We start from the raw sequence: 112,714 nt of genomic DNA, 5'->3' as shown, positions 1-112,714 counted from the left end.
AGACGGACATCGAGGAACTGGCCGGACTGAGGGCCACCGCACCGCAGACCCGACGAGGTGATCCGCCCCGCCGGACGCCGGTGGAGTCCCTGCTGGCGCTGGCCGGCTTCTTGGACAGCCGGCTGGCCATGCTGCACGAGCGGCTGCGCACCGCCGAGGACGAGCTGCGGCGGGCCGAGCACGAGACCGACGTCCTCGCCCGCCGGCTCGAACAGTCCTCGACCGCCGAGCCCGCCGCGCGAGTTCGGGAATCCACCACCGCACTGCTCACCATCGACCTGGGCGCCCCCGGGCGGCAGGCACCCGACGCACCCGCCGACTCCGGCACCGGCTCGGAGCTCGGATCCGAGCCGGGCGCGGGGACCGGCCCGGGAACCGCCCCGGAGATCGACGTCGAGATCGAGTACCACGTCCCCGGGGCCACCTGGTCCCCGGTCTACCAGCTGCGCCTGAACAACACCGGCACCCGCGCCGAGGGCGTGCTGCTGCTGCGGGCCGGCGTGGCCCAGCGCACCGGCGAGGACTGGACCGGCGTACGGCTGGGGCTCTCCACCGCCGACCTGCTGCGCGGCGTGGACATCCCGCAGCTGCGCTCGCTGCGCATCGGAAGGCGTCAGACCGAGCCGGCGCCGAGCGGGGGATGGCGCGAACCCCCGTCCGGACTGGCGGAGTTGTTCGCCGGATACGACGCGGCGGCCGCCGCCCGGCCCGTGTCGGGCCTGCCCCTGGCCGGCTCCGCGCCCCAGGAAGCGCCGAAGCCGCGCTCGCCCCACCGGGCCCGGGCGCGGAGCGCGGGCATGGAGTTCGGCGCTTCGGTCCCGATGGCCGGCGGCTACGCCCCGGTCGCCGGCGGCGTACCACCGGCCGCCCCCATGGCGGCCTCCGCCCCTTCAGGCCCCGCCCCGGCCTCCCCGCCACCGCCGCCGCCCACTCCGGCGCCGCCCGTGCCGGGCGAGGAGCTGCTCGACTACGCCCGGCTGGTCCTGGCCGGGCCCGAAGAGCCCGCACGGCGCGGCAAGTTGGGGCGGGAGAACGCCGAACCCGACCTCGTGGTGGCGGAGTACCGGCGCCGGGCCGCCGTACTGGCCCCGGCGGAACACGACGCCCGCGCGGCCGGAACGCCGCCGACGGACGGGTCGTTCGCGCACCGCTTCGACACCGCCGCGCCCGTCGACGTGGAGGCGGACGGCGCCCGGCACACGGTCGCCGTGTGCGAGATCCCGGTGGGGCTGGCGACGGAGTACGTGTGTGTCCCCGTCGAGGACCAACTCGTCTACGGGACGGTCGTGTTGACGAACACCTCCGTGTATCCGCTGCTGGCGGGACCGGCCGACGTCACCGTCGACGGCGAGTTCGTCCTTACCGCGCCGCTGCCCGCGCTCGCCCCCGGACAACGGCGGCGCGTGGGGATCGGCGTCGTCGAGAGCGTGCGGGTCGCCCGGCGCGGCCGGCTGCGCGAGTCCACCGCCGGACTGCGTTCCGGTACGACCGTCCTCGACCACACCGTCGAGGTCGAACTCGCCAACCGCCTCGGCCACTTGGTGGTCGTGGAGGTCCGTGAGCGGATTCCGGTGACGACGGAGAAGGACGTACACATCGAGGAGCACCCGGCCCACCCGCCCTGGACGGCCCCCGCGGAGCCCGACGAGGACAGCGGGCGGTATGTGGAGGGGGCGCGGATCTGGCGCGTGGAGCTGGAACCCGGCCGGACGGTCACCCTCAAGGGCGGTCACACGATCCGTGTTCCCGCGGGCAAGGCACTGGTCGGCGGGAACCGGAGGGACGTCTCAGCACCATGACCGACACCACGACAGCCATCATCGAGCAGGACCCGGCCGCCGAGCCGCTGCCCGTCACCGCCGTGACCTGCATGGAGGACCGTGCCCAGGTCGAACGCCGGGCCCGCGTCACCCTCCGGGCCGGGACGCGGCGACTGCGCCTCGGACCGGTCACCCCGCTGGCCGTCGACCGCTCCCTGCGCGTCGACATCACCGCCGCCGGCACCGGCGGAGCGACCGGCGCCCGCGTCATCGACGCCCGGGTCGTCCGGCGCTACACACCCGCCCCGCCGGGCGGGACGGGGGTGGACGTCTCCCGGCTCCGGCGTGCGGTGGACGCGCTCGAACACGAGGTCCGGGACGCGCGACTGCTGCGGCGGCGGCTGGAGAGCCGTCTCGCCGTCGTCGCCCAGGCGAAGACCGATCTGTACCGCGACATCTCCGAGAGCGCCGGCGCGGGCGACGCGGACCCCGACCGCTGGGCCGACCGGCTGGAGCGGGTCGGCTCCGTCGCGGACGCGAGCCGCCGGGAACTGCGTGCGCTGAACCGCCGCCACCGCGATCTCGAAGCCGAACTGGCCTCGGCACAAAGGGCGTTGGTCGACACCGAGCGGGAACCGCAGGAACTGACGGCCGTCTTCGAGGTCGTCGTCGAAGCCGAACAAGCGGGCCCCGCCCTCCTGCACGTGACCCATCTGGTGCCCTGCGCCCTGTGGCGTCCCGCCTACCGGGCCACGCTCGCCGCCGACGGGCGGTCCGTCCGGCTGGAGAGCGACGCCGTCGTGTGGCAGCGCACCGGCGAGGACTGGGCGGACGTACGCCTGTCGTTCTCCACCGCCCGCCCCACCCTCGCCGCGAACCCCCCGGCCCTGCGCGACGACGTCCTGGTCCTGCGCGACCGCTCCGCCGAGGAGCGGCGCACGGTGGAGGTGGATCTGCGCGAGGAGGAGATCCACACGGTCGGCGCCGACTCCGAGCCGGTCCCCGGCCGGGCCGGCGACCTCGGGGAACTGCCCGGACTGCACGACGGCGGCGAGGTACGGGTTCTCGCTGCCCCCGCGCCGGTCGGCGTGGCGGGCGACGGCCGGCCGCACCGCGTACACCTCGGCACGTTCACCGCCGAGTGCCGCGCCGAACTGACCTGTGCTCCCGAACTGTCGCCGCTGGTCGCCCTGGTGGCCCGCGTCCCCAACCTCTCGGGGCACGTGCTGCTCGCGGGTCCGGTGGACGTCGTACGGGAGAGCGGCTTCGTGGGGCGCGGTCAACTGCCCTTCGCCGGCAGCGGCGAGGAGGTCCGGCTGGCCTTCGGCACCGAGGACACCTACCGGGTGGTCCGCCATGTGGAGGAGACCCGTACGAGCGCGGGGCTCTCCGGCCTCAACCACCGTACGGTCATCACGCGGCGCGTGCGGATCTTCGTCTCCCGGCTCGACGCGCGGACCGACGGCCCGGCGTCGGTCCTGGAGGTGTGCGAACGGGTCCCGGTCTCCGAAGTCGCCGCCGTGGAGGTCCTGTTGCGCGGAGAGTCCGCCCGTCCGGAACCCGGCCGAGGGCCCGATTCCGAAGGCATCGTCCGTCACCGCCTCGAACTGACCCCCGGCGGCAGGCGGGAGATCGAGCTGGAATACGAGATCAGGGCGCCGGACACCGTCGTCGGCCTGTGAAGTCCCGCGGCGGGCCGTCCCTCACACCGGCGGGGCCGGCCTGGCGGCGGTCGGGAGGCGGTCGACCGCCTCCCGCCAGGCGGCCGTCACGGCGTCGCGGGCCTGGGCGGTGGCGTCGGAGACGTCTCCGGTGAGCTGGAGCGGCACGCCGAGGTGGACGTGGAGGTCGGGTCGGCGCAGGGGCGCGGTGGCGACACCGGCGAGCTGTTTCCACCGCCCGCCGGAGACGATCCGGCGGGCTCCGGCATGGCCGAGCGGGACGACGGGCGCGCCGGTGGCGAGCGCGAGGCGGGCCAGCCCGCTGCGGAAGGGGCCGGGTCCGCTGTCGCCCGAGTCCCGGCGCCGGGGCAGGCCGCCCTCGGGGTAGATCACCACGACCCGGCCGGCGGCCAGGGCACGGGCCGCCAGTTCCAGCGCTCCCGCCGCGTTCCGGCTGCCCCGGTGGACCGGGATGTGCCCCTCCCGGGTGAGGTGCCGGCCCAGGACCGGGATCTTCCAGAGCCCCGCGGTCGCCAGGACGACCGGCTCGGTGCCCAGCCTGTGCAGCGCGGCCAGGACGAGCCCGGGGTCGGCGGACGCGGAGTGGTTGGGCGCGACGATGCTGCCGGGCGCGACGGTGGGCGTCGTCCCGGTGGTCACCGTCAGGCGGCCGAGGAGCGGGACGACGGTATGGGCGAAGGCGCTGAGCACGGGCGGTCGACTCCCTGGTCTGCCGGGACGTGCCCGGCGCGGGTCCGGCCGGTATCGTCACCCGGCCGAGCGGCCAGGGCATGAGTACGGGTACTCACGCAGCGGCCTCGGTGAAGCGATGTAACCCGGATCACAGGGGTCGGGTGCATCGTAGCGGGGGGTCCAGCGCCTTTCTCAGTGTGTAAGGGGCTGGCCGAACGGGGACGGTGCGGATGGAGCAGAGTCGGGCCGAGGGGTTCGACGGGTTCGTGGCAGCCCGCTGGTCGGCGTTGTTCCATCTCGCCCGTCTGCTCGTCGGAGGCGATCGGCACCGGGCCGAGGATCTGCTCCAGGAAGCTCTGGTCAAACTCTGGTTCGCCTGGCCGAAGATCGCGGACGAGGCCCCTGAGGCGTACGTCCGCAGGATCCTGGCCCGGTCGGCGGCCCGTTCGGCGCGCCGGCGCTGGTGGGGCGAGCGCCCGGTCGAGCAGCTGCCCGACCGGGCCGAGGTGGGCGATGTCTCCGCCGCCGTCGTGGAGCGCTCGCGGCTGGAGGAGGCGCTCGCCCAACTGCCGCCCGCGCAACGGGCGGCGGTGGTGCTGCGCTACTACCAGGACCTGCCCGAGAGACAGGTCGCGGAGGTACTGGGGTGCCCGGTGGGCACGGCGCGGTCCCACGCGTCGCGGGGCGTGGCGAAGCTGCGCCGGATCCTGGCCGATGTCATCGAGCCGGTGGGCTGAAGGGGAGCTGATGGACCACTTCGAGCGGGAGTTGGCGCGGATGATGCGCGACACCCGGGAGGCGACCCCCTTCGAACCGCGGCACCGCAACCGTCTCCGGTCCGGAGTACGGGCCCGGCGCCGGGCCCGCGCGGTACAGCGGGCGGTCGGCTCCGTGCTGGCCGTCGCCGGGGTCGGCCTCGGCTTCTTCCTGCTGCCGCACGGACCGGTCGACGACAGACCGCAGGCACCCTTCCCCCGGCCCGCGGCGAGTCCGGCGCCCCCCACCGAGAGCCCCACCCGGATGCCCGACACGACCTCCGGCAGTACGCCCACCACAGCCCCCACGGCGACCGGCGAGCAGAACTCCGAACCCCCCGACTCCAGCACGCCACCCACGAGTTCGAGCTCGACGGCCACGGACCCGAGCACGACCACGACCACGACCGGAGGTGCGCTCGCCACCCGCACCGGGACCCCCGACGCACCCACGACCCCGGCCGCGCCGACCGGTGCCACGGCGACACCGACCTCCGCGTCGTCCGCGTACGCGGGCACGGCGAACCCGGGGTAGCCGCGCCCGCGCCCCCTCCCCGCACCGCCCCGCCGCATCCCCTGACCGCAGTGCTGCCACGGCTGACCTCGGCATGCCCTGAAACGGACCACGAACATGGACAGAGCGTGACCATGCCGATGAGTCAACTGCCGCTCCGCACACCGGTGTCGGCCCACCTCCACGACCCCGTCCTGGACCTCGTCGTCCCGGTGTACAACGAGGAGACGGACCTGGAACCGAGCGTACGGAGGCTGCACGCGTATCTGTGCGACACCTTCCCGTACCCGTTCCGCATCACCGTCGCGGACAACGCCAGCACCGACGACACCCCGCGCATCGCCGCCCGCCTCGCCGCCGAACTGCCCGGCACGCACTGGCTGCGGCTCGCCGAGAAGGGGCGCGGCCGGGCTCTGCGCGAGGCCTGGTCGGGGTCGCGGGCGCCGGTGCTCGCCTACGTCGACGTGGACCTGTCGACCGACCTGGCGGCGCTGCTGCCCCTCGTCGCGCCGCTGATCTCCGGCCACTCCGACCTGGCCATCGGCACCCGCCTCGCGCGTGGCGCCAGGGTGGTGCGCGGGCCGAAGCGGGAAGTCATCTCCCGTTGCTACAACGCCCTGTTGAGGTCCTCCCTCGCCGTCGGCTTCTCCGACGCGCAGTGCGGATTCAAGGCGGTGCGACGCGATGTGGCCGAGCGGCTGCTGCCCCTGGTGCGGGACTCCGGCTGGTTCTTCGACACCGAACTGCTGGTGATCGCCGAGCGGGCCGGGCTGCGCATCCACGAGGTGCCCGTCGACTGGGTGGACGATCCGGACAGCCGGGTCGACATCATGGCCACGGCCCTGGCCGACCTGCGCGGCATCGCCAGGATCGGCCGCGCCCTGGCCGGGGGCGCGCTGCCCCCGGCCGGACTGCGCCGCGCGACCGGCGGCGAACCCACGGGCGGCCTCGCCGGCCAACTGGCGCGCTTCGCGGCCGTGGGCGCGGCGAGTTCCCTCGGATACGTGCTGCTCTACCTGGCGTTGCGGCCGGCGGCGGGCGGACAGAGCGCCAACGCGCTCGCGCTGCTGGCCTGCGCCCTCGCCAACACGGCCGCGAACCGCCGGCTCACCTTCGGGCTGCGCGGACGCTCCGGCGCCCTGCGCCACCAGGCCCAGGGCCTGCTGGTCTTCACGGTCGGCCTCGCCCTCACCAGCGGCGCACTGGCCCTTCTCCACCACCTCGCCCCAACTCCCGCACGCGGCACGGAAGTCGGCGTCCTCCTCGGCGCCAACCTGGCCGCGACCCTGCTGCGCTTCCTGCTCTTCCGCGCTTGGGTGTTCGCCGGCCGCCGCCGCGGGGCGGGAGAGCCGAGCGCATGAGCGACACCACCACCCTGACTCCTCCCGCCGCCGTCGCACCCCCGATACCCGTGCGCCTGCACGCCGTCGGCGGCCGGCTGGCTCGCGTGGCCGGACGCTGCGCTCCCGTACTCGCGCTGTACGGCACGCTGAAGCTCATCGGCTTCTGCGTCTTCATGTACCTGCTGAACTCGGCCGGTGACTTCAGGAAGAGGGACCCGCGCTTCGGCGGCGGCGCCCACGCCTGGGACGTCCTCGCCACCTGGGACGGCTGGTGGTACCAGCAGATCGCCGCCCACGGCTACCACCCCGCGCTCGTTCCGGTCCCCGGCGCCACCGGGCTCATCACCATCGAGGGCAACTCGGCCGCGTTCTTCCCGCTCTACCCCGCGGCGATGCGACTCGTCTCCGCCTGCACCGGGCTCGGCCTGTACGGCTCCGGAATGCTCGTCTCGGTCGTCGCCTCCTTCGTCGCGGCGCTCGGCATCCACGCCGTCACCGCGCGCTTCGGCGGCCACCGGGCCGGACTGGCCGCCGCCGGACTGTGGGCCGTCTGGCCCGGCTCCGGCATGGAGTGGTCGGCGTACTCGGAGTCCCTCTACGTCGCCCTCGCCGTCTGGGCCTGCCACGCCGTGATGAGCGAGCGCTGGCTCACCGCCGGCGTGCTCACCTTCACCTCCGGCCTCAACCGTCCCACCGCCGCGGCACTGGTCGCGGCCCTCACCGTCGCCGCGCTGCTGGCCCTCCACCGCCGCCAGGAGGACCACGCCCGCCTTTGGACCGCGATCCTGCTGGCGCCGCTCGGACTCGTCGGCTACCTCCTGTGGGTGGGCGACAGGATGGGCAACCTGGCCGGCTACTTCGCCCTCCAGAAAGGTGCCTGGGCGCACACCTTCGACTACGGCGAACACACCGTGGACGTCTTCTCCTCCATCGCCGTCGGCCACTTCGACTACCTCTTCGCCTACCCCTTCGAGGACATCATCGGGGTCGCCGTCGTCCTGCTGGCCGTGCTGCTGATCCCCCTCCTGATCCGGCTGCGCCCACCGGCCGTCCTGACCGTCTACACCCTCCTCACCCTCGCCCTGGTCCTGGGCAGCCAGCAGATATTCGGCAACGTCTCCCGCTATCTGCTCCCCCTCTTCCCCCTCTTCGTCCCCCTCGCCGTCCGGCTGCGCGGCCTCGGCCTGCCCACGCTGTGCCTGCTGCTGGGCATCGCGGCCGTGGCCTCGGGTTCGTACGCGGGCTACGTGCTCTTCGAAGCGGGGGTCCCGTAGCGCGGGGACGCCCGGTGACGCGCGGCCCGCCCTCGGCCCGCCGGCGCGCGCACGCTCGTAGGGCCGTCCAGCGCGGCGCTGAGCGGCCATGGTCGCGGGCCGGCCAGGAGGGCACGGTGACGAGGGCTGCGCCCGCCGGTGGCCGACGAGGCGTAGGTTCACCCGGTGCCCACCTTGCTGATCGTCCACCACACCCCCTCGCCCCACTGCCAGGCGATGCTGGAAGCCGTCGTCGCCGGGGCGACCGCGCCGGAGATCGAGAACGTGCGGGTCGTGCGGCGCGCGGCCCTCTCCGCCACGGCCTCGGACGTGCTGGCCGCCGACGGCTATCTCCTCGGAACGCCGGCCAACCTCGGCTATGTGTCCGGCGCGCTCAAGCACTTCTTCGACCAGGTCTACTACCCGTGCCTGGACGAGACCCGCGGGCGGCCCTACGGCTACTACGTGCACGGCGGCAACGACGTGACGGGAGCGGTACGCGCCGTCGAGTCGATCACCACGGGACTCGGCTGGCGGCGCGCGGCAGACCCGGTGACCCTGACCGGCGAGCCCAACAAGGCGGGTACGGAAGCCTGTTGGGAACTGGGGGCGACGATCGCGGCCGGCCTGACGGAGTGAGCCGGACGGTGGCGACCTCCCCGTTCGGCGGCGGAAAAGTGTCGGGAAGACCCCTACCGGCCGCAGCGTGGGGTGACCTGCCTCTGCGAACGAACAGGAGTCACCCATGCGGAATCGTCTGACGGCCGTGCTCGGTCTGACCGGTGCGGCCCTGCTGTTGTGTGCCGGTACGGCGAGCGCGGACCCCAACCCGGTCGGCGTCGCGGCCAACAGCCCGGGCGTGTTGTCCGGCAACGTCATCCAGATCCCCGTAGACGTACCCGTCAACGTGTGCGGCAATTCGGTCGACGTGATCGCGCTGCTCAACCCCGCGTTCGGCAACACCTGCGTCAACCGCTGACGAGGGTTCCCGGAGCCGTGGGCCACGCGCCCACGGCTCGCCCCCGCACCCCGCGCGCACCACGACCCCGCGCCCACGACCGCGTACTTATGACCTCGCACACGCCGCACCTGTGGCCACGCGCCTACGACCCCCACCCGCGCCTGCCACCACGCGCTCACGGCCCCGCCCCCGCCGACGCCAAATTCAGCGGGCGTCGGTCAGCTCGTCCAGGGGAGTGCCGTGCGCCCAGCGCCGCAGCCGCGGACCGTCGATGAGCCGCACGCCGCCCTGCCGCCGCGCCCACTGGACGTCACGCCCGCTGAAGGTGCCGCGGTGCACCACGAGACGCAGCGGGGGACCGGTGCCGGTCCGGTGCGCGGACCGGACGGGCGGCTCCTCGTCGGGCAGCGGTTCGGCCACCGGGCGGAACGCCACCTCCAGACGGTGACCGGAACCGTCGCGCGCGCGGACCCGTGGGCGGCCCTGCGTGTCGGACCGGGCGAGGGCCCGCCAGCCGTCCCGGCGCAGCATCCGTGAGACGGCCAGGGCGAGCCCCTGGGCATCCAACTCGGCGATCTCCTCGGGCGTGTAGTAGCCCAGGCGCCGCCGGGCCGACGGGCGGTGCCGGCGCACCGCGACCGGGACCAGGACGGCGAACAGCGCCAGCGCGCCCCCCAGCACCCCGGCCCCGTAGCGGCGATAACCCGCCGCGAGAGCGGCCACGGTCCCGCACACGACGATGACGACGGCGACGAGGGCGGGCAGCACCTCGCGCAGCCCCGGGCCGTAGCGTCCCTGCGCGCGCAGCGCACGGATCAGGTCCCGTCGCTCGGTCCCTCGCCCCCATCGCGTCACCAGGGCCAGCTCCCCCCACCCCGTGTGCCTCGGCGTCTGCGGGAGGGATACCCGCCGGGCGGTGCCCGCGTGCGCGCCGGGCACTTTCCGGCCAGCTATCCGGCCGAACTCTTTCGCAGCCACCGAACGGCCGGGACCCGGTCGACTGCCGTGATCCAAGGGGGAGTTGACTACCTCGGCCCGCTGCCGAAATCTTGGCCGCCCAGCTATGGCCCCCGCGACTTACCGACAGGTATACAAGGTCAGTTGAACGCGAGAGGACCGCACCGGGCGTCCGCCCTCCGTGCCGTCCCGGAGCTGGGGGAGGACCTTCATGAACCGTGCCACGCAACCCGCCACCGCAGTGTCCCGCCGTCGTCGGGCCGCGGCGGCCGCGGCCGTCAGCGGCTGCGCCCTCGTCGTCGCCTCGGCGGCACCCGCGGCCGCGCACGGCGCGGACGGGGGCTCGGACCACGGGCACGGCACGAGCTACGTGTCGCTCGGGGACTCCTACACCTCGGGCCCCTACATCCCCACCCAGGTGGACGCCAACTGCGCCCGCTCCGACCAGAATTACCCCTCCCTGGTGGCGGCGGCGCGCAAGGTGAGCGCGTTCAAGGACGTGAGTTGCAGCGGCGCGACCACCGTCGAGATGTGGAAGGCGCAGGGCACCAACGGCCCCCAGCTGAACGCCGTGCGACGCGGCACCGACCTGGTGACGGTCCAGATCGGCGGCAACGACATCGGGTTCAGCTCCATCATCGGCACCTGCGCCCAGCTCAGCACCACGGACCTGACCGGCAACCCCTGCCAGCGCTACTTCTCCTCGTCGGGCGTGGACCAGCTCGCGGTCCGGGTCCTGCAGACCGCGCCCAAGGTCACCAAAGTGCTCCGCGCCATCCACCAGCGGGCCCCGCACGCGCGCGTGGTCGTCGTCGGCTACCCCGACCTGCTGCCCGACGACGGCAGCGGCTGCTTCCCCTCGGTGCCGTTCGCCGCGAAGGACTTCCCCTATCTCCGGGACACCGGCAAGCGGCTCAACCTGATGCTGCGGCTGGTGGCCAAGCTCAACGGCGTCCAGTACGTGGACACCTACGGACCCACCGTCGGCCACGACATGTGCAAGTCCCCGGCGGACAGGTGGATCGAGCCGTTGCAGCCGGCCTCACCGGCGGCCCCCGCGCACCCCAACGCCAAGGGCGAGGCGGCCATGGCGGGCGCGGTCCTCAAGGGCCTGGACAGGCACACCGGCAAGCCCCCGGCCGGCCACCAGGGGCGCTGACAGACAGCCGTCGCCCAGGTTTCCCGCGGGCCCGGCCGGTGTACTCGCACAACACGGCCCTGACAAGGGAAGATGGGGCCGTACGCGAAGCAGGCCGACACGGAGGAGCGGGCACATGCAGCACGAGCGAGCGGGCGAACCGGCCCGTCCGGAGGATCTCGTCGACGTGGCCCGGCTGGTCACCGCGTACTACGCGCTGCACCCCGACCCGGCCGAGCCGGGGCAGCGCGTGGCGTTCGGCACCTCCGGGCACCGGGGCTCGTCGCTGGCGACCGCCTTCAACGAGGACCACATCGCCGCCACCAGCCAGGCCATCTGCGAGTACCGGGGCGGCCAGGGCACCGACGGCCCCCTCTTCCTGGGCGCCGACACGCACGCGCTGTCGGAGCCCGCGAAGGTGACCGCGCTGGAGGTGTTCGCCGCCAACGACGTGACGGTGCTGATCGACACCGCCGACGGCTACACGCCCACCCCGGCGGTGTCCCACGCCATCCTCGCCCACAACCGGGGCCGGTCCGCGGCACTGGCGGACGGCGTCGTCGTCACCCCGTCGCACAACCCGCCCGCCGACGGCGGCTTCAAGTACAACCCGCCGAACGGCGGCCCGGCCGGCTCCGACGCCACCTCCTGGATCCAGGACCGGGCCAACGAGATCATCGCCGGCGGGCTGAAGGACGTACGCCGCATCCCCTACGCCCGCGCGCTGGCCGCCCCCGGCACCGGCCGCCACGACTTCCTCGGCGCCTACGTCGCCGACCTGCCGAACGTCCTGGACCTGGACGCCGTCCGCGCGGCCGGCGTGCGCATCGGCGCCGATCCGCTGGGCGGGGCGTCGGTCGCCTACTGGGGCCGTATCGCCGAGGAGCACCGGCTGGACCTGACCGTGGTCAATCCGCTCGCGGACCCGACCTGGCGGTTCATGACGCTCGACTGGGACGGCAAGATCCGGATGGACTGCTCGTCGCCCTACGCGATGGCGTCCCTGATCGGACAGCGCGACCGGTTCCAGATCGCCACCGGCAACGACGCGGACGCCGACCGGCACGGCATCGTCACCCCCGACGCGGGTCTGATGAACCCCAACCACTACCTGGCCGCCGCGATCTCCTACCTCTTCTCCCACCGCGAGCGGTGGTCCCCGGAGGCGGGCATCGGCAAGACGCTGGTCTCGTCCGGGATGATCGACCGGGTCGCCGCCGACCTGGGTCGGCCACTGGTCGAAGTACCCGTCGGATTCAAGTGGTTCGTGGACGGACTGGTCGACGGCTCGCTCGGGTTCGGCGGCGAGGAGTCGGCCGGCGCGTCCTTCCTGCGCCGGGACGGCTCGGTGTGGACCACCGACAAGGACGGCATCATCCTGGCCCTGCTCGCCAGTGAGATCACGGCGGTCACCGGCAGCACCCCCTCCGAGCACTACGCCACGCTGACCGCCCGCTTCGGCGCCCCCGCGTACGCCCGCATCGACGCCCCCGCCACCCGCGAGGAGAAGGCGCTCCTCGGCAGGCTCTCGCCCGCCCAGGTCGGCGCGGACACCCTCGCCGGGGAGCCCGTCACCGCCGTGCTCACCGAGGCGCCCGGCAACGGCGCGTCCATCGGCGGCATCAAGGTGACCACCGCCAACGCCTGGTTCGCGGCCCGCCCTTCGGGGACCGAGGACGTCTACAAGATCTACGCCGAGTCCTTCCACGGCGAGGACCACCTCCACCAGGTCCAGGAAGAGGCCAAGGCCGTCGTCCAGTCGGCCCTGGGCGCCTGACCTCGGAACCGAACGGCGGTGCGCGCCACGGCGGTTGGGGGCGGTCTCAGAGAACGGGACCGCCCCTTCGGCGCAGCACCAGCAGCGCGGTGTCGTCCCGGGACCGGTCCGCCGTGTGGCGGCGCAGGTCCCGGTAGACGGTCGCCGGGATGTCCTTCGGCAGCACCTCGCCCCAGCCGGCGGCACGCTCCTCCAGGGGATAGAAGGCGCCGGACGGATCCCGCGCCTCGGTGACGCCGTCCGTGCAGAGCACCAGCGTGCCGTCCGCCGGGAAGCCGAACCACTCGACGGTACGGGGCTCGGCGGCCAGCGCGTCCAGGCCGAGCGGAACGCACGGGTCGGCGTGCAGAGCGCGCCCCACCCGCCCGTTCCGGAGCAGCAGGGGCGCCACATGGCCGCAGTTGACCGCCTGCGCCTCCTCCTCGCCGTCGACGTTCAGGACCAGCGCCGTCACGAACCGGTCACCGTCGCCCGTCTGCGCCGCGAACGAGTTGTGCCGCAGCACCGCCTCCTCCAGCGCGTCGACCACGGCGGTGAGCGTCGGCTCGGCCACGGCCGCCTCCCGGAACGCGCTCAGCACCGCGAAGGCCGCGCTGATCGCCTGGAGCCCCTTGCCCTGCACGTCCGCGATGAACACCCGGCTGCCGTACGGCGAGGCCACCACCTCGTAGAGGTCACCGCCCACCCGGCTGTCCTCCTCCACCGGCCGGTACAGCCCGTGCACCAGCAGCTCGTCGGTCATCAGCGGGAACGGGCGCAGGATCTGCCGCTGGAGGGCCGCCGCCGCCGAGCGCAGCCGGGCGATCTCGCCCTGCGAGCGGATCCGCTGTGCGGCCCGGGCCACGCTGAGCCCGTTGAAGACCAGCGCGAAGACGACGACCGCGGCGTCGGCCCCCATGGTCTTCAGCGGGGTGTCCACCAAGGAGGCGGCGATGACGGCCGTCACCCAGCCGGAGGCCACGACGGTCTGCCGTACGGTGCCCCGCCCGGCGATCAGCGCGGGCACCACGACGAGGAACGGCGCCGGCCGGGTCTCCCGGCCCAGGACGACACCGGTTACCGCCAGGACGGCCGTCAGCCCGACGAGCGAGAGCACCACCACGGACCAGCTCAGCGCGGCCGAGGGCCGGGGCCGGCTGTCGGCCGGGGAGTCACCGTCCGGATCCCGCGAGGTACGCACCGTCCCACCCGCTGCCTGTAGACGCCGGCCCACCGCCGGGAAAGCCTCCACCTTCAATATCCGCCCCCTGGGCAGCGCCCGCGACCTGCGACGACCCCGCCCGGGGCCGGCTGTCCGCGCACAACGGGCCCACAGACTCGCCCGCCCCGGGGGCTCGCTCACCTGGCCGGGGGGTTAGATTCCCATCCGTACTGTTGTGCGGTGCTGGGGGAGTTGGGGACCGTTGCTTGCGAGGGCCGAGCGGTATCGCGGGGATGTGGAGGACCAGCCGCTGTCCGGACCGGTCGAGGGCGCGCGAAGACGGCCGTACGTCCGTCCCGGGTGGCTGGTCGCGGCCACTCGGCGCACTCTGCGCGGCGAGTGGCAGGGCATCGTCGTCGATCCGTTGCGGCAGTTACTGCGGCGCGGACTGTCCGGGCTCACCCTGGCGTTCGTCGCCGCCTTCGGGGTCATCTTCTTCCACGCCCTGGCACAGCGGCCCACCGGCGCGGTGGTGGTACGGGTCATCGGCGGCGTCTCCGGCCACCTCCCGCTCTGGCTCGCCCTGCTGCGGACCCCGGTGTCGCTGTACGTCCCGGCGCTCGACCTGCCGGTGTGGGCCGGCATCACCCAGCTGTTCCTCGCGTTCGCACTCGCCGAGCTCTCCCTCGGCCGCGCCCGCACCCTGCTCATCGCCTACGTGACCACCCTGGCCGGGACCCTCACGGTCCGCGTGATGCTCGCGCTGGGCCCCGGCTGCCACGGCGTCGGTCTGCCGCCCGCCGTCGGGCACGTCCTCGACACGGGCCCGTCCGCCGCGGTCGTGGGCCTCTTCACCTACCTCGCCGTCGTGCGGCGCGCCCCGGTGCTTTTCACCCTCACCAGCGGATCGATGGTGTGGGAGTCCGTCGTCAAGCCCAACCTCGCGGGCCGCGAGCACCTGATCGCGGTGGCCGCCGCCATCGTCCTGGCCCTCCTCCGGGGCCGCGGCCCGTGGCGCCTGCTCGCTCGGTTCCTGCCGCTCCGCCGCGAGCAGCGGGCGTACGCGACGGAGCCGGTCGTGCTGCCGGCGCCGGCCAGGAGCAGCGAGAATCTCTCCGACTCCGCCAGCAGCAAGCGGAGTTGAGCGCCCGCGTGACGTCGCTGCACCGAACTCGCCCGCTGCCCGCGGGAGGTGGGAGGCGGGAGGTGGGCCCCACGGGGAGGAGTGGGGCCCACCGGTCACCGGAGGAAACTCAACAGCCCGACTTGTAGAAGTACTTGGCCACCGCGGGCTCGTTCATGTTGTCCTTGGTGATGGCGACCATGTTGGTGCCGATCGACTTCCGCACCGTCTTGCCCTCGAACGCGGCGGCCAACTGGTCCACGGCCTCCCGGCCGATCGCCGCCGGGTCCTGGGCGACCAGGACCTGGAGGGCGCCCGCCTTCAGCGAGGCGATCTCGTCGGGCTCGGCGTCGAAGGCGGCGACCTTCACGGCGCCCTCCTTGCCGGCCTGCTTCAGACCGGTGGCGATGCCCTGCCCGGTGTTGGTGTTGCCCGCGAAGACACCTCCCAGGTCGGGATGGGCCGCCAGGGTCGACTGGATCTGGGAGGCGGCGGTGGCGGGCAGGTCGTTGTCGTAGAGGGTGGGCAGCACCTTGATGGCCGGGTACTTGGCCATCTCCTCGGTGAAGCCCTTGATCCGGGCGTCGGTCGTGGAGACGCCCGGCTTGACGCTGATGACGATGGCCGAGCCCTTCTTGTTCATCAGCTCGGCCAGCGCGTCGGCGGCCACCCGGCCGCCCTTCTCGTTGTCGGAGGAGATACGGGTGATGCCTATCGAGGGGTCGGTGACCGTGGTGTCCACGAGCGCGACCTTGGTGCCCGCCGACTGGATCTGCTTGAGCGACGGGGTCAGCGCGCTGGTGTCCACCGGCGCGATCAGCAGCCCGTCGGGCCGGGCCGCCGCCACCGAGTCGAGCAGGGGCCGCTGCACCGACACGTCCCACTGCGCGGAGCCGTCCGCGGCGAACTCCATGCCCTTGGCCTTCGCCTCGGTCTGCGCCGCACACGACATGGTGATGTAGAAGGGGTCGCTCTTCACGCCGGTGATCAGCCGGACCTTCTTGTGCGCGGCGCCGCCCGCCGAACCCGAACTCCCGCTGTCGCCCGACGAACTGCAGGCGGCGGCACCGGCCAGCGCCAGCACCGTCCCCGTGGCGACCAGGACTCTGCGCGTGCTGAGAATGCTCGACTTGGACATCACGGTGTTCTCCTTGGCGTGGGCTTGCCGTCCCGGTACTCGTGGGCCACCGAGGCGGCGGGGATGGTCATGCGCGCTCGCGGGTTCTCCGGCGCATCTGGTCGATGTAGACGGCGGCGACCAGGACGACGCCGACCGCGACGTCCTGCCAGTACTGCTGGACGCCGATGACGATCAGTCCGGTGGTGAGCACCGCGGGGATGAAGACGCCGATCACGGTGCCCAGCACCGATCCGCGCCCGCCGAAGAGGCTGGTACCGCCGAGCACCACCGCGGTGATCACCTTGAGGTTGTCGGTGGAGTGCCCGGCGATGGACGTCGTGCCGTACGACGCCAGCCACATCACCGCGCCCAGTCCGGCCAGCAGCCCCATCAGGCCGTAGACCTTGACCAGATGGCGTCCCACCGGGATGCCGGCCCGTCGTACGGCGGTCGGGTTCGAGCCGATCGCCAGCGTGTGGCTGCCGAACCTGGTGGCGCCCAGCAGCGCCCCGAAGAGGGCGGTGACCACGGCGGCCAGGATCACCATCCACGGGATGCCGAGCACCTTGCCGAAACCGAGGCTGTCCTGGAGATGGGCGGCCGCCGCGCCGGCCGGGTCCTGGCCGCCGGTGGCGAGCTCGGCCAGCCCGAGCGCCGCGCCCAGTCCGCCGAGCGTCACGATCAGCGGGGGCACCTTCCCGGTGGCCACCACCACGCCCTGGAGCGCCCCCCACGCGGTGCCGACGGCCAGCGCGATCAGGACGGAGACCGCGACCGTGCCCCAGCCCGCGGTGGGTCCGCCGTGGTGGATGTTGTACTCGCCCGCCGCCACCGCGGCCAGCACCAGTACCGAGCCGATCGACAGGTCGATGCCCGCGGTGATGATCACGTACGTCATGCCGACGCCGAGCACCAGGTAGATGGCCGCGTTGACGGCGATCTGGGTCAGGTCGTACGTGGTGAAGAACTTGCCCGGCGCGGCGATCGTGAAGAACGCGACCAGCGCCACCAGGATCACGAACGTCCAGAGTTCGCTGATCCCGGCGGCCCGCCGCAGCCACGGTGGCAGCGTGCCGCCTCCGCCACCCGCACTGTCGGAGTGCGCCGGGTCCTCCACGGGGGCGGCCGTCCGCACGCCCCGGCTGTCGGCGCTCATCGGCCGTCCTCCCCGCGAGCCGCCTCGGCGGAGCGCGGTGCGGCGGGAACCGCGCCGGGCCGCGCCGGGTCGTCCAGCGAACCGGTCATCGCCCCCACCAACTCCTCGATCGAGGTCTCGGCCGCGGTGAAGGAGGCGACCCTCCGCCCCAGCCGCAGCACCTCCACCCGGTCCGCGACCGACAGCACCTCGGGCATGTTGTGACTGATCAGCACCACGCACACCCCCCGGTCGGCGACCCGCCTGACGGTCTCCAGGACCCGGGCGCGCTGCACGACACCCAGGGCGGCGGTCGGTTCGTCCATGAAGATGACCTTGTTGGCGAACGCCACCGCCCGGGCCACCGCCACGGACTGCCGTTGACCGCCGGACAACGTTGTCACAGCTGCCGTCACATCCTTCAGCTCGACCCCCAGTTCACCGAAGGCCCGGACCGCCTCCCGGCGCATCGTGGGCCGGTCCAGCACACCGAGCCGGCCCAGGAGCCCACCGCGCACCAGCTCCCTGCCGAGGTACAGATTGGCCGCCGCGTCCAGGTCGGGGGCGAGGGAGAGATCCTGGTAGACGGTCTCGACGCCGCGGCGCTGCGCGTCCATCGGCCCGGCGAACCGCACCGGCGCCCCGTCCAGCAGGAGTTCCCCGGCGTCGGGGGCGAGAACGCCCGACAGTACGTTCACCAGAGTCGACTTGCCGGCGCCGTTGTCGCCGATCAGTGCCACGACCTCTCCGGGGTACGCCGTGAAGTCGGCGCCCTGGAGCGCCTGGACGTGGCCGAAACGCTTGACCACACCGTGTGCCGCGAGAAGTGGTTCCCTTGCAGAGGCCATGTTGTGCCTTCTGGTTGGTATCGTTAACAACTCGTCGATTCTGGGAGGCCCTTGAGTGGGCGTCAAGGCCCGTGTACGAACGGAGAGTTGACGAGGTGCCCGGCCGCCCCCGGATGAAGGACGTGGCCGCGGAGGCGGGCGTCAGCGTGATGACGGTGTCCCGGGTCGTCAACGGCGACGTGGGCGTGGCTCCCCGCACCGCCGCCCGTGTGACGGCCGCCGTACGCAAACTGGGATACCAACGCGACGACGTGGCACGCCAGTTGCGCCGCCGGGACCGGCTGAGCCAGACGATCGGGCTGATGGTCGACAACGTCGCCGACCCCTTCATGGCCGCGGTCGCGTCCGCCGCCGAGGATGTCGCCAGACAGTGCGGCAGCATGGTCCTCATCGGCTCGAGCGGCGCCGATCCGAGCCGGGAGCGTGAGGTCATCGCGGCCTTCACCGCCCGCCGCGTCGACGGCCTGATCCTCACCCCGGTCGCCGGCGGCCACCGTGTGCTGCGCTCGGCCCAGGCGCGGGGAACCAAGATCGTGTGTGTGGACCGGGCGGCGCCGGGGCTGGACGTGGACGCCGTGGTGGTGGACAACTTCGGCGCGGTGAAGGAGGCCGTCCGCCATCTGATCGCGCACGGCCACCGCCGTATCGGCTACGTCGGTGACAAGCCCGAGATCTGGACCTTCGGGGAACGCCACCGCGGGTACCTGGCCGCCCTGGAGACCGCCGGTGTCGACGCCGACCCGGCGCTCGTCCGGCACGGAGTGCGCTCGGGTGCCGGCGCGGCGGGGGCCGTCACCGAGCTCCTGTCCGCACCACGGCCGCCCACCGCGATCCTGGCGGGCAACGAGGTCCTCGCGTTCGGGGCGCTGGCCGTGCTGCCCGCCACGGTGGCGTTCATCGCCTTCGACGACTTCGCCCTCGCCGCGCAGCTGACGCCGCCGGTCACCGTCATCGCCCAGGACCCGGTCGCGCTCGCGACGAACGCCGCGCGGCTTCTCTTCGCCCGTATCCACGGCGATGTCTCGGCGCCCCGCACGGTGGTCATGCCCACCGAACTGATCCCACGGGGCTCGGGGGAGATCCCGGGACCCTACGCGCCGTACGGGCCGCCTTGAGGCAGCCGGCCTGCCCTCAACCGGCCCACCACCTCCAACTCGCCCAGCACACAAGGCAAGTTGGAGGTGGCGTCGGTCAGCCGCGGGGCCGCTCGAAGGTGAGGAGCAGGCCCTCGACCGCGCCGGGACCGATGCGGCCCTTGACGTCGGCGGAGGTGATCGTCTTCAGGCCCCAGCCGTCCTCGGCGTGCTTGTTGAGGACCTTCTCCAGCTTGTCGCTGTCCAGGGCGTCCCCGATCAGCGACTCCCGGAAACTGACGACCTTGTAGTCGAACGAATAGGGGTTGCTCATGGCTGAGATGTCCTCCTGTGCGTGGGCCGCGGTGGCCGGGGCCAGCCAATCATGAGGCGACACCGCGGCGCGGACCGGGGGAGGAGTGGGCCGCGCCCTCTCCGCACCCGGTGTCCGGCGGGCGCCGTGGGCGGAGCGCGGCCGACGGAGCGTACCGAGGCGCCGTCGCCCGAGGACGAAGTTCCGCGTTGGTGTCGGCTGTTGGGCAGCCGGTGCCGATCGGCCTGTGCCCCCGCCCGCCGGGCCCGGCCCCCTGGTGACATGCCGCTTCACCTGGCGGAGGCAGGGAACCGACTTATCCCCAAGGGGAGTTGGGCGGATTCGCTACGAGGGGTCGGCCGTGGCCGCCTCGTCCGCTTCGGCTGTCACCGAGGGCTCGGCCTCGACCGCCGAGTAGAAGACGGACTTGTTCTGCCGGGTGCGCTGGATCCGGCCCTTGGCGACCAGACCCTCCAGAGCCATGCGGACGACCTTGGCCTTGGCAGCGCGTTCGGGATGGGCCTGTGCGAGAGCGCCGGTGACTTCCGCGGCGGACCGGGGCTCGGACTGCCGGAGCAGGTGTTCGCGGATGAGTTCGCCCAGGGTGGGCGGCTTGGACGCCTTGACGGCCGGCGTCGGCGCGGGCTTACGGCTCGGCGCGGGCTCCTGCTTGCGGGGCCGGGTGCGGCGACCCGACGAGCCCCGGCGAGGCGCGGGGACGGCGGCGGAGCCACCGGGGACGGCAGTCGCTGTCTCCGTCGGCGCGGTCTTCGCCCGCGGTGTGTCCGCTGCCTGTGCCGCCGGCGCCTCCTCGGTGCCGAGCGCCTGCCGCATGCCGGCCAGCAGCTCCCGGTCCTGCCGCAGGGCTTCCAAGTGTGCCTGTAGCGCGGCCAGTTCGGCGCTCAGGCGGTCCTGCTCCCGGGCGTTGCGCTCCAGGTCGGTGGTCAGCTGGGCGGAGTACTGCGCCTTCAAGTCAGCGGCTTGCGGCGGGCTTTCGGACATGGGAGACCCTCCAGAGTTCACGGTGCGTTGTTGTGGCGGATGTTACTCATACTGTGCCGACACAGCTCCCGCCGTGTTGTGTCCATGGAAGCAGGCAGTGAGTTGTCGGCGCACAACAGCGCGCACATATGCCCCGTACGAGGGTCGCACCCCCAGGGAACGATCGGGAAGGAACTCCAGGTCGATCAGGTCAGGTCAGTGGTTGTCGATATCGGGGAGTGTCCCCGGGAGGCCCAGGTCGTCGTGTCGACGGACCAGTCGAGGACGGGCCACTGACACGGCACTACTGTCGTCGCCATGAGCGAAGACTCCCAGCGCCTGGTCACCATCGAGCGGACCAGCACCGGCCACTTCACCGCGACGAACGCGCGCGGCGGCACGATCAGCTTCGGTACGTCCTCCGACCCCGACGGCACCTCCGCCTTCACGCCGGTGGAGCTGCTGCTCGCCGCCGTCGGAGGCTGCACGGCCGCCGATGTCGACGTGGCGACGAGCCGACACGTGGAGCCCGACCGGTTCGTCGTCACCGTGACCGGCGACAAGGTCAGCGACGAACTGGGCAACAGGATGGCGGACTTGGCGGTCACCTTTTCCGTCGCGTTCCCGGAGGGCGAGTCCGGCGACCGTGCCCGGACGATCCTGCCGCGCGCCGTCAGGACCTCACACGACCGGCTCTGCACGGTCAGCCGCACGGTCGAGACGGGCACACCGGTCACCGTGACCGTCACGGACGCCTGACCCGGTCGCGAGGGGCCGGTGTCCGACGCGACGTCCAGCTGTACCGGCCGGGCTACCGGCTCACGCACAGCGGGACAAGGACGGGGAGGCCGCTGTCACCGCTGTCGACAAGGTGACAGGGTGACAGCGGCGGTGTGCTCGCTCCGGGTGAGCTCAACTCCTGTTCCTACCGGGCCAGTTCGGCGGGTTCCTCCAGTCGGGTCAGCTTCCGCGGGTTCCGCATGATGTACACGTGGGTGACGCGCCCGCCCTCGACCGCCAGGCTGATCGCGGTCAGTTCGCCACCGATCTCGACGCGGCCCGCGGGCGCGCCATTGAGGTACACGGTCGTCGTCGTGAAATCCGCCGCCACCGCGTCCGCGCGGGCGAGCAGCCTCGTCACGAGTTCCGCGCCGTGGACCGGTGCCCGTACGGCGTTCACGATCCCGCCCCCGTCGGCGATCAGGACCACATCCGGTGCCAGTACCTCCATCAGCTCCGCCACCTGGCCGTTGCGCAGGGCGGCGAGGAAGCGGCCCACCACCGCCCGCTGTTCCGACCGGCTGACCCGCGTCCGCGGCCGGCGGGCCGCCACGTGCTCGCGGGCCCGCCGCCCGATCTGCCGCACCGTGGCCGCGGACTTCCCGACCGCTTCGGCTATCTCCCCGTACGGCATGTCGAAGACCTCACGGAGCACGAACACCGCGCGTTCCGTGGGCCCGAGCGTCTCCAGAACGGTGAGCATCGCAATCGAGACGCTCTCCGCCAGTTCCACGTCCTCGGCCACGTCGGGAGCGGTCAGCAGCGGTTCCGGCAGCCACTCGCCGACGTACTCCTCGCGGCTCCGCGACAGGGTGCGCAGCCGGTTCAGGGCCTGCCGGGTGACGATCCGCACGAGGTACGCGCGCGGCTCGCGGACCTGTGCGTGATCGACGGCGGCCCAGCGCAGCCAGGACTCCTGGAGCACGTCCTCCGCGTCGGCGGCCGAGCCGAGCATCTCGTAGGCGATAGTGAACAGCAGGCCGCGGTGGGCGACGAACGGGTCCTCGGTCATACCGGGGTCACTGCGCCGAGCGTCTCCGGGCGGGTGGCCAGGGGGACGGCGCAGGCGCTGGAGAAGCCCTGCGACTCGACCCCGAGTGCCGTGTTGCACCTGGTGGCGAAGTTGACGAAGGCGATGAACGCGGTGAGTTCGACCATCGCCGCCGGGCCGAGCCGGTCGAGCAGCCGCGCGGACAGTTCGTCGGTGACGGTGGGCGGGGTGTTGGTCATGGCCTCGGCGTACTCCATGACGTCCCGCTCCGCGGGGGTGAACACCTCCGACGCCCGCCAGCGCGGTACCTGGCTCGCCTTGGTCAGGTCGAGGTTCTGGTGCTGTGCCTGGAAGTAGCCGATGTCGAGGCAGAAGCCGCAGCCGACCTGTGCGGCGACGGCCATGTGCGCGAACGACTTGAGACTCTCGTCGGCCGCGTCCCACTCGCCCACCTTGCTGCCCAACTCCATCGATGCGGTGGCGACTTGAGGGTTGTGCCAGGTTGCCCGGACGGGTTCGGGCACGGCACCGAACCGCTCGATCATGCTCTCGCTCAGCTCGGTGGGAATCTCCGCCTTCGGTACGCGCAGGGCCATGGTGTCCTCCTCGGACGTCTCAGGCTGTCCGCCTGTGCAGCCGTTCAGCCGCTCGGCATGAAGACACCGACCGCCCCACGAATGTGACACCCGCACCGTCAACTGCCGCCCGGACGCTCAGTGATGGTGCTTCTCGTGTTCGGGTGAGCCGCCCATCATGCGCAACATCGCAGGCCCCCCGGTGCGCAGGAAGCGTACGACCAGGCTCGCGGCCAGCAGCAGGAAGACGATGTTGAGCCACGTCGTGTAGTTCCAACTCACCCCGCTGTCAGGCACCTTGGCGTCCGCCTGGTCGGGGACCAGGCCGAGGCCGCCGAAGAGGAACTCGACGAGGTAGCCCGCCACGGCCATCGCCGCGAAGAAGGTGACCAGCAGGAAGCCCGCCATACGGGCGCCGTAGTACTTCCGGTAGATGGTGAGGATGGGCAGGATCAGGAGGTCGGCGAAGAGGAAGGCGATCACTCCGCCGAAGCTGATGCCGCCCTTCCACAGGACCACGGCGAGCGGCACGTTGCCGATCGAGCAGACGAAGGTGGCGATGGCGACCAGGGGCCCGATGAGCGGGCCGACCAGCTTGGCGGCCGTCGGGTGGCCCGCCAGGAAGAAGGTGTGCCAGAAGTCGTCCGGCACCCAGGCGGCGATCGCGCCCGCGATCAGCAGCCCGGCCACCAGGTCGCGCAGGATCGCCGCCCACTCCATGACGAAGATGTGCGCCACGGAGGTGAAACCGCCCCCGGAGAACAGTCTGCGGGCGAAGCCGCCGTCGCCCGCGATCGACATGTCCATCGCCGCATGCCCCTCCATCGAGCCGGCCAGCCCGCGCTCGGCCTGTTCCCGCGCCTCGCGCAGCAGCCGCTCACGCAGGAAGAGCCGGAACAGCACGGCGAGTACGACGATCATGACCGGGCCGCCGACGAACTCGGCGGCGGTGAACTGCCAGCCCATCAACAGGGCCAGAATCACGCCGAGTTCGACGACCAGGTTGGTGGAGGCGATCTCGAAGGCCATCGCCGCGGTGAAGTCGGCGCCCTTGCGGAAGAGGGAGCGCGCGAGCGCCACGGCCGCGTACGAGCACGACGAGGAGGCCGCGCCGAGCCCGGCGGAGAGGGCGAGCGTGCGCGGCCGGTCGTCGCCGAGCAGCCGTACGACCGTAGCCCTGCGCACCACCGCCTGTACGACGGCGGAGAGAGTGAAACCCAGGATCAGCGCCCAGGTGACCTCCCAGGTCATCGATCCCGCGATCGACAGCGCATCGCTGATCGCATCCACAGACCCTCACCCCTCCCGAGACGGCGACGCCGGCCGAGTATACCCGTGGGGGGTATTGGGCGCAGAGGCCGCGCCGGATGAGGCTTCGCCCCGGATGCCCCTGGTACCAGGCCCTGGGAACAGGGGCCCCGGGGAACCTCGGGGCGTATGTGATCGGCCTGGTCAGAGCGGTCGGGGGTGGCCCCCCTGTGCGCACAGCGGTTCAGAGGCCGTGAAGCGCACCTATCGGGACGAGAGCGGACCGGTCGGCGCGGCGGGCCGCTGTGTATGAGAGGAGGCTCTGAGGATTCTCATCTTCGGTGGTTATATTGCGCACCCACGCCAGCCGGACGGCAATCCCGCCCCGCCTGTCGCACCCGGCCGCGCGCTTCGGGCCACCGTATCGATGGCCTGACCGGCCCGACCGTTTCGTGGGAGTGCCAGATGACCGACCTCGATGACGGACCCGTCGGCCGCGCCACACGTGGTCGCACCGACGGTGTGCCGGGGCAGCGCGCGGGCGGCACCGGCGGCGTGCCGTCGGACGGCGGCCGGGCCGGAGCGCGGGCCGCGTCCCGAGCGGCGGCGGGGGGCGGCTCGCGCCCGAAGGGCCGCGCGCGGGCGAGCCGGCGTGCCAGGCCGGTACGGCGCGGCAGACGGGCCCTGCGGATAGCGGGTATATCCCTGGCGCTGCTGCTCCTGGTGACCGGCGGCGCCGGCTGGTGGTTCTACCAGCATCTGAACGGCAACATCCACAGCGTCGCGATCTCCGACGGCGCCGGCGGCGCGGAGAAGGCCGACGCCTTCGGCCGGACGCCGATCAACATCCTGGTGATGGGCAGCGACGCCAGGAGCAGCACGACCGACTGCAAGCTGGGCGGCGGCTGCTCGACGACCGGTGTGCAGTCCGGCAACGGCAACGCGGACGTGGAGATGGTGCTGCACATCTCCGCCGACCGCTCCAACGCCACCGTGATGAGCATCCCGCGCGACACCGTCACCTCGGTCCCGGCCTGCAAGAACACCGAGACCGACACCTCCACGGCCGGCTACACGGGCCTGATCAACAGCGCGCTGCGGTACGGACAGGCCTGCCAGGTCAAGACAGTGCACCAGCTCACCGGCATCCCCATCGACCACTTCGTGCAGCTCGACTTCTCCGGTGTGGTGAAGATGTCCGACGCGGTCGGCGGGGTGTCGGTGTGTGTCGACGCCGATGTCTACGACACGTACTCGCATCTCAAGCTCGCCAAGGGCACCCACACGCTCAAGGGGGTCGCCGCCCTGGAGTTCGTCCGCTCCCGGCACGGCTTCGGCGACGGCAGTGACCTGGGCCGTACCGTCACCCAGCACCTCTTCCTCAGCGCGATGATCCGCAAGTTCAAGAGTGCCGGCACCCTCACCGACCCGACCGCCGTCTACAAGCTGGCCGACGCCGCCACGAAGGCGCTCACCGTGGACACGGGTCTGGGCAGCGTGCAGAAGCTGATCTCGCTCGCCGCCGACCTGGACAAGGTGCCCGCCAAGCGCATCACGTTCGCGACCATGCAGACCGCTGCGGACCCCGACGACAACAACCGGGTCGTGCCCACCTCCGGCGCGAAGAGCCTGTTCGCGACCATCGCCAACGACCAGTCCCTGACCGGCGCGTCCGGCAAGAAGTCCGCCGCGGCCTCCGCGACCGCCACCGCCACCGCCACGGCGTCCGCCGTACCGGCCGCGCGGATCGCCGTGACGGTCGAGAACGGCACCGCGGTCACCGGCCGCGCCTCCACCGTCGCCACCGCTCTGGTCGACGGCGGCTTCAGCTCCGACACGACCACCGGCAACGCCCCCGGCAGCGCGACCACGACCACGCTCACCTACGGCACCGGACAGAAGGCGGAGGCACAGACCGTCGCAGGCGCGCTCGGACTCTCCGCCTCGCACCTGAAGCAGGGCACCGGCACCGGCCTGACCCTGGTGATCGGCGCGGACTGGACCAGCGGCACCACCTATCCCGGCAGCACCGCGTCCCCCTCCCCGGCGGACACCAAGGCCGCCACGTCCAACGCCCACGCGGAGACAGCCGACCAGTCCAAGAAATGCGCCCAGGTCAGCACCTATCGGACGGTGAGCCTCAACGGAGTCGCCATGACCCCGACCCAGGCGTACAAGGCGGCCACCGGCAAGAAGGACTCGGCGTCCTGACGCATGCCAGAGAGAAGGCCCCGGCTGGACGGGGGAGACCAGCCGGGGCCGTCAGGCGGTGGCGTGCGGAGGGCGGTCGCCTCTCGGCGGGGAGCTCCAATGGGCTTCAGCCGTACGATCTTCCCCATGGGCCATGGGTGAGGCCCGGGGACACTGTCCCCTCCGCAGCCACATACACGGGAACGGCAGGCCGCCCGCGGTTGTTCCCGCCCCCGTGGCGCCCCGCGCTGTGATGTGACGCACTCCTGCCGCGACTTGGGGCGGGCTCAGCCGGCGACGAAGTCGGCGACCAGGGCGGCGAACTCGTCCGGGGTGGCGAGCCGGACGCCGAGGCTCTCCGCCTTCGCCCGCTTGGCACCCGCACCCTCTCCGGCGACGACCAGAGCGGTCTTCTTGGAGACGCTGGAGGAGGAGCGGCCGCCCGCCCGCTCGACCAGTTCGTTCATCTGGTTCCGGCTGAGCTTCTCCAGCGGGCCGGTCATGGCGCCCGTGACGACCACCGTCATACCGGTCAGCGGGCCGCCCGCCGTCTCGTTCCCCGCCTCACCGGAGCCGGTGCCGGGAGCGGAGTCGGCGGGGGACGCGGCGCCGGTGTCGGACTCGTGGGCCGGGGCGGGCGGGGTGGCGCCGGGCTCGCTCATGCTGACCCCGGCCGCGGCGAGTCTGTCGATGAGCGGGGCCAGTTCGGCGAGTTCGGCGACGATCGAGGGGGCCTTCTCGGTGCCGATGCCCTCGACCCGTCGCATCGTCTCGGCGTCGGCGGCCCGGATGCCGTCCATCGTCGCGAAGTACCGTGCGATACGGCGGGACATGGACCGTCCGGTGCCGCGCACCCCGAGCGCGCACAGCACCCGCGACAACGGCCGGCTCTTCGCCGTGGTGAGCGCCGCGAGAAGGTTGTCGGTACTGGTCTCACCCATGCGCTCCAGGCCGAGCAACTGCTCCCGGGTGAGCGCGAACAGGTCCGCCAGATCCTTGACCAGTCCCGCCTCGACCAGTTGGACGACCCGGGTGTGGCCGAGGCCCTCGATGTCGAGCTGGTCGCGCCCGGCCGCGTACGAGAGGGCCGCGACCAGATGGCAGTTGCGGCCCTGTTCGCAGCGCCAGCGCTGTTCGCCGGTGTCGATGGCGGAGCCGCAGCGCGGACAGACCTCGGGGAAGACGATGGGTTGTTCCTCGCCGGTGCGCAGATGGGCGACGGGCGCCTCGACGCGGGGGATGACGTCACCGGCCCGGTGGACCATGACATGGTCGCCCAGCCGCAGGTCACGGCGGGTGATGTCGCCCGGGTTGTGCAGGGTCGCGTACGTGATCGTGGAGCCGTCGATCTCGACCGGCTCCAGCACGGCACGCGGGGCGATGATGCCGGTGCGGCCCACGTTCCACTCCACCGCCAGCAGCCGGGTGATCTTCTCCACGGCCGGCAGCTTGTAGGCGATCGCCCAGCGCGGCGCCCGTGACCCGGAACCGGCGGCCCGCTGGTCGGCGGCGAGATCGGCCTTGACGACGATCCCGTCGATCCCGAACGGCAGCCCGGGGCGCAGCCCGGCGATCTCCTGCACCCGGTCGAGGACCTCGGCGACCGTGTCGGCGGTGCTGCCGGGCACGGCGGTGCCGGCGGTGGTGTTCACCCCCAACTCGGCCGCGCGCAGCATGAGTTCGCTGTGGGACAGCTCGGCGAGCCGGGCGGCGAGCGGGTCCTCGGTGTCCGGCACGGGGAGCAGTCCGTAGGCGAAGAACGTCATCGGCACGGTGTAGGCGCGGTCCTTGGCGCGCAGTGTGCCCGCCGCCGCGTTACGGGGGTTGGCGAACGGCTGGCCGCCGTGCGCGGTGCGCACCTCGTTGGCGTGCTCGAACTGGGCCGCCGTCATGAGGACTTCACCGCGCACCTCCACGGTGACCGGTTCGCTCAGCTCCCGCGGCAGGCCCTCGATCGTGCCGATCGCGTACGAGACGTCCTCCCCGGCCGTCCCGTCGCCGCGCGTGATGAGCCGGCTGAGTCCGCCCCGGGTGTAGCGGGCGGCGACCGCCAGTCCGTCGAGCTTCGGCTCCACGCTGAACCGCTCCACGTCCCGGCCCAGGCGTCGGGCCAGGGACGCGGTCCAGGCGGTGAACTCCTCGGGCGAGAACACGTTGTCCAGGCTCAGCATCGCGACCGTGTGCGGGACGTCCCCCTCGACCGCGCCGCCGGCCACCTTGCCGGTCGGGGAGTCCGGCAGCACCTGGTCGGGATGGCCGGCCTCCCACTCCGCGATACCGCGCACCAGACGGTCGTAGGCGTCGTCGTCCAGTACGGACGTACCCTCCGCGTAGTAGGCGGCCGAGGCCCGCACGGCGTCCTCCACCGCCTGCGCGTAGGCGGTGGCATCCACGATCACAGCAGCACGTGTTGTCATGACGGCCATCCTGCCTCCCACCACTGACAACGCCCGTGGCCTCAGCTCCCTTTCTCGGCGGACGATCACCGGTTAGGCTCCTCCCCGCGCGCGTGGGGTGCGCACAGCGGGGGCACAGCGGGGTGGGGAAGATGTCAGACGGTCTCGGCGCGTCCGAAAAGGGCACGAGAGCGGGGGTCCAGGCGGTGGCGGCGGTCGTCGTGGTCGGGGCGATCATCGGCGGTATGTGGGGGCTGGACAAGGTCTTCCCGAAGACACGGGCGGAGAGCGAGCCGGCTGTCTGTTCCCCTTCGGGTACGCCCACGAGCACGCCCGGGAAGGTGTCCTCCGGCTCGGCGGTGACCGGAGCGCAGCTGTGCGAGGCGCTCAACCGCCCCGATCTGGCGGCCCTTCTCGGGACGCCGAAGGAACACGCGCTGAACGCCGACGGCGACGAGAGCGTGCTGACCCTGGCCGGCGGCTCCAAGGTCTCCACCCCTGAGGCGGAGGTCCAACTGGCCACGTACTCCGTCAAACTGACGGCGTCGGACGACGAACTCCCGGTCTCCGGGCTGATGCGCTACCTCGGTGAGACCGCGGTGAGCAGAGCGGTGCTGGGCCACGCGGCCATCCTCTACTCGGACCGCACCATCGCCTTCACCTTCGACCTGGGCGGCGGCAAGGCGGACACGGGCCCGGGGGGCATCGCCCGCACCCTGGTGGTCGCCCGCGACCCGAAGGACGGCGGCGGCACCTTCGACGTGGCGATCTGGCGCCAGGACGACGTACCGCCCGACGACGCGGCCCTGTTCCGCGTCGCCGAGCAGGTATTGCCGACGATCGCGGGCTGGAAAAGCCACTGACAGGCCGCTGACGGAGCAGTGATGAGCCACGGCAGGGCGCGCCGAGAGACCGTCAACACCCGCTGCACAGAGCCCCGTCGCTACGGACGCCACACGCCTCGCGCGGCGGCGCCCCCTCCTCCCGACGATCCACCGCGCACGGCGGGAAGCCGCTGCCGTGCGCGGACGACTCGCCCGCCCGCTCGACCATCTGACCGCGCGAGCGGGCGCCTACACCGGCGTGTGACCCTCCAAGTACGTACGTACCGTCTCGGGCAGTCCGGTGGCGATCGCTTCCGCGAACGGGACCCAGCGGAACTGTTCCGGGGTGAGGCGCGCGTTGCCCGAAGGGTCCTCGGTCAGCAACTGGCAGATCACGGACGACCGTTGGTCCGCCGCGGGAGACGCCGGTGAGTGCAGCACCGACGAACCGTCGACCAGGTAGCCGGTGAGTTCATACACCACGCGCGCCGCGCCGGCCCGCGCCGACTCGGCCTGCTGTGGCACACCCGACGGCAGCTCCCAACTCTGCTGCCCCGGCTCGGCGTTCACCAGGAGCACACGTCCGTCGTACACGACGACCGCCTCGAACCCGCCCCCGGCAGCCCCGTCCTGCGCCATCGCCCAACCGTCCTCTCTCCGCCGCGCCGGGACCGTCCGACCGTCCCCGTCCGGGCGTTGCTTTCCTACCCTCGGCGCATCGGTTCACGCCGTACGGCCCCGGGGGGGGCGGACGTCACTCCGTGTCGGCGTCGAGGATCTTGGCCAGCTGTTCGACGGCGGCGGGCAACGCCCGTTGCAGCGAGGGAAGGTCCAGGCCGTCGTCGCCCAGGATGGTGAGCAGGGCGCGGTCACCGACGGCGAGGTTGATCACATGGCCGCCCGAGCAGCGGATGACGACCTCCCTGAGCGAGCCCGCCTTGGTCTGCTCCGCCATGCGCCGGCCCAGGCCCAGAGTCGCCGCGGCGAGGGCGGCGATCGACTCCGGGTGCACGGCGTCGGCGTCGGCGGCGACCAGAAGGCCGTCACCGGTCGAGAGCACGCTCTCGCTCACCCCCATCACCTCGTCGCGCAGGCTGGTCAGGATCGCGACGAGCGGCTCGGGGCTGGTGGTGTCGTGCATGGGTTTCCCTGGGTCTCGAGGTGTGGTCCGGTGCTGCGCCCGCTGTTCCGCTCACGGCAGACGGTGAAGGCCGTCCTGCACGCGCCGTAACAGGTCCAGACCGGGTCGGTGGTCCTTGAGATCGCCCGGTGGACACGAGGGTGCGGTGCCGTGTCCGCGCGTGCGGCCGGGGAGGGGCGGGAGAGCTGCTTCGGGAACTCGCTCCGCCTTGAGGGAGCGGGCCAGGGCGAGATGACGCCGCCGGGCCGCTCTGCGCCTGCTGGAACTCACATGCCGCCCGATCGTCTGGGGTCGTGTGCGCCCGGGGTGCGCCGGGGCAGTTGGGACGGTGTCACCGACGGCACGCTCTGCGCCGTGGGGTCGGGGGTGCGGGGTGCCGTGCTGGGGCGGCCCGACGTCTCGGGGACGTCGTGCCGGACGAGACGGAGCAGGCGCATCCGCCCCAGGTCGAGCATGACCGGGTAGAGGCCGCGCCCCAGCGCGAAGGCGATGTCGCGCGGTGTGCGGCGCCCGTTCGCGGCACCGAGCAGCTCCGCGTAGCGGGGCGGGACCGGGGTGGTCGACGCGGGTTCCGTCGGGCGGATCCGGGTGCGCGCGAACTCCGCGGGCGGGCCCCACAGTTGGGCCAGCAGCGCCATCCGCCGTGTCGTCTCCGCCGCCAGCCGGTGCGGTTCGACGGCCGGTCCGCCGATCACGGCGGGAGCCGGATCGTGCACCTCCCAGGTGCCGAGCGGGCTCAGAGCGAGCGCGAACGCGCCGTCGAACACGGCGGCCGTACACACGACTTCGAACTCCTCCCGGCCCAGCAGTCCCCGGGCCGCGAGCAGGACCCCGACCTCCTCGTCCGGCGCGGTGCGCGCGAGGGCCCAGGCGGCGTCGTCCACCCGGCCGGACCGGAGCAGGATGGATTCGGGGGTCGGAGCCCCGGGTGTCTCGACCGAGGCGATCAGACCCTGGCGGAGATGAATCGTTCCTCCCGGTGAACCGGAGACCAGCACGGTACCGGTGAACTTCTCCTCGCTGAGGCCGTTCAGCAGGGCGGGGACATTGCGCGGGCCGGCATGGCGGCCGCTCATGGCCGGGGTCCGGTCGTGTAGGCGCTCAACTGACGCAGCACCAAGGCGAGATTGACCTGGTCCCGCTCCAGGACGGCCGCCAGCAGCAGCGGGTCGCCCGGCTGGGGAACGGTGCGGAGCACGAGGTGGTGACGGGCTCCGGTGATGACGATGCTCTCCAATTCGCCCTGCGCACCGGCCGCGTGGAGTCGGTCGCCGACCAGCGTGGCGAACTCGCAGTACTCGACACCGTCGGCCTCTCCCGCGCCGGCCCGGCTGTAGGTCAGCCCGGTCACCGCATCGACGAGGGCGACGGTGGATACTCCCGGGGCTTCGACCAGTGGAGACAGGGAAGCTTCGAGTGACGACACCAGCACCTCTTCAGTAACTCTTCACATGATGACATGCAGCACAGTAGTTTCAGATGAAACAGTCAGAACAGGGTGTTCGGCTGTCTTTTTCTGACAGCTCGTTACTTCTGGTCGTACAGCGTGAAGGGCAAGATCATGAACGTCGAGACCGCGCTCAAGGAAGCCATGACCATCGAGGGCGCCATCGGGGTGGCCCTGGTCGACTACGAGAGCGGTATGTCGCTCGGCACGCTCGGCGGCGGCCAGGGGCTCGACCTGGAGGTCGCCGCCGCCGGCAACACCGAGGTCGTACGCGCCAAGCAGCGCACGCTCGCCACCCTCGACATGAACGACACGGTCGAGGACATGCTGATCACCCTCGGCCGTCAGTACCACCTGATCCGCCCGTTGGTGAGCAGCAGTGGCAGCCTCTTCCTCTACCTCGCGCTCGACCGCACCCGCGGCAACCTGGCCCTGGCCCGGCACGCGCTGAAGCGCATCGAGAGCGTCCTGGAGGTCTGACCGCCGGGCCTGTTCCCACCGGACCTCACGGAGCCCGGGCGGATCGCCGCCGAACTGCCCGGGCCCGTCCGTGTGTTGACGCCCCCGCGAGGCTCGGCAGACCCGGCGGACGCGCCGCCGCCGACCGCGCCGGCCGGCTCCACCCGGGAACCTCAGGCAGCGCTGCGCCGCACGCCCAGGGCACCCGCGCCCTTGTCGCCCTGGTCCTCGTCATCGTCCTCGGTCCGCTCACCGCCCGTTGCCCCGAGACGTCAGCGGGCCAGTGCCGAGGCGAGTTCCGCGGTGGCCCGCACGACGTCGGGGTCGTCCTCGGTGAGCAGGCGCGGGATGGCGTCGCGCTGGGCGCGTACCGCCTCGCGCGCGGCGCTCTCCCAGGTGACGTACTTCTCCGGCCGGTGCAGCAGCCGGGGGTAGGCCGCCGCCGTGATCTCCCACTGTCGTGCGTCGGCGATGTGCCTGAGCAGCCGCAGGACCCGCGTACGACAGGTGACGCGCGGCTGCTCGGCGAGGTCCCAGAGGAAGGGCACGGCGGGAGCGGTCGCCTCGCCCACCACGAAGTCGTACTGGCAGATGCGGTGGCCGAGCCGGTCCAGCCCGGACTCGGCGGCCGCCGCGTCACCCGAGGCGATCGCCGCGAACAGGAACGGGATGGCGGCGGCCGAGCCGGTCGAGTCCCGCAACTCGTGCCACCGCACGGCCGTGACGTCCAATAGGGGTCTCTCCCGCGCGGCAGGTGCCGCGGCGGTGCGGTCAGGCGTCATGCGGGTGCCCGCCGTTCGCAGGGTCGCGCATGCGGCCCCTTCCTCCCGCTGCCGGGTCAGTCCCGGGACCGGATGGGCAGCATGGCCCAGACGGTCTTGCCCGCCGGGAACCGCCGGGTCCAGCCCCAGTGTTCGGAGAGCGCCTCGACGATGTGGAGTCCGTGACCGTGCTCCCGCAAGAGGTCGGTGAAGTGCAGTCGTACGGGCGGCCGGTCGCTGTGATCGATGACGGCGCACACCAGGTGGGCGGGGCGCAACGTCAGCTTCAGGCAGGCCGCTTCCTCCTCGGTGAAGGCGTGCAGCAGTGCGTTGGCGGCGAGTTCGTTGACGACCGTGCGGGCGTCCTCGCGGCAGGTGTCCAACGACCATGCGGACAGCGTGCGTTCGGTGAAGTCGCGGGCCTGGGAGCAGCCTCGCCGGGTGCCGGTCAGGGGCAGGGTGACCGATCGCGTCGCCCCGAGTCGTGCGATCCCGCCCGCTCGCGGAACACCCATACTGCGGGCCGGTCCAGGTGCTGGATGCGCAGACAAGGACACGGCTTCTCCCTGATCCGACGTCAAGAGGGGGCGCCAGCCCGCGGGTTGACGACACCGCTATTATCCACGCCCAGGACATGTTCGTGCAATTTCACGGGAAATTGCGCGGATGGTATCGAGACAGGTGTGAGGAGTCCGACATGGCATCAGTGCCGAACGGGGTGCGCGCGAGCGAGCTGCCGGTGCGCTGGACGAAGAGCCGGCACAGCAACGCCGAGGGCAATTGTGTCGAGGTGGCCGTCCTGGCCGAGGGAGACGTGGCGCTCCGCAACTCCCGTGACCCCGACGGCCCGGCGCTGGTCTACACGCCGGCCGAGGTGGCCGCCTTCCTGGCGGGCGTGCGGGACGGAGACTTCGACCACCTGGTGTGACGTCCAACGGACCGCGAGGCGGGCCCGGTTGGGGTTCTCCTCGCACCGAAGTGTGCGGCACGGCAGGCCGGGATGCGATAATACGGCCTGTCGTCTGCCTTTCTACGGGGGAGCCAGCATGTCCGCCGAGCCAGCTCGTGTCTCCCGCCTCGAACCGTATCTGAACCGCGCCCAGCCCGCCCCGACTCTGCTGAAGATGCTGGTCGGCGTGCAGCTGGCCGGCATCCGCGAGGACGTCGGCCTCTCCCAGGAACAGGCGGCCCGCGCCGTCGGGTTCAGCGCGGCGAAGCTGTCGCGCATAGAGGCGGGAAAGAGTCGCCGTCCGCCCGTCGAGGGCGATATCCGGGCCCTGCTGGAGCTGTACGAGACCGGCGACCACGAGGCGTCCGTGCTCCTGCAGTTGTTGCAGCGCGCCGGTGAGCCCGGGTGGTGGCAGCGCTACGACAAACGGCTGATGCCCGAGTGGTTCGACCGGCTGGTCGGACTCCAGGAGGCGGCGGTCACCATCCGTACCTTCGAGATCCAGTACGTGCCCGGCCTCCTGCAGACCCGGGCCTACACCCAGGCCGTGGTGGAGCGGGGGCTGCCGACCGCGCCGGCCCGCGAGGTGGATCGCCGGGTGGAACTGCGCACCCGCCGCTGTGACCTGTTGGAGCGGGAGAACGCGCCCCAACTCTGGGCGGTCGTCGACGAGTCGGTGCTGCTGCGCGTTCTCGGCAGCCGCACGGTGATGCGCGAACAACTGGAGCACCTCGTCGACATGGCCCAACGGCCTCACGTGACAGTCCAGATCGTGCCGCTCGACGTCACCAACGCCTCCGCACCCGCCATCCCCGTCACCTATCTTCGGTTCGGCGGCCTCGAACTGCCCGACATCGTCTACCTGGAGCACATCAAGAGCGCCACGTTCCTGGAGGACCTGGACGAGACGGAGGAGTACCGGCTGGTGCTCGACCGGCTGGGTGACGAGGCCCTCAGTCCCCGTGACTCCCTGGTCCGGCTGCGCGAGACGATAGAGCGCTACCGCGCCGACTCCTAGCGCGGCACCGGGCACACCGTCTACCGGATGAGGCCCGCACCGCCGAACTCGATCCATTCCTTGGTGAGTTGACGGGGTATCAACTCGCTGTCGGGCCGCCAGGTGGACACCTCCACGAGCCCCGGTTCCAGGATCTCCAAACCGGCGAACCACTCCGCCACGTCCTTCTCCTGACGCACCCGGCCCCAGTGTCCCTGCGTCGCCCGGTCCATGAAATCGGTGACGAAGGCACGGACTTCGGGGTCCTCACTGACCAGCTGGCACATCACCAGACAGCTGCCGGGCACGAGCCGCTCCGCCACCCGCTCGATCACCGCGAGCGGCCCGTCGGTGTCGCTGTCCGGGATGCAGCGGAACACCGAGTTGAACAGCACCGCCACCGGCTGCGACACGTCTATCAGGCGCCGGGTGTCGGGGTGGGAGAAGATCAGGTCGGTCTCCCGCAGGTCCGCCTGGATGACGGCGGTCCGGTCGTTCTGCTCCAACAGGGCCCGGCCGTGCACCAACACCATGGGGTCGTTGTCCACGTAGACCACCCGTGACGAAGGATCGACGCGCTGTGACACCTGGTGCACGTTGTTCTGGGTCGGCAGGCCTGAACCGTGGTCGAGGAACTGCCTGATGCCGAACTCCGTAGCCAGGGTGCCCACCACCCGCTGAAGGAAACGGCGGTTGTTCAGCGCCAGGGCCCGCGTGCTGGGTACCACCTTGTCCAGTTCCTCGCAGGCCGCCCGGTCGGCCGCGTAGTTGTCCTTGCCCCCCAGATAGTGGTCGTACATCCGGGCGGCAGTCGGAACCGTCGCATCGATCGACGTGGATAACCCCTGGCCAGGCTCCATCATTTCCCCCAGCTACCGGCTGCGCCGAGCCGAACGACCCGGCGGGCAACCCATCTTAGGGAAACGCCGATTGACCGTGCCACCCTTTGCCCCGGTTCCCCTGCGGGTGCCCACGGCCGGCACGGGTGCGTCCCGGCCGCCGTATCGTGATCGAATATCCGGGCGACACGGTCCGGCTCGCGCGGCCGGCGCCGCCCCGCCTTGCCCCTCCCGGAGAGGGCTTGCGAGGATGCCGGGCCGGCACATGGTCGCGATCATGTGCGGAGACGCGAGGACGAGAGGCAGCGAGGGACACCGATGGCACCGGCCGCACAGAACGGTGACACCCCGGGGCGGACCGAACACGCCGGGAAGCACTCCCCCACCACGGGAGCGGCGGAGGTCGTGGACGGCCGGAGCGCCGACGCCCGCATGGCCCGGGTCTGGGCCCGGGTCGCCCTGCTCTGCGTCGCCGGAGCCCTCGCCGTGGTGGTGTCGGGGGCCGACTCGGGCGGCTGGCTGGTGCTGCTCCTCGGACTCGCCGGGCTCGCCCTGACCGCGGGAGCCCTCTGGTGGGCCGTGGCCCACCGGGGCGTCGCCCGCGCGCTGGGCGCGCTACTGGTCCTCGCCGCGCCCACCGGCGTCGCGGTGCTCTATGCCCAGACCGGTCTGTGGGCGGTGGCGCTCGGCGCCCTCGCCCTGTGGGCCTCGGCCGCGGCCAGCGCGCGGGCCTGTCTACGGCTCCTGCGCAGACCGCGCGGCATGCACACCCGGAACACCGCGGCGCCGAGGCGGCCGGTACTGATCATGAACCGCAAGTCCGGCGGCGGAAAGGTCGAGCGGTTCGAGCTCGTCGAACGGGCCGAGGCACTGGGCGCCCGCGTCCTCCTGCTCGACCCCGAGGGCGGTACGGACCCGGCACAGCTGGCCCGGCAGGCGGTCCGCGAAGGCGCCGACCTGCTCGGCGTGGCCGGCGGCGACGGCACCCAGGCCCTGGTGGCGGCCGTCGCCGCCGAGCACCGCGTGCCGTTCCTCGTGATTCCGGCCGGCACCCGCAACCACCTCGCCATGGACCTCGGCCTGGACCGGGCCGCCCCGGAACTGAGCCTGGACGCCCTCACCGACGGCGTGGAGATCCGCATCGACCTCGGTGACGTCAGCGGCGTGCCCTTCGTGAACACGGTCGCCTTCGGGGCGTACGCCGAGATCGTGCAGAGCCCCGAGTACCGGGACGCCAAGGCGACCACCGCCCTCGACCGGATGCCCGACCTGCTGCTCGGCGACGCCGGCTCGCGGGTGGCGGTCCGCACCGACGACGCCCGGCTGGAGGAACCGCAGGCACTGCTCATCAGCAACAACCCCTACGCCCGGGCCGACCTCTTCGGCGGCGGACGCAGACCCCGCCTCGACACCGGCGCCCTCGGCGTGATCGGCATCCGCGTCGAGAGCGCCGCCCAGGCCGCCGAGATGGCACTCCGCGGTGAACAGGCGGGCAGCATCACGGCGTTGACGTCCCGCCGGGTGGTCGTCGAGTCCGACGAGAAGGAGGTGCCCGTGGCGGTGGACGGTGAGGCGCTCGTCCTGCCCACCCCCGTCGTGTGCACGGTACGCCCGAAAGCCCTCAGGGTCCGGGTGCCGCGAAACCGTCCAGGAGCCCCCTACGTGATGCCCGCAGTCGACTGGTGGCGCATCGTCCGCGTGGCGCTGGGCCGACCCTACTCATTCACGACCGAGGAGAAGCCGAACCATGCCTGACCGTCAGCGACCCGTCCGCGTGCCCGGCACCGCCCTGGCCCGTGACCTCATCACCCTTGACCGGGCGGTCTACGAGACGGTGGCCGTCACCAACACCCCGACCATGGACTCCGCGCTCAGGCGGCTGTCCCGGGCCGCCGACCACTCCAAGATCTCGCTCGCCGCCGCCGGACTGCTCGCCCTGCGCCCCGGCCGGTCGCGCCGCGCCGCGATCCTGGGCGTCGCCGCGATCGGAGTGGCGTCGACGAGCGCGAACCTCATCGGCAAGCGCCTCGTACGCCGGCCCCGTCCGCACCGCGACGCGGACTCGCCCTTCCCCGGCCGCTACGTCCGGATGCCGGAGTCCGCGTCCTTCCCCTCCGGGCACACCGCCTCGGCCGTCGCCTTCGCGGCAGCGGTCGGCACCGCCCTGCCGGTCGCCACGGTCCCGCTCGGCCTGCTGGCGTGCGCCGTGGGCTACTCGCGCGTCCACACCGGCGTCCACTACCCCGGCGACGTCCTCGCGGGCGCCGTCCTCGGCACCGGCGCGGCGGCGGCGGTGCTGGCCACCGCCGGACCCGTCTCCCAGCTGAACCTGCCGCGCGTCCTGCGCAGGCCCTGAAGACGCCCGCGCAGGGACCCATCCACGGACGGGCCGGCTCCGTATTACCGGTGAGGGACACAAGGAAGCGGTCCCTCGGACCGCCGTCCGGCCGTGCGCGGGGATGTGACCGGACCGGACGGTGGTCCGGTCGGCCTCGCTCCGGCGCCGTTGTCAGTGGCGGATGTGAAGCTGGACGGCATGGATGAGACGGAGTTCATGCGCGGCCGGGTCTACGGAGCCGATCACGAGGACGCGGCCCCCCGGGCGGGCCGCGTCTACGCCCACTTGGTGGGCGGACCGCTCGACGGCCTGCTCCTGGACGTCACCGACCGGGACGACGTACGGCAGGGCGTCACGCTGCGCACCGAGATAGGCCGCTACGGTCCCGGAGGCCGCGCCCAGTACCTGCCCCGGCCGGGCGACGAGCACCGGCTCGACTGGCACGGAGACATGCCCTGACCGGCGCGACGGCGGGCGTCAACTGTCGTTCTCCATCGCTGTGTTCGGCACCGGTGCACCCGTCCGGCGGGGACCTGCCGACGCGGCTGCTCGGGACCGCGCGTGCCGCCGTGCCGGGGGAGGAGCGGTGCCAGGACCCGTTCGGGTCGGTCCCGGCGCCGCTCCGCCCGTCCGCCGGAGGTCAGCTGATCTTGTAGCTGTCTCCGTAGACCTTCCAGGACAGCGGTGTGGTGAGGTCGAGGTTGCCGTTGCGCAGGAAGACCCGCTGCTCGGTGTCGACCCGGCTGGTGTCGCTGTGCGCCTCCTCCTGCCGCATGGCCCACACCCGCGCGTCCAGGAAGGCGTTGAGGTACGTCGTCTCGTTGCCGCCCTGGGCCGGGGGCTTGGCCGTACGCAGGGCGCGGGCGCGGATGTTGCGGAAGCTGGTGGAGTCGTCGCCGTCGCCGTGCATGACGATGGCGTCGTAGTAGGTGAACTGGCCCAGCACGCGCAGCCCGTCGGTCTTGCCCTGCTGGACGGCGGGGTTGAAGTACACCCGGTCGCGCTCGTCGTTCTGGGCCTGCTGGAACGCGGTGTCCTGCGCGGCCGTACGCCAGTCCTTGGAGAAGTCGGGGGCGAGGCCGGAGTGCGAGTCGGTGCCGTTCACCCTGCGGAGGGCGGGCAGGTACTTGGCGAGGACGTTGCCGGGCTTGCGGTCCGTGTAGAGCTGGACGAGGTCGAGCATGTCGCCGGTGCCGGAGCAGAAGCCGATGATGCCGGCGGTGTAGCCACGGCCGTCGCCTATGTCCTCGATGTACTTGTACTGGGCCTTCCAGTCGAGGGAGGAGTTCTCCGCGCTCGACACCAGTTTCATGGCGATCTCCTTCTTCGCCGGATCGTCGAGCCCCACCGCCGTCGTGGCCGCCGAGGCGAGCGGGGCGCGCAGCAGGGGTGCCGCTGCGAGCGACGCCCCCAGGAGTGCGAGGAGCGTACGACGCGAGGGAGCCGTCGGGGTGGTCGGGGCGGAGGTCGCTGGCTCGCGGAACGGATGTGCCACGGGGACTCCAAGTGGTGGTGGGGGGTGGGGAGTTGGTGCGACTCCCGTACTGATAGGAAAGTTAACTATCAGAGGTTCCGTGCCGACGGCACCCGCCCGGGGCCAAGTTCGTAGCTATGAACGAAAGTTGTATGCGTGGGCGAGGGGAGTGCTTGGCGGTTTGCCCGCTCTTGTCGTCAGGCCCGGCCGCGCCCTACTCCCGGTAGGGAAGTTCCTCCAGCACGCTGCCGTCGGCGTCCCGTGCCACGAGGACGGCCGGGGCGGGATCGTGTCCGCGTCCGTGTTCGGGCAGCTCCGTGAGATCGGGTCCCGCGATGAGGAACGTGCCTCCGGCGAGGTGTGCCGGGAGGTCGGGCAACCCCGCTCGGCGCAGCACGACGGAGGTGACCCGGGCGTCGTCGAGCAGTCCCAGGACGGCCGGCCTGCCGCTGCCGCCGTCGGCGAAGTCGTAGTACATGCGCGTGGCCGACAGGCTGCTGCCGAGCGCCACGAAGTCACGGACCGGGCCCTGTTGGGGAGTGAAGTCGAAGACGACGGGGTCTGTGACGCTCACCCGGTCGCCCGTGGTGTGCCGGGCGAGCAGCCTGCCGTAGCGGCCGAGGCGGAGGTGTTCGTGCGGGGTGAGCCGGGTGTGGACGCCGGGCTGCCACCGCTCGGGGTCGACGACGGGCGGCGCGTCCGAGGCCGCGAGGACGGCGGACAGCTCCGCGGCGGAGGCGGTGGCCTCGACGGGCGGCGCGGGCCGGTCCACGACCGGTGTCGCGCGCGGTGGCAGTGAGGTCGTGGGGACGATCTCGCCCCTGGGGCTGCCGTTGGTCCGCAGGACGATGCCCGTGGCGTCGACGAGGAAGGCGTTGGGCGCCACGAACACGCCGTCGACGACCGGCGCCCAGCCGAGCGGGCGTCGGTCCGCCGGCCGCTCCACGGCCAGGGAGGTGACCTCGGGCGCTACCACCCCCGCGATCGTGCCGAAGTCGGTGTGGAACGTCGCCGACGCTCCCGTCCCGGCCTGCCCTCGGGTGGCGGGGGCGGACAACGTCACGCGGGCGGGCGTGAGTTCGGCGAACACGACGCCCGCCGGCGAGTCGAAGGCGATGACCCTGACGCCGTTGTGGAGCGCGCTCAGCAACGGTTCCCACTCCGCCGGTCCTGGTTGGTCGGACGTCGCCACGGCGGCACAGCGGCGCAGGTCCGACGCGGATGCCCAGCCGGTCCGGAGACGGTAGTAGTCCCGCACCCGCCGGGTGCCGGTGCGCGTCCGGTCGCCGGCGGTCCCCGGGTGGGCGGCGAGATGCTGCCGCAGGCGCTGCCAGCTGGGGAAGCCGTACATGCGGGCGATCACCAACTGGGCTGTGTCCAGGGTGAATTCGTCCGGACCGGCGTGGTCCGCGGGAGCGTGGAGCGCCACCAGGTGCAGGGCGGTGGCCCGTTGGGACCGTACGGCTCGCCGTAGTTCCTTCGCGCGCTTCTTCAGCTGTTCCAGGTCGGCACGTTCGGGCAGGGGCACGGGCTGCGGTGGGGTGGGCACGACGCCTCCTTCGGTGAACCGGCGGTCCGCCTGTACCGGCCGAAGGGCGACGGGACGAAAGGGCGTGCGCGTGCCAACCAGGTGGGCTCTGCCCTTCCCGCGGACCTGGAGGCGCCCTGCACGCCTGCCCCCACTGTACAAGGGCATGTGGTGAACCGGGCGTAAGGGAGAGGGAGTTGGACGGCACGGTACCGCTCGGTGCCGGCGCCCCCACACGCGCGAGGGGCACCGGCACCGAGCGGTCGGGTCAGGCCGTCACGGCGACGGAGCGGCCGAGATGCCGGACGAAGAACCGCACGGCGCTGTCTGCCTCGAACCTCGGCAACTGCTTGTGGGTACCCGAGGCGGGATGTGTTCGTCGTCCCACTGGAGCGCGTACTCGACCGGGACGGTGATCCGCTTCGCCTGCTCGACCAGGGCCTCGGGCCAGTGCTGCCCGAAGACCGCGGCGGTGATCCTGGGTTCGACCGCCGCCAGCGGAACCCCGATCGCGGTGCCCATGTTGATGCCGAAGTAGCCGACCGGGCCGTCACCACCGATCTCCGGCAGCTTCTGGAGGGCGTCCAGGCTCGCCTGCCATTCGGGTACGGCCTGTTCCGCGAGGTGGGCGTTGTAGCGGATGACGATCCGTCCTTCCGGTTCGCCCGCCGCCCTCGCCCGGTAGAGCTCGGCGATCTCCTTCTCGTCGTGCGCCGTACGCGGCCGGTCACCGTGACCGGGCGCGTCGATGACGGCGACGTGGAAACCGCCGTCGAGCACGAGACGCTGCGCGCGGCCCCTCATCGCCGGGGCCTTCTTGTGTGTGCCGCCACCGTGTCCCATCAGGACCAGGGGCGCGCGACCAGGCGCGTCGGGGCCCGGCGACCAGAGGACACCGGGGACTCCGCCCACGGTGAAGTCGCGCTCGGTGATGCCGTCCGACGAGGACTCGGCGGTGAACTGCGGTGCGTGCATGGGTGTTGCCCTTCGGGAGTGCCTGGTGGGGGCGCTCCCGGCGACACCTAGATCGGTCGTCCGGCCGTGGAACAGGAGGGGAGCACCCATACGGATACAGCGTTCATGGGTCCCACCTCCTCACTCGATGACACGGCCTTCCACCGCAAAGTATCAGCCCCCCACCCTTCCCGCGCACCCTTTTCCGCCGCCGGCCCGGACGACGGACGGTGCGGCCCGCGCGGTGGCGCCGAGCGTGAACTGCGCGCGGCGGAAAGGGGGTTGGGGCGGCCGGGGCTCCGGAAAAAGGGAACTGATCGGACCAGGGCCACCCCGCGGCAAAAAGAAAGGCAAGGAGTTCGGTCTCTCCTGGCCCTTCTCAACTTATAGCGCGCCGGGGGGCTTGCCGCAAGGCCCCCGGTATGCCGCAGAATCACCGGCCGATGGCCAGAACCGTGGAATAGGAATTCTCATGATCGACGTGATCATCGCCGGTGGCGGACCGACAGGCCTGATGCTCGCCGGCGAGTTGCGACTGCACGGAGTGCGCGTGGTCGTCCTGGAGAAAGAGGCGGAACCGACCAAGGTGGTGCGTGCGCTCGGCCTGCACGCGCGCAGCATCGAGGTGCTGGACCAGCGCGGCCTCGTCGACCGGTTCCTCGCGCTGGGGAAGCGGCACCCGGTCGGCGGCTTCTTCGCCGCCATCGGCACGCCGGCGCCGGAGGGGCTGGACACCTCGCACGCCTACGCCCTCGGCATCCCGCAGCCGGTCACCGACCGTCTGCTGAGCGCGCACGCCGTGCGGGCCGGGGCCGAGATCCGCCGCGGTCGCACGGTGGCCGGCCTGACGCAGGACGCGGACGGGGTCGACGTGGAACTGGCCGACGGCACCCGTCTGCGGTCGCGCTTCCTGGTCGGCTGTGACGGCGGTCGCAGCACCGTCCGCAAGCTGGCAGGCATCGGCTTCCCCGGCGAACCCACCCGGATCGAGACCCTGTTGGGGGAGGTCGAGGTGACCGCGTCCCAGGAGACGCTGACCACCGTGACGGCCGAAGTCCGCCGGACACAGCGGCGGTTCGGGTTCATGCCGTTCGGCGACGGGACGTACCGCGTCGTCGTGCCGGCCGCGGGGGTGACCGCGGACCGCTCGGTCCCCCCGACCCTCGAAGAGGTCAAGAAACAGCTGCGGGCCGTCGCGGGCACCGACTTCGGGGTGCACTCGCCGCGCTGGCTGTCCCGCTTCGGCGACGCCACCCGGCAGGCCGAGCGCTACCGCGAGGGCCGGGTGCTGCTCGCCGGTGACGCGGCGCACATCCACCCGCCGGTGGGCGGCCAGGGGCTCAACCTCGGTGTCCAGGACGCCTTCAACCTCGGTTGGAAACTCGCCGCCGAGGTGAACGGCTGGGCGCCGCAAGGGCTGTTGGACAGCTACCACGCCGAACGGCACGGCGTCGCCGCAGAGGTGCTGGACAACACCCGTGCGCAGATGCAGCTGATGATTCCCGAGCCCGGCCCCCAGGCGGTGCGGCGGCTGGTGGTGGAGCTGATGGAGTTCGACGAGGTGAACCGGTACCTGACCGAGAAGATCATCGCGATCAGTGTCCGCTACGACTTCGGCGAGGGACACCCCCTGCTCGGCCGACGGCTGCGGGACGTGACGCTGAAGCGGGGCCGCCTCTACGAGGTGATGCACCGCGGCCGTGGAGTGCTGCTCGACCGGACCGGTCGGCTGTCGGTGGACGGCTGGGCCGACCGGGTCGACCACGTCGTCGACGGCAGCGACGAACTGGACGTGCCCGCCGTGCTGTTGCGGCCCGACGGGCATGTGGCGTGGGTCGGTGACGACCAGCGGGAGCTGCTCGGCCGGCTGCCCGAGTGGTTCGGCGCCGCGGCCGGTTGAGCGCGCTCCGCACGGACGTTCGGAGCGCGTCCGTTATTCGCCAGGCCTCATATTTTGCCGTTACTTTCCACGGTCAACTACAACCATCATCTCTCTGGCCGTTCGGGAAAGAGACGACGGAAAAGGCGCAACCGATTCACCGTTCCGGCGCTCTTATGAGGTGACCACGGCCCGCGGATATACCGCGTTGGCCATAACGGGGAAGGTATTTTTTCATGCTTGCTCGCACCCGCACCAAACTGTTCACCGCCACCGGTGTCGCCGCGGCCCTCTCGCTCGCCGCGATCACCCCGGCCCTCGCCTCCTCCGCTCCGCACCCGGGCGCGCACCGCACGGTGGCGGTGGCCGCGACCGCCAAGGGCGACCCGCGTGACATCACGTCCCGCGTCGCCGACTTCTACGGCTCCTACATCGACTCCGTGTGGACCACCGACGACCCGACGGCCGCCGCCAACCGCAAGGCGCTGCGCCATTTCTACCTGAGCGCGGCCGAGCAGAGGAAGGTGACCGCGTACGAGGCGAGGGAGCACGCGGACGGCGTCCTGTTCGCGCAGAACGTGCCGGTGAAGTGGAGCGTCGCCTACACCGGCTCCGGAGCCGGGCACGCCACCGCGCTGGTCACCCTCACCTGGAGCGACGGGGCGAACGCCGAAGTCACGCACATCAAGGTCCAGTCGGACCTGCGGACGCGCAAGATCACGGATCTCGCGCAGGCCGACTGACGCGGTAGCCCGGCGCACACGAGGTACGCGACGTACACGGCGTACACGACGCGGCGGCCCGTCGCCGGGAGCTCCTGGCGACGGGCCGTTCCGCCCCCTGCCGTTCGGAGTCGGCGTCAGGTTCTTCGGCCGGGGTCCTTGATGACGGCCCGCTCCCGCGCGGCCCGCACCGCGGTCGACAGCGCGGTGATGTCGTAAGTGCCGTGGTGGCGACGGCCGTTGACGAAGAACGTCGGTGTGCCGGAGACGCCGCTGAGGTCGGCGGACTCCACGTCCTCGGCGACCTGGGCGGCGCCCGCACCCGAACGGAGGTCGGCCCGGAAGCGGTCGGTGTCGAGACCGATCGCCTCGGCGTAACGGAGCAGGTCCTTCGGGCTCACATCCCCTTGGTGGCCCATGAGTTCCCCATGCATGTCCCAGTAGCGGCCCTGGTGTCCGGCGGCCTCGGCGGCCTCCGCGGCGAGCTGGGCGCCCGGGTGGACGTCGGTGAGCGGGAGATGGCGCCACACGTAGCGGACGTCGCCGAAGTCGGCGAGCAGTTCGCGGACGACGGGTTCGGCGAGCCCGCAGTAGGGGCACTCGAAGTCGCCGTACTCGACGAGGGTCACCGGCGCCTCCAGGGGGCCGCGCACATGGTCGCGGTCCACGTCGACGGGGTCGCTGAGGTCGACGATCGGCCGGCTCGTGCCGAGGAGGGCGCGGGAGCGGGCGCGGGCGGGCAGGGCGCCGATCACCAGGGTGACCAGCCAGGTGAGAAGGAACGAGCAGACGACGGCGGCTAGGATGCCGACCTTCGCCTGGGCCAGCCGGTCACCGTCGAAGGCGAGCGTGGCGATCAGCAGGGAGACCGTGAAGCCGACGCCGGCCAGGGAGCCGCCCGCCGCGATCGAGCCCCAGCCGACCGGCGGACGCACCCGGCCGCCGCTGAGTCGCGTGGTGAGCCAGGTCGCGCCGACGACGCCGAGCGGTTTGCCGAGCACGTAGCCGAAGAGGATGCCCAGGGTGACCGGTGACGCGAAGGCGCGGGCCAGTTGGCCCGTGCTGAGGGTGATGCCCGCGTTGGCGAGGGCGAACAGCGGCACGATCACATAGCTCGTCCAGGGATGGAGCATCCGCTGGAGCCGGTCGTTGGGGGAGAGGGACGAGGCGATCCCGCGTCGCACGGTGCGTTCGAGTTCCGCGGTGGGCTGCTCGCGGAAGCGTCTGAACAGGCGGCTGGCGTGCTCCAGATCGCGGCGGTCCGCCGGGCGGGCGTAGGTGAGCAGGCCCATGGCCAGACCGGTCACGACCGGGTCCACGCCCGACTTCAGGAGCGCCACCCAGAGAGCGACGCCGAGCACCGCGTACAGGGAGGGGAACCGCATGCCCAGGGCGCGGCGCACCAGCAGGACGACGGCGAACAGACCGACGGCCGTCAGGAGCGCGGGCACGGAGATCGTCCCGCTGTAGGCGACGGCGATGATGGCGAGGGCGAGGAAGTCGTCCACGACGGCGACGGTGAGGATGAAGACCCGCAGGCTGCCGGGCAGCCGGGCGCCGAAGACGGCGAGCATGCCCAGGGCGAAGGCCGTGTCCGTCGACATCGCGGCGCCCCAGCCGTGTACGGAGGCGTGGCCCGCGTTGACGGCCAGATAGATCACGACGGGGACGACCATGCCGCTGAGCCCGGCGAGCAGCGGCAGGGTGACCCGCCGCCGCTCCCGCAGCTCGCCCATGTCGAACTCGCGCCGCGCCTCCAGCCCGACGACGAAGAAGAACAGCGTCATCAGCCCGCTGTTCAGCCACTCCCGCAGGGTCAGTGACACCCCGCCCGAGCCGATACGCACCGACAGTTCGGTGCCCCACAGCGTCCCGTACGAGCCTGCGGCCACGTTGGCCCAGACGAGCGCCGCCACCGCGGCGGCGAGGAGTACGGCGGCGCTGCCCGTCTCGGTCCGCAGGAAGGTGTGCCGGGGGCTGCGGGCGTCCTTCCCGCACGCGGTCTGCGCCGACATGCCGGAGGTCTCGGATGGCACGGTCATGAGCTGATTCTGACCCCACGTGCGGCGCGCTACCCGACGAAGAGGTGAACGGCCGGTCCCAAGATCAGGGATCAGTAGCGGTCCGCCCCCCGGCGGGCGCCGCCGGCCGGCCCAGGGTGACCCGCTTCACGCCGACCAGGACGCGGTAGCGCTCCCGGGCCGCGAACCGTGTCACTTCCCAGACGGCGGGGCGGCCCGCCTCCGCGCACAGGTGCAGCACGCGATCCCCGCTCACCGCGACCCCCACGTGGGCGCCGTAGGCATCGTCGGTCGCGTTGAACAAGAGCAGGTCGAGGGGGTCTGCCACCGACACTCGGACGGTGGCGCTCGTGTCCGCCCACAGTTCGCGGGAACGCAGTGGGGGCGGCGCCAGGCCGAAGTGCCGGAGCACCTCGTAGGCGAACAGCTGGCAGTTCGCGCCCGCCGCCAGGCCGGGCCGCTCGGCGACAGCGCGCGACCCCGGGAACCGGGAGCCGACGTAGGGGACCCGCCAGAACGGGGCGGGCAGGCGGTCGAGCAGCTGGTCCATGCCCTCCATCCTCGCCGCGGCCGGCCTCGCTGCGACGGGCGCGGGCCCGAAACCCCGCCGGATCAGAGCGACTTGGCGATGAGTTCGTCGGCGACCCAGCGGGCGACCCCGGCGGGATAGGGCGCCGGAAGTCCGAGGACGACGTGGGTGAAGTCCGCGTCCAGGGCTTCGCCGATGGCGGCGCGGACGGCGTCGGGACGGTCGTAGGAGACGGACAGGTGGATGGAGCGGGTGATCGTTGCGGGGTCGCGGCCGATCCGGTCGCAGTAGCGGTCGAGCAGCGCGCCGCGCGCGACGGCGTCGGCGATGTCACCGCCGGGGATGTTCCACAGGTCTGCGTGCTCGGCGGCCACGCGCAGCGTCGCGGCGGACCGGCCGCCGACGAGGATCGGCGGATGGGGGCGCTGGACGGGCTTGGGACTGCCGAACGCGCCGGTGAGACGGTGGTAGGCGCCGTCGAAGTCGAACGGTTCGGGCTCGGTCCACAGCCGCCGGATCACCGCGCAGGCTTCGGCGAGGCTTCCCACGGCGTGCGCGGAGTCGTGGAAGGGCAGGCCGTGTGCCGCGTACTCGCGCCTGGCCAGCGGATGGTCGGGGCGTGAGCCGACGCCGATGCCGAAGTCGAGGCGGCCGTCGGAGACGATGTCGACGGTCGTGGCGATCTTCGCCAGCACCGCGGGCGGCCGGAACCGGTTGCTGGTCACCATCACGCCCAGCCGCAGCCGCCGGGTCCGGGCGGCGAGGGCCGAGAGCAGCGTCCACCCCTCGAAGGCCGGTCCGTCGGGATCGCCGCCGATCGGCATGAGGTGGTCGAACAGCCACGCGTGCTCGATCTCCGGGATCGCGTCCGCCTCCTGCCAGACGCGCAGCACGTCGTGGTAGTCGACCTGCTGGGGAGCGGTCATGATCCCGAAGCGGGGTTGTCGCGGGGTGCTCGGCATGGGGCCGTGCGTCCTTTCCCGGAGAGGGCGAAGAGGAGGATGGCAGGCGTACGTCTTGGTCGGCGGGCAGCGGCTCTGGCATCATGGGGCAAACGGAACCGCGTTCCGGAACGCGTTCGAACGATACGGAACGGCGTTCCGTTTCGCAAGCTCGGCAAGCTCGGCAAGCTCGGCAAGCTCGGCAAGCTCGGTAAACGGAGGCAGAGGCGCGGTGAGCGGCAACGGCGAGGGCGCGGGACCGTCGGCCCGGTCCGGGCGGGCGGACGCCCGGCGCAACAAGGAGACCCTGCTCGACGCGGCCGCCTCGGTCTTCGTCGCGTCCGGAGTGGAAGCGCCGGTGCGTGACATCGCCGCCGAGGCCGGCGTCGGGGTCGGCACGATCTACCGCCACTTCCCGACCCGGGCGGACCTCATCGTCGCCGTCTACCGGCACCAGGTCGACGCCTGCGCCGAGGCCGGTCCGGCGCTGCTCGCGAGCAGTCCCAGCCCGCACGCCGCACTCGGACGGTGGATCGACCTCTTCGTCGACTTTCTCGTCACCAAGCACGGACTCGCCGCCGTGCTCCAGTCCGACTACGCCGGCTTCGAGACGCTGCACGCCTACTTCCTCGACCGGCTCGTACCCGTCTGCGCCGAACTGCTCGACGCCGCAACCGAGTCCGGCGAGATCCTGGCCGACCTTGAGCCCATCCAACTCATGCGCGGCGTCGGCAACTTGTGCATCGGCGCGGACAGCGATCCGCGCTATAATGCCCGCCGGCTCGTCGAACTCCTCGTCGCGGGACTGCGCCGACCGTAACCAGGCCGGCCGTCCCGGCTGCCGCCCGGGATGAAGTCCGCCTGCGTTAGCGGCGGTTGAGCGTCACACACGCGGCGGCCGAGCGCAGCTCTCGTCGAGACGTCGAGCCAGTGCGCGTACGAGATCCCGCAGGGCCTCGGGGCCTTCGATGACGAACGGGCGGTCCAGGGCGGCGAGCAGTGGGGGGATCCAGTCCAGCCGCTCGGCGCGGATCCGGACGCGCACCCAGTCGCCGCCGGCGCGCTCCGGCTCGTGGGGGGTGTCCGGTGTCCCCTCTCCCGCGACCGGGGACAGGGTGGCGATGTCGGCCGGGAAGTGGTCGCGGATGTCCTGGACGCCCGCCCGGACGCGCAGCGACACGTCATGGGTCCAGGGCGTGCGGGCGAGCCGGTCGAGGACGGTGGCCACCGGGTCGAAATCTCGCGGAACGGCGAACGTGCCGGGGCGCGTGGTCACCGCGGTGACGCGGTCCACCCGGAAGACGCGCACCTCCTCGTCGCCGTCCGGTGCGGCGGCGGTCAGGTACCACCGGCCGGAGTGTTCGACGAGACCGTAGGGCAGCAGCGTGCGCTCGCCGCGGTGGCCCGTCCGGTCGGTGTACGTCAGCGCCACCGGCCGCCGGTGGCGGGCGGCCCCGGCCAGTTCCAGCAGGACGTCGGCGGCCGGGGCGCCGGCGGGGCGGGACCGCCCGGTGAAGCCGGCCGTCTCCAGCAACGCCTCCAGCCGTCCTCGCAACGCCACGGGCAGGACGCGCCGCACCTTGGCCGCGGCGCTCTCGCTCGCGGCGGCGGAGGAGGTGACCAGTCCGGCCCGCCGGCCGGCCAGCAGCCCGAGCAGGACGGCGAGGGCCTCCTCGTCGGTGAGCATCAGTGGGGGCATCCGGTAGCCGGGGGCGAGCCGGTAGCCGCCGTAGCGACCGCGCACCGAGTCGACGGGCACCCCGAGGTCCAGCAGGTGGCCGACGTACCGGCGGACCGTACGTTCGTCGACGTCGAGGCGGGCGGCCAGGTCGGGCACGGTGCGGAGGCCGCCGCCCTGAAGGATCTCCAGCAGGGCGAGCACTCGGGAGGTGGATGTCGTCACCCGGGAAAGTCTGCCGCGGATACCGGGCGGATCCTGTCCGGTATCGGTCCTAGCGTCGAAGGCGCACCCCCAACGGCACCCTCTCCGACAGGACACCGCTCATGAACTCCGCCGATTTCGTCTCGATCCGCGTGATCACCCACGACGTGGCCCGGCTCGTCGCCTTCTACGAGCAGGTCACCGCCGGTGAGGCGCGGTGGGCCACTCCCGACTTCGCGGAACTCGTGACGCCCTCGTGCACGCTCGCCGTGGCCGGCAGCCGCACCCTCGCCCTGTTCGGCGGGGACTTCGCGCAGCCGGCCGCCAACCGCACGGTGATCATCGAGTTCCGGGTCGCCGATGTGGACGCGGCGTACGAACGTCTGGCGCCCCTCGACTGCGAGGTGGTCCAGAAGCCGACGACGATGCCGTGGGGCAACCGCTCCCTGCTCTTCCGCGACCCCGACGGGAACCTGATCAACTTCTTCACGCCCGTCACACCGGAAGCCCTGGAGCGGCAGGCGCGTTAGCTCGGGCGACGGTCAGGCGACGGTCCCGGGAGCCGGTGTGCGGGAGCCCGCGGCGGAGGGGTGGGACGCGGGTTCGTCCCCGGCGGGCTGGAGGGTGGTGCTCACGATGCCCCACAACTGACTGGCCGTGATGGAGTGCACCGGGATCGTCACCTGCCCCGCCAGCGTGACGGAGAAGGTGGACTCCAGCGTGCTGATCACGCCGATGAGCGCGAGGGAGTCGAGCCCGTAGCTCTCCATCGGGGCATCGGGTGCGGGCGACTTCTCCCAGGTGAGGCCGGGCAGTCCCTGGCGCAGGACGGTCTCGAACGTCGCGTTCCACGGTGCTGGGGCCATCGGCGGCTGTCCTTCCGGCTTGCGGGCGCGGCGGGGACCACGCTGCGAAGGCCACCGTCCCCCGCACGCCTTGAGCCTTCCTGGACGGTCACTGAGCCGGGCGCCCGCATGCCGGAAGCTCCTGGTGCACGGGTCCGCCCGATCGGGACCCGCGCACCAGGAGCTCGCTTCCCCGCTACGGCCGTCGCGTGCGCGTCCCTCAGCTCGGGACGTCGAAGGGCAGCCCCTTGAAGGGCGCGTTCGGACGCCAGACGCCGGGGGTGAGCCGGCCCAGGGTGTAGGTGTTCAGCAGCCTGGTCACGAAGTACCGGGCCATGATGCTGTACACGATCTCGGTCGGGTGCCCCAGGTCGCTGGTCGTGATGCGGCGCCGCATGTCCGCCGGCACCGGGTCCTTCGCCGGCGCCGGGGGAATGCCGGGAGCGTAGAAGGGCGCCACTCCGGTGTCCTGGGCCTTCTTGGAAAGCCCCCAGTCCTCCAGGTGCTCGCTGACGTGGTCCATCCACGCGCTCATCCGTACGAGGTGGACGTGGTCCGCGGCGGGAGCGTGCGGATTGTCGGGCCATTCCTCCACGAGGCTTTCGAGGAGGGCGTTGTAACGGCGGATGACGGGGTCGATGTTTTTCGCCTGGGCGACTTTCTTCGGTTCGCCGAGACCTTCCATGTAGCGGATGGCGTTGTACACGCTGGGAAGGTCGATCACCATGAAGTGGTTGTCGGCTTTCGCGCCGGGGAAACTGGAGTTGATCAGTTCGATGAGGGCCTTGGTCTCCGCCACGGCGGGATAGGCCCCCACACCGTTCTCCAGGTCCTTCGGGTTCCGCTCGCTCCAGGTCTGCCACGCGGCGTAACTGTTCGTGGCCGGCAAGGACTTGACGGTGGCGCCGTCGTAGTCGGGCCGTGCCGCGGTGACGAAGTCGTTCAGGCCGATCCAGATGACGTGCAGCGTGGGACCGGCGAACGACCCGCCCAGGGCGCGGCGTTGGGCGACGTAGTCCTCCACCTGACCCCGGAGGTAGGTGAGGGCGCCGAACTTCGGTGCCCAGGTCCAGTCCGTGGTGACGATGCAGCCGCCCATGGAGTAGTTGACGTACTTGAGCTCCTTCGAGGGCGGCGCACTCTGTTTCGCGCTGTTCTGCTGGAGGAACTCCTCGACGGTCATCCGGGACTTCGCCGCGAGCGGCTGGTCCAGCGACTCGATGCCCAGGACCGAATTGCGGGTCAGGGTGCGGTAGTCGGTGGACTTGCGGATCGTCAGGTCGCGGTTCCCCCACATGAGCGTCTCGCCGGTGGCCCATTCGACGAGGAAGTCGGTCCAGTTCTTCCCGTCACTGAACCGGCCGGTCTCGTTCACGCGCATCGCGCCGAAGAGCCGGCCCAACTCGCCTGACGGCCATAACCACTTGTTTCCGATGTCGGACATGCTGTCGCCGAGAATGACGACGTTCTTGATGTCGGTCACGATTCCCCCTAGGCCTCGCACGCAGGTCCTGGCCGATGCAGGTGCCCCCTCCGAAAGGGAACCATAGAGGGTGAATCCGACCTTGGGTAGAGGCCTGACATGCCATCGCGAGTAACCGTCCCGTGGCGTCGCAGTACGACACCGCACTCGGTGGTGCCGACGAATGTGCATGGTGCGGAAGTGAAGGTGCGCGGCCCCGAAACGGAAGTACCTCCGTTGATTTCCGCCTACGTTATTCGAACCGCATTCTCTGTTTTCGATTGGCCTTTCCGGCCGCCGGACCCCGGACCGGGCGTGGAGGTACGGGTGCGCTGTGCGCGGCCCCGGCCGCTGCGGACCGGCCACGACAACGCTGATCGCGTGGTGCGTCATGGGCCTACGATGTTGCTCATGACGCAAGAAGACGGGGAGCTGGACAGCCTCGTACGCAAGCGCATTCGCGCCCTGCGGGTGGCGCAGGGCTTGTCACTGGAAGAACTGGCCACCCGCGCGCACCTCAGTCAGTCCTCGTTGAGCCGTATCGAGAACGGCCGGCGCCGCCTCGCACTGGACCAACTGGTCACCCTCGCCCGCGCTTTGGACACCACGCTGGACCAGCTCGTGGAGACCGCCGCCGCCGACGTCGTCACCAGCCCGATGATCGACGGCAGCCACGGCGCGATGCGCTGGCTCGTCAAGGGCGACCCCGGCATGAGCGTGGTGCGCCAGCGCCTGACCGAACCACCGCCCGAGAACCCGGCGCGGATGCGTGCCCACCCGGGGCGCGAATGGCTTGTCGTCCTGTCCGGCACCGCGCTTCTCGTGCTCGGCCACCGGCGCCTGCGCATCGAGACCAACCAGGCCGCCGAGTTCCCCACGATGATGCCGCACGCGATCGGCGCCGAGGGCGGACCCTGCGAGATCCTCGGCATCTTCGACCGCGACGCCCGGCGCGGCCACCAGCGCGACGGCGGCGGTGACGGACAGGGCACCCCCGAGTGACGGCGCGGACCGGACGGGGCCCCCGTGGTCGTGATTCTTGCGCGTCAGGCAGCGGACGCGACCCTCGTCTTGCGTAAAGCGGGAGAGTATCTGCCCCAGACGCATGGTCGCCCTAGTGTGCAGGCATGACCCACGCACACCCGCCGAACCCGCAGCACGGCGCTCCGCACGGACACCACCAGGAGCACGGAACCGACGTCCAGGCGGAGATCCTCGACCTCGACGCCGAGGTCCTCGCCGAGCACATGGCCGCCATCACCGCGTGGCTCCCTCTGAAGACGGATACGCGGCAGATCGTGGATCTGGGCTGCGGGACGGGCGCGGGGACCTTCGCCCTCCTCGACCGCTTCCCCGACGCGTACGTCACCGCCGTCGACGCGTCCGCCGAACACCTTCGGCGCCTGCGCACCAAGGCGTGCGCCCGCGGCGTGATGGAGCGCGTGAGCACCGTCCAGGCCGACCTCGACGACACCGCCTGGCCCGACCTCGGCTCACCCGACCTGGTGTGGGCGTCGGCCTCGATGCACCACATGACCCGCCCCGACCGCGTACTGCGCACCGTCCATGATCTGCTCGCCCCCGGCGCCCTGCTCGCCGTCGTAGAACTCGCCGGCTTCCCCCGCTTCCTGCCCGAAGGCGCCCCCGAGGACCGGCCCGGCCTGGAAGAGCGCTGTCACGCCGCGACCGACCGCCACAACGCCGAGCACCTGCCCCATCGCGGCGCCGACTGGGGCCCGATGCTGACCGCCGCCGGATTCACGGTCGAGGGCGAACACCCCGTCGCCGTGCGCATCGAGGGCTCCCGAGGCGAAGCGATCGGCCGCTACGCCCTGGGCGGCCTGCGGGGCTTGCGCAGCGCCGCCGCCGGCACACTCGCCCCCGAGGACCTCGCCGCGCTCGACCGGCTCATCGACACCGGCAGCCCGCACAGCATCCTGCGCCGCGACGACCTGACGATGCGCACCGAGCGCACCGTCTGGGCCGCCCGCCGCACCTGATCACGGAGCCCGCGTCCGCGGAGCGGGCCGCACCGGCCTCACGCGACCAGGAAGTCCGCCATACCGGCCTTGACCGCCCTGACGAACCGGGCGATCTCCGCGGACGGGAAGACCAGAGCGGCACCGTCGGGGTCGGCGGACTGCCTCATCGCGACGTGACCGTTCCCCAGTGGCTTCAGCTCCACGCAGTTACCGTTGTTGCCGCCGCTCCACGGCTTGCACCAGTCCTCGGTCCCCAGGTCGGCGGCGGCGTTCTTGGTGTGCGTCATGATCCCAGCTCCTTGCGGACGCCCACCAGGAACTCCCTGGTGCGCCCCTTCGACATTGCTTGTGTGCTCATCCGGTCGAACACCTCGCGGTGCGGTGCGGTTCTGCCGTGTCCTCCGTGTCCTGCGTGTAAGCGGCACCGCGCGAACTGTCCGTGCCCGCGATGTCCGGGAAGCCGGCCATCGGGAACCGGAAGAAGGTGAGGGGCCCGAAGGCCCGGGGGACGGTGCGGCGACAGGATCGCGTGGGCGTTCTCCGTGACCCGGAGAAGGCGCGGCACCGCGTGCGGTGGGAATCCGCTGAGGTGGCGGGCCGCGTACGCGCAACCGGCCCGCACGGCGGCCCGGTCGGGCAGCGGGGCCGGACAACTCCGCCGGCCGGCGGGCGCGTTGGCCTGTTCGGGCCGGGTGGCGGTCGCAGGAGCGATGCGCGGTCCCGCACCGAGGTCCGGCCCCGTCAACTCGGCCGCCCAGCAGCGACGTTGAAGCCGCTCGCCGAGCACCGTCCGGCACACGGCAGGGGCCGACCGTGGTGCGTTCACGCAGCCTGCCCCCTTGCCTCTGATCGGCCGCCAGTGTGCCATGACCCTCGCAACACAGGCAGGGTACACAGGGTGACGGCAACCCGAGTGAGGTTGAAGGTACAGCTCGTCGACGGGCGACCGCTGCCCTCCGGCGGCGGACGGGCCGCGCTCGCCGCCGGAGGTCGACCGCCGGTCTGCGGCGGAGCGGTGGGCCTGTCCGCGTCAGGGGCCTGCCTACCGTCCGTTCCCGATCCGACGGACGGCGAAGTCGGCGATGTGGAAGTGGCTCCACGTGGTGCGGAAGGCGAACCAGCCGCTGGTGTACGGGTCGTCGTCGTGGTAGTCGAAGACGAGCTCGCCGTTGTCCCAGTACTGGACGTGCTCGCCGTCGGAGACCAGCCGGACACGGTTGGGCCGGTTCGCGGCGAGCAGGGGTGAGGTGTAGTCGTACACCAGCGGCCGGGAGCCGGCGACCCCGACGTAACGGCGCAGCCGGGTGGTGGTGTCGTAGTTCGCGCCGAGACCCGCGTAGTACGTGGTCAGGTAGTCGTAGTCGGCGAGGGCGCCGCTGCGCGTGGTGGCGAAGAGGTTCTCGGGGGAGCGGGTGTCGCGGGCGTTCCAGAAGGTGTTGAGGTCGCTGACCCGGTCGTTGACGCCGCCCGCCGAGACGGGAGTCGCCGTGAAGTCGATCTCGTACCTTCCGGAGAACGGCCGCTTGAACCACACCGACGCCCCGGCGGGCACGTCGACGTCGAGCACACCGCCCTTCGCCGTGGCGCTGCCGCCCTGTTCCAGCTCGGTCCGCCACTGACCCGTACCGTGCCGGAAGTCGTCACGGGCAAGCAACTGCTGTGCCTTGCAGGGCTCGTGATGGACCGTCACCGGAGCGGCGCCGGTGGTGAGTGCGGTGGTGGCCGCGACGGCGAGGCTCACCAGGACGGTGGACCAGGTGGTGCGCATGGGAGGGCTCCCTTCCTGTGGACGGCCAGGAGCGTACGGAACCCAACAATCACGATCAACGGAAGCCACAGGAACGCAAAGAGACGTTCATGGAGATCGAGCGGGCGCGCCGGGACCGACCGGCGGAGCGCCCGACGCGGATGCGGGGAAAAAGACGCGCCCGATGAAGGGAAAATGATGGGTTCCGCCTCTTCAGTACCGGCCCGGGGTCGGCCTACCGTTGCGCCCATGTGAACGGCCTGACCGTGGGCTGACGGGTCACTGGTCTTCCGAGAGCCCGGCGGCGCCGCCCCCGTGGGTGAACCGGGAGCGACCGCAACGACCGAAAGGACACAGCGTGACCACCTCACCCCTGAACAGGATCGCCGGCGCCCCCATCTCCTGGGGCGTGTGCGAAGTCCCCGGCTGGGGCTACCAGTTGACGCCCGAACGCGTGCTGAAGGAGATGCGTGAGGTCGGCCTGGCCGCCACCGAGTTCGGCCCCGAGGGCTTCCTGCCCGGCGAGCCCGACGCCATGGCCGGGGTTCTCGCCCAGCACGACCTGCACGCGGTCGGCGGCTTCACCCCGCTCCTGCTGCACGTGCCCGGACACGACCCGCTCCCCGAGGCCGAAGAGCTCCTGAAGGGCTACGCCGCCTCGAAGGCCGAGGTGCTCGTCCTGTCCGCCGTCACCGGCCAGGACGGCTACGACTCCCGACCCGAACTCGACGCCGACGGATGGAAGTTGCTGCTGTCCAACCTGGACCGGCTGGCGTCGCTCGCCGCCGAGCGCGGCGTCCGGGCCGTCCTGCACCCGCACGTCGGCACGATGATCGAGAACGGCGACGAGGTCCGGCGCGTCCTGGAGCACTCGGCGATCTCGCTCTGTCTCGACACCGGCCACCTGCTCATCGGCGGCACCGACCCCGCCGAACTCACCCGCCAGGCGCCCGAGCGCATCGCGCACACCCATATGAAGGACGTGGACGCCTCCCTCGCCGCCAAGGTCCAGGACGGCCGGCTCGGCTACACCGAGGCCGTGGGCAAGGGCATGTACCGTCCGCTCGGCGCGGGAGACGTGGACGTCGAGGCCATCGTCACCCACCTCACCACCCGCGGCTACGACGGCTGGTACGTGCTGGAGCAGGACACCATCCTGACCGGCGAGCCCACCGGGAAGGGGCCGGTCGAGGACGTGTGGGCCAGCGCCGAGCACCTCCGCACGGTGCTGCGGGCGGCCGGGCAGCCGTAGGACCGCCTGATGCGGCGAGCGCTGCCCGGCCGGGCTCACGCTCAGCCGCGCCGGCGCTCGGCCGCCGCCCGCAGTTCCTGGCGGAGCCGGTCGCCCGACCAGGTCTCGGCGACCGCCCGCCACACGATGTCCGCCTGGGAGGGCGGGGCGAGCCCGTCCACCGGCGGGTCGCGGTCGAGGTCGGTGGGGAAGGCGTAGCCCTCGGCGCCGGCGGCGATGACCCGGCGCAGCCAGTCGTCGGAGACACCCTCCGACCTGCGGCGCAGCAGCACCGGGAAGAGGGCGTTCGCCATCGCCTCGCGGTCCACCGTCTCCATGGCACGGCCGAAGGCGGAGGAGATCTGCAACAGGTTGGCCATGCGCCTGATGCCGGCCGAGCGGTTGTGGCCGGCGGCGTGGAAGAGCGCCGGGTTGAAGAAGACCGCGTCGCCCTGCTCCAGGGGGAGTTGGACGTGATGGGCGTCGAAGTACTCGACGAAGCGCGGGAGTCGCCAGGCGAGGTAGCCGGGCTCGAACTTCTGCGAGTGCGGCAGGTAGAGGGTCGGGCCGGACTCGACGGGCATGTCGCAGTGGGCCACCGCGCCTTGCAGGGTGAGCACCGGCGAGAGGCGGTGGACGTGCGCGGGGTAGGCCGCGGCGCGTTCCTGGGAGAGGAAGCCGAGGTGGTAGTCGCGGTGCACGCTCTGTGCGGCGCCGCCCGGATTGACCACGTTGACCTGGGAGGTCACCTGGTAGGCGGGGCCGAGCCAGGCCTCCGCGACCAGCTCCAGGATGTCGTTGGCGTAGTAGTCGGCGAACACCTCGGGTGCCCGCACGGCCACCTTGTCCAGGGCGTTCCACACCCGGTCGTTGGCGCCCGGTGGGGCGAAGTGGTCGCCGCGGGCCGTGCCGCTCGCGCGCTCCTCCTCGATCAGCGCGCGGAAGACGTCGGACGTCCGGTCCACGACAGCCGCGTCCGCGAAGGCGCCCTTGAGGACCACGATGCCGGGTCCGTCGAGCAGCGCCCGGACCAGCTCCTCCTGCACGCTCCGACGGCCCTCGCGAGAGACCGACAGCGCGCGGAGGCGCTCGCTGTCGTAGAGCGGCACGTTCCGCTCGACCCGCTGGGCCGAGGGGTGATCGGCGGGATCGGTGCGCTGCTCGACCAGCGCGCGGAACGCGTCGAGGTCACAGTCCGCCTCGGTCAGCCAGGTGCGGGCAGCCGCGGATACGGGAGGCATCGGGGTCCTTTCGCCGTCCGTGTGTCCCTGCCAGTCTTGAGGCCCCGAACCCGTCATTCAATGCCCGGCACCGCATCAAAAGTCCATCATCGTCTCCGGGACCCCTTGTGCGACACCGCTACCCGTCTTGCCGGTACTCGCTCGTACCCGCGGGCACCCGCTGGAACTCGGCGCGGGGTCAGCGGGGGACGGTGGCGGCGGGCGGGGCCCAACGGCGTTTCAGGGAGACCGAGTTGTCGATGCCGTAGTCCTTCTTGAGGTGTTCGGGGATGGCGTAGTGCATGACGCGACCGCGGGTGAGGGAGGAGAGTTCCAGGACGGTGGTGAGGTTCCCGAGGCGGTCCAGGGCCCAGGCACCGAGCGGTGAGCGGTCCTCGATGGACTCCAGGACACCGAGCAGACGGGGCACCGCCTTGACGACGGTGTCCCACGGGGTGCGCGGCACGTCGAGCCAGTCGGCACAGGTGTCGCCGATGAGGTGACGGATGAGGGCGGAGACGATCGGGTCGAAGAAGGTGCCGGGCACCACCTCCTCGTAGAGGTCGATGAGTTGCCGGGTCAGGTGGGCGCCCTCGGCGGTCGGTCCCATGTGCCGGATCATGTACCGGTCCAGGAACTGCCGTGCCTCTTCGAGGCTTTGGGGCACGGCGTCCTGGTCCACGCCGAGCATGGCCCCCACCACCCGCCAGGCGTAGTAATACGCCCGCGCCCCCTCCTCGGACATGTGGATGCCCAACCGGTGCAGGCTGTCCAGTACGAGCATGGAGAAGAACATCTGGCCGCCGATGAGGTCCTCCTGGCAGATCGGCGTCCCCAGCGTGGCGGTGTCCCAGCGGTTCTCGCGGCGGAGGTGGTGACGGATCGAGGCGTGCAGGAGGCGGACCTTCTGGGCGGCGGGAAGGAAACGGCTGCCGGCCTCGAAGGCGTCGGGCCGCATCAGGTAGACGGTGAACTGGCCTGTCTCCGCCATCCGTTTGGAGGGGTACTTCAGACCGTGGGCGGCGGAGAGGAGTTTCGCCACGGGCGGCACGACGTAACAGGCGGGCATGGCCGCGAAGGACAGCGCCGTCGAGATGTGCACGTTGTTGTCGATGAAGAACAGCCGCGCCTTCTCCATCTCAGCCCAGTCGACCCAGTCCGGCGGGGTGCTCGTGGCCCGCAGGTACTCCGTGGCGACGTCGGGCAGCCCGTCCGGCAGGGGAGACCCCGCCGTGGACACGTACCGCATCAGCGTGTTGAACTTGCCGACCTCCCCGCGCTCGAACAGCGTCGCGACCGTGGCGTCGGCGAGTTCGTCACCGGACTGGCGCAGGGCGTCCATCGACGCCTCGGTGTAGATCATGGCGGGCTCCTCGTCGTTGACGTATCCGATGTCCCGGACGTGTTCGGCGGCCCGGGCTTCCTTGCCGTCTTCTCCGTCCTCTGCGCTTTCCGGATCTTCCAGGTCTTCCAGGTCGGTCGGGGGTGGCCTACGACAGGCGGACCGCCGCCGCCTGCGCGAGCGTGGTCAGCGCGGCGGCGGCATGCGGCGGAACATCCAACTCGCCCACGCCGTCCAGGGCTTCGGCGACCCGTGCGCTGATCATGGCCTCGACGCGGTCGGGTGTCCGCAGCCGGCGCATCACCTCGCGGACCGTCCGCAGACCGTCCTCGTCCAGGTCGCGCCGGCCCAGCACAGCGCGGAGCCGATCCCGGTCGTCGGCGCCGGCGACCCGCCAGGTCTCCGCCAGAAGGGCGGTGGGCCGGTGACCGCGGACATCGTCGGTGCCGGCCTTCCCGGTCTCCGCCACGTCCCCGAACAGACCGAGGACGTCGTCCCTCAGCTGGAACGCCTCGCCCAGCGGCAGCCCGTACGCGGAGTAGCCGGCGCGCAGCCGCTCACCGGCCCCCGCCAGTGCGCCGCCGATCAACAGGGGCTGTTCCACGGTGTACTTGGCGGTCTTGTAGCGGATCACCTTCAGGGACGTCCCGGTGTCCGGCTCGGCTCCGGTGCGGAGGATCTCCAGGCACTCGCCCGCGACCAACTCCCTTGCCAGCGACGCCCAGAGCGGGCGGGCCCGGGACAGATAGGCCGCCGGCAGACCGCTGGTGGCGAAGAGCTGACCGGCCAGTTCCATCAGCAGGTCGCCCACCAGCATGGCCAGCGACCTGGCTGCGGCGGCGGCGCGCGGGTGCTGCCGTACGGCGGCGCGCAGGGCGATGTGGGCGGTGGGACGCCCGTGTCGCAGGGGACTGTCGTCGATGAGGTCGTCGTGCACGACCGCCGCGGCGTGCACCAGCTCCATCGAGGCCGCCGCCCGCACCAGCGCGTCGCTGTCGGGCTGTCCCGCCGCCCGCCAGCCCCAGTAACAGAACGCCGCCCGCAGCCGTTTGCCGTCCGCCACCGCGGCCTTCAACTGGTCGGCCACCGGGCCCAGCGCCGGATCGATCGCCGTGAACCGCTCGGTCTCCTCGGCCATGAACCGGCGGAGCACCTGATCGGTCCTGGCCTTGAAGACGGCCGGCTCCCAACGGTCAGACGTCATCGGCGGCCCGCCGAGCCAGGGCGTGCCGGGCGAGGATCTCCAGGTGCGCCGGGGGAACGGCCGTACAGCGGTCCAGTACGAGGCGTCCGCGCGCCACGAGGTCGCGCTCGGCGTCCGCGGCCAGGTCGGCGGTGTCCGAACGGCGCAGCAGGCCCCGCACCGTTCCCAGCGCCGTGCCCACCGTCCCGAGGGCGGTGCCCACCGTGCTCACCGCGAGATCGGCCAGTCCCGCCACGAGCAGGACCGCCCGCTCGTCCGCGCCCGTGTGTCGTACCGAGTCGTGTGTCATGCCACTCCCACCCACAGCGGTCCGGGCGGCGGTCACCCCGCCCTCTCGGCAGCCTCGCGAAGGAACGGGTGCCCGAGGGCGGAAACTCACGATCGAGTGATCACCTCGCGTGGCCGTACGGATACGGATGCCGACTCGGACTCGTGGAGGCGGATGCGGCCGCGGGGGCACGCACCGCGGACCGGGTTCGCCAGCATCATCAGCGGCCCCCTGGGTACTCGCGCGGTACACCACCCCTGCCCGAGAGAGTGAGGACGCCTTGAGCGAGCGCCGCCCGGAAACCCCTGGGGACAGCGGGGGGCCGCAACCGAAGCCGATACCGAGGGATCTGCCCGATCAGCAGGCCGCCACCGGTGACCAGCCCGAGTCGGAGAGCCCCGACAAGGAGAGCCCCGACAAGGAGAGCCTCGACACGGAGGTCCCGGACACGGAGGTCCCGGACACGGAGGTCCCGGACACGGACGAGGCCGGGACCGGCCGCCGGGGCGGACCGCGGGCCGGCGCCGCCCACCCCGAGGAGCCCGTGCCCCAGGAGCCGCCCGGCTGACGCTCGGCGTGCCGTCCGAGCCGAGACGGGTGACGCTGGGGAGTGCCGCGCATCAGGCACCTCGTTCCACGTGCCGGCTACCACCCAGAATCCAACAGTTACGGAGTGTGAAGTAAATGGCCAGCGTGTCTCTCACCGGAGCGTCCAAGGAGGATGCCGCCACTGTCTTCGGTGTCCTGCGGACGGCGTTCCCGACCGACCGGGCCGCCGACGACGTACCCCAGGAACAGCCGGGCGACCACGCCGCCGTGTGGACCGCGGAGTTCGAGCCGACCCAGGAGTGGATCCCGACCGACCCCATGCCGCTGGCGGGCACGGTCAGCGTCACCCTCCAGGGCGGCTACGTCGCGGTGGACCAACTGCACGAGGCGCTCCGCACGGCGTTCGCCGTCCAGGAGGAGGGCACGGCGTCGGGGGACCAGGAGAAGGAAGTCGACCTGCGTCTCAGCACGAAGCGCTGACGAGTCACGAGGAGATGAGCGGCATGGTGCGGATCGGGTACACGATGATGACCGAGCAGTCCGGCCCGCGGGAACTGGTGGGCCATGTGGTCGGCGCCGAGCGCGCCGGCTTCGACTTCTCCGTCACCTCCGACCACTACTTCCCCTGGCTGGAGTCCCAGGGACACGCCTCCTACGCGTGGAGCGTCCTCGGTGCCGCCGCGCAGGCCACGGAACGCATTCCCCTGATGACGTACGTGACGTGCCCGACGACCCGCTACCACCCGGCGGTCGTCGCCCAGAAGGCCGCCACCCTGCAACTCCTGTCCCAGGGGCGCTTCCGGCTGGGTCTCGGCTCCGGGGAGAACCTCAACGAGCATGTCGTGGGCGGAGGCTGGCCCGCCGCGCATGTCCGGCTGGAGATGCTGGAGGAGGCCGTGGAGATCATCCGCGCTCTCTTCGAAGGGAAGAACGTCAACCACCACGGGGTCCACTTCGACGTGGAGAACGCCAAGTTGTGGGACCTGCCCGACGAGCCGCCGCCGATCGGGGTGGCTGTCTCCGGCGACCGCTCGTGCCAACTCGCCGGGCACCTCGCCGACTTGCTGATCGCGACCGAGCCCAAACCGGAACTGGTCTCCGCGTTCGACCGGCACGGCGGCGAGGGCAAGCCCAAGGTCGGCCAGCTGCCCATCTGTTACGACACCGACCGGGACGCGGCGATCGCCCGCGCCCACGACCAGTTCCGCTGGTTCGGCTGCGGCTGGCCGGTCAACTCCGAACTGCCCGGACCGGCCGCGTTCGCGGGCGCCACCCAGTTCGTACGGCCCGAGGACGTGGCCGGGTCCATCCCCTGCGGCGACGACGTGAACGCGGTCGTCGAGGCCGTACGCCCGTACGTGGACGCCGGGTTCACCGAGGTCGCCCTCGTCCAGATCGGCGGCGACCACCAACTTCCGTATCTGGAGTGGGCCGAGCAGAAGCTGCTGCCCGCCCTGCGCGAACTGTGAGAGGGCGAAGGCACCCGGGATGACCACGAAACGCGCCGCGATCTTCGATGTCGACGGAACGCTCGTCGACACCAACCACCTGCACATCGTCTCCTGGTGGGAGGCGTTCCGGCAGGCGGGCCACCACATCCCCTCGCGGGACATCCACCGGGCGTTGGGTCTCGCCGGCGGCGACCTGCTGGACCACCTGCTGGGCGAGGACCGCGATCACGACGGCGACGACCAGCTCGTCGCCGCCCACCACACCCTCTACGCCGCGTACTTCGAGCGGCTGCCCGCCCTGGAAGGGGTGGGTGACCTGCTGCGCGGACTGGCCGGACGGGGCTGGCAGATTGTCCTGGCGACCTCGGCGGGCGGCGCGGAACTCTCCGCCCTGCGACGCGCCATCGACGCGGACGACGTCATCCTCGGGGCGGCCAGCGCGGACGACGTCTCCGCGGGAAAACCCGCCCCCGACCCGGTGCGGGAGGCCAGGAAGCTGGCGGACGTACCGAGCGGACAAGCCGTGTTCGTCGGCGACACGGTGTGGGACATGAAGGCCGCCACGAGCGACGGGGTGACTCCCGTGGCCGTGCTCTCCGGCGGAGTTCCCCGCGCGGAACTGGAGGAGGCCGGCGCCCGCGCGGTGTACCGGGACGCCGCCGACCTCCTGAAGCACCTGGACTCCAGCGTCTTCGCGGAGCGGGAGTGACCGGACTCCGCCCGAGAGACGGGGAGTTCAGTCGGCGGTGAGCACGGAGTCGTCCTCGGGCCGCGCGCCCGGCAGCCGGTACCGCGCGGCGACGAGGGCGACATCGACGTCCCGGGTGCCGGTCGACACGCACAGCGTGTAGGCGATGTCGTCCATCCGCTGCCGGGTGGCGGGGCCGCCGTTCTCGGCATGCAGGGCCCGCAGGGTCTCGTACTGCTCGACCAGGTCCTTGAGCACGGCAGGGTGGGCCATCAGCACCGGGGGTCTCCCATCAGGTGGACATGTCATACGCGACGCGAATACCCCGGCTCGGCCCGGTCATGCGCGGGTTCCGTGGAGGGGGTTCCGGGTTCCGTCAGTGCCGTGCCTCGCCCGCGACCGCCGGAGGAACTCGTCGCAGGGCGTCGGCGGTCAGGTCCGCCAGGGCCGGATACCCGTCGACCGCCATGATCAGATCGGCCTCCGCGAGCAGCGACCGCAGCACGTGCACGACGCCGTCGGCGCCGCCGAGCGCGAGCCCGTACGCGTACGGCCGGCCCACGGCCACCGCGGTGGCGCCCAGCGCGAGGGCCGTGACGACGTCGGCTCCGCTGCGGACACCGGAGTCGAAGAGGACCGGGAGTCCGTCGACGGCCTCCACCACGGCGGGCAGCGCGTCGAGGGCGGGCAGACCTCCGTTGGCCTGGCGTCCGCCGTGGTTGGAGCAGTAGACGCCGTCCACGCCCGCGTCCTTGGCCCGCCGGGCGTCCTCGGGATGGCAGATGCCCTTCACGAGCAGCGGGAGGTCGGTGAGGGAGCGCAGCCAGGGAAGGTCGTCCCAGGTGAGCGGGGCGCCGAAGAGCTGGGTCCAGAGGAGGACGGCGGCCTGCGGGTCCTCTTCCGGAGTGCGGGCGAGCCGGGCGCGGAAGACGGGGTCACTGGTGTAGTTGGCGAGGCAGTGCCCGCGCAGCTGGGGGAAGTTGGCGGTGGCCAGGTCGCGGGGACGCCAGCCGGTGACCCAGGTGTCCAGGGTGACCACGATGGCCCGGTACCCGGCCTGTTCGGCGCGGTGCACGAGGCTCGCGGCCAGTTCGCGGTCGGTGGGGGTGTAGAGCTGGAAGAAGCCCGGGGTGTCCCCGTACTCGGCGGCGACCTCCTCCATCGGGTCGGCCGAGAGAGTGGAGGCGATCATCGGTACGCCGGTGCGGGCGGCGGCCCGCGCGGTGGCCAGGTCGCCGTGCCCGTCCTGAGCGCACAGTCCGATGACCCCGACCGGCGCCATGAGCAGGGGAGAGGGCAGCCTCATCCCGAACAGGTCGACGGACAGGTCGCGTTGGGCCGCGCCGACGAACATGCGCGGTACGAGTCCCCAGTGGTCGAAGGCGGCCACGTTGGCCCGCTGGGTGCGTTCGTCGCCGGCGCCGCCCGCGACGTAGGACCACACCGAGGTGGGCAGCGCCGTCCGGGCCCGGTCCTCCAGTTCCGCGAAGGCCATCGGGTACGGCGGCAGCACGCCCCCGAGCCCGTTGAGGTAGATCTCGTTCTGGTAGGAGCCGAACGGCTGCCCTGTCATGGCTGTCCCTTTCCACTGGCGTACTCAGTGAGAGTGCGGCACCGGCTGCCGCGGCGGGGTCCGAACGCGGGGTCGCCGCGGATGGCGTTGATCACGCCGTCAACGGACCGTGGTGGAAAGGGGCTCGTGCGAGGGGGAGTCGCCGGCTCGCCCCCACGGCCTCAGTGGCGGACGCGGACGACGAGTTTGCCGGTGGCGCGGTCGTGCTCCATGTCGGAGTGCGCGAGGGGCACTTGCTCCAGGCCGTCGTAGACGCGGTCCACGGGGAAGGCCAGTCGGCCCGCCGCCACCGCGTCGAGGATCTCCTGGAAGACGTCCCGGGGCAGGTCGGCGGCGTCGCCGAAGTAGCCCGCCAGGCGTACTCCTCTCGGCAGGTACTCGTTCGGGGAGAAGTCCGGCACCGTCCACTGGTTGGAGAGGCTGCCGCCGAAGCACGCCGTGCCGTGCACGCGCACCGCCCGCAGGGTGTCGGGCAGGGTCGGCGTGCCGACGAGTTCCAGGGCGGCGTCCACGCCGTCCGGGTACAACTCGCGTACGGCGGGAGCGACGTCACCGGTGTCCAGCAGCGGGTGGGCGACTCCGTGCTCCTTCAGCAGGGCGAGCCGGTCGGGCCGCCGGGTGGTGGAGAGCACGGTGGCGCCGCGCCAGGCGGCCAGCGCGGCGGCCGCCAGGCCCACCGAGGAGGTACCGCCGCGGATCAGCAGGGACTGGCCGGGCCGCAGGTCCAGGCCGACGGTGAGCGAGCCGTGGGCGGTCTGCACCATCTCCGGTAACGCGCCCAGCACGTCCCAGGGCAGGTCGGTGTCGACCGGGATGACCTGGGACAGCGGTACCGACGTGTACTCGGCATAACCGCCGTCGTAGGTGCGCCCCATGTCCCCCATCATCGCCACGACCTTCTGCCCGGCGGTCAGCCCGCTGCCGGCCGGGGCCGCGTCGACGGTACCGACGGCCTCGATGCCCGGCACCCGCGGAAAGCTGACACCCACGCTCACTCCCAGCCGCAGCTTCAACTCCGAACGGTTGAGGCCGAACGCCTCGACCCGGACGCGGACCCAGCCGTCCCGCTCGGGCGGGAGCGGGAGGGTGGTCAGCCGCAGGTTGTCCACCGGGCCGGGCGCGGAGAGCCGGACGGCGCGCATGGTGGTCGGCGAGGACGTCATGGGGTGCCTTCTTCCCGGGGCAGGAGAGTCGCTCGCCGGTGGTCAACACCCGGCCGCCGGACCTTCATTCCCGACGGGACGTCCCCGGCCGGGTGGTACGCCGAAAGGCCCCGCCGCCGACCCGGTGCGCGGCGGAACCAACTGGCGCCCCCCGCCGTCGATTTGCCGGATCGGCAACAAGAGTGGCGTGACCGGACCGGGAGGGGCGACGGTTGATCCGTGACCGACAACAGCACCGCGGGATCGCCCGCGTCCAACGCCACCTCGCATGCCGACGGATACGTCGGAGACCCTGTGGTACGGGCGGAGTGGGACAACCGGTACACCGACCGGCAACAGTTGTGGAGCGGCCGGCCCAACGGCGCGCTCGTGGCCGAGGTCGCCGGGCTCCGTCCCGGGCGGGCGCTCGACGTGGGCTGCGGCGAGGGCGCGGACGCCGTCTGGCTGGCGCGCGGCGGCTGGGACGTGACCGCCGTCGAGGTCTCCGGCGTGGCACTGGACCGGGCCGCCGGGCACGCGCGGGACGCCGGTACCACCGTTCGCTGGGTACACGCCGCGCTGACGGAGGCGGCGCTCCCGCAGGCCTCCTTCGACCTGGTCTCCGCGCAGTACCCCGCCCTGCTGCGCACCCCCGACGCCGCGGCCGAGCGGGCGCTGCTCGCGGCCGTCGCCCCCGGCGGTGTCCTGCTGCTCGTCCACCACGCCGGGATGGACACCCAACAGGCGCACCAGGACAGCGAGTTCGACCCGGCCGACTACGTCTGGCCCTCGATGGTCGCCGCCCTGCTCGACGACGACTGGGTCGTGGAGGTCGACGAGCAGCGTCCCCGCGTGTCACCCGAAGGCGGTGCCGGCGCCCATCACACGGACGACCTGGTGCTGCGCGCGCGACGGCTGCGCTGACCGGTCGTCGAGCAGGCCGAGTCGCCCCGCTCCTCGACTCCCTGCGCGGCGCGCCGAACGGCGTCCGCGTAGCGGGTGGCGAGGAGATCGACAGCTCCCGCGGTTGGGGCGGTCCGACGATGTCGAAGGCGGTGCCGAAGCGGCCGATCGCCGCCGCCAGGCCCGGTCGGGCCGCGGGGCCGTATCCGGTCGGCGCGGAAGGTCCGCCGGTCCTCCCGTTCGAGGTCCCAGGCGAGCGGGTACCCAACGGCCTCACCGGGTGAGCAGGGGAGGGGGCTGGACCCGGCGGGCCGGTCGTCGGTCTCGTTCTCGACTCCGCGCTCCCGACTCATTACCCGTCCGTCTGCGGCGGTGGATATGACGCCGTCGCCGTGGTCACCGTGCCGCCGGTCCGTCCTCGTCCAGACGGCGTCGGTCCTCCTCGTCCCAGGCGCGGGTGTCGCGCGGCTGCGTGTACGGCTCGGCGCCGGGAGGCATACCGCCGGCGATCGCCCGCTGACGCACCGCCTCCGCGTCGAACTCCAGCCCCAGCAGGATCGCCAGGTTGGTGATCCACAGCCACACCAGGAAGACGACGACGCCCGCCATGGTGCCGTAAGTCTTGTTGTAGGAGGCGAAGTTGGTCACGTAGAACGCGAATCCGGCCGAAGCGAGCATCCAGATCAGCAGGGCCAGGAGGCTGCCGGGAGTGACCCATTTGAAGCCCTTCACCTTCGCGTTCGGGCAGGCCCAGTAGAGGATGGCGATCATCACGGTGACCAGAATGACCAGCACGGGCCACTTCGCGATCGACCACACCGACAGCGCGGAACTTCCGATCCCGAGCGCCGTACCCGCCTGGCGGGCCACGCCACCGGAGAAGACCACGATCAGCGCGCTGACGACCGCCAGCACCAGCAGGACGACGGTCACGCCGAGCCGCACCGGGAGGATCTTCCACACCGGGCGCCCTTCGGGCATGTCGTAGACGGCGTTCGCGGCGCGCATGAACGCCGCGACGTAGCCGGACGCCGACCAGATCGCCACCACCAGGCCGACGATGGCGACGAGCGAACCGACACCGGCCTTGCCCTGGAGTTGCTCCACCGCCTGGGTGAGGATGTTGTGCACCGAACCCGGGGTGAGCTGCTTGAGGTTCTTCAGCACCTTGTCCGTGGTCGACCTGCCGGTGAGGCCCAGCAGGGAGACCAGGACCAGCAGCGCCGGGAACAACGCGAGCACCCCGTAGTACGTGAGCGCCGCCGCCCGGTCGGTCAGCTCGTCCTTCTTGAACTCGCGCAGGCTTCCGGAAAGGACCCGGCCCCAGGCCTGTTTGGGCAGTTGGGCCGGCGAGTCCGGGGCCCGTTCCTCCACCTCGGGTGCCGGGCCGGCCCGCTCCTCCGGCGACTGCTCGGCGCCGTTCCCCTCACGGTCTTTTCGTCCAGGAAGATGCGATTCAGCCATGTTCGCCGGGTACCCCTGGCGGTGCGTCCTAAAGTGACCGGGCGCGGTTTTCTCGACTCCGGTGACACGTGCCCCGGCGGACCTGGGGCCCTCCCAGGCGTGCGCTGTCGGCACGCCGGGCATACGTGCCGGTCAGGCGGCCGTCGAGCGCCGCCGATCGGGAGGATTCCACAATGACCGCTGCTGATCCCCATCACGCACGCTCCGCACCGTCGCCGATCTGGACCGTACTGCTCGGCGGCGGCACGATCGCGTCGCCGGTGGACGGAGACCCGCTGGCGCTGGTGGGGCAGGCGCACGCACGGGGCGGCGTCGCCTGGCTCATGGTGCACGCCGATGACGAGGAGGCTCTGCGGAGGGCCGCCGACGCGTGCGGGCTCGACGCCGGTCTGGCCGGCCGGGCGAGCGAGCCGGGCACCCGCCCCGGTCTCGACCGGGTGGACGACGTCATCGTCCTGACCCTGCGGACGTGTCATCTCGACCGGCACACGGGCGGCGCCCCGCGGCTGCCCCGGCTGACCCGCTCCGGCTGTGTGGTGCTGTTCGCGGGTCCCGGTTTCGCGCTGGCCGTGGAGCACGGCCGCACCGACGTGCGGAAGGCCCTCGCGGACAGGTTCGATCACCAGGCCGTGCGCGGCGCGGACTCCACGGAGCTGGTGCGGCTGATGGCGGGAGTCGTCACCGACCAGTACGAGGAGATCGCCGAGGCGCTGGAGGAGGCGACCGAGGACGCGGACCCCGAGCCGCCGGACGACGCGTCGGCCCGGACGGGGCGGGCCGACCGGGCCGAACGCCGGCGGCGGCTCGCGGCGGCACACCACCTGCACCGCCAGATCTTCCGGCTGCGCCGCACCGCGGGCCCTGCCGCGCTGGCTCTGGGCGCCGCCTCCGACGCCTTCGGCGATTCCCGGCAGGACGGCGATCCGCTGCGTGACGTGGCCAGTCGGCTACGGCGCGTGGTGGAGCAGTCCGAGCAGCTCGGGGAGATGCTGGACAGCGCCCGGGACGCCTGGACGGCGGAGGTGGGCGTCAGCCAGAACGACGACATGCGGCGCATCAGCGCGGTCGCGGCCCTCGCCGCCGTACCCACGGTGGTGGTCGGGAACTACGGCATGAACTTCGACCACATGCCGGAGCTGCACTGGCGGTGGGGTTACCCGGTGACCATCGCGGCCACCGTCGTGATCTGTGCGGTCCTCTACGGCTTGTTCCGCCGCCTGAAGTGGCTGTGAGCGGCGGCACGGCCCGGCCAGGTCCGCCTGCCTGAGCGGTGTGGGGGTTCCGGATCGGGTGCGGCAAGAGAATAAGTCCGGGGCGGCCTGAAAGACGCGGACGGGGGCACGAGGGTCTCTGCGGCACCGACCGGCGCCGCAGCCGCCGAACCAAGGAGAAGGCCGTGTACATAGGTCTGGGTACCGTCGTCCTCATCATCGTCATCGTCGCCGTCGTCATGATGCTGCGCCGCGGCTGAGCCGCGCCCTTCGTGCCGCACGACCAGTCATGGACCCCAGCCCGCCCCGAACGGTGTTCCCCAGGGGCGGGCGTGGTCATGTTTCGGCCCCGCTGAGCGGCCGGACACCTCCCCGCCGCCGGGACCGAAACCGTCAAGTCGCCGCCCACACAAGGCAGTTCAGTTTGCCGCCGGTCGCCCCCGGGCCACCGCGCGGAACTCCAGCGGGGTGCGGCCGTCCCGGCTGAGGCGGGCACCGGGCACCCTCAACGGGAGTGCGGCCCGCTGTTCGGGGCCGGCCGCGGCGTCTCGCTCCTCGGCAGACCCAGGTCGTTCGCGATGGCCCTGGCCCGGCTCCGGGTGTCCTGCGCGGGAGCGGGCTGCTGGGCGCCGTCGTAGCAGTCACCGAGGCACGTCAGGCATCGCGCCTCGTGGTTGCGTTCGCCGGTGACGTGGAACAGGTCGACCGCCTGCCGGTAGCAGTCCACCGCCCGGTGGTAGTCGCCGAGTTGGCGGTGGATGTACCCCAGGCTGTCCCAGGTGTGGGCCAGCCCGTCGACGTCCTCGGTGGCCAGGGCGAGCGCGAGGGCCTGCTCGCAGTGGGCCAACGCCTCGCGGTAGTTGCCCAGTTGGGCCAACTGCCAGCCCATGTGGTTCAGGGCGGCCGACTGGCCCGCCAGGTCACCCGCCGCTCGGTAGTGCCGCAGGCTGCAACTGGCGTGTTCGAGAGCCTGGATGTGCTCGCCCCGGGTGCCCGCCAGCCGGGCGAGGTGCTGATAGGTCCGGGCCTGCCCGGCGTCGCTGCCCAGCGCGGCGTACAACTCGAGTGCCCGCGCGTAGTGTTCGCCGGCCGCGGGATGCCGCAGTCGGTCGAGGGCGAGTCCGAGGGTGCGGTGGGCGCCGGCCTGGCCCGCCCGGTCGTTCTCCAGCCGGGCCGCCGTCATCGATCTGCGGCCGGCCTCCTCCAGGGCGTGGTGGTAGCCGTTGCGGTCCAGGTAGGTGGTGAGGACCGCGGTCAGCCGCCAGACATGGCTCCCGAAGTGGTCGGGGGCGTGGCGGACGACCTCCAGGAGTACGGCGCACTCGGCCGTGAACCAGGCCAGCGCCTGGTCGTAGCCCGCGAACTCCGCCACGTTGGCCCCCGGCCGGGCCGTCGGCAGGGGAATGGGGTTGGGCTGCGGGGTCACCAGCGCGTCGGCGGCTCGCGCGGTGTGCAGGTAGTGGTCGAGCAGGCGGTGCAGCGCGGTCCGTCGTACCCGCTCGTCGTCCTGCTCGGCGACGAGTTCGCCCGCGTACACCCGCAGTAGGTCGTGGAAGACGTAGCGGCCCGGGGCGTGTTCGGACAGCAGGTGCCCCCGGGTCAGCTCGGACAGCAACTCCCGGGTCTCCTGCGCCGGGATCCCCGCCAGCGCGGCGACCGCGGCCAGTCCGGCGTCCGGCCCCGGGTGCAGGCCGAGCAGCCGGAACAGCCGGGCCGCACCGCCGCTGAGGGCGCGGTAGGACCAGGAGAAGACGGCCCGGACCCGGCTCGCGGCCTCGCCCGCGTCCAGCGCGTCCAGCCGGTTCCGCTCCTGCCGTAACTCGCGTGCCAGGGAGCCGAGCGGCCGGTGCGGCTGGGCGGCGGCCCGCGCGGCCACCACCGCGAGGGCCAGCGGCAGGCCCGCGCACCGGGCGACGATGTCCCGTGCCGCGTCGGCCTCGGCCGTCAGCCGGTCCGCTCCGATCCGCTGGGCCAGCACGTTCCGGGCGGCGCCGGGGCCGAGCACGTCGACGGAGAGCAGGTGGGCGCCCTCCGAGACGGCGAGTCCGGTCAGCCGGTTGCGGCTGGTCACCAGCGCCATGCAGCCCGCCGCCCCCGGCAGCAGCGGCCGTACCTGCTGCTCGTCCCACGCGTTGTCCAGTAGGACGAGTACCCGGCGGCCCGTCAGCAGGCTCCTGTATAAGCCCACTTGGGCTTCGAGGCCGGGCGGGATGCGTTCGGGCCGCACTCCGAAGGCGTCCAGGAAGCCGCGCACCGCCTCCGCCGGAGTCACCACCGAGCCCCGGGGGTCGAAGCCCCGCAGGTTGACGTAGAGCTGCCCGTCGGGGAAGGCGCTCTCCGTCTGGCGCGCCCAGTGCACCGCCAGCGCGGTCTTTCCGACCCCGGCCATGCCGGAGACGGCCGATATCACCACCGCGGGGGAGTCCTCCCGGGCCTTGTCCAGGATCGACAGGAGCCGGGTCATCTCCTCGTCGCGTCCGGTGAAGCCCCGTACCGCGACCGGGAGTTGGGCCGGCGTCTCGGCCGGCTGAGGGGTCGGCGCCGCCTGCGGGTCCGCCGCGGCCGGCGGTCGCGGCGCGGACGGCTCGGGGGCGAGCTCCGCGATGGGTGAACTCCCTTCCGCTCGTGCGGAGTCGGGCGGCGGGAGCGGTGGGCGCCGGCCGGTGGCGGGCCTGCGGCCGTCGAGGATCGTCTGATGCACCGTGCGCAGGGCCGGCCCCGGGTCCGTCCCCAACTCCTCGGCCAGACGCCGCCGTACAACGCTGTAGCAGTCCAGCGCCTCCGCGCTGCGCCCGGCGTCGTGCAGGGCCCGCATCAGCGTCTCGGCCAACGTCTCCACCAGCGGGTACTCCGCGAGGAGTTCGGTGAGCGGCCCGATCACGGCCTCGGCGTCATGGCGGCGCACCTCGATACGGGCCCAGCCGACCGCGGCATCCACCCGCTGGCGCCGCCATGTCTCCCGCGTCCGGGCGGCCCACTGCCCGTGCAGTCCGCTGAGCGGCTCCCCGCGCCACAGACCGAGCGCCTGGTGCAGCAGCAACGCCCTTGTGCCGTCCGGCTGTTCAGCCGCGTGGGCGCGGTCGATCAACTGCCGGAACCGGTGTACGTCGACCTGCGAGGGGTCCGCGTCCAGCACGTATCCGCCCGAGCGGCGCACCAGGCGCAGCGGCTGTGTACCCCGCTCGGTGGCCTGTTCGCAGACCCGCCGGATCCTGGCGATATGGGCGTGCACCGCGCGTCGTGCCGCGTCCGGCGGGTCGCCGTCCCAGACCCGGTCGATGAGCGTGGCCACCGCGACGGGGCGGCCGATCTCCACGGCCAGCGCGGCCATCACCGTACGGCGCTGCGGAGGGCCCACTTCCATCGTGTACGGCCCGGCCGACAGCTCGACGGGGCCGAACAGGTTCACGTGCACCATGCCGCTCACTCCCCCCGCCGCTGGTGCGGCTGTACCCATCTTTCCCCGTCCTCCCTGCTTCCGGACAAGCATTCGACAACGTTTCGATCCATGCCCGGATGCGAGTCTTCTGGCGTACTGACGGCCGACGACCGAATGCGGCGGCGGCACGCGGAGAGCACGACCGCTCCGTCAGGTACGGGCCGTGTAACGGGGGCGGGCTGCAACGGGGGTGAAGGGCTTGACCGAACACGAAGTGATGGCACCGGAGACATCGGTCCTGACGAAGGCGCCCGAGGGACGGGACACGCCGGGCGCGCGGGAAGCCACGCAGGTGAGGCTACGGCCGGCGGGACTTCAGCAGTCGCCGGCGGCCGTGACCGTGGCGGCCCGGACCAGGACGGCGACCCCGGCCCCGACGGCGGCGGTGACCTCGCCGCCCTCGCCGGCCGGCGCCGGCCGCAGGGTGCTGGAGGGCGCCTTCGGGCTCCTCGAAGCGGTGGAACTGGCCGGAGAGGCGGGGCTGACGAGGCTGGCGGCGGAGTGCGGACTGCCCAAGTCGACCGCCCACCGGCTCCTTGAGCAGTTGGCCGAACTGGGCGCGGTGGAGCGGCACCGCGGCAACTACCGGATGGGGCCGCAGATGTTCCACCTCGGGCACCGCTGGCAGCCGCACCCGGCCCTGCGGTCCGCCGCGCGGCAGCCGGTGCGGGAGCTGGCGGAGCGCACGGGCGTGGCGGTGGGCGTCTGCACGCTGTGGAAGGGGCACGTGCTGGTCCTGGACTGGGCGGCGGGCAAGGAGGCCGAGCCGTCCGCCGCGACGTGCCGCGGAATGACCTGGTCGTGGCGGACGGCGGCGGGCAAGGTGCTGATGGCGGCGGCCGGTCCCACCGCGCTGCCGGGACCGGATCCCGCTTCCTGGCTCCGGGAGGCCGCGGACATCCGGGCCCGTGGCGCCGCCTTCGACCGCGAGGAGCTGATGCCGGGGGTGTGCTGCACGGCCGTGCCGCTGTACGGCCGCCCGGGGCAGCCCCCACTGGCGTCGCTGTGTGTCGTGACCGATCCCGCGCATCACCTGCCGCGGCTCGCCCACGCCGCCGCGCGCACCGCCAAGGTCATCGGCATGGGGCTGCGGGGGCGCTGAACGGTCGCCGCGGGGCTCCGCGGGGCCGCTCACCAACTCCCCTTATACGGAGCGGAGTTGCCGGGTTAGTCCCAGTGATCCGGCGACGGGCGGAACGGTCCGGACGGTCCGCGGTGCGGCGCCGTCCGGACCGGTGCCGCACTCCTCGCGGGCCGGCGCGACAGCGTCGTACCAACGCGACACCCGCCGCCCGCCGACGACTTCAGGCGGGCGGCGGGCGGCGAGGTGTGCTGTCGGAGCGCGGCGGGTGGCGTGCGGTCAGCGCGTGGCGAGGAGTTCGAGGGTGTCGATCACCCGGTTGGAGAAGCCCCACTCGTTGTCATACCAGGCGACGACCTTGATGTGGCGGCCCTCGACCCGGGTGAGAGCGGAGTCGAAGATCGACGAGGCGGGGTTCCCCGTGATGTCGGACGACACGAGCGGGTCTTCCGAGTACTCCAGGACACCGGCGAGCGGTCCCTCCGCCGCGGCGCGGTAGGCCGACAGCACCTCGTCACGGGTCACGTCGCGGGCGACGGTCGTGTTGAGCTCGACGATCGAGCCCACCGGCACCGGTACGCGGATCGAGTCGCCCGACAGCTTGCCGTCGAGGTTCGGCAGCACCAGGCCGATCGCCTTGGCGGCGCCCGTCGTGGTCGGCACGATGTTGATCCCGGCGGCCCGCGCGCGACGGGGGTCGCGGTGCGGCCCGTCCTGGAGGTTCTGCTCCTGCGTGTAGGCGTGCACCGTCGTCATGAACCCGTGCTCGATGCCCGCGAGTTCGTCGAGGACCGCGGCGAGCGGCGCCAGGGCGTTGGTGGTGCAGGAGGCGTTGGAGACGATCGTGTGCGACTCCGCGTCGTAGGCAGCGGTGTTGACGCCGAACGCGAGGGTGACGTCGGCGCCGTCCGAGGGAGCGCTGACGAGCACCTTGCGCGCGCCCGCGTCGAGATGGGCGCGGGCGGCCTTGGCCGAGGTGAAGCGGCCGGTGGCCTCCAGCACGATGTCGACGCCGAGTTCGGCCCAGGGCAGCTGGGCCGGTTCGCGCTCGGCCAGCACCTTGATCCGGTGTCCGTCGACGACCAGGGTGTCCCCGTCCACGGTCACCGGGCGCCCGAGCCGGCCGGCCGTGCTGTCGTAGGCGAGCAGCCGGGCGAGAGCGGCGGGTTCGGTGAGGTCGTTGACCGCGACGATCTCCAGCGTGCTGTCGCGCTCCAGCAGCGCGCGCAGCACATTGCGTCCGATGCGGCCGAATCCGTTGATGGCGATGCGAGTCATGAGTGAGGTCCCTTTCCTTCCCCACCAGGCTCGCTCGCCGCTCACGTCGCGGCCAGTGGCGTGATCGCCATGGTTCGAAAGGATCCCGCCACCGGCCGCTACTCGCCCCGGGTGAAGGTGCGCCGGTACTCGCTCGGCGTGGTGCCGAGGATGCGCTGGAAGTGCAGCCGCAGGTTGGCGCCGGTGCCGAGCCCGACGTCGGTGGCGATCTGTTCAACGCTGCGCCGTGACCTCTCCAGCAGTTCGCGGGCCAGGTCGAGGCGGGCGCGCATCACCCACTGCATCGGCGTGTAGCCGGTCTCCTCGACGAAGCGCCGGGAGAACGTACGCGCCGAGACGCCCGCCCGCTGGGCCAGCACGTCGAGGGTGAGGGGCTCGGCGAGGTGGTGCAGCGCCCACGCGCGGGTGGCGACGAAACGTTCGCCGAGTGGTTCGGGGACGCTGCGCGGCACGTACTGGGCCTGGCCGCCGCTGCGGTAGGGAGCCGCGACCAGGCGCCGGGCCGCGTGGTTCGACGCGGCCACTCCGAGGTCGCCGCGCAGGATGTGCAGGCACAGGTCGATACCGGAGGCGGCGCCCGCCGAGGTGAGCACGGTGCCCTCGTCGACGAAGAGCACGTTCTCGTCGACGCGTACGAGCGGATGCCGGGCGGCGAGGGCCCGCGTGTAGTGCCAGTGCGTCGTGGCGCGTCTGCCGTCGAGCAGACCGGTGGCAGCGAGCGCGAAGGCGCCCGTCGAGATGGCGGCGAGCCGCGCGCCCCGGGCGTGGGCGGCGATCAGCGCGTCGACGACGGCGGGCGGCGGGCCGTCGCGGTCCGGGTGCCGGTAGCCGGGGACGAAGACGATGTCGGCCCAGGCGAGCGCCGCAAGACCGTGGGCGACGTGGTAGGACAGGCCGTCGCCGCCGGTCACGAGACCGGGTGTCGCCCCGCACACCCGCACCTCGTACGGCATGCTCGCGCGGGTCGTGAACACCTGCGCCGGGATTCCCACGTCGAGCGGCTTCGCGCCCTCCAGCACGAGGACGGCGACGCGGTGGGGGCGGGTGGCGGGCACGGGGAAGAGGTTACGTCCGCAGGCGTCGTGGCCGTCGGCGCGGCCTCGGTCAGCCGGTCTCCCGGGGCTCGCCCGTCTCCCGCGGTTCACCTGCCGCTTGCGGTTCGCCGCTCTGCGGCGGCTCGCTCGGCAGGGTGAACGTGATGCGGGTGCCGTCGGTGTACTCGGGGTCGACGAAGATCGTCCCGCCGTGGAACTCGACGATCTTCTTGCACATCGCCAGCCCGATACCGCTTCCGCTGTAGGCGTCCTTGGTGTGCAGCCGCTGGAAGATCACGAACACCTTCTCGGCGTACTCGGGGGCGATACCGATGCCGTTGTCGGTGACGGAGAACCGCCACAACTCCCCGTCCTCCACCGCCGATACGTGGATCCTCGGCGTCCGGTCCGGGGCGCGGAACTTGACGGCGTTGCCGATCAGGTTCTGCCAGAGCATGCCCATCTGGGTGGGATCGGCGGCCAGCGTGGGCAGTTCGTCCCGGGTGATCACCGCACCCGCCTCCTCTGTGCCGACGCTGAGGGAGGAGAGGGTCCGCCTCACCACCGAGCCGAGGTCGACGGGCTCGGGCACGCGGTGGACGCGGCCCACGCGGGAGAAGTCGAGCAGGTCGCTGATGAGGACCTGCATACGGTTCGCGCCGTCGACCGCGTAGTCGATGTACTGGTCGGCGCGGTCGTCGAGTTGACCGCCGTAGCGGCGCCGCAACAGCTGGGTGAAGCTGGAGATCTTGCGCAGCGGTTCCTGGAGGTCGTGCGAGGCCACGTAGGCGAACTGTTCCAGTTCCGCGTTGGACCGCTGGAGCTCCGCGGACTGGGCGTCCAGGCGCTGCCGTGCCTCCTCGCTGAAGTCCAGTTCGCGCACGAGCCGCCTGCGCATGGAGTCGATCTCGCCGCTCAGACGGCGCAGGTCGGCGGGCCCGGTCGGGTTGATGGGGTGGCCGAAGTCGCCGTCGGCGACGGTGCGGGCCGCCGCCCCGAGCTGCGCAAGCGGAGTGGTGATGCCGCGCCGCAGTCCCTCGAAGACCAGGCCCGCCAGGGCGGCGATGACCAGGGCGATCGCAGTGAACACCCAGTTGCGCAGCCTCATCGCGGACGCCAGTTGACTCCGCGCCCGGTCCCGCTCGACGCGCAGCCCGGCCTGCTGGGCGCTCATGGCCCGCCGCGCCCGGTCGAAGGCCGCCTTGCCCGCCGTGGCCTGATCGGCGGCCAGCGGCGAGGGGGCACCGGCCGGAGAGGCGGCGATCGGCCGCGCGAACCCCTCCTGCCACTTCTCCGCGGCCTCCCGCACTGTCCGCAGATCACGGAGGCCGGCCGTGTCGCCGCGCAGGAGGTCCGAGAGCCGCGCCGTGTCCGACTTCTGCTCGGCGATGCCCGTCCGGTACGGCTGGAGGAAGTCCGGGAGGCCGGTGAGACCGTAACCGCGAATGCCGGTCTCCTGGTTGAGCAGGGCCGACTCCAGGCGGACCGAGACCGTCAGGGCGGGGGACTTCACGTCCACGAGGTCGGCGCCGATGGACGCCGTCCGACCGAGGATCCACGCGCCCACCAGCCCGAGCAGGGCCAGCACGGCCAAGGACGCGGCCACTCCCGCCCGAAGCCACCGTCGGGTCGTCCACGCGGACAGTCCCCGCGCACGCGGCTGGCTCTCGTCGCCGGTCATCCTCTGACTCCTCCACTGTGACGGCCGCCCCTGATACGGCGCAGCGCAACACTGTAGAGGGCGTACGACAACGGTTGTTGTCGTGGGCCGCCCCGGAGCCCTAGGGTGCCGGGTATGCCTGGCAAGAACTTCGTCGTGCGGACCACGCCGCACCAGACGACCGCACTCGCGGACGCGGCCGTCGACGAGCTCGCGCGGCGCATCGCACTTCAGCTACTGGAAGATCCCTCGCACCCGACGGCGGACGATCCGACGCAGGCGCTCACCCGGCTGCACGTACTGACCCACCTCCAGCGGGCCGCCGAACGGCTCCAACGGAACGCGGCCGAGGACGCGGCCCGCGCGGGCGCCGGATATCCGCAGATCGGCGAAGCGTGCGACCTGACCCGCCAAGGCGCCCGCCGCCGTTGGCCCGGGCTCTTCCACCATTCCCACGAAGCACCGACGGAGCACTCGATGATGACCACCCCCGCCCGTCCCTTCGACGTCCTGCTCGTCGAGGACGACGTCGCCGACGCCATGCTCATCGAGGAAGCCCTCTCCGAGTGCGGGGCCCGCAACCTGGTCCAGGTCACCGACGGAGTCGCCGCTCTGGAATACCTCCGCACCCCGGACAACGTGCGTCCCGACCTCATCGTGCTCGACCTCAACATGCCCCGGATGAACGGGCGCGACCTGCTCCGGGTCCTGAAGGCCGACGAGGAGCTGCAGACCATTCCGGTGGTCGTCCTCACCACCTCCGCCGCCCCGGACGACGTGGTCGGCGCCTACAGCAGCCACGCCAACGCCTATGTGACCAAGCCCGTCAACCTGGAGGAGTTCGAGCGGACCGTCCAGAGCATCGACGCGTTCTACCGCGAGACCGCGACTCGCCCGCCCCGCGCCTGAACCGGGCCCGACCCGGGCGTCACGGCGCGGGCGGCCGCCACTCCACCATGAGGATGGTGGCGTCGTCCCGCAGTCTGCTGTGTTCGGAGTCGAGGAGCCAGTGGATGAGCCGGCGCAGCGTCTCGGGCGCCAGTTCCCCTCCGGCCGTCGCGCGGATGACCGACTCGGCGAACCGGTCGAGCCCGAACTCCGAGCCGTCCCGCATCCGCGCCTCGGTCACGCCGTCGGTGTAGAGGAGCACCCGGTCGCCGGGCTCCAGCGTCGTCTCGTGCACGGTGCGCGGGGCGTCGAAGAGCGTGGCGGGCGCTCCCATCGGCGGATCCGCCGGACCGGCCAGCGCCCCGTCGACCAGGCGCCGGCCGCGGATGAGCAGGGGCGGCGGATGACCGCAGTTCACCCAGCGCAGCAGCCCGGTGGCCAGTTCCAGCCGGAGGAGGACGCCCGTGCAGAACTGGTCGGGCAGCCACCGGCTGAGGACGTCGTCCACGCAGGTCACCAGGTCGGGGAGGTCGGCGCCGGTGCGGCGGGCGTTGCGGCAGGCCGCCAGGGTGACCACGCTCGTCAGGCCGGAGGCCAGGTCGTGTCCCATGGAGTCGAGCATCGCCGCGTGGAGCGTGGTGGCGGTGAGCGCGTGGTCGAAGGCGTCGCCACCGATCTCGTAGGCCGGTTCCAGTACGGCGGTCGAGAGGGCGCTCGCGTTGCCGATGGTGCGGGGCGGCAGATAGGCGCGCAGCATCTCGGCGGGCAGTTGCATGGGCTCGGTGCGGATGCGCTGGACGAAGCTCTCCCTGTACGCCCTTTTCGAGGTGGTCATCATCGCCAGCAGGGTGGCCATCGAGCGGCTGCGGCGCAGCGTCACGGGGTCCAGCGAGGGGGTGTGCACGGAGATCACGCCCAGCCGTTCCACGCCGTCCACGAGCGGCAGCCACAGCACCATCGCGCCCGCCGCGGACTCCCCGACGCGCGGGGTGAGAGTGCGGTACGCCCATCCCGCGAGCGAGTCGTCGATGTCGAGGGGTGGGGCGTTCTCCGTCAGGGGCATCAGGTGGCGCTGCTGGAGGTCCGCGAGGTACACGACGATCTGCTCGACACCGAGGGCGGCGGCGCAGTGGGACACGGTGACGGCGAAGTCCTCGGCCGCCAGCGCCGGATCGGCGAGGAGTTCCTCCAGAGGCCCATCACCCTCCGCGGGGGCCGGCACGGATTCTCCCCTCGACGGACGCGATGGATGCAATGAATTCAGTGGATGCAGTGGATGCAGTGGATGCAGTGGATCGACGGATACGACAGTCCCGGCGGACTCGGCACATCTCCAGCAGTGAAACACCATGACGTCGGCCCGGCGCGGCGAAGGACGCCGGAGAGCCGCCGGAGCGGCACGTGGAGGCCTGGGGCCGGGTCGGGGCGCCCGAGGCGGTCCAGCCGTGCGCGCCTCGCGGCCCCCAACCACCCGCCCCGCGACGGGTGTTGCGCTCGCGCTGACGTCTCAGAGCACCCGGATCAGTTCGTCCAGCATGCGGGCGGTGGCGCCGACGGCGATCGAGAGGTGCCCCTCGCCCTCTTCGAGATGGGCCACGGCCCCGGGAACGTTCGCGGCGAGCCACTGCCCGTGGGCGAACGGGACCATCAGGTCCGCGGTGCCCTGCCAGACGAAGCCGGGCACCGTGATCTCGTCCACCGAGAACCCCCACGGCTTGGTGAACGCCAGGTCGTCGTCGACCCATCCGTCCACGCCGGGCCGCAGCCCCTCCGAGAAGTTCGCCGCCAGGTCCTCGCCGAGTTCGTCCGTCAGGACCGCCCGGTCGACGGGGGAGAGCAGACTCCGCATACCGGCCAGCAGCCCGGCCGCATCGGTGTCGCGCAGCCCGACCGCCTCCTGCTCCAGGAAGGGACGCAGCGCCACCTCGCCGCGCAGGGCCCGCCCGAACTCCTCGATGTTCCCCTCTCCCATCCCGGCCAGGAAGTCCACGTCCGGCAGGCCGAAGGGGGCGACACCGGCGAGCACCGCCACGCCCGCCACCCGGTCGGCCAGCCGCGCCGCCGTGGCCAGTGCGTGCGGGCCGCCGCCGGACCAGCCGCCGACCAGGCAGCGCGGGGCGCCCAGTTGGTCGAGGACGGCCCGGACGTCCGACGCCACATCCACGACGTCCCGGCCGGGCGCGCGGGTGGACCCGCCGTACCCGGCGCGCGAGAAGGTCACGAACCGCAGTCCCCGCTCGTGCGCGGCGCGCTCCATGGAACGGACCGGCACCACGCCACCGGGGGTACCGTGGTGGAACACGAACGGGATGCCGCCTTCGGGCCCGCTCACGGCCAGGTCGAGCTGCCGGCCGTCCCGCGTCGCAATCATCGTCATGGCACGCATTCTGCCCGCGTTCGCCCATCCCCGCGGCGACGCGACGCCGACCGGCCCGGCAAGGGGACCTGACCGTCCACGAGGTCCCGGCGGCCGGCCCCCGGACCAACATGTGACGCCGCCCCAACACCCGCGCGCCTGAACACCGTTGGCGGCCCATGATATCAACTGTGGCCCTGTCGACGCGTTTCACGGACCTGTTCGGTGTGCGGCACCCGATCGCGCCGGCGCCCATGGGCGGATCGGCCGGTGGCGCGCCGGCGGCGGCCGTCTCGCGCGGCGGCGGACTCGGGATGCTGGGCGCCGGAAACGGGGACGGGCCGCACACGCGGTGGGCCACGAGCGGCCCGATGACTTCGGCAGGGACGAACTCGGCGCGCGGACAGCCGACTTGGGGAAGCCATCGCCTGACGCGGCGGTGCGCCCGGGCCTTCCGCGCCGATCCGACCGGAGGTGCGCCCCCTCCCCCGATTCGGGTCGCCGACCTCGGGTACCCGAGCCTCCCGCGACAAAGCACGATGGACGAAGGGGTGGACGGTGGCGGAGAAAGACACGCAGAGCGAGCGGGGTGAGGGGCGGGACGCACGGACCTCGGTGACGGTCCTGATCGCTCTCGGCGCCAATGTGGCGATCGCGCTCGCGAAGGCGGCCGCGGGGCTTCTGGCCGGTTCGCCCGCGATGCTGTCGGAGGCGGCGCACTCGGTGGCGGACACGCTCAACGAGGTGTTCCTGCTCGTGGCGGTACGCCGGAGCAAGCGCCCCGCGGACGAACAACACCCCTTCGGCTACGGCAAGGAGCGCTACTTCTGGGCGTTGCTCGCCGCGGTCGGCATCTTCGTCATGGGTGGCTGTTTCTCCATGTACCAGGGGATCCAGGCCCTGCGTACGGACGAGCACGAGACCATGACGGGCTATGTGGCGGGGCTGGTGGTCCTCGGCATCTCGTTCTTCGCGGAGGGCACCTCCCTCGCCCGGGCGCTGCTCCAGGCGCGGCGGGAAGGGGCGGCCGACCCCGCGGTACGGACCGTGATCGCGGAGGACACCAGCGCCGTGGCCGGCGTCCTCCTCGCGGCGGCCGGCATCGCGCTGCACATGACCACCGGAAACGTGGTGTGGGAGGGCGGCGCCTCGATCGGTATCGGGCTGCTGCTGGTGTACGCGGCCTACCGGCTCGCCCGCGAGGCGAGGGACCAGCTCATCGGCGAGGCCGTCGACCCGGAGCTGACGCGCGGGATCAAGTCGTTCCTCGCGGCCCAGCCCGAGATCGACACCGTGGCGGGCCTGCTCACCATGAAGCTCGGGATGGACTCGATGCTCGTGGCCGCCCGGATCGACCTCGTGCCCGGCATCGACAGCGAAGAGGTGGAACTCGTCTGCGTCCGCATCAAGCGGCGGATCACCGAGAAGTGGCCCGAGGCCAACCAGGTCTTCCTCGACATCACCGAGGCGCCGGGCCCGGAGGAGAAGGCCCGCTCAGCCGGCGTCAGGTCCCGTTCCGACGTCGTCGGAGCCGGAGTTCTCGGCGCGGGCACGGGCCCACAGGGGGAGCACGAACCAGCAGAGCACGAACCAGCCCACCATTCCGGTCACGGTCCAGGCGGCGGTTGAGTTGTGGAGCGCCACCCGGAGGATCAGCAGCAGGGCGCTCGCCATCGTGCACAACAGCAGGAGCAGTCCGAGAACGGTCAGCCGGGAGGCGTAGCGGACCGTCTCCGGCTTCAGCCGCCGTCCGGTGAGCATCCGGTGCAGAGCCACCGGGCCGATCAGCGCGCCGGTCGTGGCGGCGCCGAGCACCACGGTGGTCAGGTAGATGTTCCGGTCGAGGGGCGTGAGGGTGGTGAAACGCTGCTGGAAGACCACCGTCAGCAGAAAGCCGAAGAGGATCTGCACGCCGGTCTGGGCCACCCTCAACTCCTGGAGGAGTTCCACCCACATCCGGTCGGCCCGCTCCTCCTCGGTCTCGTTCCGCCCACGGTCCGGTGACCGTTCGAGCTCGCGCACCACAATCGCTCCCCTCGATGACCAACTTTGATCAGCTCTTTACCCCCTCTCGGTCGACTCAGGCCCGGACCCGGAGCGGGTGCTGTTCGCCGCCGTCGCGGCGATGTTGCGGGCCATGCCGCCGAAGACGACCGCGTGAAAGGGGGAGACGGACCACCAGTAGGCGTGGCCCAGCAGTCCGCGGGGGTGGAAGAGGGCGCGCTGGCGGTAGCGGGTGCGGTTGTCGCCCTCCGTCTCCGCGTACATCTCCAGCCAGGCGAGGCCCGGCAGCCGCATCTCCGCCCGGAGCCGCAGCAGGTGGCCGGGAACGATCTCCTCGACCCGCCAGAAGTCCAGCGAGTCGCCGACCCGCAGGTGTTCGGCGTCACGCCGGCCGCGGCGCAGACCGACCCCGCCGACGAACCGGTCCATCAGGCCCCGGACGGTCCAGGCCAGCGGGAAGGAGTACCAGCCGTTGTCGCCGCCGATGCCCTCGATCACCCGCCACAGCTCCCGCGGCGAGGCGCGGACCGACAGTTCGCGCTCGTCCTGGTAGAGGCTGCCGCCCGCCCAGTCCGGGTCGGTGGGCAGCGGATCGCTGGGCGCCCCCGGCACCGCGGCCGACGACCACCGCGTGGAGACCTGCGCCTCCTGCACCCTCCGCAGGGCCAGGGCGAGCGCCGCGTCGAACGGCAGCGGCCGGCCCGGCGCGTCGGGCACGTAGCGGGCGATGTCGTGCTCGTGGCAGACGACCTCGTGGCGCAGCGACTCGGTGAGCGGCCGGGCGAGCGAGGCGGGCACCGGCGTGACGAGACCGACCCAGTGGCTGGAGAGCCTCGGCGTCAGGACCGGGATCGGCACGATCAGCCGCCGGGCCAGTCCCGCGACGACGGCGTAACGGCGCATCATCTCCCGGTAGGTGAGGACGTCCGGGCCGCCGATGTCGAAGGTTCGGTTGACGTCGTCCGGCATGGTGGCAGACCCCACGAGATAGTGCAGCACGTCCCGTACGCCGATGGGCTGGGTGCGGGTGTGCACCCAGCTCGGGGTGACCATCACCGGCAGCCGCTCGGTGAGGTACCGCAGCATCTCGAAGGACGCCGACCCCGAGCCGATGACGACCGCCGCGCGCAGCACGGTGGCGGGCACCGGCGCCGCCAGGAAGATCCGCCCCACCTCGGCCCTGGACCGCAGGTGGGGGGAGAGCGAGGCTTCCGGCACGCCCCTCGGGGTGAGTCCGCCGAGGTAGACGATCCGCCGCACCCCGGCCGTCCGGGCCTGCTCGGAGAAGACGCGCGCGGCCTCGCGGTCGGTGTCCTCGAACCCGGCGCCGGTTCCGAGGGCGTGCACCAGGTAGTACGCGACGTCGATACCGCGCATGGCCGCGCCGACCGATCCGGGGTCCGTGACGTCGCCGCGGACCGTCTCGACGGCGCCCGCCCACGGATGATCACGGAGCTTCTCCGGCGAACGGGCCAGACACCGTACGCGATGGCCGGCCTCCAGCAGCTGCGGCACCAGACGCCCGCCGACGTAACCGGACGCCCCGGTGACGAGACAGCGCAGCCCCTCGGATGCGTCGTCGCCGCGTTCCTCCGTGCTCACGATGGTGCCTCCCACGTTCTCCGACGCCGTATCCCTGTCCGCCTGTCCTCAGATCATGGCCGCATGGGGAGGAGGCCGCGCGGTACGGCGAAGGGGGTTCGGCCGCGCGAAGACAGTTCACGCACCGGGCCGCCGCGTGGCTCGCCTCGCGGGGCATCGACCCGTTCCTCGACATCGGCACCGGCATCCCCACCGAGCCGAATCTGCACCAGAGCGTCCAGGAGATCACGCCGACGGCGAGGGTCGTCTACGCCGACAACGACCCGATCGTGCTCCGGCACGCGCAGGCCCTGCTCTCCAGCCGTTCGGAGAGGCCACGGACTACCTCCAGGCCGATGTGCGGCAGCCGGCGGCGATCCTCCAACACGCCCGCGCCGTACGGGACTTCGACCGCCCCGGCGCGCTGTCGTTGATCGCGCTGACGCACTTCGTCCCCGACGAGTGGGACCCGTACGGCATCGTCCGCAACCTTGTCGCCACCCTGCCGGCGCCCGTCGCCGAGGGCAGCGGCAGCTACACGGCGGTGGCCCGCGTCCGCTGACGCCCCCACCGGTGGCGGTCCCGCCGTTCGGGGGAACGCCGGTGGCCGATGGAGGGGGCACGGCGTGGCGGAAACTGAGGATGGCGCACCCAGGACAACCATTCCGGTGTGATCATCGGACGGCGTCGGGACCTGGGCCCCAGAGGACGGCACCGCCGACTCGCCGTACTGCTTCTGCTGTCATCGTTGTTCACCGCGCTCGCGGGCGTCGGGCCGCCGCCCCCGGCCCGTGCCGACGGCACGGGGGAGAACGCGCTGACGCTGTGGGTGACCGTCAACTCCCGCCCCGGACTTGGGGCGTTACGGCCCGGGATCCGGACCGGGGACCCGGTGGTCAGGACGTACTGGCTGACCAACCGGAGCGGCGCCGACCTCTACGACGTCCGCGTCACCGACCCGGGCCTGCCGGGCGTGGCGATCAGCTGCCCCGGCGGCGACCGGGTGCCGATACTGCGCGGCCTCTCCTCGACCCGCTGCACCGCCGTGACCCGAGCCCGGCCCGGCACCTGGATCGCCGACGTCCGGGCCGTGGGCCGCATCCCCTATCTGGGCACCGACTCGACGGCCGAAGCGCGGTCGGGATACGCGGGCGTCGGCGGCGCCCTCGCACTCTCCGAGACGGTGGCCGTCGACGACGGACTGGCCACCATCCGCTACGACGTGACCAGTTGGGGCAACCGCGTCGTCCACGACGTCTGGCTGAGCGACCCGCTCGTCCCCGCGCCCGGCATCGACTGCGGGGGAGGCAGACCCCTCGTGCCCCGCATCGATCCGGGGCGCTCCGTCACCTGCTGGGCGTTCGTCCACCGGGGACCGGGCGTGTACCTCAGCACGGGGTTCGCCGAGGGAACCGACCGGACCAGCACGCTCGATCGGGCGGGCGGGCTGGTTCCGCCCCCGTGGCTGACGGCACGGTCCTCCGCCGGTTTCACGGTCGCCGCACCCCCGATTCGAGTCACCCAACCGCCGAGACCGCCGGTCCGTCCGACCCCGCCGGTCCGCCCCCCGGCTCCGCCGCCCGCTCCCCGCCCGCAGCCCAACCCGCCCCCGCAGCCCAACCCGCCCCCGCTGCCCACTCCGCCACCGCAGCCGGGTCCGCCCTCGCAGCCCGCCGTGCCCCTGGTCCCCCCGGTCCTCCCCGTGCCGCCCGGCCCCCCTTCCGGACCGGCCCCGCTGACCCTCCCACCGCCCGCGGCAGCGGAGCCACCGGGGGCGGGCGCGGGACCTGGCGTCGGTGCGGGTGCGGGTGCGGGTGCGGGTGCCGGCGTGGGTGCCGCCGCCGGCACGGGTGCCGTTGCGGGCACTGACGCGGGCGCAGCCGCAGCCGCCGGAGCGGGCGCCCGAACAGGCGCGGACACGGGCGTGGGCAGCGGGACCGGCACGGGCGCCGGCACCGGCACAGGCACAGGCGGAGGCGCCGGCACCGGCACAGGCACGGGCGGAGGCACCGGCACAGGCGCCGGTGTTGCCACAGGCGGGGGCACCGGCGTCAGCGCGGGCGCCGGCGCTGCCGTAACCACCGGCACCACGACTGGCGCGACCGCCGGTACGACCGCCGGTACGACCGCCGGTACGGGCGCCGGAGCGGGCGTGAACACCGGCACCACGACCGCCGCGGGAACCACGACCGGGACCGGCACCGGCACCACAACCGGCACTGGCACCGGCACAACCACCGGGACAGCCAGCTCCACGGGCACCACCACCGGCACCACGGGAACCACTACCGGCACCACCGGCACGACCGGCGCCACCCCCGTAACTCCCAAGCGCCACGCGCCCGTTGCCCACACCATCCTGGGCCGGTTCTACCGGGCGGGGAAGGGTCCCACCGGACTGGGTCTGCTCAGCGCGCTCTTCCTCGTCCTCATCCCCGCGGCGATCGCCGCCGCCGTCCTCGGCTCGCGACGGGGGTAGGAGCCGCCGCTCGGGCCGCCGCACCGTACGTACGCCGACAGGAGGCACCCCGCCCGTGATCGAGATCATCGCCATCGTCCTCGGCGTCTCCCTGCTCGCCGCCGGGTGCGTGCTCGTACGGCACCGCTTCTGGCCACCGGCCCCGGACGAGGAACCGCGGGAGGACGTGGCGGAGTACATCTCGATGATGGTCGGCGTGCTGTACGCCCTGGTCCTGGGGCTGGCCCTGGTCTCCGTCTGGGACTCCCGCTCCAGTGCCGAGGACCATGTGCAGACCGAGGCGAGCGCAGCCCACCAGGTGTATCTGCTGGCCGACGGACTGCCGGCCGACGGTACCGAGCGGCTGCGCACGGCGATGACGGCGTACGTCCAGCACGTCGTCGGCGCCGAGTTCCCGCTGATGACGCGGGGACAGGCGCTCGGCATGGACGGCTGGACGCTGCTGCACCGGGTGCGCGCCGCCGACCAGGTGCCCGACAACGCGACGCCCGCCCAGCAGGCCACCGTGCAGGAGGTGCTCGCGCAGCTCAGCACCCTGGACGACGCCCGGCGCGGGCGGGAGGCCGACGCTGTCAACAGCCTCTCCCCGACGCTCTGGTTCGGGCTGATCGTCGGCGGGACGCTCACCGTGGCGTTCATGTTCATGTTCGGGGTCAGGCGCAGCTTCACCCACGTCGTCATGGTCATGGGCCTCACCGCGCTGATCACGTTCACCGTCCTCCTCGTCTACCAGCTGAACCTGCCGTTCAGCGGTCTGCTCGCGGTGGACTCCTCGACCTTCACCCGGTACTTCCCGCACACCTGACGCGTGCGCGCCGCGACACCCGGATGCACCGTCGACGTGCGACGGGTTCGCACCCGGCCGAAGATGACCGAGTGCGGCACGGCTCGCGCACGCATCCGCATTCCCTCACCCCGGGCGGTCATCACCATGGACTTCCTCACCGCGTACGACGCGGTCCCCGAGCCGGACTCGGCGCGACGGATCGCCCTGCTGCGCGCGAAGACGGCCACCGACCGGGCCGGACTCTTCCGTGAACTGCGCGCCGCCCGGCCGGTGTTCGCGACACCGCTCGGTCTCTTCGTCACCCGGTATCCGGACGTTCTGGAGGTGCTGTCCACCTCGGAGTCCTTCACGGTCGGGGTCTACGGACCCGCCCTCGAAGACGCGCTGGGCGCCCCCTTCGTCCTCTCCCGTGACGGCGCCGACGTGCACTGGCGCGAGCGCGGATACGGGCAGGTGGTCCTGGCGCCCGAGGACGCGCCCCGGGTACGGGCCCTGACCGCCTCCCTCGCCGACGAGGTGCTGGACACCGCCGTGGCCGCCGCGGCGGAACGCGGCAGCGCCACCTTCGACCTGATCGAGGAGTACGCCTGCCGGGCGGCGGCCCGGGTCGCCGCCGAGTACCTGGGATTCACCGGCATCCCGGAGGAGACCCTGCACACCTGCACCCGCTTGATGCAGTGGGCGTTCGCCGCCAACCCGTCCGGCGACCCGGAGATCCAGATGGCGGGTACGGCCGCCGGCAAGGAACTGCACGACCGGGTGGCCGCCGTCATCACCCGCCGCCGCGCGACCGCCGACGGCTCCGGCGACGTGCTCGGACGCATGCTGCGCACCCGTCTGCCCGCCGAGTTCGGGTTCGACGACGAGCGCGTCAACGCCAACCTGGTCGGCTACCTCACGGGCTACCAGCAGAACGCCACCCAGTGCACGGCCACCGCGCTCAAGGAACTCGCTCTGCGCCCCGAGGTGCTCGCCGAGGCCGAACGGGCCGCCGCCGAACCCGATCCCGCGCGCTTCGACGCGTACGTCTGGGAGGCGCTGCGCTTCCACCCCTTCGTGCCCGCCACGCCCCGGCTGTGCGTACGCGAGCACGTCCTCGCGGCCGGAACTCCCCGGCAGACGACGATTCCCGCCGGTACCCCCGTCGTGGCCTCGTTCTACTCGGCGATGTTCGACGAGGAGGTGATCGAGGCGCCCACCGAGTTCCGCACCGACCGGCCCCCGGCCCACAACCTCGTCCTCGGCCACGGCGCACACGACTGCCTCGGCAGGTACGCGGCCTCCGTCATCGTCCCGGAGCTCGTACGGCGGGTCCTGCTGCGGCCGGGCATCCGGCCGCAGCCCGGCGCCGAACAGGCGATGGACTACGCCGGCACGCCGTACCCCCAGCACTACGCGGTGACGACCGAGAGAGCGCGAGCGGAGCGCCCATGACCGGCACCACCTCGCGGACCGGAGCCGAAACGGGCGGCCGGGACGCCTCCCGAGACGGGCTGCGCAACCGCTTCGAGACCCATCTGCTCACCCACTACGGCCCGCTGTGGCGCGCGGTGCACCACCGGCGCGGACTGCACCGCCGGGTCAACTCCGCCCTCACCGACCTGGCCGTGCTCAAGGCCCCGGCCCGTCCCCACCCGCTGAGCACCAGGAGCCCGTACACCTCCTGGTCGTCGCTGACCGACCGCTCGTACGTCGGACGCCACCTCCCGCCGGACACCGCCCGGCGCCGCGGGCGGCCGGACGTGGAGACGGTCACCGAGCTGTTCCGGCGCGGCGGTCCCACCCGGTTCTGCGCACGCTCCAGCGCCCTGCTCCCCGCGTTCGCCCAGTGGTTCACCGACGGCTTCCTGCGCGGCCACGGCGCCACCGGCGATCCGCGCAGGACCGACTCCCCGCACACCCTCGACATGTCCCAGCTGTACGGCGACAGCGAGGCCGCCGCCGCGTGTCTGCGCACCTTCGAGGGCGGGCGGATGAAGAGCCGTACCGTCGGCGGGGGAGAGTTCCCGCCCGCGCTGTGCGAACAGGGGGAGATCAAGCGGGAGTTCGGGGCGCTGCGACCGGTCCGGTTCGACGAGGTGCCAGACCGGCTGCGGGACACCCTGTTCGCCTGCGGCGGCGACCGCGTGCACGCGCACATCGGGCCGATGGCGATGAACGTCCTCTTCCTGCGCGAGCACAACCGGGTGGCCGGCCGGCTCGCCGCCGCGCACCCGGAGTGGGACGACGAGCGGATCTTCCAGACCACCCGCAACACCCTTGTGGTGATGATGATCCGGGTGATGCTGGAGGAGTACATCAACCACATCACGCCGTACCACTTCCGCTTCGTCCTCGATCCGGTCCGTACCGACCGCGGGGTCTGGCACCGGGAGAACTGGGCGACCATCGAGTTCAGCCTCGTCTACCGGTGGCACAGCCTGATCCCGTCGAGCTACGCCATCGGAGGCCACGACGTACCGCTGGCCGGAACCGTCGCCGACGGACAACTCGTCCTGGACCGGGGGCTGGGCCCGCTCTTCCAGGACCTCACCCGTCAGCCGGCGGGCAGATCCGGCCTGTTCAACACCGACCCGCTGCTGCTGCCCATCGAGGCCAGGAGCATCGCCGTCGGCCGCGAACTCGACCTGGCTTCCTACAACGACTACCGCGCGTACTACGGCTTCCCGCCGGTCACCGACTGGCGGCAGATCTCCGGTGACCCGCGGGTCCGCGAGGCGCTGAGGGACACCTACCGCGCCGTGGACGACGTCGAGTTGTTCGTCGGGCTGTTCGCCGAGGAGCCCGGTCCCGGCGCTATCTTCGGCCGGCTGCTCGAACGCGTCATCTCCGTCGACGCGTTCTCCGAGGCGCTCAACAACCCGCTGCTGGCCCCGCGGTTGTTCGGGCCGTCCACCTTCTCGTGCGAGGGCATGCGGATCATCCGCGAGACCCGTGACTTCTCCGCGCTGGTGCACCGCAACCTGCCTGAGGACGACGGCCGTTACGACATCGCGCTGTCGACGCCCGCCGCCCGCGCGCACGTTGACTCGGCGGAGAGACAGCCCGCGAGGGCCTGAACGACCGGACGGGCAGCCTCGCCGTCCGTGCGGCGCCGCCTCAGCCGGGCAGCGCGCGGGGGCGGGCGGCGCGGGCGTGGGCGTCCATCGCGATGGCCGCCGCGCGCAACTGACCGGCGGCGACGAGACAGGCCGACGCCTGCTGTTCCAGGACGGGCCCGCTCCACTCCGGTGGGTCGTCCAGGGCGCCGAGGGCCCTGGCGGTGGTGCGCAGGGTGTGCGCGTACTCCTCCATCCTGGTCGCGTCGCCGCGCAACGCGTCGGCGAGTGCGGGGAGTCCGCCGGGGGCCACGGCGGGCGCGCTCCGGTCCGGAACCTCGGTCACCATGTGCCTCACCTGGTCCTCTGTGCCTCGGGGTCGGTGTGTTCAGCGCGGCAGTTCGGCGCCGGCGCTTCGGTGTGCCATGAAGTCGCGGCAGGTCAGCACGGAGCGCGGCCGGGCGGAGTCCAGCCCGAGCCGGCGCAACTGCTCAGCCAGCGGGTGCGACCCGGTGCCCACCCGCAGGCGGACGCGCGGCGCCGGATGGACGCGCGGCCGCCCGTGGGTGCGGACCTGGATCCGCAGGGTCCTCTCGCCCCGGCGGCCGTAGAGCACCCAGTCGGCGTCGGGACAGCGGGCGCCGGGACCGAGTCCGCCCGTCAGCCGGATGCCGGACTCCCCGGTTCCGGCGTCGATGCCGCGGCCCGGCAGGTCGACGTCGACGGGTGCCACCGACGCCCGCTGGCCCCACACTTCCTCGGCGACCGCGCGGGCCTCCTCGGTGGAGACGGTCAGCCCGACCACGTAGCGGCCGGTGCGCCGCAGGTCGACGCGGCGTGCCAGGTCGAGGGCGAGGTCGTAGGGTCTGGGCCGCCAGAGGTCGTTGACGATCACCGACAGCCCGATCTCGCTGTACGGGCCGATCGTGGTGCACCGGTGCTCGTAGACGGAGAGCACGGCGAGCGCCCGCCGGCCGAGGCGGGCGGGCACCATCCAGGTGACGTCGGGGAGCAGACTCCTGGCCGCGTCCGGGTCGACGGGGAAGAACGCGTGCGCCGCGGTGGAGTCGTAGTAGCGCACCGGGGTGTCGACCGGACCGGCGGAGGTCGTCACTGGGGCGGTGGGCACGGTCAGGAACGGATAGCCCTGCGGCGGGTGGGCCCGGTCCTTGAGCTGGTAGCACTCGGTGCGCAGCACTTCGCCCCGGTAGGGCGCCAGCGCCTCGTCCACGTGCCGGGCGGCCTCCGGGATCACCGTTTCGAGATCCCTGATGTAGGTGCCGAGCATGTGGCTGAGGGGGAACTCGTGGGTGGTGCCGGTGTAGTCGACCTCGTACCAGTCCGGGTGCGGATCGAAGGCCGTACCGGCGCCCCTGCCGTCGAGGACGGGCACGATGTCGTGCTGGTTGGTGATGGTCGCCGCCCAGGTGCGCGGATCGGCGGGCTTCTTGTTGTCGACCGGCGAGCCGACGGCGACGACGTGCGTGACCCGGTAGGCGCGGCAGAACTCCTCGCTCTGGGCGAGGTTCATCACGGCGATGCCGCCCTCGCTGTGCCCGATCAGCGCGACCTCAGCGCCGCGCGGAATGCCGTACTGCCCGATGGCCAGCAGGATCGACCGGGTGTACGGCGAGTCCGGCATGAACAGGTTGCGCCAGGCGCCCACGAAGTCCTGCGGGGAGTCGTTGCGGGGGCGGCCCGGAGCCATCCCCGGCGCGTGCACGACGTGCCGGACCGTGCCGTCCGGGCCGCGGACGTCCTGGAGGAGGACCCGGCCGTCGGTGGACAGCAGGTCGATGTTGCGCAGGAACCCCAGGAACGAGCCGCGGTCCGCCAGGCGGCCGGACTCGTGGGCCGTGAGTTCGACCGGGTCGGCCGCGCCCTCGCCCCGGTCGAGCTCGCAGACGTAGGCCGTGTTGATGCCCTTGATCGGATCGGCGCTGAGCACCCGGCCCGTCGCGAGCGCCCAGCCGGTCTCGTCGTTCATCGGGTCCTCGTCCAACAGCGCCCGGATCGCGAGGACTTCGGCCATGACCGGGGCGAGCGCGGAGAGTGCCCGCTGGGCTCCCTGGTCCTTGAACAGGGCGCGCAGCGCCCGCAGCGACGCCAGGTCGCGGTCGGCCGTCACCGCGTTCATCAGCCGCCGCATGCCGGCGTGCCGGGCGAGTTCGGGGTGGTCGAGCAGGACCGCGGCGATCCGCAGCCGCAGTGAGGCGACGGCGACCAGCGCGGCGAGACTCTCCCGGCCCAGGATCTCGCCGCCCTGGCCCAGCCGGCGCCCCACCCCGCGCTCCGCCGTGATGGCGGAGCCGAGGCCCTGTCCGCTGGTGAGGACACGCAGGACGGCCCACTGGGCGGGCAGCCCCGCGCGCGGATGCCGGCGCGCGGAGGAGCGGAACTCCGGGTTCAGGAACACGGCGGTGGTGCGCGCGGAGACGGCGCGGATACCTTCGGCGACGGCGACCACGTCACGGGCGCACCGCCGCAGCGACTCCCGGGCCTCGCGGTTCGCTCCCGCCGCGACGGCCGGGGGACCGTCCGCCCGCGGCGACCCCTCCGTGTCGGTGTGCTCGGCCATCGCGATGGTCCCTTCCCCGGCCGGGCATCGCCTCGACCGGGGCCCGTGCTGCGGAACCCCATCCTGGACAGGTCCGCACCCCCGCGCACGCCGGGAGACAGGGGTACGGCTGGTGCGTACGGGTGACCACGCGGGGGCCGTGCCGTCCCGTCCGCGCCCGCCGCGCCGGACCGCCGGAACCTCCCGCCGACTCCACCGGCGGGCTCCCGGGACCGGGCACGGCCGTGGCGGCCCGGACCCTACGACCGGTCGCCGCGCCACGCCACCGGATCCGGGCGCCACCCGGGCGCGCACGGCCGCACAGCCCCGCCCGCCGCCGGCCGTCCCCGCTCACCACCGGTCCGTCGCCGTCCTGCCGAACGGCCGTTGCTCCGGCAAAGTGATCGTCAGGAGCGCCCCGCGCGTCCCGCGCCGTCCCGTCCCCGTCCAGGAAAGCCCAGCGAACGAGAGCCGCCCATGCCCGCGTCCCCGCCGCCCGCCGTGCCCACCCTCCGCCAGCCGCTGCCCGACACCGTGCCCGTCGGCCTTCCGCTGCGCACCGGCTATCTCGTACTGCTCGTGGTGCTGCCCCTCGTCGTCCTCGCCGCGGCGGTCCCCTACGCCTGGGGGTGGGGCATCCACGGCCGGGACGTGGTGCTCGCCGTCGGCATGTACGCGGTCTCCATCCTGGGCATCTCCGCCGGCTACCACCGCCACTTCACCCATCTGTCCTTCAAGGCGAAACGCCCGCTGCGGATCGCCCTCGGCCTCGCCGGCGGCATGGCGATGGAGGGACCGGTGTCGATGTGGGTCGCCGAACACCGCCGCCACCACCAGTACTCCGACCGCGACGGCGACCCGCACTCCCCGTGGAAGTACGGCACGAGCCGACGCGCGCTGACCAAGGGGCTGTGGCACGCGCAGGTCGGCTGGTTCTCCTCCTCGCCGGTGCGCTCCAACTACCCGCGCTACGTCCCGGACCTGCTGGCCGATCCGGACGTCCGGCGGCTTGACCGCTGGTACTGGGCGATCGCCGTCTTCTCCCTGCTCCTGCCGCCGGCGCTCGCCCTCGCCTGGACCCTGGACTGGCACGCCGCCGCCTCGGCCTTCTTCTGGGCGAGCCTCGTGCGGTACGCGGTGGTCCACCACGTCACCTGGTCGGTCAACTCCGTCGCGCACGCCTTCGGGCCGCAGCACTACACCTCCCGGGACCAGTCGAGGGACGTGCGGTGGGTGGCGGCGCTCACCTTCGGCGAGGGCTGGCACAACCTCCACCACGCCGACCCCAACAGCGCACGCCACGGCGCCCTCAAGGGCCAGCCCGACCCCACGGCACGGCTGATCGCGCTGTGGGAGAAGCGCGGCTGGGCCTACGACGTGCGGTGGCCCGACGAACGTCGCCTCGCCGCCAGGAGACTGCCCACGGGACCACCCGACCGGGCGGACACGGCGTTCGCGGGGGACGGGGCGGACACGGTTTAGGTGGCGCGGGCCCGCCTTCGGGAGCCGGACGGCGGCGCCGGGTGGGTTTTCTTGACGAACCAACCCCCTTCCACGACTCTGCGCCGAACGAGTCACTGCCCCCGGGGACGGCCACGTGCTGACCGGACAACCATGAGGTCGCACGAATAATCCGTCCATAGATCCAGCGAAGGCGTACCGGTGAGGCGGGGACCCGTGGCCGTCACCGGCCTGGGGCTGATCACCCCGGCCGGGATCGGGGAGAAGGCCACCTGGGAGGGGCTGAGCGCCGGCTGTTCCACCGCGGCCACCGATCCCGACCTCGACGGGCTGCCCGTGGCGTTCTCCTGCCGCGTCCCCGACTTCGACGTCCGGCGGCAGCTGGGGCACCAACGCGGGCGCCGGTTCGACCGGTTCACCGCCCTCGCGCTGCTCGCCGCCCGGGAGGCCGTGGCGGACGCGGGCCTCGCGGCCGGTACGCCGGTGGGGCCGCGCGTGGGTGTGGTGATGGGGGTGGGCACCGGCTCGATGCAGAGCTGGCAGGCCGAGTTCGACCGGCTCGCGGACCGCACACCCACCCGGATCTCGCCGCTCGCCCTCTCCCGCAGCGTGCCCAACATGGCGGCCGCCGAGATCGCCATCGACCTCGGCGCGACCGGCCCCAACATGGTCGTCTCCACCGCCTGTGCCTCCGGGACCAGCGCTATCGGGCTGGCCCGGGAGTGGCTGCTCTCCGGCGCCTGTGACGTGGTGATCAGCGGCGGCAGCGAGTCGGCGCGGCTGCGGATGACGGCCGCCTGCTTCGCCCAGATGCGGGCGCTCTCCGGCCGCGCCGGCGCTCCGGAGGCCGCCTCCCGCCCCTTCGACCGCGACCGTGACGGGTTCGTCCTCGGTGAGGGAGCCGCCGTTCTCGTGCTGGAACGGCCCGAGGACGCCCGCTCCCGCTCCGCCCGGGCCCGGGCCTACGTCGCGGGCTTCGGGGCGAGCTGCGACGCGTACCACTTCACCGCACCGCACCCGCGCGGCGACGGTGCCGCCCAGGCGATCCGTGCCGCACTGGCCGACGCGGGCCTCTCGCCCGAGGACGTCGACCACGTCAACGCCCACGGCACTGCCACCCCGCGCGGGGACGCCGCCGAGTACTACGCGCTGCGCCAGGTGTTCCACCGTCCGCCGCCCGTGACCGCCCTCAAGGGGACCATCGGACACGCCATCGGTGGCGCCGGGGCCATCGAGGCGGCCTGCACGGTGCTGTCCCTGGAGCACCAACTCATCCCGCCCACCGCCAACCTGGACCACCTCGACCCCGAGATGGAACTCGACGTCGTGACCAAGTCACCCCGCTCGCAGGCGATGCGGGTGGCGATCAGCAACTCCTTCGGGTTCGGCGGACAGAACGCGGTGCTGGCCTTCACGGCCGCCGAGTGACCCCCGGCCGACCGACCGGGGCGCCGGGCGTTCGCGTGAACTCCGTTGACGAGTTGAGCAGTTGCGGGGCGGTGTCCTCGTCGTGCCGCGCCGCATCCGTCCGTTGCCGGACACGGGAGCGGGCGGCGCCCCGAACCGCGCCGGCCGTGGTGCCGCCGACCGCCGCCGAGGTGCCGCCCGTCGGCACTGGTGCCGGGGCTCGGTGAACCCTTCGGTCAGACCGTGCCCGAGTCCTCGACGAGGATTTCCTTGGAGGTCTTGCCGCTGCCGGAGCCGAGCTTCTCGATCTGCCGCACGAGGTCCATGCCCTCGACGACCTCACCGAAGACGACGTGGGCGCCGTCCAGCCAGGAGGTGACGGCGGTGGTGATGAAGAACTGGGAACCGTTGGTGTTCTTGCCCGCGTTCGCCATGGAGAGCAGGCCGGGCTTGGTGTGCTTGACGGTGAAGTTCTCGTCGTTGAACCGCTCGCCGTAGATGCTCTTGCCGCCGGTGCCGTTGCGGCGCGTGAAGTCGCCGCCCTGGAGCATGAAGTCGGGGATGACACGGTGGAAGGGGGACCCCTTGTAGCCGTAGCCGTGCTCACCGGTGGCCAGCTCACGGAAGTTCCGCGCGGTCTTGGGCACGATGTCGTCGTAGAGCTTGAAGACGATCCGGCCGGAAGGCACGCCGTCGATGCTGATGTCGAAGTAGACGTTGTCACTCATGACCTGATCATCCCATGGGTCACCGCGGCTTCGTCGCCCTCGTGGTCCGACCGGGGCAGGCGCGGCTCCGTCCGGGTGGCTGTCAGGCCCGGGCCGCGTCGCGTACGGCCTGGGGAGCCTTCTTGTCGAGGGCGACGCGGACCAGGGCCGAGGCCAGGACGGCGGGCGGGGTGTCGCCGGCCAGGCGCAGCAGGGCGACGGGGGTGGTGGGCAGTGCCAGGGCGTCGGCTCCTTGCAGCGCCTTGGCGTCCAGGAAGGGGGCGATCCCGGGCCAGACCGCCTGCGCCTCCCGCAGGAAGATGTCCGCGCCGGCCGGCCCCAGCCCGGGGAACTGCTGGAGCAGGCGCCGCAGCGCGGCCGTGTCGTCGCCGGCCTCGTCCCGCAGTCTCCGCAGGTCGCCCCCGTAACGCTCGATGACGAGCCGCGCGCCGTCGCCGAGCTGGGTGGCGGTGCGCTCGTCGTAGCGCCGGTAGCCGCCGCGGCCGAGCGCGTCGACCCGCTGCTGCCAGGTCGCCCCGGCCGTCCGGCGCGGGTCGCGCATGCCCGCGGCGGTCAGTTCGCGGGCCGTGGCGACCGCGATGTCGGCTCGGATGCGGGCGCTGAGCAGGGACGCGAGCACCAGCAGCTGGTACAGCGGCTGCGGGGTGTCCTTGAGGCGGATGCCCGCCTCGGCGGCGTAGGTACGGCCGTAGCCGTCCAGCAGCGCGCGCATCACGTCTCGCCGGGTGGTCGTGGCCATCCGCTCTCACCTCCGACTGCCGCGTTTCCGCTGCGGACCGGACGAAACAGGGGGACTGTGGGGGTTTGTCCGCGCCTCAGGCGTGTACGCGGACTCCATGACCGAGTCGAAGCGCGAGACAGAGCGGAAGTACGAAGTCCCCGCGGCGGACGGCACCGGATGGCTGCCCGACCTCACGGGCGTCGCCGGCATCGAGTCCGTCGTGGACCAGGGCATCGAGGAGCTGGACGCGGTGTACTACGACACCGACGACCTCCGCCTCGCGGGCGCCTCGGCCACGCTCAGGCGGCGGACGGGAGGCAGCGACGCGGGCTGGCACCTCAAACTGCCGCTCACCGCGGACAGCCGGGAGGAGGTGCGGGCCCCGCTCTCCGGCACCGTCCCGGACGCGCTGCGCGACCTGGCCCTTTCCCGCAGCCGGGGGGCCGAACTGAAGCCGGTCGTCCGCATCCGTGCCTCGCGAGGCGTACGCCGGCTCGTCGGCGCCGACCGCACGGCCCTCGCCGAGCTGAGCATCGACGTGGTCCGCGCCGAGCCCCTGCACGGTGACGCCACCCCGGCCGCCTGGATCGAGATGGAGGTGGAGGTGGCGACGGATACCGACCCCGGTTTCCTGGACGCCGTGGAGAGGACGCTGAGTGAGAGCGGTGTCGGCCGCGCGCCCACCCCCTCCAAGCTCGCCCGCGCCCTGCGGGAGACCGGGCTGAAGGCGTCGCGCGCGCCGGAGGAACACGCCGGGACCGTGGTCCCCGGGTCCGCCGGTGACGAGGTCCGGCGCTACGTGGAAGCCCAGGTCCGCGCCCTGGTGGACCTCGATCCGGCGGTACGGCGGGAGCGGCCCGACTCCGTGCACCGGATGCGGGTGACCTGCCGCCGGCTGCGCAGCGTCCTGCGCTCCTACCGCCCGGTGCTGGACCGGGCGGTCACCGATCCGGTCCGCGAGGAGCTCAAGTGGCTGGGGAGCCGTCTCGCCGACGCCCGCGACCAGGAGGTTCTGCTGGAGCGGTTCACCTCGCGGATCGAGGCGCTGCCCCCGGAACTCCTCTTCGGCCCCGTCTCCGCGCGGCTGCGGGTGTGGGACGTCGGCAGTGCTTCCGACGCCCGGCGGCGCACGCTCGACGCCCTCGGCTCCGACCGCTACCTGGCCCTGCTCGACTCCCTGGCGGCCCTGGCGCGACGGCCGCCGCTGCGGGACACGGCCGCCGGGGACGCGCGCAAGGTCATGGGCAGGGCGATCCTCAAGGAGTACGGCCGCCTCGAAGGCCGGGTGGCCCACGCCCTGGAGCTGCCGCCGGGTCCGGCCCGTGACACCGCCCTGCACCAGGCCCGTAAGGCGGCGAAGAAGACCCGGTACGTCACCGAATCTGCGTGCGAGCCGCTCGGCAGACCCGCCGAGCGGTTCGGGAAGCGCGTCAAGAATGTGCAGAAGGTGCTCGGCGGGCACCAGGACAGCGTCGTGGCGCGGCGAGCGCTGTGGAAGCTGGCCTCGGCGGCGCAGTCGGCGGGCGAGCCCGGTTTCGTCTGGGGACTGCTGTACGGCCGGGAGCAGGCCGCGGCCGACGCGCGCGAACGCGAGCTGCCGGCCGCGTGGGCCAAGGCGTCGCGGCCCAAGTTGCGCAAGACGTTCGGCAGTTGAGCCCGCCGAGCGCCCGGGCGTCAGGCCTGGGTGTCGATCCCGGTGACGACGGCGGGGCCCAGCGGGGCGTCCGACTCGGAGACCCCCGCGGCGGCGAACGCGGCCGTCACGGCCCGCTTGGCCCGGTCCTCCGCGCTGTGGCTGTCGTCCGCCTCCACCTCCAGCCGGACCCCGAACGTGCCGTCGTCGTTGACGGAGAGGATGTCGAGGTCCTCCGCCCGCCCCAGCGGCGTCCGCTGCGGGTCACCGGGGCGCAGCCGGGCCTCGATGGTGGAGCGTGCCGCGTCCGTGGGCTCGCTGAGGAAGGTGCCCGGGACGGTGATGATGTACGTGGTCATGCGTTCTCCTGACTTGAAGCGGAGCGGCCGTTGACCGAGTACCCCGAAGAGGGCCGAGTTGTACATGGTGTGCCGGATCGGCCGTACCCGGCGACCGCTCCGGACCGCGCACGGCCCGCGAGGATCAGGGGAGATCGCGGCGCATCGCGTCGGCGACGAGCTCTCCGATGAGGACAGCCGTCGCCGCCGGGCCGCGCAGGGGAGGGGTGGGCAGGATCGAGGTGTCCGCCACCCGGAGGCCGTGGACACCGTGCACCCTGCCGTGGGCGTCGACGGCCGCCGTCGGATCGCCGGCGGAGCCCATCGGGACCGTGCCGCAGGTGTGCTGGGAGGTGCCGAGGCGGAGGCGGATCCACCGGTCGAGCAGGCCGTCCTCGGCCAGAACCCGGGGCGTCGGCTCCGTCAGCGGCAGGGAGATCTCCGCGAAGGCGTCGGTGGCGATCAGCGCCGCAGTGGCCCGGACGGCCTCCCGCAGGCGGCGTCCGTCGCCGGCCGTGGCGAGATAGCCGTAGTCGATCGCCGGGGGTGTGGCCGGGTCGGCGGAGCGGATGCGGAGTCTGCCGGTGAGGCGCGGGGTCTGTACGCAGACGAGGAACGGGAAGGGGGCGCCGGGGACGGACACCTCCCCGCCGACCAGCCCGGACAGGGGGACCAGCGACTGAAGGATCTCCAGATCGCCCGCGGGACAACCCCCCACCGAGGACAGGTGCAGCGCGCCGCCCAGCCAGGAGTCCACGGGTGCGGGCAGCGGCGACCGGGGCGCCCACTCCACCACCACCTGGGGATGGTCGCCGAACCGGGCCCCCACGGCCGGGACGTCCGCCACGACGGTGATGCCGAGGCGCTCCAGCTCGCGGGCCGGTCCGATGCCCGACAGGTGCAGCAGATGGGGCGAGGCGAAGGCCCCGGCACAGAGCACCACCGTGCCGGCCGCCACCACCGAGCGGTCTCCGGCCCGCTCCACCAGCACGCCGGTCGCACGCCCCCCGGTCATGACCACCCCGCGCACGACGCTGTCACCCTCCACCGTGAGGTTCGGGCGGTCGAGGGCGGCCAGGAGATGGCTGATGCCGGTGTTGAGGCGCACTCCGTCCACGGCGTTGATGGGCACCGGTCCGAAGCCGGGCGCCCCCTCGGCGTTCTTGTCCGGCTCGTCCGGGAAGCCGCGTTCGCGCGCGGCGGCCCCGAACGCGGCGCAGGCGGGGTGCAGCAGTTCCGTGCGCCGGACCCGCACCGGTCCGCGGTCGCCGTGCGCCGGGTCGGCGCCGTGGTCGAGGTCGGTCTCCAGGGCGCGGAGGAACGGCACCGCCCGCTCGTACGACCAGGCCGCGCCCGCCGCCGCCGACCAGCGGGCGAAGTCCTCGCGGCGGGCCCGGACGAAGTACCCCCCGTTCACCGTGGTCGAGCCGCCCAGGAAACGACCTCGGACGGCGGTGTACGGGTGTTCCGGGGTGAGGCGCACCGGCCACCGTCGCACGGCGGGGTGTCCGGGCCGGGCGCCGGGGACGAGACGCGCGTCCAGCAGATCGGGGGCGAACCCGCGGCGGTGCCGTGGCACCGGGCCCGCCTCCAGCAACAGCACCCGGCGTCCGGGGTCCTCGCTGAGCCGCGCCGCGAGAACGGCGCCGCTGCCCCCGGCGCCCACCACGACCACGTCCGGACGGCTGATCCCCTCCATGAGCACCGGATTGAACGCCTGACGGTCAACGGCTTCGCGCGCCCGTCCCGTTGACCGGGACCGCATCCCGTCCCCGCCCCCACGCCGCCGTTACTGTCCCGGCAACCGACGGCAGCGCTCCGTGGCGTCCGACCTCGGAGTCGCGGAACGACCAGGGACCCAGGGAGAGTTCGTATGAACCAGCTGCACTCCGTCCCGCCCGACGAGGCCAGGGCCCAAGAGGCGGTGGCCGACGACGAGTTGATCGAGGCCGACGACCTCATCGAGGAGATCTCCATCGACGGCATGTGCGGCGTCTACTAGGCCGCGGCGATGACCGCCATGGACCTCGACCGGCCCTGGGCCCTGCACGCGCAGGTCGCGCTGCGACCGGAACCCTTCGGCGCGCTGCTCTACCACTTCGGCACCCGCAGGCTCACGTTCCTCAAGGACCGCCGTCTCCTCGCGGTCGTCCAGTCCCTCGCCGAGGCGCCCACGGCCCGCGCCGCCTGTCTGTCCGCCGGTGTCCCCGGCAACGAACTGCCGTGCTACAGCGCGGCGTTGGCCGCGCTCGCTCACTCCTCGATGGTCGTCGGAAGGCCCTCATGACCACCTCCCCCGAGGAGACCACGGCCGCGTCCCGCCCGGCCCGGCTGACCGACCTGTTCGAGTCGGGCCTCGACGCGCCGATCTGCCTCACCTGGGAACTCACCTACGCCTGCAACCTGTCCTGCACGCACTGCCTCTCCAGCTCGGGCCGCCGCGACCCGCGCGAACTGAGCACCGACGAGGCCAAGTCCGTCATCGAGGAACTGGAACGGCTCCAGGTCTTCTACGTCAACATCGGCGGCGGCGAGCCCACCGTCCGCCCCGACTTCTGGGAACTCCTGGACCACGCCACCGCCCACCACGTCGGCGTGAAGTTCTCCACCAACGGCGTCCGCATCACCCGCGAGACCGCCCGGCGGCTCGCCCGCAACGACTACGTCGACGTCCAGATCTCCCTCGACGGCGCCACCGCCGACGTCAACGACGCCATACGCGGGGCCGGTTCGTACGCGACGGCACTGCGCGCGCTGGGCCGCCTCGCCGACGCCGGCATGCGGAACGTCAAGATCTCCGTGGTCTGCACCCGCCACAACATCCCGCAGCTCGACGAGTTCAAGAACCTCGCCGACCGCTACGGCGCCCAACTCCGCCTGACCCGGCTACGACCCGCCGGGCGCGGCGCCGACGTCTGGGACGACCTGCGCCCGACGGCGGGCCAGCAACGCGAGCTCTACGACTGGCTGTTGGCGAACGGCGAGAACGTCCTCACCGGCGACTCCTTCTTCCACCTCTCCGCCTACGGCCAGGCACTTCCCGGCCTCAACCTGTGCGGCGCCGGACGCGTGGTCTGCCTCATCGACCCGGTCGGCGACGTCTACGCGTGCCCGTTCGCGATCCACGACGAGTTCCTCGCCGGCACCGTCCGCGCACCCGGCGGCTTCACCCGGGTCTGGCGCGACTCCGACCTCTTCCGGCGCCTGCGCACCCCGCAGCAGGGCGGCGCCTGCGTCTCCTGCGGGTTCTACGACAGCTGCAAGGGCGGATGCATGGCCGCCAAGTTCTTCACCGGACTGCCGCTGGACGGACCCGACCCGGAGTGCGTGCAGGGGTACGGCGAGCACCGGCCGCAGGACCGGACCCACCTCCCCAAACCGTCGGCCGACCACTCCCACCGCTCCGCCCCGTCCAGCCGCCCCGTCGACCTCGTCCTCACCCGCCGGCCGGACCTGGACCACCCCCCGGTGAGCGACTGCGCCGAGAGCCCACTCGCCCGGCCGCGCCGCACCTAGCCTTCCCAGCAGACAGCAGACAGCAGACAGCAGACAGCAGACAGCAGACAGCAGAGAGGGGAGAACGCGCATGGCCAGGAACCCCTGGTTCGAGACGGTCGCCGAGGCGCAGCGCCGGGCCAGGCGCCGGTTGCCGGGCAGCGTCTACGGCGCGCTCCTGGCCGGCTCCGAGCGCGGCCGCACCATCGACGACAACGTCGCCGCGTTCGACCGACTCGGCTTCGCACCCCGCGTCGTGGGCCACCACGCCGACCGCGACCTGACCACCACCGTGCTCGGGGTGCCGACGGCACTGCCCGTGCTCATCTCCCCGACCGGCGTCCAGGCCGTGCACCCGGCGGGAGAGGTCGCCGTGGCGCGCGCGGCGGCGAACCGAGGCGTCGTCATGGGGCTCAGCTCGTACGCGAGCAAGCCGGTGGAGGAGGTCGCCGACGCCGGACCGGACCTCTTCTTCCAGCTCTACTGGAGCGGCACCCGCGAGGCGATGGTCCAGCGCATGGACCGCGCCAGGGCGGCCGGCGCCAAGGCGCTGATCGTCACGCTCGACTGGTCCTTCTCCCACGGCCGCGACTGGGGCAGCCCGGCCATCCCCGAGAAGCTCGACCTGCGGACCATGCTGCGCCACGCCCCGGACGTACTGCCCCATCCCGCCTGGCTGTGGCGGTACGCCCGATCCGGCCGACTTCCGGACCTCACGGTGCCCAACCTTCGCCCGCCGGGCGGCAGTTCGCCCACCTTCTTCGGGGCCTACGGCGAGTGGATGCGGACCGTTCCGCCCACCTGGGACGACGTCGCATGGCTGCGCGAGGAGTGGGGCGGCCCCTTCCTGCTCAAGGGCGTGACCCGGGTCGACGACGCCAGGCGCGCGGTCGACGCGGGCGTGACGGGCCTCTCCGTCTCCAACCACGGCGGCAACAACCTGGACACCACGCCCGCCACCCTCCGCGTCCTGCCCTCGGTCGTGGCGGCCGTCGGCGACCAGGTCGAAGTCCTGCTGGACGGCGGGGTGCGGCGCGGCGGAGACGTCGCGAAGGCGCTCGCCCTCGGCGCCCGGGCCGTCCTCATCGGCCGCGCCTGTCTGTGGGGCCTGGCGGCCAACGGACAAGCCGGGGTCGAGAACGTCCTGGACATCCTGCGCGGGGGCCTCGACTCCGCCGTACTGGGCCTCGGCCACGCCTCGGTCCACGACCTGTCGCCGGACGACCTGGCGATCCCGCCGGGGTTCGCCCTGGCCCTCGGCTCGGGCGCGGACAGCCGACAGGGGCGGGACGCGGCCGTATGAGAACGGCGCAGGACGGCGAACTGGCCCGCACCGCCTGGCCGGCGGTTCCCGTCGGCGGCCCGGTCCTCGTTCCGGTCGGCTCCACCGAACAGCATGGGCCGCACCTGCCGCTCGACACCGACAGTGTCATCGCCCGCGCCGTTGCCCAACGGGCCGCGTCCGCCCTCCCTTCGGGGCCGGCCGGACCCGCGCTGGTGGCCCCCGTGCTGGCCTACGGCGCCAGCGGTGAACACGCCGGCTTCCCCGGAACGGTCTCCATCGGGCACGAGGCTCTGGGCGCGGTCGTCGTGGAGCTGGTGCGGTCCCTGTCCCTCTGGGCGGGGCGGGTCGTCCTCGTCAACGGCCACGGCGGCAACACCGCCACCCTCGACACCGTCGTCCCGCGGCTGCGCGCCGAGGGCCATGCCGTCGCCTGGACCGGCTGCGGTGTCCCGGGCGGCGACGCGCACGCCGGGCGCGCGGAGACGTCGTTGATGCTGCACCTGGCTCCCGACACCGTGCGCATGGAGCACGCCGTCGCCGGTGACACACGGCCTCTGCGCCTGCTCCTGCCGGACCTGATGGCCCGCGGCATCCGTGCCCTCTCCCCGTCGGGCGTACTCGGCGATCCGGCCGGCGCCTCGGCCGCCGAGGGACGCCGGACGCTGGAGGCGATAGTGTCGGCCGCCGTCCGCCGGATCGCCGGGGACCTGGTGGACGACCGGGGCCGGCTCGGCGAACCGGCCCCGAACCCGCCGCCCAAGGTGCCGCGCGGATGACCCTGCCCGCCGGCTTCGTGGTCGAACTCGACCGCCACACGCGGGTGCTCGACGGTGGCCGTGCCCTGCTCGGCGGCCACCCCACCCGGCTGCTGCGCCTGACCCCCCGGGCCCGCCGACTCCTCACCGGCCGGACGGTCACCGTCCGCGACGCGGCGGGCGCCCTGCTCGCCGACCGGCTGCTGGACACCGGCATGGCCCATCCCGTCGCCGACGCCCTGCCGCCCCGCCCCGACCCGCGGTACACCGTCGTCGTGCCGGTCCGTGACCGCCCCCGGCAGCTCGACCGGCTGCTCGCCACCGTCGGCTCCGGTCCGCCGGTGATCGTGGTCGACGACGCCTCACGGCACCCCGAGGCCGTCGCCGCCGTCGCCGCCCGGCACGGGGCGCGGCTGCTCGCCCTGCCCGTCAACACCGGCCCCGCCGGCGCGCGCAACGCGGGCCTGCGACGCGTCACGACCCCCTACGTGGTCTTCGTCGACTCCGACGTCGTGCTCGCCCCCGACACCGTCCCCACCCTGCTCGCCCACTTCGCCGACCCGGCCCTCGCCATGGCCGTACCGCGCATCACGGGCCTGCCGGGCACCGCCCCGACCTGGATCGCACGCTACGAGAACGCCCGCTCCTCCCTCGACCTGGGCGCCCACCCGGCCGCCGTACGACCGGGCACACCCGTCTCCTGGGCCTCGACCGCGTGCACGGTGGCGCGCGTGGACGCCCTGAAGGACGGCTTCGACGAGCGGATGCGCGTCGGGGAGGACGTCGACCTGTGCTGGCGGCTGATCGAGGACGGCTGGCGGGTGCGGTACGAACCAAGGGCCCGAGCCGCCCACGAACACCGGGCGCGCCTCGGCGACTGGCTGCTCCGCAAGGCGGTCTACGGCACCGGCGCGCATCCGCTCGCCGAACGGCATCCCGAGTTCATCGCCCCGGCCGTCTTCGCCCCGTGGGGCACGGCGTTCGTCACCGTCCTTCTCCTGCAACGCCGTTGGTCGCTGCCCGCCGCCGCGGCCGTCGCCGGTGTCACCGCCCTGGGCATCGCCCGCAAGCTCGACGGCACCGGCCACCCGCACCTGCTGGCACTGCGGCTCACGGCCAACGGGGTCGCCGGCGCGCTGTCACAGACCTCGGCCCTGCTGACCCGGCACTGGTGGCCGCTCACGGCGGTCGGCTGCACGGTGTCGCGTCGGCTGCGCCGCGCGACCCTGGCCGCCGCCCTGGCGGACGTGGCCCTTGAGTACCGGCACGACCGCGCCCGTCTCGACCCGGTCCGCTACGGCGTCGCCCGGCGGCTCGACGATCTCGCCTACGGGGCCGGCGTCTGGTGCTCCGCCCTCAAGGGCCGGTCGCTCGCGGCCCTCAAGCCACGCGTCACCCGGTGACGGCCGGGCTTCCGGCGGCCGCCGCCGCACCCCGCTCCGCAGGAGTCCCGGTCAGCGGAAAGCCCCCAGCGGCCGGGACCGGCGCGAACCAACAATGAGGTGATCCCGCCGCCGGCGTGCGGCACTGTGATTCACCGGTACGCAGGAGGTGTGCGGCGTGGCGCACGAAGTAGTCGGTCGTATCGAGGAGATCGGGCCCGAACTGGCCGCGCTCGCCGAACAGAACGAGAAACTCGGCAAGTTGAGCGACGACACCGTCCAACTCCTGCGCTCGGCAGGGGTGATCAGGATGCTCCAGCCCAAGGAGTTCGGCGGTCACGCCGCCCATCCCCGGGACTTCGCCGAAGCGGTCATGGCGGTCGCGAGCCACGACGGGGCGGCGGGCTGGGTGTCCGGCGTGGTCGGGGTGCACCCGTGGGAGCTGGCGCAGATGGACCCCCGGCTCGGCCACGAGGTGTGGGGCGAGGACCCGGACACCTGGATCGCCTCGCCCTACATGCCGAACGGTGTCGCCGACCCCGTGGACGGCGGCTACGTCCTCAGCGGACGCTGGCCGTTCTCCTCGGGAAGCGACCACTGCGGCTGGGACTTCCTGGGCGCGCTCGCCGGTGACGGCAAGGGCAGGCCCGCCGGACCGATCAGCGTGCTGCACGTCGTGCTGCCCCGCTCGGACTACGAGATCGTCGACGGCTCCTGGGACGTGATCGGGCTGGCCGGCACCGGCAGCAAGGACGTCGTCGTGAACGGCGCCTTCATCCCCGAATACCGCGCCATACGACAGGAGTTGGTCACCGAGGGCGCCGCCGCCGAGTCGGTCGGACTGACCGAGACCGTGTACAGGCTGCCGTTCAGCGCGATGTTCCCGCTCGGCATCACCGCGGCCGTCATCGGCATCTGCGAAGGGGCGCTCGCCCTCCACCTGAGCCAGCAGCGCGACCGGGTCGCCGTGACGGGCGTCCAGGTACGGGACGACCCCTACGTCCTCTACGCGGCCGGTGAGGCCGCCGCGGAGATCGGCGCCTCGCGGGTCCAGCTGATCGACGGCATCAGCCGCCTCTACGACCAGGTCGAGGCCGGCCGGCCCGTCACCATCGGGGACCGGGCCGACATCCGCCGCAACCAGGTGCGCTGTGCCTGGCGCGCCGTCTCGGCGCTGGACGAGATCTTCGCCCGCTCCGGCGGCAACGCGATCCGGCGCGGCAACCCCATCCAGCGGTACTGGCGCGACGCCCATGTCGGACTCCAGCACATGATCCACGTCCCCGGCACGGCATACCACGCCAACGCCCTCGCCCAGATGGGCCTGGAGCTTCCCGACTCGATGCGCGTCCTGATCTGAGCCGCGGATGGACACGGTCAACGGACGGTACTTCCGCGGTGTACTGGGCCACTTCCCTACCAGTGTGGTCGCGATCACCACCACGGACGCCGATCAGCGTCCCAGGGGCATGATCGTCGGCACCTTCATGTCCGTCTCCCTGCAACCGCCCCTAGTCTCCTTCCTGGTGGACAGCTCCTCGGCCACCCTGGCGACGGTCCGGACCGCCGGACGCTTCTGCGCCAACGCCCTCGCGGGGAACCAGGAACGCCTCTCCCGGCAGCTGGCGGCCGGCCGCGCCGACCGGTTCGAAGGGGTGACGTGGCAGCCGTCCCCGCTGGGCAACCCCGTCCTGGACGGGGTCGTCGCATGGGTCGACTGCGCGCTGGAGCAAGTCGTCGAGATCGGCGACCACTTCCTGGTCGTCGGCCGGGTCCGGCACCTCCGCGTCGAATCGAAGAGAACCCCGCTGCTCTTCTTCCGCGGCGGATACGGGGACTACCTGTCGACCACGACGCTGGTGCTGGACCGGCTCGTCGGCTGGTAGCGAGCCCACAACGAGCAGCGAGATCAAAGGAGATCCGTTGATGAGACAAGACCAGCACTTCCGACTGGAACGCGCCTCCGCCTGGTGCGGATTCGTGCTCCTGATCGGATTCATCGTCGCCTTTTCCCTCGGCCACCTCATCACGCCGCTGGACCCGACGACGAGTCCCCAGGGCGTCGTCGCGTTCCTCACCGACCACCGGACCGGAATCCTCGCCTGCACCACGATCATGGTGCTGGTGGTCCCCTTCGAGTACCCGTTCGTCGTGGTGACGAGCATGCAGATGCGGCGCATCGAAGGCGGCTGGGGTCTGCTCTCCATGATCCAGCTGACCACGGGTGTGGTCGCCCCGATCGGGTTCTTCTTCCCGCTCGCGATACTCTCCGCCGCCGCCTATCGTCCCCAGAGCCACTCGGCCGACGTACTGACGGCGATGTCCGACATGTACTGGCTGATGCTGGTGGGCAACGCCTGCATCTTCGTCCTCCAGGTCTGGTCGATCGGCTACGCGGCCCTCATCGACACCCGCAGCAGGCCGGTGTTCCCGCGCTGGTTCGGCTATCTGAACCTCGTGCTCGGGGTCCTGCTCATCCCGGGCGCGTTCGTCTACCTGACGAAGACGGGCCCGTTCGCGTGGAACGGACTGCTCGCCAACATCCTCCCCTCGCTGGTGTACTTCGTCTGGAAGATCGCCACGCCGATCATGCTGCTGCGTGCCGTCAAGGCGGAGGAGGCGGAGGCGGCCGAAGCCGCGGAGCCCGTCCAACTCGCCACCACATAGGCGGAGTCGAGCCGCGACAGAGACGAAGCCCCGCGATCGGACGCGATCGCGGGGCACCGTCGTGAACACCGTCCGGGAGTCAGACCGAGAGCGCGAAACCGCCCGTCACGCGCAGCGTCTCGCCGGTGACGAAGGACGCCTTCGAGGAGACCAGGTACAGCAGCGCCTCCACGACGTCCTTCTCCTCGCCCTCCTGCCGCAGGATCTGCTCGCCGAGCACCCGCTCCGCCTCGGCAGCCGACAGCTGCGCCCGTACGGCCTCGGTGAAGATGAGCCCCGGCGCGATGGCGTTGACCCGGATGCCGTCGGCCGCGAACTCGCGCGCGAACGACACCGTCAGACCGCGCACCGCCAGCTTGGACACGCCGTACACGGTCCGGTTGGCGTAGGCCGCCGACGAGGAGATGTTGACGATGGAGGCGCCGGCCCGTCCGCTCATCGCCTCCCGGGCCGCGAGCGAGCAGATGACGACACCCATGACGTTCACCTCGAACACCCGCCGCACGGCCGGGAGTCCGAGCTCCGTGAACGGGCGGTTGAAGGCCGCGTGCAGACCGGCGTTGTTGACCAGGATGTCGAGACCGCCGTGGCGCTCCGCCACCTCGCCGATGGCCGCGCCGACCGCGGTCTCGTCGGAGACGTCGCAGGCGACACCGGCGGCGCTCCAGCCGTGCGCGGTCAGCTCCTTCGCGGCGGCGGCGGCGACATCGCCGTCGATGTCGGCGAGCACGACATGGGCGCCGCGCCGGGCCAGGGCCGCCCCGAACGCCTTGCCGAAGCCCCGGCCGCCTCCGGTGATGAACGCGACCTTTCCCTCATGTTCCGTGTCCGGCATGCGGCTTCTCCTGTCGTCGCCGTTCGGATGGATCGTGCGCTGCGGTGAAGTCACGGCTCACCGTCACCTCGGGGCGAACCGCTGGCCCGCGTCCAGGCGCAGGCACTGGCCGTTCAGCATCGGGTTGTCGATGATGGCGAGCGCGAGTTTGGCGTACTCCTCGGGACGGCCCAGCCGCTTGGGGAAGGCCGCGTCCTTCACCAGCGCCGCCCGGGTCTCCTCGGGGATGCGCTCGGTCGCCCCGGTCGCGAACAGGCTGGGCGCGATGGCGAGGACGCGGATGCCGAGCGAGCCGAGGTCCCGCGCCATGGTGAGGGTCATTCCGGCGATGGCCGCCTTGGCCGCCGAGTAGGCGACCTGCCCGACCTGCCCCTCGAAGGCGGCGATGGACGACGTGGTGATGATGACCCCGCGCTCCCCGGTGCCGTCCGGCTCGTCGGGGGCCTGGGCTCCGTCGGGTTCGTTCCGGCTCATGTGCAGCGCGGCGAGCCGGCTGATGTTGAAGGTGGCCACAGTGTTGAGATCGAGGACGCGGCGGAAGGCGTCCAGGTCGTGCGGGCCGTTCCTGCCGAGCGTGCGCTGCACGCTGCCCCCGCCGGCGGTGGTGATCGAGACGTGCAGTCCGCCGAGCGCCCCGACGGCGTCGGCGAGCACGCTCTCGGTCGCCTCGAAGTCGGTGACGTCGACGGGGTGGAAGCGGCCTCCCAGCGCCGCGGCGACGTCCGCGCCCGGCGACGCCGGACGGTCGAGCACCGCCACGTCCGCGCCGCGGGCAGCGAGCAGTTCGGCGGCGGCCCGGCCCATTCCGGAGGCGCCGCCGAACACGACGGCCTTCTTGCCCTTGATCTCCATCGGATCCCTTTCACTGGCCGCGCCGGACCGGTTCAGACGGACGCGGAGGACTGCCGCAGCAGGGTGCACAGCCGGTCGCGGTGGACGTCGGCGTCGCCGTACAGGACGCTGTCGGCCTTGGCCCGGCGCAGGTAGAGGTGCAGGTCGTGCTCCCAGGTGAAGCCGATGCCGCCGTGCAACTGCAGTGCCCGGGCGGCGACTTCACCGGTGGCGTGCGCGGTGTAAGCGGCGGCGGAGCAGGCCGACCGGGCGGCGTCGGGAGTGCCCGCGTCGGCGGCCA

Annotated in this window: 106 protein-coding genes and 4 pseudogenes (2 of these 110 only partly in view); 54 read left to right on the top strand and 56 right to left on the bottom strand. The window is 72.4% G+C overall.

Translation table 11 applies throughout. The annotated features are described in order from the left end of the window. Both ABZT12_RS08955 and ABZT12_RS08950 read left to right on the top strand, forming a co-directional pair. Window positions 1-1,799 carry the 3' portion of a DUF4139 domain-containing protein gene (locus ABZT12_RS08955; protein WP_356379680.1) on the top strand. 379 nt of this gene lie to the left of the window's left edge, so the window shows 1,799 of its 2,178 coding nt (coding positions 380-2,178); the start codon falls outside the window, past its left edge; its stop codon occupies window positions 1,797-1,799. Next, window positions 1,796-3,442, top strand: a complete 1,647-nt coding sequence (locus tag ABZT12_RS08950) for a DUF4139 domain-containing protein (protein WP_356379678.1) — start codon at window positions 1,796-1,798, stop codon at window positions 3,440-3,442. Before ABZT12_RS08955 ends, ABZT12_RS08950 begins: the two co-directional genes overlap by 4 nt. Before the next feature lie 21 nt (window positions 3,443-3,463). On the opposite strand, the gene ABZT12_RS08945 is transcribed toward ABZT12_RS08950, so the two are convergent. Continuing rightward, complete coding sequence (locus ABZT12_RS08945) at window positions 3,464-4,132, bottom strand: lysophospholipid acyltransferase family protein (RefSeq protein WP_356379676.1); 669 nt, start codon at window positions 4,130-4,132, stop codon at window positions 3,464-3,466. A gap of 212 nt (window positions 4,133-4,344) precedes the next feature. Between ABZT12_RS08945 and ABZT12_RS08940 the strand changes: the two genes are divergently transcribed. The 6 genes from ABZT12_RS08940 (at window position 4,345) to ABZT12_RS08915 (ending at window position 8,958) form a co-directional block, all read left to right on the top strand. Next, a complete protein-coding gene (locus tag ABZT12_RS08940) occupies window positions 4,345-4,851 on the top strand; it encodes a SigE family RNA polymerase sigma factor (protein ID WP_356379674.1) in 507 nt (168 codons plus the stop codon). A 10-nt stretch (window positions 4,852-4,861) separates the two neighbouring features. Then, on the top strand, window positions 4,862-5,404 hold the full coding sequence (locus ABZT12_RS08935) for a hypothetical protein (protein WP_356379671.1): 543 nt from the start codon (window positions 4,862-4,864) through the stop codon (window positions 5,402-5,404). A gap of 119 nt (window positions 5,405-5,523) precedes the next feature. Then, on the top strand, window positions 5,524-6,744 hold the full coding sequence (locus ABZT12_RS08930; protein WP_356379736.1) for a glycosyltransferase: 1,221 nt from the start codon (window positions 5,524-5,526) through the stop codon (window positions 6,742-6,744). Beyond that, a complete protein-coding gene (locus ABZT12_RS08925; RefSeq protein WP_356379668.1) occupies window positions 6,741-8,000 on the top strand; it encodes a hypothetical protein in 1,260 nt (419 codons plus the stop codon). The genes ABZT12_RS08930 and ABZT12_RS08925 overlap by 4 nt, the downstream gene beginning before the upstream one ends. Before the next feature lie 165 nt (window positions 8,001-8,165). Next, complete coding sequence (locus ABZT12_RS08920) at window positions 8,166-8,618, top strand: NAD(P)H-dependent oxidoreductase (protein WP_356379665.1); 453 nt, start codon at window positions 8,166-8,168, stop codon at window positions 8,616-8,618. A 106-nt stretch (window positions 8,619-8,724) separates the two neighbouring features. Then, a complete protein-coding gene (locus ABZT12_RS08915) occupies window positions 8,725-8,958 on the top strand; it encodes a chaplin (protein ID WP_356379662.1) in 234 nt (77 codons plus the stop codon). A gap of 186 nt (window positions 8,959-9,144) precedes the next feature. Here the strand turns inward: ABZT12_RS08915 and ABZT12_RS08910 are convergent, their stop codons facing one another. After that, the gene (locus tag ABZT12_RS08910; protein WP_356379660.1) at window positions 9,145-9,795 is read right to left on the bottom strand and encodes a hypothetical protein; all 651 of its coding nucleotides are present in this window, start codon (window positions 9,793-9,795) and stop codon (window positions 9,145-9,147) included. A gap of 313 nt (window positions 9,796-10,108) precedes the next feature. Between ABZT12_RS08910 and ABZT12_RS08905 the strand changes: the two genes are divergently transcribed. After that, on the top strand, window positions 10,109-11,056 hold the full coding sequence (locus tag ABZT12_RS08905; RefSeq protein WP_356379657.1) for an SGNH/GDSL hydrolase family protein: 948 nt from the start codon (window positions 10,109-10,111) through the stop codon (window positions 11,054-11,056). Between the two features lie 115 nt (window positions 11,057-11,171). Then, window positions 11,172-12,812, top strand: a complete 1,641-nt coding sequence (gene pgm, locus ABZT12_RS08900; RefSeq protein ID WP_356379654.1) for a phosphoglucomutase (alpha-D-glucose-1,6-bisphosphate-dependent) — start codon at window positions 11,172-11,174, stop codon at window positions 12,810-12,812. 46 nt (window positions 12,813-12,858) lie between these two features. Here the strand turns inward: pgm and ABZT12_RS08895 are convergent, their stop codons facing one another. After that, entirely contained in the window at window positions 12,859-13,992 is a 1,134-nt protein-coding gene (locus ABZT12_RS08895) for a PP2C family protein-serine/threonine phosphatase (RefSeq protein WP_356379651.1), read from the bottom strand. Between the two features lie 325 nt (window positions 13,993-14,317). Here ABZT12_RS08895 and ABZT12_RS08890 point away from each other — a divergent pair, with 325 nt between their 5' ends. Further along, window positions 14,318-15,097: a hypothetical protein gene (locus tag ABZT12_RS08890; protein WP_356379733.1), complete on the top strand. Its 780-nt coding sequence runs from the start codon at window positions 14,318-14,320 to the stop codon at window positions 15,095-15,097. A 109-nt stretch (window positions 15,098-15,206) separates the two neighbouring features. Here the strand turns inward: ABZT12_RS08890 and ABZT12_RS08885 are convergent, their stop codons facing one another. The 3 genes from ABZT12_RS08885 to ABZT12_RS08875 form a co-directional block, all read right to left on the bottom strand. Then, on the bottom strand, window positions 15,207-16,214 hold the full coding sequence (locus ABZT12_RS08885) for an ABC transporter substrate-binding protein (RefSeq protein WP_356379648.1): 1,008 nt from the start codon (window positions 16,212-16,214) through the stop codon (window positions 15,207-15,209). Window positions 16,215-16,281: 67 nt separating this feature from the next. Then, complete coding sequence (locus ABZT12_RS08880) at window positions 16,282-17,352, bottom strand: ABC transporter permease (protein ID WP_356379645.1); 1,071 nt, start codon at window positions 17,350-17,352, stop codon at window positions 16,282-16,284. Next, the gene (locus tag ABZT12_RS08875; RefSeq protein ID WP_356379643.1) at window positions 17,349-18,179 is read right to left on the bottom strand and encodes an ATP-binding cassette domain-containing protein; all 831 of its coding nucleotides are present in this window, start codon (window positions 18,177-18,179) and stop codon (window positions 17,349-17,351) included. Before ABZT12_RS08875 ends, ABZT12_RS08880 begins: the two co-directional genes overlap by 4 nt. A 95-nt stretch (window positions 18,180-18,274) precedes the next feature. Between ABZT12_RS08875 and ABZT12_RS08870 the strand changes: the two genes are divergently transcribed. Next, window positions 18,275-19,294: a LacI family DNA-binding transcriptional regulator gene (locus tag ABZT12_RS08870; RefSeq protein WP_356379640.1), complete on the top strand. Its 1,020-nt coding sequence runs from the start codon at window positions 18,275-18,277 to the stop codon at window positions 19,292-19,294. A 76-nt stretch (window positions 19,295-19,370) separates the two neighbouring features. Here the strand turns inward: ABZT12_RS08870 and ABZT12_RS08865 are convergent, their stop codons facing one another. Together ABZT12_RS08865 and ABZT12_RS08860 are read right to left on the bottom strand one after the other, a co-directional pair. Then, window positions 19,371-19,586 (bottom strand): DUF4177 domain-containing protein, encoded by a 216-nt coding sequence (locus ABZT12_RS08865; protein ID WP_356379637.1) that lies wholly within the window; start codon window positions 19,584-19,586, stop codon window positions 19,371-19,373. 324 nt (window positions 19,587-19,910) lie between these two features. Further along, window positions 19,911-20,567 (bottom strand): hypothetical protein, encoded by a 657-nt coding sequence (locus ABZT12_RS08860; RefSeq protein ID WP_356379634.1) that lies wholly within the window; start codon window positions 20,565-20,567, stop codon window positions 19,911-19,913. 297 nt (window positions 20,568-20,864) lie between these two features. Here ABZT12_RS08860 and ABZT12_RS08855 point away from each other — a divergent pair, with 297 nt between their 5' ends. Next, window positions 20,865-21,305 (top strand): OsmC family protein, encoded by a 441-nt coding sequence (locus ABZT12_RS08855; protein ID WP_356379632.1) that lies wholly within the window; start codon window positions 20,865-20,867, stop codon window positions 21,303-21,305. A 166-nt stretch (window positions 21,306-21,471) separates the two neighbouring features. On the opposite strand, the gene ABZT12_RS08850 is transcribed toward ABZT12_RS08855, so the two are convergent. From ABZT12_RS08850 to ABZT12_RS08840, 3 genes are all read right to left on the bottom strand, one after another. Beyond that, on the bottom strand, window positions 21,472-22,338 hold the full coding sequence (locus ABZT12_RS08850) for an RNA polymerase sigma-70 factor (RefSeq protein ID WP_356379629.1): 867 nt from the start codon (window positions 22,336-22,338) through the stop codon (window positions 21,472-21,474). Further along, window positions 22,335-22,913, bottom strand: a complete 579-nt coding sequence (locus ABZT12_RS08845) for a carboxymuconolactone decarboxylase family protein (protein WP_356379626.1) — start codon at window positions 22,911-22,913, stop codon at window positions 22,335-22,337. The genes ABZT12_RS08850 and ABZT12_RS08845 overlap by 4 nt, the downstream gene beginning before the upstream one ends. Window positions 22,914-23,030: 117 nt before the next feature. Beyond that, window positions 23,031-24,182, bottom strand: coding sequence for a permease (locus tag ABZT12_RS08840; protein ID WP_356379623.1), 1,152 nt, complete (start codon window positions 24,180-24,182; stop codon window positions 23,031-23,033). Window positions 24,183-24,605: 423 nt separating this feature from the next. Between ABZT12_RS08840 and ABZT12_RS08835 the strand changes: the two genes are divergently transcribed. Next, window positions 24,606-26,351, top strand: a complete 1,746-nt coding sequence (locus ABZT12_RS08835) for an LCP family protein (RefSeq protein WP_356379620.1) — start codon at window positions 24,606-24,608, stop codon at window positions 26,349-26,351. 266 nt (window positions 26,352-26,617) lie between these two features. On the opposite strand, the gene ligA is transcribed toward ABZT12_RS08835, so the two are convergent. Then, window positions 26,618-28,747: an NAD-dependent DNA ligase LigA gene (gene ligA / locus ABZT12_RS08830; RefSeq protein ID WP_356379617.1), complete on the bottom strand. Its 2,130-nt coding sequence runs from the start codon at window positions 28,745-28,747 to the stop codon at window positions 26,618-26,620. Between the two features lie 131 nt (window positions 28,748-28,878). Between ligA and ABZT12_RS08825 the strand changes: the two genes are divergently transcribed. Beyond that, window positions 28,879-29,589, top strand: a complete 711-nt coding sequence (locus tag ABZT12_RS08825) for a DUF6215 domain-containing protein (protein ID WP_356379614.1) — start codon at window positions 28,879-28,881, stop codon at window positions 29,587-29,589. Window positions 29,590-29,799: 210 nt separating this feature from the next. On the opposite strand, the gene ABZT12_RS08820 is transcribed toward ABZT12_RS08825, so the two are convergent. The 4 genes from ABZT12_RS08820 to ABZT12_RS08805 form a co-directional block, all read right to left on the bottom strand. Continuing rightward, the gene (locus ABZT12_RS08820; protein ID WP_356379611.1) at window positions 29,800-30,189 is read right to left on the bottom strand and encodes an NUDIX domain-containing protein; all 390 of its coding nucleotides are present in this window, start codon (window positions 30,187-30,189) and stop codon (window positions 29,800-29,802) included. Window positions 30,190-30,304: 115 nt separating this feature from the next. Beyond that, window positions 30,305-30,691: a roadblock/LC7 domain-containing protein gene (locus ABZT12_RS08815; RefSeq protein WP_356379608.1), complete on the bottom strand. Its 387-nt coding sequence runs from the start codon at window positions 30,689-30,691 to the stop codon at window positions 30,305-30,307. A 266-nt stretch (window positions 30,692-30,957) separates the two neighbouring features. Continuing rightward, a complete protein-coding gene (locus tag ABZT12_RS08810; RefSeq protein ID WP_356379604.1) occupies window positions 30,958-31,767 on the bottom strand; it encodes a hypothetical protein in 810 nt (269 codons plus the stop codon). Next, on the bottom strand, window positions 31,764-32,117 hold the full coding sequence (locus tag ABZT12_RS08805; RefSeq protein WP_356379601.1) for a hypothetical protein: 354 nt from the start codon (window positions 32,115-32,117) through the stop codon (window positions 31,764-31,766). The genes ABZT12_RS08810 and ABZT12_RS08805 overlap by 4 nt, the downstream gene beginning before the upstream one ends. 135 nt (window positions 32,118-32,252) lie before the next feature. Here ABZT12_RS08805 and ABZT12_RS08800 point away from each other — a divergent pair, with 135 nt between their 5' ends. Continuing rightward, on the top strand, window positions 32,253-32,618 hold the full coding sequence (locus ABZT12_RS08800; RefSeq protein ID WP_356379598.1) for a hypothetical protein: 366 nt from the start codon (window positions 32,253-32,255) through the stop codon (window positions 32,616-32,618). 251 nt (window positions 32,619-32,869) lie between these two features. Here the strand turns inward: ABZT12_RS08800 and ABZT12_RS08795 are convergent, their stop codons facing one another. Together ABZT12_RS08795 and ABZT12_RS08790 are read right to left on the bottom strand one after the other, a co-directional pair. After that, a complete protein-coding gene (locus tag ABZT12_RS08795; protein ID WP_356379595.1) occupies window positions 32,870-33,328 on the bottom strand; it encodes a hypothetical protein in 459 nt (152 codons plus the stop codon). 107 nt (window positions 33,329-33,435) lie between these two features. Then, window positions 33,436-33,873, bottom strand: a complete 438-nt coding sequence (locus ABZT12_RS08790; protein WP_356379592.1) for an ATP-binding protein — start codon at window positions 33,871-33,873, stop codon at window positions 33,436-33,438. 182 nt (window positions 33,874-34,055) lie between these two features. Here ABZT12_RS08790 and ABZT12_RS08785 point away from each other — a divergent pair, with 182 nt between their 5' ends. Then, the gene (locus ABZT12_RS08785; RefSeq protein ID WP_356379589.1) at window positions 34,056-34,286 is read left to right on the top strand and encodes a DUF397 domain-containing protein; all 231 of its coding nucleotides are present in this window, start codon (window positions 34,056-34,058) and stop codon (window positions 34,284-34,286) included. 118 nt (window positions 34,287-34,404) lie between these two features. Continuing rightward, complete coding sequence (locus ABZT12_RS08780) at window positions 34,405-35,325, top strand: helix-turn-helix transcriptional regulator (protein WP_356379586.1); 921 nt, start codon at window positions 34,405-34,407, stop codon at window positions 35,323-35,325. A 20-nt stretch (window positions 35,326-35,345) separates the two neighbouring features. Here the strand turns inward: ABZT12_RS08780 and ABZT12_RS08775 are convergent, their stop codons facing one another. Beyond that, window positions 35,346-36,164 (bottom strand): SAM-dependent methyltransferase, encoded by an 819-nt coding sequence (locus tag ABZT12_RS08775; protein ID WP_356379730.1) that lies wholly within the window; start codon window positions 36,162-36,164, stop codon window positions 35,346-35,348. A gap of 411 nt (window positions 36,165-36,575) precedes the next feature. Between ABZT12_RS08775 and ABZT12_RS08770 the strand changes: the two genes are divergently transcribed. The 3 genes from ABZT12_RS08770 to ABZT12_RS08760 all read left to right on the top strand — a co-directional run bounded on the left by ABZT12_RS08770 (window position 36,576) and on the right by ABZT12_RS08760 (window position 38,940). Continuing rightward, a complete protein-coding gene (locus ABZT12_RS08770) occupies window positions 36,576-37,898 on the top strand; it encodes a diacylglycerol kinase family protein (protein ID WP_356379727.1) in 1,323 nt (440 codons plus the stop codon). Further along, window positions 37,891-38,499, top strand: a complete 609-nt coding sequence (locus tag ABZT12_RS08765) for a phosphatase PAP2 family protein (RefSeq protein ID WP_356379583.1) — start codon at window positions 37,891-37,893, stop codon at window positions 38,497-38,499. Before ABZT12_RS08770 ends, ABZT12_RS08765 begins: the two co-directional genes overlap by 8 nt. A 180-nt stretch (window positions 38,500-38,679) precedes the next feature. Further along, entirely contained in the window at window positions 38,680-38,940 is a 261-nt protein-coding gene (locus ABZT12_RS08760; RefSeq protein ID WP_356379580.1) for a hypothetical protein, read from the top strand. Between the two features lie 181 nt (window positions 38,941-39,121). On the opposite strand, the gene ABZT12_RS08755 is transcribed toward ABZT12_RS08760, so the two are convergent. The 3 genes and pseudogenes from ABZT12_RS08755 to ABZT12_RS08745 form a co-directional block, all read right to left on the bottom strand. Then, window positions 39,122-39,976: a chitosanase gene (locus ABZT12_RS08755; protein WP_356379577.1), complete on the bottom strand. Its 855-nt coding sequence runs from the start codon at window positions 39,974-39,976 to the stop codon at window positions 39,122-39,124. A gap of 193 nt (window positions 39,977-40,169) precedes the next feature. After that, entirely contained in the window at window positions 40,170-41,504 is a 1,335-nt protein-coding gene (locus tag ABZT12_RS08750; protein WP_356379574.1) for a hypothetical protein, read from the bottom strand. 247 nt (window positions 41,505-41,751) lie between these two features. After that, a pseudogene (locus tag ABZT12_RS08745) lies at window positions 41,752-42,458 on the bottom strand (alpha/beta hydrolase). Between the two features lie 451 nt (window positions 42,459-42,909). Between ABZT12_RS08745 and rox the strand changes: the two are divergent. Then, window positions 42,910-44,337 (top strand): rifampin monooxygenase, encoded by a 1,428-nt coding sequence (gene rox, locus ABZT12_RS08740; RefSeq protein ID WP_356379571.1) that lies wholly within the window; start codon window positions 42,910-42,912, stop codon window positions 44,335-44,337. 215 nt (window positions 44,338-44,552) lie between these two features. After that, complete coding sequence (locus ABZT12_RS08735; protein WP_356379569.1) at window positions 44,553-45,059, top strand: hypothetical protein; 507 nt, start codon at window positions 44,553-44,555, stop codon at window positions 45,057-45,059. Between the two features lie 116 nt (window positions 45,060-45,175). On the opposite strand, the gene nhaA is transcribed toward ABZT12_RS08735, so the two are convergent. The 3 genes from nhaA to ABZT12_RS08720 all read right to left on the bottom strand — a co-directional run bounded on the left by nhaA (window position 45,176) and on the right by ABZT12_RS08720 (window position 48,550). Further along, the gene (gene nhaA / locus ABZT12_RS08730; protein WP_356379566.1) at window positions 45,176-47,080 is read right to left on the bottom strand and encodes a Na+/H+ antiporter NhaA; all 1,905 of its coding nucleotides are present in this window, start codon (window positions 47,078-47,080) and stop codon (window positions 45,176-45,178) included. Between the two features lie 64 nt (window positions 47,081-47,144). Next, window positions 47,145-47,609, bottom strand: a complete 465-nt coding sequence (locus tag ABZT12_RS08725) for a hydrolase (RefSeq protein WP_356379563.1) — start codon at window positions 47,607-47,609, stop codon at window positions 47,145-47,147. Window positions 47,610-47,671: 62 nt separating this feature from the next. Then, window positions 47,672-48,550: an LLM class flavin-dependent oxidoreductase gene (locus tag ABZT12_RS08720; protein WP_356379560.1), complete on the bottom strand. Its 879-nt coding sequence runs from the start codon at window positions 48,548-48,550 to the stop codon at window positions 47,672-47,674. A gap of 211 nt (window positions 48,551-48,761) precedes the next feature. On the opposite strand from ABZT12_RS08720, the gene ABZT12_RS08715 reads away from it, so the two are divergent. Further along, window positions 48,762-49,349, top strand: a complete 588-nt coding sequence (locus ABZT12_RS08715) for a TetR/AcrR family transcriptional regulator (RefSeq protein WP_356379557.1) — start codon at window positions 48,762-48,764, stop codon at window positions 49,347-49,349. Between the two features lie 63 nt (window positions 49,350-49,412). Here ABZT12_RS08715 and ABZT12_RS08710 read toward each other — a convergent pair whose 3' ends face one another. After that, window positions 49,413-50,432, bottom strand: a complete 1,020-nt coding sequence (locus ABZT12_RS08710) for a WYL domain-containing protein (RefSeq protein WP_356379554.1) — start codon at window positions 50,430-50,432, stop codon at window positions 49,413-49,415. 101 nt (window positions 50,433-50,533) lie between these two features. Here ABZT12_RS08710 and ABZT12_RS08705 point away from each other — a divergent pair, with 101 nt between their 5' ends. Further along, window positions 50,534-50,941: a VOC family protein gene (locus tag ABZT12_RS08705; protein WP_356379551.1), complete on the top strand. Its 408-nt coding sequence runs from the start codon at window positions 50,534-50,536 to the stop codon at window positions 50,939-50,941. Between the two features lie 12 nt (window positions 50,942-50,953). Here ABZT12_RS08705 and ABZT12_RS08700 read toward each other — a convergent pair whose 3' ends face one another. Further along, window positions 50,954-51,277 (bottom strand): acyl carrier protein, encoded by a 324-nt coding sequence (locus ABZT12_RS08700; protein WP_356379548.1) that lies wholly within the window; start codon window positions 51,275-51,277, stop codon window positions 50,954-50,956. Window positions 51,278-51,476: 199 nt separating this feature from the next. Further along, a complete protein-coding gene (locus tag ABZT12_RS08695) occupies window positions 51,477-52,739 on the bottom strand; it encodes a hypothetical protein (RefSeq protein ID WP_356379545.1) in 1,263 nt (420 codons plus the stop codon). A gap of 390 nt (window positions 52,740-53,129) precedes the next feature. On the opposite strand from ABZT12_RS08695, the gene ABZT12_RS08690 reads away from it, so the two are divergent. Then, window positions 53,130-53,720, top strand: a complete 591-nt coding sequence (locus ABZT12_RS08690; protein WP_356379542.1) for an XRE family transcriptional regulator — start codon at window positions 53,130-53,132, stop codon at window positions 53,718-53,720. 125 nt (window positions 53,721-53,845) lie between these two features. Then, window positions 53,846-54,718 (top strand): L-histidine N(alpha)-methyltransferase, encoded by an 873-nt coding sequence (locus ABZT12_RS08685; protein ID WP_356379539.1) that lies wholly within the window; start codon window positions 53,846-53,848, stop codon window positions 54,716-54,718. A gap of 38 nt (window positions 54,719-54,756) precedes the next feature. On the opposite strand, the gene ABZT12_RS08680 is transcribed toward ABZT12_RS08685, so the two are convergent. Then, on the bottom strand, window positions 54,757-54,987 hold the full coding sequence (locus ABZT12_RS08680; protein WP_356379536.1) for a DUF397 domain-containing protein: 231 nt from the start codon (window positions 54,985-54,987) through the stop codon (window positions 54,757-54,759). Between the two features lie 755 nt (window positions 54,988-55,742). Then, complete coding sequence (locus ABZT12_RS08675; protein ID WP_356379533.1) at window positions 55,743-56,468, bottom strand: DUF6250 domain-containing protein; 726 nt, start codon at window positions 56,466-56,468, stop codon at window positions 55,743-55,745. Window positions 56,469-56,805: 337 nt separating this feature from the next. Here ABZT12_RS08675 and ABZT12_RS08670 point away from each other — a divergent pair, with 337 nt between their 5' ends. Then, a complete protein-coding gene (locus ABZT12_RS08670; protein ID WP_356379530.1) occupies window positions 56,806-57,699 on the top strand; it encodes a sugar phosphate isomerase/epimerase in 894 nt (297 codons plus the stop codon). A gap of 41 nt (window positions 57,700-57,740) precedes the next feature. Here ABZT12_RS08670 and ABZT12_RS08665 read toward each other — a convergent pair whose 3' ends face one another. The 4 genes from ABZT12_RS08665 to ABZT12_RS08650 form a co-directional block, all read right to left on the bottom strand. Further along, a complete protein-coding gene (locus tag ABZT12_RS08665; protein ID WP_356379527.1) occupies window positions 57,741-58,919 on the bottom strand; it encodes a phytanoyl-CoA dioxygenase family protein in 1,179 nt (392 codons plus the stop codon). A 178-nt stretch (window positions 58,920-59,097) separates the two neighbouring features. Next, a complete protein-coding gene (locus ABZT12_RS08660; RefSeq protein ID WP_356379524.1) occupies window positions 59,098-60,261 on the bottom strand; it encodes an oxygenase MpaB family protein in 1,164 nt (387 codons plus the stop codon). Window positions 60,262-60,388: 127 nt separating this feature from the next. Beyond that, window positions 60,389-61,444: a polyprenyl synthetase family protein gene (locus ABZT12_RS08655; RefSeq protein ID WP_356379521.1), complete on the bottom strand. Its 1,056-nt coding sequence runs from the start codon at window positions 61,442-61,444 to the stop codon at window positions 60,389-60,391. After that, window positions 61,434-61,733, bottom strand: coding sequence for a polyprenyl synthetase (locus ABZT12_RS08650; protein WP_356379518.1), 300 nt, complete (start codon window positions 61,731-61,733; stop codon window positions 61,434-61,436). The genes ABZT12_RS08655 and ABZT12_RS08650 overlap by 11 nt, the downstream gene beginning before the upstream one ends. Before the next feature lie 259 nt (window positions 61,734-61,992). Here ABZT12_RS08650 and ABZT12_RS08645 point away from each other — a divergent pair, with 259 nt between their 5' ends. The 4 genes from ABZT12_RS08645 (at window position 61,993) to ABZT12_RS08630 (ending at window position 64,421) form a co-directional block, all read left to right on the top strand. Then, entirely contained in the window at window positions 61,993-62,280 is a 288-nt protein-coding gene (locus ABZT12_RS08645) for a hypothetical protein (RefSeq protein WP_356379515.1), read from the top strand. Between the two features lie 116 nt (window positions 62,281-62,396). Beyond that, entirely contained in the window at window positions 62,397-62,741 is a 345-nt protein-coding gene (locus ABZT12_RS08640) for a hypothetical protein (protein WP_356379512.1), read from the top strand. 23 nt (window positions 62,742-62,764) lie between these two features. Then, window positions 62,765-63,730, top strand: a complete 966-nt coding sequence (locus tag ABZT12_RS08635; RefSeq protein ID WP_356379509.1) for an LLM class F420-dependent oxidoreductase — start codon at window positions 62,765-62,767, stop codon at window positions 63,728-63,730. A 19-nt stretch (window positions 63,731-63,749) separates the two neighbouring features. Next, on the top strand, window positions 63,750-64,421 hold the full coding sequence (locus ABZT12_RS08630; protein ID WP_356379506.1) for an HAD family hydrolase: 672 nt from the start codon (window positions 63,750-63,752) through the stop codon (window positions 64,419-64,421). A gap of 27 nt (window positions 64,422-64,448) precedes the next feature. Here the strand turns inward: ABZT12_RS08630 and ABZT12_RS08625 are convergent, their stop codons facing one another. From ABZT12_RS08625 to ABZT12_RS08615, 3 genes are all read right to left on the bottom strand, one after another. Next, the gene (locus tag ABZT12_RS08625) at window positions 64,449-64,679 is read right to left on the bottom strand and encodes a DUF5133 domain-containing protein (protein ID WP_356379502.1); all 231 of its coding nucleotides are present in this window, start codon (window positions 64,677-64,679) and stop codon (window positions 64,449-64,451) included. 97 nt (window positions 64,680-64,776) lie between these two features. Further along, the gene (locus ABZT12_RS08620) at window positions 64,777-65,973 is read right to left on the bottom strand and encodes an alpha-hydroxy-acid oxidizing protein (RefSeq protein WP_356379499.1); all 1,197 of its coding nucleotides are present in this window, start codon (window positions 65,971-65,973) and stop codon (window positions 64,777-64,779) included. Window positions 65,974-66,134: 161 nt separating this feature from the next. Further along, window positions 66,135-67,136, bottom strand: coding sequence for a zinc-binding dehydrogenase (locus ABZT12_RS08615; protein WP_356379496.1), 1,002 nt, complete (start codon window positions 67,134-67,136; stop codon window positions 66,135-66,137). A 219-nt stretch (window positions 67,137-67,355) separates the two neighbouring features. Here ABZT12_RS08615 and ABZT12_RS08610 point away from each other — a divergent pair, with 219 nt between their 5' ends. Beyond that, window positions 67,356-68,039 (top strand): class I SAM-dependent methyltransferase, encoded by a 684-nt coding sequence (locus tag ABZT12_RS08610; protein ID WP_356379493.1) that lies wholly within the window; start codon window positions 67,356-67,358, stop codon window positions 68,037-68,039. Window positions 68,040-68,197: 158 nt separating this feature from the next. Here the strand turns inward: ABZT12_RS08610 and ABZT12_RS08605 are convergent. Then, window positions 68,198-68,333 (bottom strand): annotated as a pseudogene (locus ABZT12_RS08605) (WYL domain-containing protein); the annotation flags it as partial. 81 nt (window positions 68,334-68,414) lie between these two features. Continuing rightward, window positions 68,415-69,482 (bottom strand): YihY/virulence factor BrkB family protein, encoded by a 1,068-nt coding sequence (locus ABZT12_RS08600; RefSeq protein ID WP_356379490.1) that lies wholly within the window; start codon window positions 69,480-69,482, stop codon window positions 68,415-68,417. A gap of 173 nt (window positions 69,483-69,655) precedes the next feature. On the opposite strand from ABZT12_RS08600, the gene ABZT12_RS08595 reads away from it, so the two are divergent. Further along, entirely contained in the window at window positions 69,656-70,714 is a 1,059-nt protein-coding gene (locus ABZT12_RS08595; RefSeq protein WP_356379487.1) for a CorA family divalent cation transporter, read from the top strand. A 484-nt stretch (window positions 70,715-71,198) separates the two neighbouring features. Here the strand turns inward: ABZT12_RS08595 and ABZT12_RS08590 are convergent, their stop codons facing one another. After that, window positions 71,199-74,111 (bottom strand): BTAD domain-containing putative transcriptional regulator, encoded by a 2,913-nt coding sequence (locus ABZT12_RS08590; protein WP_356379484.1) that lies wholly within the window; start codon window positions 74,109-74,111, stop codon window positions 71,199-71,201. Window positions 74,112-74,331: 220 nt separating this feature from the next. Between ABZT12_RS08590 and ABZT12_RS08585 the strand changes: the two genes are divergently transcribed. Further along, complete coding sequence (locus tag ABZT12_RS08585; RefSeq protein ID WP_356379481.1) at window positions 74,332-75,234, top strand: helix-turn-helix domain-containing protein; 903 nt, start codon at window positions 74,332-74,334, stop codon at window positions 75,232-75,234. A 258-nt stretch (window positions 75,235-75,492) separates the two neighbouring features. Here the strand turns inward: ABZT12_RS08585 and gap are convergent, their stop codons facing one another. The 3 genes from gap to ABZT12_RS08570 form a co-directional block, all read right to left on the bottom strand. Continuing rightward, on the bottom strand, window positions 75,493-76,491 hold the full coding sequence (gap, locus tag ABZT12_RS08580) for a type I glyceraldehyde-3-phosphate dehydrogenase (protein ID WP_356379478.1): 999 nt from the start codon (window positions 76,489-76,491) through the stop codon (window positions 75,493-75,495). 98 nt (window positions 76,492-76,589) lie between these two features. Next, window positions 76,590-77,546: a helix-turn-helix domain-containing protein gene (locus ABZT12_RS08575; RefSeq protein WP_356379475.1), complete on the bottom strand. Its 957-nt coding sequence runs from the start codon at window positions 77,544-77,546 to the stop codon at window positions 76,590-76,592. A gap of 49 nt (window positions 77,547-77,595) precedes the next feature. Continuing rightward, on the bottom strand, window positions 77,596-79,206 hold the full coding sequence (locus ABZT12_RS08570; protein ID WP_356379472.1) for an ATP-binding protein: 1,611 nt from the start codon (window positions 79,204-79,206) through the stop codon (window positions 77,596-77,598). A 114-nt stretch (window positions 79,207-79,320) separates the two neighbouring features. Here ABZT12_RS08570 and ABZT12_RS08565 point away from each other — a divergent pair, with 114 nt between their 5' ends. Then, a complete protein-coding gene (locus ABZT12_RS08565) occupies window positions 79,321-80,094 on the top strand; it encodes a response regulator (RefSeq protein WP_356379469.1) in 774 nt (257 codons plus the stop codon). Between the two features lie 19 nt (window positions 80,095-80,113). Here the strand turns inward: ABZT12_RS08565 and ABZT12_RS08560 are convergent, their stop codons facing one another. Then, a complete protein-coding gene (locus tag ABZT12_RS08560) occupies window positions 80,114-81,238 on the bottom strand; it encodes a PP2C family protein-serine/threonine phosphatase (RefSeq protein WP_356379724.1) in 1,125 nt (374 codons plus the stop codon). Between the two features lie 342 nt (window positions 81,239-81,580). Next, complete coding sequence (locus ABZT12_RS08555) at window positions 81,581-82,450, bottom strand: alpha/beta hydrolase (protein WP_356379466.1); 870 nt, start codon at window positions 82,448-82,450, stop codon at window positions 81,581-81,583. A 537-nt stretch (window positions 82,451-82,987) separates the two neighbouring features. Between ABZT12_RS08555 and ABZT12_RS08550 the strand changes: the two genes are divergently transcribed. Beyond that, on the top strand, window positions 82,988-84,058 hold the full coding sequence (locus ABZT12_RS08550) for a cation diffusion facilitator family transporter (RefSeq protein ID WP_356379463.1): 1,071 nt from the start codon (window positions 82,988-82,990) through the stop codon (window positions 84,056-84,058). Here ABZT12_RS08550 and ABZT12_RS08545 read toward each other — a convergent pair. Continuing rightward, a pseudogene (locus ABZT12_RS08545) lies at window positions 83,972-84,385 on the bottom strand (DUF6328 family protein); the annotation flags it as partial. The gene ABZT12_RS08550 and the pseudogene ABZT12_RS08545 overlap by 87 nt on opposite strands. A 105-nt stretch (window positions 84,386-84,490) precedes the next feature. Then, a complete protein-coding gene (locus ABZT12_RS08540; RefSeq protein ID WP_356379460.1) occupies window positions 84,491-86,035 on the bottom strand; it encodes an SDR family oxidoreductase in 1,545 nt (514 codons plus the stop codon). A gap of 110 nt (window positions 86,036-86,145) precedes the next feature. Between ABZT12_RS08540 and ABZT12_RS08535 the strand changes: the two are divergent. The 5 genes and pseudogenes from ABZT12_RS08535 to ABZT12_RS08515 all read left to right on the top strand — a co-directional run. Then, window positions 86,146-86,522: pseudogene (locus ABZT12_RS08535) on the top strand (SAM-dependent methyltransferase); the annotation flags it as partial. A 162-nt stretch (window positions 86,523-86,684) separates the two neighbouring features. Further along, window positions 86,685-88,493 (top strand): hypothetical protein, encoded by a 1,809-nt coding sequence (locus ABZT12_RS08530; protein ID WP_356379457.1) that lies wholly within the window; start codon window positions 86,685-86,687, stop codon window positions 88,491-88,493. 55 nt (window positions 88,494-88,548) lie between these two features. Next, window positions 88,549-89,298, top strand: coding sequence for a DUF4239 domain-containing protein (locus ABZT12_RS08525; RefSeq protein ID WP_356379454.1), 750 nt, complete (start codon window positions 88,549-88,551; stop codon window positions 89,296-89,298). 63 nt (window positions 89,299-89,361) lie between these two features. Beyond that, window positions 89,362-90,714: a cytochrome P450 gene (locus ABZT12_RS08520; protein WP_356379451.1), complete on the top strand. Its 1,353-nt coding sequence runs from the start codon at window positions 89,362-89,364 to the stop codon at window positions 90,712-90,714. After that, a complete protein-coding gene (locus tag ABZT12_RS08515; protein WP_356379448.1) occupies window positions 90,711-92,339 on the top strand; it encodes a peroxidase family protein in 1,629 nt (542 codons plus the stop codon). The genes ABZT12_RS08520 and ABZT12_RS08515 overlap by 4 nt, the downstream gene beginning before the upstream one ends. A gap of 40 nt (window positions 92,340-92,379) precedes the next feature. Here the strand turns inward: ABZT12_RS08515 and ABZT12_RS08510 are convergent, their stop codons facing one another. Further along, window positions 92,380-92,667: a hypothetical protein gene (locus ABZT12_RS08510; RefSeq protein ID WP_356379445.1), complete on the bottom strand. Its 288-nt coding sequence runs from the start codon at window positions 92,665-92,667 to the stop codon at window positions 92,380-92,382. 39 nt (window positions 92,668-92,706) lie between these two features. After that, window positions 92,707-94,896 carry an acetoacetate decarboxylase family protein gene (locus tag ABZT12_RS08505; RefSeq protein WP_356379442.1) on the bottom strand — a complete coding sequence of 730 codons (2,190 nt, stop codon included), beginning with the start codon at window positions 94,894-94,896 and terminating at the stop codon, window positions 92,707-92,709. A 456-nt stretch (window positions 94,897-95,352) separates the two neighbouring features. Here ABZT12_RS08505 and ABZT12_RS08500 point away from each other — a divergent pair, with 456 nt between their 5' ends. Continuing rightward, the gene (locus tag ABZT12_RS08500; protein ID WP_356379438.1) at window positions 95,353-96,357 is read left to right on the top strand and encodes an acyl-CoA desaturase; all 1,005 of its coding nucleotides are present in this window, start codon (window positions 95,353-95,355) and stop codon (window positions 96,355-96,357) included. A 195-nt stretch (window positions 96,358-96,552) separates the two neighbouring features. Further along, window positions 96,553-97,764, top strand: a complete 1,212-nt coding sequence (locus ABZT12_RS08495; protein WP_356379435.1) for a beta-ketoacyl-[acyl-carrier-protein] synthase family protein — start codon at window positions 96,553-96,555, stop codon at window positions 97,762-97,764. A gap of 215 nt (window positions 97,765-97,979) precedes the next feature. On the opposite strand, the gene ABZT12_RS08490 is transcribed toward ABZT12_RS08495, so the two are convergent. Beyond that, window positions 97,980-98,471, bottom strand: coding sequence for a peptidylprolyl isomerase (locus tag ABZT12_RS08490; protein WP_356379432.1), 492 nt, complete (start codon window positions 98,469-98,471; stop codon window positions 97,980-97,982). Between the two features lie 82 nt (window positions 98,472-98,553). Continuing rightward, entirely contained in the window at window positions 98,554-99,210 is a 657-nt protein-coding gene (locus ABZT12_RS08485; RefSeq protein WP_356379429.1) for an endonuclease, read from the bottom strand. Between the two features lie 97 nt (window positions 99,211-99,307). Between ABZT12_RS08485 and ABZT12_RS08480 the strand changes: the two genes are divergently transcribed. Continuing rightward, window positions 99,308-100,846, top strand: a complete 1,539-nt coding sequence (locus tag ABZT12_RS08480) for a CYTH and CHAD domain-containing protein (protein WP_356379427.1) — start codon at window positions 99,308-99,310, stop codon at window positions 100,844-100,846. A gap of 20 nt (window positions 100,847-100,866) precedes the next feature. Here ABZT12_RS08480 and ABZT12_RS08475 read toward each other — a convergent pair whose 3' ends face one another. Together ABZT12_RS08475 and mftG are read right to left on the bottom strand one after the other, a co-directional pair. Continuing rightward, window positions 100,867-101,184, bottom strand: coding sequence for a hypothetical protein (locus ABZT12_RS08475; RefSeq protein WP_356379424.1), 318 nt, complete (start codon window positions 101,182-101,184; stop codon window positions 100,867-100,869). A gap of 124 nt (window positions 101,185-101,308) precedes the next feature. After that, on the bottom strand, window positions 101,309-102,862 hold the full coding sequence (gene mftG / locus ABZT12_RS08470; RefSeq protein ID WP_356379421.1) for a mycofactocin system GMC family oxidoreductase MftG: 1,554 nt from the start codon (window positions 102,860-102,862) through the stop codon (window positions 101,309-101,311). A gap of 174 nt (window positions 102,863-103,036) precedes the next feature. Here mftG and mftA point away from each other — a divergent pair, with 174 nt between their 5' ends. From mftA to ABZT12_RS08425, 9 genes are all read left to right on the top strand, one after another. After that, the gene (gene mftA, locus ABZT12_RS08465; protein ID WP_356379418.1) at window positions 103,037-103,165 is read left to right on the top strand and encodes a mycofactocin precursor MftA; all 129 of its coding nucleotides are present in this window, start codon (window positions 103,037-103,039) and stop codon (window positions 103,163-103,165) included. Window positions 103,166-103,174: 9 nt separating this feature from the next. Beyond that, complete coding sequence (mftB, locus tag ABZT12_RS08460; protein WP_356379415.1) at window positions 103,175-103,450, top strand: mycofactocin biosynthesis chaperone MftB; 276 nt, start codon at window positions 103,175-103,177, stop codon at window positions 103,448-103,450. Beyond that, window positions 103,447-104,679 carry a mycofactocin radical SAM maturase gene (mftC, locus tag ABZT12_RS08455; RefSeq protein ID WP_356379412.1) on the top strand — a complete coding sequence of 411 codons (1,233 nt, stop codon included), beginning with the start codon at window positions 103,447-103,449 and terminating at the stop codon, window positions 104,677-104,679. Before mftB ends, mftC begins: the two co-directional genes overlap by 4 nt. A 70-nt stretch (window positions 104,680-104,749) precedes the next feature. After that, window positions 104,750-105,961 carry a pre-mycofactocin synthase MftD gene (gene mftD, locus ABZT12_RS08450; RefSeq protein ID WP_356379409.1) on the top strand — a complete coding sequence of 404 codons (1,212 nt, stop codon included), beginning with the start codon at window positions 104,750-104,752 and terminating at the stop codon, window positions 105,959-105,961. Then, window positions 105,958-106,719: a mycofactocin biosynthesis peptidyl-dipeptidase MftE gene (gene mftE, locus ABZT12_RS08445; RefSeq protein ID WP_356379406.1), complete on the top strand. Its 762-nt coding sequence runs from the start codon at window positions 105,958-105,960 to the stop codon at window positions 106,717-106,719. Before mftD ends, mftE begins: the two co-directional genes overlap by 4 nt. After that, the gene (mftF, locus tag ABZT12_RS08440) at window positions 106,716-108,101 is read left to right on the top strand and encodes a mycofactocin biosynthesis glycosyltransferase MftF (RefSeq protein ID WP_356379403.1); all 1,386 of its coding nucleotides are present in this window, start codon (window positions 106,716-106,718) and stop codon (window positions 108,099-108,101) included. Before mftE ends, mftF begins: the two co-directional genes overlap by 4 nt. Window positions 108,102-108,258: 157 nt before the next feature. Then, the gene (locus ABZT12_RS08435) at window positions 108,259-109,440 is read left to right on the top strand and encodes a hydroxylase (protein WP_356379400.1); all 1,182 of its coding nucleotides are present in this window, start codon (window positions 108,259-108,261) and stop codon (window positions 109,438-109,440) included. 7 nt (window positions 109,441-109,447) lie between these two features. Beyond that, window positions 109,448-109,966, top strand: a complete 519-nt coding sequence (locus ABZT12_RS08430; protein WP_356379397.1) for a flavin reductase family protein — start codon at window positions 109,448-109,450, stop codon at window positions 109,964-109,966. 40 nt (window positions 109,967-110,006) lie between these two features. Next, window positions 110,007-110,747, top strand: coding sequence for a hypothetical protein (locus ABZT12_RS08425; RefSeq protein ID WP_356379394.1), 741 nt, complete (start codon window positions 110,007-110,009; stop codon window positions 110,745-110,747). Window positions 110,748-110,826: 79 nt separating this feature from the next. On the opposite strand, the gene ABZT12_RS08420 is transcribed toward ABZT12_RS08425, so the two are convergent. The 3 genes from ABZT12_RS08420 to ABZT12_RS08410 form a co-directional block, all read right to left on the bottom strand. Further along, window positions 110,827-111,582: an SDR family oxidoreductase gene (locus ABZT12_RS08420; protein WP_356379391.1), complete on the bottom strand. Its 756-nt coding sequence runs from the start codon at window positions 111,580-111,582 to the stop codon at window positions 110,827-110,829. Between the two features lie 63 nt (window positions 111,583-111,645). Then, a complete protein-coding gene (locus tag ABZT12_RS08415; protein ID WP_356379388.1) occupies window positions 111,646-112,434 on the bottom strand; it encodes an SDR family NAD(P)-dependent oxidoreductase in 789 nt (262 codons plus the stop codon). A 32-nt stretch (window positions 112,435-112,466) separates the two neighbouring features. Then, a protein-coding gene (locus ABZT12_RS08410; RefSeq protein WP_356379385.1) for an acyl-CoA dehydrogenase family protein crosses the window boundary here: on the bottom strand, window positions 112,467-112,714 show its final stretch. It continues 874 nt past the right edge of the window; 248 of the gene's 1,122 nt are visible here — the last part of the coding sequence; the start codon falls outside the window, past its right edge; its stop codon occupies window positions 112,467-112,469.

Source organism: Streptomyces sp. NPDC005423 (assembly GCF_040606415.1).
Lineage (GTDB): Bacteria > Actinomycetota > Actinomycetes > Streptomycetales > Streptomycetaceae > Streptomyces.
Note: the sequence above shows the minus strand (reverse complement) of the source record. Positions and strands in the feature narration are given on the sequence as shown.

Coding starts and splice junctions, on each gene's coding strand:
- ABZT12_RS08950 (WP_356379678.1), top strand. CDS start 1,796: ATGACCGACACCACGACAGCCATCATCGAGCAGGACCCGGCCGCCGAG.
- ABZT12_RS08940 (WP_356379674.1), top strand. CDS start 4,345: ATGGAGCAGAGTCGGGCCGAGGGGTTCGACGGGTTCGTGGCAGCCCGC.
- ABZT12_RS08935 (WP_356379671.1), top strand. CDS start 4,862: ATGGACCACTTCGAGCGGGAGTTGGCGCGGATGATGCGCGACACCCGG.
- ABZT12_RS08930 (WP_356379736.1), top strand. CDS start 5,524: ATGAGTCAACTGCCGCTCCGCACACCGGTGTCGGCCCACCTCCACGAC.
- ABZT12_RS08925 (WP_356379668.1), top strand. CDS start 6,741: ATGAGCGACACCACCACCCTGACTCCTCCCGCCGCCGTCGCACCCCCG.
- ABZT12_RS08915 (WP_356379662.1), top strand. CDS start 8,725: ATGCGGAATCGTCTGACGGCCGTGCTCGGTCTGACCGGTGCGGCCCTG.
- ABZT12_RS08905 (WP_356379657.1), top strand. CDS start 10,109: ATGAACCGTGCCACGCAACCCGCCACCGCAGTGTCCCGCCGTCGTCGG.
- pgm (WP_356379654.1), top strand. CDS start 11,172: ATGCAGCACGAGCGAGCGGGCGAACCGGCCCGTCCGGAGGATCTCGTC.
- ABZT12_RS08885 (WP_356379648.1), bottom strand. CDS start 16,214: ATGTCCAAGTCGAGCATTCTCAGCACGCGCAGAGTCCTGGTCGCCACG.
- ABZT12_RS08880 (WP_356379645.1), bottom strand. CDS start 17,352: ATGAGCGCCGACAGCCGGGGCGTGCGGACGGCCGCCCCCGTGGAGGAC.
- ABZT12_RS08875 (WP_356379643.1), bottom strand. CDS start 18,179: ATGGCCTCTGCAAGGGAACCACTTCTCGCGGCACACGGTGTGGTCAAG.
- ABZT12_RS08865 (WP_356379637.1), bottom strand. CDS start 19,586: ATGAGCAACCCCTATTCGTTCGACTACAAGGTCGTCAGTTTCCGGGAG.
- ABZT12_RS08860 (WP_356379634.1), bottom strand. CDS start 20,567: ATGTCCGAAAGCCCGCCGCAAGCCGCTGACTTGAAGGCGCAGTACTCC.
- ABZT12_RS08855 (WP_356379632.1), top strand. CDS start 20,865: ATGAGCGAAGACTCCCAGCGCCTGGTCACCATCGAGCGGACCAGCACC.
- ABZT12_RS08850 (WP_356379629.1), bottom strand. CDS start 22,338: ATGACCGAGGACCCGTTCGTCGCCCACCGCGGCCTGCTGTTCACTATC.
- ABZT12_RS08845 (WP_356379626.1), bottom strand. CDS start 22,913: ATGGCCCTGCGCGTACCGAAGGCGGAGATTCCCACCGAGCTGAGCGAG.
- ABZT12_RS08835 (WP_356379620.1), top strand. CDS start 24,606: ATGACCGACCTCGATGACGGACCCGTCGGCCGCGCCACACGTGGTCGC.
- ligA (WP_356379617.1), bottom strand. CDS start 28,747: ATGACAACACGTGCTGCTGTGATCGTGGATGCCACCGCCTACGCGCAG.
- ABZT12_RS08825 (WP_356379614.1), top strand. CDS start 28,879: ATGTCAGACGGTCTCGGCGCGTCCGAAAAGGGCACGAGAGCGGGGGTC.
- ABZT12_RS08820 (WP_356379611.1), bottom strand. CDS start 30,189: ATGGCGCAGGACGGGGCTGCCGGGGGCGGGTTCGAGGCGGTCGTCGTG.
- ABZT12_RS08815 (WP_356379608.1), bottom strand. CDS start 30,691: ATGCACGACACCACCAGCCCCGAGCCGCTCGTCGCGATCCTGACCAGC.
- ABZT12_RS08810 (WP_356379604.1), bottom strand. CDS start 31,767: ATGAGCGGCCGCCATGCCGGCCCGCGCAATGTCCCCGCCCTGCTGAAC.
- ABZT12_RS08800 (WP_356379598.1), top strand. CDS start 32,253: ATGAACGTCGAGACCGCGCTCAAGGAAGCCATGACCATCGAGGGCGCC.
- ABZT12_RS08790 (WP_356379592.1), bottom strand. CDS start 33,873: ATGGGTGTTCCGCGAGCGGGCGGGATCGCACGACTCGGGGCGACGCGA.
- ABZT12_RS08785 (WP_356379589.1), top strand. CDS start 34,056: ATGGCATCAGTGCCGAACGGGGTGCGCGCGAGCGAGCTGCCGGTGCGC.
- ABZT12_RS08780 (WP_356379586.1), top strand. CDS start 34,405: ATGTCCGCCGAGCCAGCTCGTGTCTCCCGCCTCGAACCGTATCTGAAC.
- ABZT12_RS08775 (WP_356379730.1), bottom strand. CDS start 36,164: ATGGAGCCTGGCCAGGGGTTATCCACGTCGATCGATGCGACGGTTCCG.
- ABZT12_RS08770 (WP_356379727.1), top strand. CDS start 36,576: ATGGCCCGGGTCTGGGCCCGGGTCGCCCTGCTCTGCGTCGCCGGAGCC.
- ABZT12_RS08765 (WP_356379583.1), top strand. CDS start 37,891: ATGCCTGACCGTCAGCGACCCGTCCGCGTGCCCGGCACCGCCCTGGCC.
- ABZT12_RS08760 (WP_356379580.1), top strand. CDS start 38,680: ATGGATGAGACGGAGTTCATGCGCGGCCGGGTCTACGGAGCCGATCAC.
- rox (WP_356379571.1), top strand. CDS start 42,910: ATGATCGACGTGATCATCGCCGGTGGCGGACCGACAGGCCTGATGCTC.
- ABZT12_RS08735 (WP_356379569.1), top strand. CDS start 44,553: ATGCTTGCTCGCACCCGCACCAAACTGTTCACCGCCACCGGTGTCGCC.
- nhaA (WP_356379566.1), bottom strand. CDS start 47,080: ATGACCGTGCCATCCGAGACCTCCGGCATGTCGGCGCAGACCGCGTGC.
- ABZT12_RS08725 (WP_356379563.1), bottom strand. CDS start 47,609: ATGGACCAGCTGCTCGACCGCCTGCCCGCCCCGTTCTGGCGGGTCCCC.
- ABZT12_RS08720 (WP_356379560.1), bottom strand. CDS start 48,550: ATGCCGAGCACCCCGCGACAACCCCGCTTCGGGATCATGACCGCTCCC.
- ABZT12_RS08705 (WP_356379551.1), top strand. CDS start 50,534: ATGAACTCCGCCGATTTCGTCTCGATCCGCGTGATCACCCACGACGTG.
- ABZT12_RS08700 (WP_356379548.1), bottom strand. CDS start 51,277: ATGGCCCCAGCACCGTGGAACGCGACGTTCGAGACCGTCCTGCGCCAG.
- ABZT12_RS08690 (WP_356379542.1), top strand. CDS start 53,130: ATGACGCAAGAAGACGGGGAGCTGGACAGCCTCGTACGCAAGCGCATT.
- ABZT12_RS08685 (WP_356379539.1), top strand. CDS start 53,846: ATGACCCACGCACACCCGCCGAACCCGCAGCACGGCGCTCCGCACGGA.
- ABZT12_RS08680 (WP_356379536.1), bottom strand. CDS start 54,987: ATGACGCACACCAAGAACGCCGCCGCCGACCTGGGGACCGAGGACTGG.
- ABZT12_RS08675 (WP_356379533.1), bottom strand. CDS start 56,468: ATGCGCACCACCTGGTCCACCGTCCTGGTGAGCCTCGCCGTCGCGGCC.
- ABZT12_RS08665 (WP_356379527.1), bottom strand. CDS start 58,919: ATGCCTCCCGTATCCGCGGCTGCCCGCACCTGGCTGACCGAGGCGGAC.
- ABZT12_RS08660 (WP_356379524.1), bottom strand. CDS start 60,261: ATGATCTACACCGAGGCGTCGATGGACGCCCTGCGCCAGTCCGGTGAC.
- ABZT12_RS08655 (WP_356379521.1), bottom strand. CDS start 61,444: ATGACGTCTGACCGTTGGGAGCCGGCCGTCTTCAAGGCCAGGACCGAT.
- ABZT12_RS08650 (WP_356379518.1), bottom strand. CDS start 61,733: ATGACACACGACTCGGTACGACACACGGGCGCGGACGAGCGGGCGGTC.
- ABZT12_RS08640 (WP_356379512.1), top strand. CDS start 62,397: ATGGCCAGCGTGTCTCTCACCGGAGCGTCCAAGGAGGATGCCGCCACT.
- ABZT12_RS08635 (WP_356379509.1), top strand. CDS start 62,765: ATGGTGCGGATCGGGTACACGATGATGACCGAGCAGTCCGGCCCGCGG.
- ABZT12_RS08630 (WP_356379506.1), top strand. CDS start 63,750: ATGACCACGAAACGCGCCGCGATCTTCGATGTCGACGGAACGCTCGTC.
- ABZT12_RS08620 (WP_356379499.1), bottom strand. CDS start 65,973: ATGACAGGGCAGCCGTTCGGCTCCTACCAGAACGAGATCTACCTCAAC.
- ABZT12_RS08615 (WP_356379496.1), bottom strand. CDS start 67,136: ATGACGTCCTCGCCGACCACCATGCGCGCCGTCCGGCTCTCCGCGCCC.
- ABZT12_RS08600 (WP_356379490.1), bottom strand. CDS start 69,482: ATGGCTGAATCGCATCTTCCTGGACGAAAAGACCGTGAGGGGAACGGC.
- ABZT12_RS08595 (WP_356379487.1), top strand. CDS start 69,656: ATGACCGCTGCTGATCCCCATCACGCACGCTCCGCACCGTCGCCGATC.
- ABZT12_RS08590 (WP_356379484.1), bottom strand. CDS start 74,111: ATGGTGCACGTGAACCTGTTCGGCCCCGTCGAGCTGTCGGCCGGGCCG.
- gap (WP_356379478.1), bottom strand. CDS start 76,491: ATGACTCGCATCGCCATCAACGGATTCGGCCGCATCGGACGCAATGTG.
- ABZT12_RS08570 (WP_356379472.1), bottom strand. CDS start 79,206: ATGACCGGCGACGAGAGCCAGCCGCGTGCGCGGGGACTGTCCGCGTGG.
- ABZT12_RS08565 (WP_356379469.1), top strand. CDS start 79,321: ATGCCTGGCAAGAACTTCGTCGTGCGGACCACGCCGCACCAGACGACC.
- ABZT12_RS08555 (WP_356379466.1), bottom strand. CDS start 82,450: ATGACGATGATTGCGACGCGGGACGGCCGGCAGCTCGACCTGGCCGTG.
- ABZT12_RS08520 (WP_356379451.1), top strand. CDS start 89,362: ATGACCGAGTGCGGCACGGCTCGCGCACGCATCCGCATTCCCTCACCC.
- ABZT12_RS08515 (WP_356379448.1), top strand. CDS start 90,711: ATGACCGGCACCACCTCGCGGACCGGAGCCGAAACGGGCGGCCGGGAC.
- ABZT12_RS08510 (WP_356379445.1), bottom strand. CDS start 92,667: ATGGTGACCGAGGTTCCGGACCGGAGCGCGCCCGCCGTGGCCCCCGGC.
- ABZT12_RS08505 (WP_356379442.1), bottom strand. CDS start 94,896: ATGGCCGAGCACACCGACACGGAGGGGTCGCCGCGGGCGGACGGTCCC.
- ABZT12_RS08500 (WP_356379438.1), top strand. CDS start 95,353: ATGCCCGCGTCCCCGCCGCCCGCCGTGCCCACCCTCCGCCAGCCGCTG.
- ABZT12_RS08490 (WP_356379432.1), bottom strand. CDS start 98,471: ATGAGTGACAACGTCTACTTCGACATCAGCATCGACGGCGTGCCTTCC.
- ABZT12_RS08485 (WP_356379429.1), bottom strand. CDS start 99,210: ATGGCCACGACCACCCGGCGAGACGTGATGCGCGCGCTGCTGGACGGC.
- ABZT12_RS08480 (WP_356379427.1), top strand. CDS start 99,308: ATGACCGAGTCGAAGCGCGAGACAGAGCGGAAGTACGAAGTCCCCGCG.
- ABZT12_RS08475 (WP_356379424.1), bottom strand. CDS start 101,184: ATGACCACGTACATCATCACCGTCCCGGGCACCTTCCTCAGCGAGCCC.
- mftG (WP_356379421.1), bottom strand. CDS start 102,862: ATGGAGGGGATCAGCCGTCCGGACGTGGTCGTGGTGGGCGCCGGGGGC.
- mftA (WP_356379418.1), top strand. CDS start 103,037: ATGAACCAGCTGCACTCCGTCCCGCCCGACGAGGCCAGGGCCCAAGAG.
- mftB (WP_356379415.1), top strand. CDS start 103,175: ATGACCGCCATGGACCTCGACCGGCCCTGGGCCCTGCACGCGCAGGTC.
- mftC (WP_356379412.1), top strand. CDS start 103,447: ATGACCACCTCCCCCGAGGAGACCACGGCCGCGTCCCGCCCGGCCCGG.
- mftD (WP_356379409.1), top strand. CDS start 104,750: ATGGCCAGGAACCCCTGGTTCGAGACGGTCGCCGAGGCGCAGCGCCGG.
- mftE (WP_356379406.1), top strand. CDS start 105,958: ATGAGAACGGCGCAGGACGGCGAACTGGCCCGCACCGCCTGGCCGGCG.
- mftF (WP_356379403.1), top strand. CDS start 106,716: ATGACCCTGCCCGCCGGCTTCGTGGTCGAACTCGACCGCCACACGCGG.
- ABZT12_RS08430 (WP_356379397.1), top strand. CDS start 109,448: ATGGACACGGTCAACGGACGGTACTTCCGCGGTGTACTGGGCCACTTC.
- ABZT12_RS08425 (WP_356379394.1), top strand. CDS start 110,007: ATGAGACAAGACCAGCACTTCCGACTGGAACGCGCCTCCGCCTGGTGC.
- ABZT12_RS08420 (WP_356379391.1), bottom strand. CDS start 111,582: ATGCCGGACACGGAACATGAGGGAAAGGTCGCGTTCATCACCGGAGGC.
- ABZT12_RS08415 (WP_356379388.1), bottom strand. CDS start 112,434: ATGGAGATCAAGGGCAAGAAGGCCGTCGTGTTCGGCGGCGCCTCCGGA.